This is a genomic window from Winogradskyella schleiferi (genome assembly GCF_013394655.1).
In the GTDB taxonomy this organism is placed as follows: Bacteria; Bacteroidota; Bacteroidia; order Flavobacteriales; family Flavobacteriaceae; genus Winogradskyella; species Winogradskyella schleiferi.
In genome coordinates this window covers 3,507,672-3,623,014 of record NZ_CP053351.1, presented here as the reverse complement: position 1 = coordinate 3,623,014, position 115,343 = coordinate 3,507,672, and the positions used below count along the sequence as shown (strand labels likewise).

General features: G+C 35.0%; 105 protein-coding genes (1 of these 105 only partly in view). 58 read left to right on the top strand and 47 right to left on the bottom strand.

Annotation, left to right across the window (positions count from 1 at the left end):
* Positions 1 to 5: 5 nt before the first annotated feature.
* The 3 genes from proB to HM990_RS15765 form a co-directional block, all read right to left on the bottom strand.
* Positions 6 to 785, bottom strand: a complete 780-nt coding sequence (gene proB, locus HM990_RS15775; protein ID WP_178990203.1) for a glutamate 5-kinase — start codon at positions 783 to 785, stop codon at positions 6 to 8.
* Between the two features lie 132 nt (positions 786 to 917).
* Positions 918 to 1,724 carry a pyrroline-5-carboxylate reductase gene (proC, locus tag HM990_RS15770; RefSeq protein ID WP_178990201.1) on the bottom strand — a complete coding sequence of 269 codons (807 nt, stop codon included), beginning with the start codon at positions 1,722 to 1,724 and terminating at the stop codon, positions 918 to 920.
* A gap of 281 nt (positions 1,725 to 2,005) precedes the next feature.
* Positions 2,006 to 3,433, bottom strand: a complete 1,428-nt coding sequence (locus HM990_RS15765; protein ID WP_178990199.1) for a glycosyltransferase — start codon at positions 3,431 to 3,433, stop codon at positions 2,006 to 2,008.
* Positions 3,434 to 3,660: 227 nt separating this feature from the next.
* On the opposite strand from HM990_RS15765, the gene HM990_RS15760 reads away from it, so the two are divergent.
* The 3 genes from HM990_RS15760 to HM990_RS15750 all read left to right on the top strand — a co-directional run bounded on the left by HM990_RS15760 (position 3,661) and on the right by HM990_RS15750 (position 6,229).
* The gene (locus tag HM990_RS15760; protein ID WP_178990197.1) at positions 3,661 to 4,779 is read left to right on the top strand and encodes a helix-turn-helix domain-containing protein; all 1,119 of its coding nucleotides are present in this window, start codon (positions 3,661 to 3,663) and stop codon (positions 4,777 to 4,779) included.
* A 250-nt stretch (positions 4,780 to 5,029) separates the two neighbouring features.
* Positions 5,030 to 5,569 (top strand): hypothetical protein, encoded by a 540-nt coding sequence (locus tag HM990_RS15755; protein ID WP_178990195.1) that lies wholly within the window; start codon positions 5,030 to 5,032, stop codon positions 5,567 to 5,569.
* A gap of 99 nt (positions 5,570 to 5,668) precedes the next feature.
* The gene (locus tag HM990_RS15750) at positions 5,669 to 6,229 is read left to right on the top strand and encodes a hypothetical protein (protein WP_178990193.1); all 561 of its coding nucleotides are present in this window, start codon (positions 5,669 to 5,671) and stop codon (positions 6,227 to 6,229) included.
* Positions 6,230 to 6,568: 339 nt separating this feature from the next.
* Here HM990_RS15750 and HM990_RS15745 read toward each other — a convergent pair whose 3' ends face one another.
* The 4 genes from HM990_RS15745 to rpsO all read right to left on the bottom strand — a co-directional run bounded on the left by HM990_RS15745 (position 6,569) and on the right by rpsO (position 10,295).
* Positions 6,569 to 6,829 (bottom strand): heavy-metal-associated domain-containing protein, encoded by a 261-nt coding sequence (locus HM990_RS15745; protein WP_178990191.1) that lies wholly within the window; start codon positions 6,827 to 6,829, stop codon positions 6,569 to 6,571.
* 18 nt (positions 6,830 to 6,847) lie between these two features.
* The gene (locus tag HM990_RS15740; protein WP_178990189.1) at positions 6,848 to 6,991 is read right to left on the bottom strand and encodes a hypothetical protein; all 144 of its coding nucleotides are present in this window, start codon (positions 6,989 to 6,991) and stop codon (positions 6,848 to 6,850) included.
* A gap of 489 nt (positions 6,992 to 7,480) precedes the next feature.
* Entirely contained in the window at positions 7,481 to 9,736 is a 2,256-nt protein-coding gene (locus HM990_RS15735; RefSeq protein WP_178990187.1) for a polyribonucleotide nucleotidyltransferase, read from the bottom strand.
* A 289-nt stretch (positions 9,737 to 10,025) separates the two neighbouring features.
* On the bottom strand, positions 10,026 to 10,295 hold the full coding sequence (gene rpsO, locus HM990_RS15730) for a 30S ribosomal protein S15 (RefSeq protein ID WP_178992039.1): 270 nt from the start codon (positions 10,293 to 10,295) through the stop codon (positions 10,026 to 10,028).
* A 192-nt stretch (positions 10,296 to 10,487) separates the two neighbouring features.
* On the opposite strand from rpsO, the gene HM990_RS15725 reads away from it, so the two are divergent.
* The 3 genes from HM990_RS15725 (at position 10,488) to HM990_RS15715 (ending at position 14,010) form a co-directional block, all read left to right on the top strand.
* A complete protein-coding gene (locus HM990_RS15725; protein ID WP_178990185.1) occupies positions 10,488 to 11,594 on the top strand; it encodes a sensor histidine kinase in 1,107 nt (368 codons plus the stop codon).
* Positions 11,595 to 11,677: 83 nt separating this feature from the next.
* Complete coding sequence (locus HM990_RS15720; RefSeq protein ID WP_178990183.1) at positions 11,678 to 12,805, top strand: sensor histidine kinase; 1,128 nt, start codon at positions 11,678 to 11,680, stop codon at positions 12,803 to 12,805.
* A 311-nt stretch (positions 12,806 to 13,116) separates the two neighbouring features.
* Complete coding sequence (locus tag HM990_RS15715; RefSeq protein ID WP_178990181.1) at positions 13,117 to 14,010, top strand: hypothetical protein; 894 nt, start codon at positions 13,117 to 13,119, stop codon at positions 14,008 to 14,010.
* Between the two features lie 72 nt (positions 14,011 to 14,082).
* Here HM990_RS15715 and accD read toward each other — a convergent pair whose 3' ends face one another.
* The 3 genes from accD to tamL all read right to left on the bottom strand — a co-directional run bounded on the left by accD (position 14,083) and on the right by tamL (position 19,550).
* Complete coding sequence (gene accD, locus HM990_RS15710; RefSeq protein WP_178990179.1) at positions 14,083 to 14,943, bottom strand: acetyl-CoA carboxylase, carboxyltransferase subunit beta; 861 nt, start codon at positions 14,941 to 14,943, stop codon at positions 14,083 to 14,085.
* 406 nt (positions 14,944 to 15,349) lie between these two features.
* Complete coding sequence (gene fbaA / locus HM990_RS15705; protein WP_178990177.1) at positions 15,350 to 16,417, bottom strand: class II fructose-bisphosphate aldolase; 1,068 nt, start codon at positions 16,415 to 16,417, stop codon at positions 15,350 to 15,352.
* 538 nt (positions 16,418 to 16,955) lie between these two features.
* Entirely contained in the window at positions 16,956 to 19,550 is a 2,595-nt protein-coding gene (gene tamL, locus HM990_RS15700; RefSeq protein WP_317166914.1) for a translocation and assembly module lipoprotein TamL, read from the bottom strand.
* A 162-nt stretch (positions 19,551 to 19,712) separates the two neighbouring features.
* Here tamL and HM990_RS15695 point away from each other — a divergent pair, with 162 nt between their 5' ends.
* Complete coding sequence (locus HM990_RS15695; protein WP_178992035.1) at positions 19,713 to 20,447, top strand: TrmH family RNA methyltransferase; 735 nt, start codon at positions 19,713 to 19,715, stop codon at positions 20,445 to 20,447.
* Here the strand turns inward: HM990_RS15695 and porT are convergent.
* Both porT and ubiE read right to left on the bottom strand, forming a co-directional pair.
* Positions 20,434 to 21,150, bottom strand: coding sequence for a type IX secretion/gliding motility protein PorT/SprT (gene porT, locus HM990_RS15690; protein WP_178990175.1), 717 nt, complete (start codon positions 21,148 to 21,150; stop codon positions 20,434 to 20,436). The two genes, HM990_RS15695 and porT, sit on opposite strands and share 14 nt — an antisense overlap.
* Position 21,151: 1 nt before the next feature.
* Positions 21,152 to 21,883, bottom strand: a complete 732-nt coding sequence (gene ubiE, locus HM990_RS15685) for a bifunctional demethylmenaquinone methyltransferase/2-methoxy-6-polyprenyl-1,4-benzoquinol methylase UbiE (protein ID WP_178990173.1) — start codon at positions 21,881 to 21,883, stop codon at positions 21,152 to 21,154.
* 202 nt (positions 21,884 to 22,085) lie between these two features.
* On the opposite strand from ubiE, the gene trkA reads away from it, so the two are divergent.
* The 5 genes from trkA to HM990_RS15660 all read left to right on the top strand — a co-directional run bounded on the left by trkA (position 22,086) and on the right by HM990_RS15660 (position 26,067).
* The gene (gene trkA / locus HM990_RS15680) at positions 22,086 to 23,435 is read left to right on the top strand and encodes a Trk system potassium transporter TrkA (protein WP_178990171.1); all 1,350 of its coding nucleotides are present in this window, start codon (positions 22,086 to 22,088) and stop codon (positions 23,433 to 23,435) included.
* 15 nt (positions 23,436 to 23,450) lie between these two features.
* Positions 23,451 to 24,953: a TrkH family potassium uptake protein gene (locus HM990_RS15675; protein ID WP_178990169.1), complete on the top strand. Its 1,503-nt coding sequence runs from the start codon at positions 23,451 to 23,453 to the stop codon at positions 24,951 to 24,953.
* 161 nt (positions 24,954 to 25,114) lie between these two features.
* Positions 25,115 to 25,363, top strand: a complete 249-nt coding sequence (locus HM990_RS15670) for a hypothetical protein (RefSeq protein ID WP_178990167.1) — start codon at positions 25,115 to 25,117, stop codon at positions 25,361 to 25,363.
* Between the two features lie 132 nt (positions 25,364 to 25,495).
* On the top strand, positions 25,496 to 25,780 hold the full coding sequence (locus HM990_RS15665) for a hypothetical protein (protein ID WP_229719285.1): 285 nt from the start codon (positions 25,496 to 25,498) through the stop codon (positions 25,778 to 25,780).
* A 26-nt stretch (positions 25,781 to 25,806) separates the two neighbouring features.
* Complete coding sequence (locus tag HM990_RS15660; protein ID WP_178990163.1) at positions 25,807 to 26,067, top strand: hypothetical protein; 261 nt, start codon at positions 25,807 to 25,809, stop codon at positions 26,065 to 26,067.
* Between the two features lie 95 nt (positions 26,068 to 26,162).
* Here HM990_RS15660 and HM990_RS15655 read toward each other — a convergent pair whose 3' ends face one another.
* Both HM990_RS15655 and HM990_RS15650 read right to left on the bottom strand, forming a co-directional pair.
* A complete protein-coding gene (locus HM990_RS15655) occupies positions 26,163 to 27,347 on the bottom strand; it encodes a pyridoxal phosphate-dependent aminotransferase (protein ID WP_178990161.1) in 1,185 nt (394 codons plus the stop codon).
* A 30-nt stretch (positions 27,348 to 27,377) separates the two neighbouring features.
* Complete coding sequence (locus tag HM990_RS15650) at positions 27,378 to 28,475, bottom strand: fatty acid desaturase family protein (RefSeq protein WP_178990159.1); 1,098 nt, start codon at positions 28,473 to 28,475, stop codon at positions 27,378 to 27,380.
* 324 nt (positions 28,476 to 28,799) lie between these two features.
* On the opposite strand from HM990_RS15650, the gene rsmG reads away from it, so the two are divergent.
* Positions 28,800 to 29,429 carry a 16S rRNA (guanine(527)-N(7))-methyltransferase RsmG gene (gene rsmG, locus HM990_RS15645; RefSeq protein WP_178990157.1) on the top strand — a complete coding sequence of 210 codons (630 nt, stop codon included), beginning with the start codon at positions 28,800 to 28,802 and terminating at the stop codon, positions 29,427 to 29,429.
* A gap of 175 nt (positions 29,430 to 29,604) precedes the next feature.
* Here rsmG and HM990_RS15640 read toward each other — a convergent pair whose 3' ends face one another.
* Together HM990_RS15640 and HM990_RS15635 are read right to left on the bottom strand one after the other, a co-directional pair.
* Positions 29,605 to 32,028: a sodium-translocating pyrophosphatase gene (locus tag HM990_RS15640; RefSeq protein ID WP_178990155.1), complete on the bottom strand. Its 2,424-nt coding sequence runs from the start codon at positions 32,026 to 32,028 to the stop codon at positions 29,605 to 29,607.
* Between the two features lie 132 nt (positions 32,029 to 32,160).
* Positions 32,161 to 32,688, bottom strand: coding sequence for an inorganic diphosphatase (locus tag HM990_RS15635; protein ID WP_178990153.1), 528 nt, complete (start codon positions 32,686 to 32,688; stop codon positions 32,161 to 32,163).
* 232 nt (positions 32,689 to 32,920) lie between these two features.
* On the opposite strand from HM990_RS15635, the gene HM990_RS15630 reads away from it, so the two are divergent.
* The 4 genes from HM990_RS15630 to HM990_RS15615 all read left to right on the top strand — a co-directional run bounded on the left by HM990_RS15630 (position 32,921) and on the right by HM990_RS15615 (position 35,357).
* Positions 32,921 to 33,502 carry an RDD family protein gene (locus HM990_RS15630; protein ID WP_178990151.1) on the top strand — a complete coding sequence of 194 codons (582 nt, stop codon included), beginning with the start codon at positions 32,921 to 32,923 and terminating at the stop codon, positions 33,500 to 33,502.
* A 99-nt stretch (positions 33,503 to 33,601) separates the two neighbouring features.
* Positions 33,602 to 34,171 carry a hypothetical protein gene (locus HM990_RS15625; RefSeq protein ID WP_178990149.1) on the top strand — a complete coding sequence of 190 codons (570 nt, stop codon included), beginning with the start codon at positions 33,602 to 33,604 and terminating at the stop codon, positions 34,169 to 34,171.
* Positions 34,168 to 34,815 (top strand): DUF1801 domain-containing protein, encoded by a 648-nt coding sequence (locus HM990_RS15620; protein WP_178990147.1) that lies wholly within the window; start codon positions 34,168 to 34,170, stop codon positions 34,813 to 34,815. The genes HM990_RS15625 and HM990_RS15620 overlap by 4 nt, the downstream gene beginning before the upstream one ends.
* 104 nt (positions 34,816 to 34,919) lie before the next feature.
* Positions 34,920 to 35,357 carry a DUF4174 domain-containing protein gene (locus HM990_RS15615; RefSeq protein ID WP_178990145.1) on the top strand — a complete coding sequence of 146 codons (438 nt, stop codon included), beginning with the start codon at positions 34,920 to 34,922 and terminating at the stop codon, positions 35,355 to 35,357.
* A gap of 38 nt (positions 35,358 to 35,395) precedes the next feature.
* On the opposite strand, the gene HM990_RS15610 is transcribed toward HM990_RS15615, so the two are convergent.
* Both HM990_RS15610 and HM990_RS15605 read right to left on the bottom strand, forming a co-directional pair.
* The gene (locus HM990_RS15610) at positions 35,396 to 37,906 is read right to left on the bottom strand and encodes a DUF5686 and carboxypeptidase-like regulatory domain-containing protein (RefSeq protein WP_178990143.1); all 2,511 of its coding nucleotides are present in this window, start codon (positions 37,904 to 37,906) and stop codon (positions 35,396 to 35,398) included.
* Between the two features lie 87 nt (positions 37,907 to 37,993).
* Entirely contained in the window at positions 37,994 to 38,971 is a 978-nt protein-coding gene (locus HM990_RS15605) for a pyruvate dehydrogenase complex E1 component subunit beta (protein WP_178990141.1), read from the bottom strand.
* 328 nt (positions 38,972 to 39,299) lie between these two features.
* Here HM990_RS15605 and HM990_RS15600 point away from each other — a divergent pair, with 328 nt between their 5' ends.
* The 6 genes from HM990_RS15600 to HM990_RS15575 all read left to right on the top strand — a co-directional run bounded on the left by HM990_RS15600 (position 39,300) and on the right by HM990_RS15575 (position 45,960).
* Positions 39,300 to 40,046 (top strand): electron transfer flavoprotein subunit beta/FixA family protein, encoded by a 747-nt coding sequence (locus tag HM990_RS15600; protein ID WP_178990139.1) that lies wholly within the window; start codon positions 39,300 to 39,302, stop codon positions 40,044 to 40,046.
* Positions 40,047 to 40,171: 125 nt separating this feature from the next.
* A complete protein-coding gene (locus HM990_RS15595; protein ID WP_178990137.1) occupies positions 40,172 to 41,134 on the top strand; it encodes an electron transfer flavoprotein subunit alpha/FixB family protein in 963 nt (320 codons plus the stop codon).
* Positions 41,135 to 41,461: 327 nt separating this feature from the next.
* A complete protein-coding gene (locus HM990_RS15590) occupies positions 41,462 to 42,079 on the top strand; it encodes a bifunctional nuclease family protein (RefSeq protein WP_178990135.1) in 618 nt (205 codons plus the stop codon).
* A gap of 15 nt (positions 42,080 to 42,094) precedes the next feature.
* Positions 42,095 to 43,810 (top strand): NupC/NupG family nucleoside CNT transporter, encoded by a 1,716-nt coding sequence (locus HM990_RS15585; protein WP_178990133.1) that lies wholly within the window; start codon positions 42,095 to 42,097, stop codon positions 43,808 to 43,810.
* A 41-nt stretch (positions 43,811 to 43,851) separates the two neighbouring features.
* Complete coding sequence (locus HM990_RS15580) at positions 43,852 to 44,979, top strand: phospholipase D-like domain-containing protein (protein ID WP_178990131.1); 1,128 nt, start codon at positions 43,852 to 43,854, stop codon at positions 44,977 to 44,979.
* Positions 44,980 to 45,135: 156 nt separating this feature from the next.
* Positions 45,136 to 45,960, top strand: coding sequence for a thymidylate synthase (locus HM990_RS15575; RefSeq protein ID WP_178990127.1), 825 nt, complete (start codon positions 45,136 to 45,138; stop codon positions 45,958 to 45,960).
* An 83-nt stretch (positions 45,961 to 46,043) separates the two neighbouring features.
* On the opposite strand, the gene HM990_RS15570 is transcribed toward HM990_RS15575, so the two are convergent.
* A complete protein-coding gene (locus tag HM990_RS15570) occupies positions 46,044 to 46,346 on the bottom strand; it encodes an isoamylase early set domain-containing protein (protein ID WP_178990126.1) in 303 nt (100 codons plus the stop codon).
* A gap of 286 nt (positions 46,347 to 46,632) precedes the next feature.
* Here HM990_RS15570 and HM990_RS15565 point away from each other — a divergent pair, with 286 nt between their 5' ends.
* Positions 46,633 to 47,565 carry a dihydrofolate reductase gene (locus HM990_RS15565; protein ID WP_178990123.1) on the top strand — a complete coding sequence of 311 codons (933 nt, stop codon included), beginning with the start codon at positions 46,633 to 46,635 and terminating at the stop codon, positions 47,563 to 47,565.
* 110 nt (positions 47,566 to 47,675) lie between these two features.
* Here HM990_RS15565 and metK read toward each other — a convergent pair whose 3' ends face one another.
* Positions 47,676 to 48,929: a methionine adenosyltransferase gene (gene metK, locus HM990_RS15560; protein ID WP_178990121.1), complete on the bottom strand. Its 1,254-nt coding sequence runs from the start codon at positions 48,927 to 48,929 to the stop codon at positions 47,676 to 47,678.
* Positions 48,930 to 49,347: 418 nt separating this feature from the next.
* On the opposite strand from metK, the gene HM990_RS15550 reads away from it, so the two are divergent.
* The 11 genes from HM990_RS15550 to HM990_RS15500 all read left to right on the top strand — a co-directional run bounded on the left by HM990_RS15550 (position 49,348) and on the right by HM990_RS15500 (position 60,030).
* Positions 49,348 to 50,553, top strand: coding sequence for a polysaccharide lyase family 7 protein (locus HM990_RS15550; RefSeq protein ID WP_229719284.1), 1,206 nt, complete (start codon positions 49,348 to 49,350; stop codon positions 50,551 to 50,553).
* A 32-nt stretch (positions 50,554 to 50,585) separates the two neighbouring features.
* Complete coding sequence (locus HM990_RS15545) at positions 50,586 to 51,002, top strand: RrF2 family transcriptional regulator (RefSeq protein ID WP_178990119.1); 417 nt, start codon at positions 50,586 to 50,588, stop codon at positions 51,000 to 51,002.
* 284 nt (positions 51,003 to 51,286) lie between these two features.
* Entirely contained in the window at positions 51,287 to 51,547 is a 261-nt protein-coding gene (locus HM990_RS15540; RefSeq protein WP_178990117.1) for a DUF2061 domain-containing protein, read from the top strand.
* On the top strand, positions 51,544 to 52,164 hold the full coding sequence (locus HM990_RS15535) for a phosphoadenosine phosphosulfate reductase domain-containing protein (RefSeq protein WP_178990115.1): 621 nt from the start codon (positions 51,544 to 51,546) through the stop codon (positions 52,162 to 52,164). Before HM990_RS15540 ends, HM990_RS15535 begins: the two co-directional genes overlap by 4 nt.
* Positions 52,165 to 52,212: 48 nt before the next feature.
* The gene (locus tag HM990_RS15530; RefSeq protein WP_178990113.1) at positions 52,213 to 54,300 is read left to right on the top strand and encodes a HEPN domain-containing protein; all 2,088 of its coding nucleotides are present in this window, start codon (positions 52,213 to 52,215) and stop codon (positions 54,298 to 54,300) included.
* A 10-nt stretch (positions 54,301 to 54,310) separates the two neighbouring features.
* On the top strand, positions 54,311 to 55,099 hold the full coding sequence (cobA, locus tag HM990_RS15525) for a uroporphyrinogen-III C-methyltransferase (RefSeq protein ID WP_178990111.1): 789 nt from the start codon (positions 54,311 to 54,313) through the stop codon (positions 55,097 to 55,099).
* A 3-nt stretch (positions 55,100 to 55,102) separates the two neighbouring features.
* On the top strand, positions 55,103 to 56,152 hold the full coding sequence (locus HM990_RS15520; protein ID WP_178990109.1) for an NAD(P)/FAD-dependent oxidoreductase: 1,050 nt from the start codon (positions 55,103 to 55,105) through the stop codon (positions 56,150 to 56,152).
* A gap of 359 nt (positions 56,153 to 56,511) precedes the next feature.
* Positions 56,512 to 57,249 (top strand): serine O-acetyltransferase EpsC, encoded by a 738-nt coding sequence (gene epsC / locus HM990_RS15515; protein ID WP_178990107.1) that lies wholly within the window; start codon positions 56,512 to 56,514, stop codon positions 57,247 to 57,249.
* A 4-nt stretch (positions 57,250 to 57,253) separates the two neighbouring features.
* A complete protein-coding gene (gene cysM, locus HM990_RS15510) occupies positions 57,254 to 58,138 on the top strand; it encodes a cysteine synthase CysM (RefSeq protein ID WP_178990105.1) in 885 nt (294 codons plus the stop codon).
* Positions 58,139 to 58,195: 57 nt separating this feature from the next.
* Positions 58,196 to 59,290 carry an acyloxyacyl hydrolase gene (locus HM990_RS15505; protein WP_178990103.1) on the top strand — a complete coding sequence of 365 codons (1,095 nt, stop codon included), beginning with the start codon at positions 58,196 to 58,198 and terminating at the stop codon, positions 59,288 to 59,290.
* Complete coding sequence (locus HM990_RS15500; protein WP_178990101.1) at positions 59,287 to 60,030, top strand: head GIN domain-containing protein; 744 nt, start codon at positions 59,287 to 59,289, stop codon at positions 60,028 to 60,030. The genes HM990_RS15505 and HM990_RS15500 overlap by 4 nt, the downstream gene beginning before the upstream one ends.
* On the opposite strand, the gene HM990_RS15495 is transcribed toward HM990_RS15500, so the two are convergent.
* The 3 genes from HM990_RS15495 to gldA all read right to left on the bottom strand — a co-directional run bounded on the left by HM990_RS15495 (position 60,016) and on the right by gldA (position 64,487).
* Positions 60,016 to 61,200 carry an acetate/propionate family kinase gene (locus tag HM990_RS15495; protein ID WP_178990099.1) on the bottom strand — a complete coding sequence of 395 codons (1,185 nt, stop codon included), beginning with the start codon at positions 61,198 to 61,200 and terminating at the stop codon, positions 60,016 to 60,018. The two genes, HM990_RS15500 and HM990_RS15495, sit on opposite strands and share 15 nt — an antisense overlap.
* Before the next feature lie 3 nt (positions 61,201 to 61,203).
* Positions 61,204 to 63,294, bottom strand: coding sequence for a phosphate acetyltransferase (gene pta / locus HM990_RS15490; protein ID WP_178990097.1), 2,091 nt, complete (start codon positions 63,292 to 63,294; stop codon positions 61,204 to 61,206).
* A 299-nt stretch (positions 63,295 to 63,593) separates the two neighbouring features.
* Positions 63,594 to 64,487 carry a gliding motility-associated ABC transporter ATP-binding subunit GldA gene (gene gldA / locus HM990_RS15485; protein WP_178990095.1) on the bottom strand — a complete coding sequence of 298 codons (894 nt, stop codon included), beginning with the start codon at positions 64,485 to 64,487 and terminating at the stop codon, positions 63,594 to 63,596.
* A 381-nt stretch (positions 64,488 to 64,868) separates the two neighbouring features.
* On the opposite strand from gldA, the gene HM990_RS15480 reads away from it, so the two are divergent.
* From HM990_RS15480 to HM990_RS15460, 5 genes are all read left to right on the top strand, one after another.
* Positions 64,869 to 65,696 (top strand): prephenate dehydratase, encoded by an 828-nt coding sequence (locus HM990_RS15480; protein ID WP_178990094.1) that lies wholly within the window; start codon positions 64,869 to 64,871, stop codon positions 65,694 to 65,696.
* Positions 65,693 to 66,835 carry a pyridoxal phosphate-dependent aminotransferase gene (locus HM990_RS15475; RefSeq protein ID WP_178990092.1) on the top strand — a complete coding sequence of 381 codons (1,143 nt, stop codon included), beginning with the start codon at positions 65,693 to 65,695 and terminating at the stop codon, positions 66,833 to 66,835. Before HM990_RS15480 ends, HM990_RS15475 begins: the two co-directional genes overlap by 4 nt.
* 213 nt (positions 66,836 to 67,048) lie before the next feature.
* Positions 67,049 to 67,900, top strand: a complete 852-nt coding sequence (locus tag HM990_RS15470; RefSeq protein ID WP_178990090.1) for a prephenate dehydrogenase — start codon at positions 67,049 to 67,051, stop codon at positions 67,898 to 67,900.
* An 89-nt stretch (positions 67,901 to 67,989) separates the two neighbouring features.
* Positions 67,990 to 69,072: a bifunctional 3-deoxy-7-phosphoheptulonate synthase/chorismate mutase type II gene (locus HM990_RS15465; protein ID WP_178990088.1), complete on the top strand. Its 1,083-nt coding sequence runs from the start codon at positions 67,990 to 67,992 to the stop codon at positions 69,070 to 69,072.
* Positions 69,073 to 69,309: 237 nt separating this feature from the next.
* Positions 69,310 to 70,635 (top strand): ATP-dependent 6-phosphofructokinase, encoded by a 1,326-nt coding sequence (locus tag HM990_RS15460; RefSeq protein ID WP_178990086.1) that lies wholly within the window; start codon positions 69,310 to 69,312, stop codon positions 70,633 to 70,635.
* A 192-nt stretch (positions 70,636 to 70,827) separates the two neighbouring features.
* On the opposite strand, the gene HM990_RS15455 is transcribed toward HM990_RS15460, so the two are convergent.
* A complete protein-coding gene (locus HM990_RS15455) occupies positions 70,828 to 71,301 on the bottom strand; it encodes a hypothetical protein (RefSeq protein WP_178990084.1) in 474 nt (157 codons plus the stop codon).
* Positions 71,302 to 71,385: 84 nt separating this feature from the next.
* Here HM990_RS15455 and rsgA point away from each other — a divergent pair, with 84 nt between their 5' ends.
* The 9 genes from rsgA (at position 71,386) to rlmN (ending at position 81,723) form a co-directional block, all read left to right on the top strand.
* Positions 71,386 to 72,336 carry a ribosome small subunit-dependent GTPase A gene (rsgA, locus tag HM990_RS15450; protein WP_178990082.1) on the top strand — a complete coding sequence of 317 codons (951 nt, stop codon included), beginning with the start codon at positions 71,386 to 71,388 and terminating at the stop codon, positions 72,334 to 72,336.
* A gap of 100 nt (positions 72,337 to 72,436) precedes the next feature.
* Entirely contained in the window at positions 72,437 to 72,889 is a 453-nt protein-coding gene (gene dtd / locus HM990_RS15445; RefSeq protein ID WP_178990072.1) for a D-aminoacyl-tRNA deacylase, read from the top strand.
* Entirely contained in the window at positions 72,889 to 73,416 is a 528-nt protein-coding gene (locus HM990_RS15440; RefSeq protein ID WP_178990070.1) for a metal-dependent hydrolase, read from the top strand. The genes dtd and HM990_RS15440 overlap by 1 nt, the downstream gene beginning before the upstream one ends.
* A gap of 121 nt (positions 73,417 to 73,537) precedes the next feature.
* Entirely contained in the window at positions 73,538 to 75,442 is a 1,905-nt protein-coding gene (locus tag HM990_RS15435; protein ID WP_178990068.1) for a DUF3857 domain-containing protein, read from the top strand.
* Between the two features lie 54 nt (positions 75,443 to 75,496).
* Complete coding sequence (locus HM990_RS15430; protein ID WP_178990066.1) at positions 75,497 to 77,449, top strand: transglutaminase domain-containing protein; 1,953 nt, start codon at positions 75,497 to 75,499, stop codon at positions 77,447 to 77,449.
* Between the two features lie 2 nt (positions 77,450 to 77,451).
* On the top strand, positions 77,452 to 77,778 hold the full coding sequence (locus tag HM990_RS15425; RefSeq protein ID WP_178990064.1) for a nucleotide pyrophosphohydrolase: 327 nt from the start codon (positions 77,452 to 77,454) through the stop codon (positions 77,776 to 77,778).
* Positions 77,779 to 77,810: 32 nt separating this feature from the next.
* Positions 77,811 to 79,037, top strand: coding sequence for a 3-phosphoshikimate 1-carboxyvinyltransferase (locus HM990_RS15420; protein WP_178990062.1), 1,227 nt, complete (start codon positions 77,811 to 77,813; stop codon positions 79,035 to 79,037).
* 229 nt (positions 79,038 to 79,266) lie between these two features.
* The gene (gene queA, locus HM990_RS15415) at positions 79,267 to 80,316 is read left to right on the top strand and encodes a tRNA preQ1(34) S-adenosylmethionine ribosyltransferase-isomerase QueA (RefSeq protein ID WP_178990060.1); all 1,050 of its coding nucleotides are present in this window, start codon (positions 79,267 to 79,269) and stop codon (positions 80,314 to 80,316) included.
* 366 nt (positions 80,317 to 80,682) lie between these two features.
* On the top strand, positions 80,683 to 81,723 hold the full coding sequence (rlmN, locus tag HM990_RS15410; RefSeq protein ID WP_178990058.1) for a 23S rRNA (adenine(2503)-C(2))-methyltransferase RlmN: 1,041 nt from the start codon (positions 80,683 to 80,685) through the stop codon (positions 81,721 to 81,723).
* 71 nt (positions 81,724 to 81,794) lie between these two features.
* On the opposite strand, the gene HM990_RS15405 is transcribed toward rlmN, so the two are convergent.
* Positions 81,795 to 83,474 carry a T9SS type A sorting domain-containing protein gene (locus tag HM990_RS15405; RefSeq protein WP_178990056.1) on the bottom strand — a complete coding sequence of 560 codons (1,680 nt, stop codon included), beginning with the start codon at positions 83,472 to 83,474 and terminating at the stop codon, positions 81,795 to 81,797.
* Positions 83,475 to 83,617: 143 nt separating this feature from the next.
* On the opposite strand from HM990_RS15405, the gene HM990_RS15400 reads away from it, so the two are divergent.
* The 4 genes from HM990_RS15400 (at position 83,618) to HM990_RS15385 (ending at position 87,241) form a co-directional block, all read left to right on the top strand.
* Positions 83,618 to 84,595 carry a polyprenyl synthetase family protein gene (locus tag HM990_RS15400; protein WP_178990054.1) on the top strand — a complete coding sequence of 326 codons (978 nt, stop codon included), beginning with the start codon at positions 83,618 to 83,620 and terminating at the stop codon, positions 84,593 to 84,595.
* 136 nt (positions 84,596 to 84,731) lie between these two features.
* The gene (locus HM990_RS15395) at positions 84,732 to 85,295 is read left to right on the top strand and encodes an RNA polymerase sigma factor (protein WP_178990052.1); all 564 of its coding nucleotides are present in this window, start codon (positions 84,732 to 84,734) and stop codon (positions 85,293 to 85,295) included.
* Positions 85,282 to 86,067: a hypothetical protein gene (locus HM990_RS15390; RefSeq protein WP_178990050.1), complete on the top strand. Its 786-nt coding sequence runs from the start codon at positions 85,282 to 85,284 to the stop codon at positions 86,065 to 86,067. Before HM990_RS15395 ends, HM990_RS15390 begins: the two co-directional genes overlap by 14 nt.
* 64 nt (positions 86,068 to 86,131) lie before the next feature.
* A complete protein-coding gene (locus HM990_RS15385; protein ID WP_178990048.1) occupies positions 86,132 to 87,241 on the top strand; it encodes a coiled-coil domain-containing protein in 1,110 nt (369 codons plus the stop codon).
* A gap of 113 nt (positions 87,242 to 87,354) precedes the next feature.
* Here HM990_RS15385 and HM990_RS15380 read toward each other — a convergent pair whose 3' ends face one another.
* The 3 genes from HM990_RS15380 to HM990_RS15370 all read right to left on the bottom strand — a co-directional run bounded on the left by HM990_RS15380 (position 87,355) and on the right by HM990_RS15370 (position 92,042).
* The gene (locus tag HM990_RS15380; RefSeq protein ID WP_178990046.1) at positions 87,355 to 89,442 is read right to left on the bottom strand and encodes an alpha-ketoacid dehydrogenase subunit alpha/beta; all 2,088 of its coding nucleotides are present in this window, start codon (positions 89,440 to 89,442) and stop codon (positions 87,355 to 87,357) included.
* 122 nt (positions 89,443 to 89,564) lie between these two features.
* A complete protein-coding gene (locus HM990_RS15375; RefSeq protein WP_178990044.1) occupies positions 89,565 to 90,632 on the bottom strand; it encodes a branched-chain amino acid aminotransferase in 1,068 nt (355 codons plus the stop codon).
* 120 nt (positions 90,633 to 90,752) lie between these two features.
* A complete protein-coding gene (locus tag HM990_RS15370; protein ID WP_229719283.1) occupies positions 90,753 to 92,042 on the bottom strand; it encodes a dihydrolipoamide acetyltransferase family protein in 1,290 nt (429 codons plus the stop codon).
* Positions 92,043 to 92,242: 200 nt separating this feature from the next.
* Between HM990_RS15370 and HM990_RS15365 the strand changes: the two genes are divergently transcribed.
* Entirely contained in the window at positions 92,243 to 92,719 is a 477-nt protein-coding gene (locus tag HM990_RS15365; protein WP_178990043.1) for an Lrp/AsnC family transcriptional regulator, read from the top strand.
* A gap of 105 nt (positions 92,720 to 92,824) precedes the next feature.
* Here the strand turns inward: HM990_RS15365 and HM990_RS15360 are convergent, their stop codons facing one another.
* The 18 genes from HM990_RS15360 to HM990_RS15275 form a co-directional block, all read right to left on the bottom strand.
* Positions 92,825 to 93,424 (bottom strand): acyltransferase, encoded by a 600-nt coding sequence (locus HM990_RS15360; RefSeq protein ID WP_178990041.1) that lies wholly within the window; start codon positions 93,422 to 93,424, stop codon positions 92,825 to 92,827.
* Positions 93,425 to 93,471: 47 nt separating this feature from the next.
* The gene (locus HM990_RS15355) at positions 93,472 to 96,435 is read right to left on the bottom strand and encodes a T9SS type A sorting domain-containing protein (RefSeq protein WP_178990039.1); all 2,964 of its coding nucleotides are present in this window, start codon (positions 96,433 to 96,435) and stop codon (positions 93,472 to 93,474) included.
* 143 nt (positions 96,436 to 96,578) lie between these two features.
* On the bottom strand, positions 96,579 to 97,331 hold the full coding sequence (locus HM990_RS15350) for an enoyl-CoA hydratase/isomerase family protein (protein WP_178990037.1): 753 nt from the start codon (positions 97,329 to 97,331) through the stop codon (positions 96,579 to 96,581).
* A 48-nt stretch (positions 97,332 to 97,379) separates the two neighbouring features.
* Positions 97,380 to 97,667 carry a GIY-YIG nuclease family protein gene (locus tag HM990_RS15345; RefSeq protein ID WP_178990035.1) on the bottom strand — a complete coding sequence of 96 codons (288 nt, stop codon included), beginning with the start codon at positions 97,665 to 97,667 and terminating at the stop codon, positions 97,380 to 97,382.
* Positions 97,668 to 97,759: 92 nt separating this feature from the next.
* Positions 97,760 to 100,261: a phenylacetic acid degradation bifunctional protein PaaZ gene (paaZ, locus tag HM990_RS15340; RefSeq protein WP_178990033.1), complete on the bottom strand. Its 2,502-nt coding sequence runs from the start codon at positions 100,259 to 100,261 to the stop codon at positions 97,760 to 97,762.
* 49 nt (positions 100,262 to 100,310) lie between these two features.
* Positions 100,311 to 101,522 (bottom strand): acetyl-CoA C-acyltransferase, encoded by a 1,212-nt coding sequence (locus HM990_RS15335; protein ID WP_178990031.1) that lies wholly within the window; start codon positions 101,520 to 101,522, stop codon positions 100,311 to 100,313.
* Between the two features lie 70 nt (positions 101,523 to 101,592).
* Positions 101,593 to 102,453 (bottom strand): KPN_02809 family neutral zinc metallopeptidase, encoded by an 861-nt coding sequence (gene ypfJ / locus HM990_RS15330; protein WP_178990029.1) that lies wholly within the window; start codon positions 102,451 to 102,453, stop codon positions 101,593 to 101,595.
* Between the two features lie 107 nt (positions 102,454 to 102,560).
* Positions 102,561 to 102,971 carry a hotdog fold thioesterase gene (locus HM990_RS15325; RefSeq protein ID WP_178990027.1) on the bottom strand — a complete coding sequence of 137 codons (411 nt, stop codon included), beginning with the start codon at positions 102,969 to 102,971 and terminating at the stop codon, positions 102,561 to 102,563.
* Positions 102,972 to 102,991: 20 nt separating this feature from the next.
* On the bottom strand, positions 102,992 to 103,372 hold the full coding sequence (locus HM990_RS15320; RefSeq protein ID WP_178990026.1) for a four helix bundle protein: 381 nt from the start codon (positions 103,370 to 103,372) through the stop codon (positions 102,992 to 102,994).
* A 37-nt stretch (positions 103,373 to 103,409) separates the two neighbouring features.
* Positions 103,410 to 104,585 (bottom strand): 3-hydroxyacyl-CoA dehydrogenase NAD-binding domain-containing protein, encoded by a 1,176-nt coding sequence (locus HM990_RS15315; RefSeq protein ID WP_178990024.1) that lies wholly within the window; start codon positions 104,583 to 104,585, stop codon positions 103,410 to 103,412.
* Positions 104,586 to 104,659: 74 nt separating this feature from the next.
* Positions 104,660 to 105,595 (bottom strand): pyridoxal-phosphate dependent enzyme, encoded by a 936-nt coding sequence (locus tag HM990_RS15310; protein ID WP_178990022.1) that lies wholly within the window; start codon positions 105,593 to 105,595, stop codon positions 104,660 to 104,662.
* Between the two features lie 41 nt (positions 105,596 to 105,636).
* Entirely contained in the window at positions 105,637 to 106,416 is a 780-nt protein-coding gene (locus HM990_RS15305) for an enoyl-CoA hydratase-related protein (protein WP_178990020.1), read from the bottom strand.
* A 77-nt stretch (positions 106,417 to 106,493) separates the two neighbouring features.
* Positions 106,494 to 107,030 (bottom strand): 1,2-phenylacetyl-CoA epoxidase subunit PaaD, encoded by a 537-nt coding sequence (gene paaD, locus HM990_RS15300; protein WP_178990018.1) that lies wholly within the window; start codon positions 107,028 to 107,030, stop codon positions 106,494 to 106,496.
* A 55-nt stretch (positions 107,031 to 107,085) separates the two neighbouring features.
* The gene (gene paaC, locus HM990_RS15295) at positions 107,086 to 107,841 is read right to left on the bottom strand and encodes a 1,2-phenylacetyl-CoA epoxidase subunit PaaC (protein WP_178990016.1); all 756 of its coding nucleotides are present in this window, start codon (positions 107,839 to 107,841) and stop codon (positions 107,086 to 107,088) included.
* A gap of 124 nt (positions 107,842 to 107,965) precedes the next feature.
* A complete protein-coding gene (gene paaB / locus HM990_RS15290; protein WP_178990014.1) occupies positions 107,966 to 108,256 on the bottom strand; it encodes a 1,2-phenylacetyl-CoA epoxidase subunit PaaB in 291 nt (96 codons plus the stop codon).
* Between the two features lie 76 nt (positions 108,257 to 108,332).
* The gene (gene paaA / locus HM990_RS15285) at positions 108,333 to 109,313 is read right to left on the bottom strand and encodes a 1,2-phenylacetyl-CoA epoxidase subunit PaaA (protein WP_178990012.1); all 981 of its coding nucleotides are present in this window, start codon (positions 109,311 to 109,313) and stop codon (positions 108,333 to 108,335) included.
* Positions 109,314 to 109,576: 263 nt separating this feature from the next.
* A complete protein-coding gene (locus HM990_RS15280; protein WP_178990010.1) occupies positions 109,577 to 110,650 on the bottom strand; it encodes an FAD-binding oxidoreductase in 1,074 nt (357 codons plus the stop codon).
* A 231-nt stretch (positions 110,651 to 110,881) separates the two neighbouring features.
* Positions 110,882 to 111,457, bottom strand: coding sequence for a TetR/AcrR family transcriptional regulator (locus HM990_RS15275; protein ID WP_178990008.1), 576 nt, complete (start codon positions 111,455 to 111,457; stop codon positions 110,882 to 110,884).
* A gap of 112 nt (positions 111,458 to 111,569) precedes the next feature.
* On the opposite strand from HM990_RS15275, the gene HM990_RS15270 reads away from it, so the two are divergent.
* Positions 111,570 to 111,881: a rhodanese-like domain-containing protein gene (locus tag HM990_RS15270; RefSeq protein WP_178990006.1), complete on the top strand. Its 312-nt coding sequence runs from the start codon at positions 111,570 to 111,572 to the stop codon at positions 111,879 to 111,881.
* A 136-nt stretch (positions 111,882 to 112,017) separates the two neighbouring features.
* On the opposite strand, the gene HM990_RS15265 is transcribed toward HM990_RS15270, so the two are convergent.
* The gene (locus HM990_RS15265; RefSeq protein ID WP_178990004.1) at positions 112,018 to 112,641 is read right to left on the bottom strand and encodes a DUF4230 domain-containing protein; all 624 of its coding nucleotides are present in this window, start codon (positions 112,639 to 112,641) and stop codon (positions 112,018 to 112,020) included.
* Between the two features lie 199 nt (positions 112,642 to 112,840).
* Here HM990_RS15265 and HM990_RS15260 point away from each other — a divergent pair, with 199 nt between their 5' ends.
* From HM990_RS15260 to HM990_RS15250, 3 genes are all read left to right on the top strand, one after another.
* Complete coding sequence (locus tag HM990_RS15260; protein ID WP_178990002.1) at positions 112,841 to 113,557, top strand: hypothetical protein; 717 nt, start codon at positions 112,841 to 112,843, stop codon at positions 113,555 to 113,557.
* Between the two features lie 474 nt (positions 113,558 to 114,031).
* Positions 114,032 to 114,766, top strand: a complete 735-nt coding sequence (locus HM990_RS15255; protein WP_178990000.1) for a hypothetical protein — start codon at positions 114,032 to 114,034, stop codon at positions 114,764 to 114,766.
* 366 nt (positions 114,767 to 115,132) lie between these two features.
* Positions 115,133 to 115,343, top strand: partial view of a hypothetical protein gene (locus HM990_RS15250; RefSeq protein WP_178989998.1) — the beginning only. 548 nt of this gene lie beyond the right edge of the window; the window shows 211 of its 759 coding nt (coding positions 1-211); the start codon lies at positions 115,133 to 115,135; the stop codon falls past the right edge of the window.

Below are 115,343 nucleotides of genomic sequence, written 5' to 3'. Positions count from 1 at the left end.
TTATTTTAGGCACTAATAAATTTGGTACCCACTTCTTTATTATTGATGATATCTATAATTACATTTTCACGTTTGCCGTTGGCAATGTAAGTTGGGATATCTTTATTGGCAGTTCCTTTCGCGATTTTTAATTTTGAAGCCATTCCGCCTCGACCTTCGCCTTCTTTTTTAATGGAAGCTTGAACGTATTTTTCAACATTGTGATGGGTCTTAACTTCATGAATCATTCTGGAGTTTATATCATCAGGATGTCCTGTAAATAGACCGTCTGTATCAGAAAGAATAATCAGTCGGTCTGCGTCCAACAGTTCAGCAACCAAACTCGCCAACTCATCGTTATCTGAAAACATGGACATTGACAATGAAACCGCGTCATCTTCGTTGGCAATAGGAATTACCCCTTCGGACAGTAAACCTTCATAACAATTAATCATATTTTGTCTGTGTTTTCCTGGATCAAAATCACGTTTCGTGGCTAAGATTTGGGCACATCGCATTCCATAATCGTGGAAAATACTATAATAGTGGCGCATCATCCTTGGTTGACCAACGGCCGAATAGACTTGTCTTCTCACAGATTTATCTTTAATATCCGTATCTCCCAACACTTCCATTCCTGCAATTGCAGAGCCAGATGATACTAATACTACCATAATGTCTTCTTCATATAATACGGCAATTTGTCTTACCAACTCTCTAAGCACTGGTCCTAATATTCTATTGTCTTTATTCGTTAGTACGTTGGTCCCTACTTTTACGACTACACGTTTTATTTCTCTATTCATAATTTTTAGTGTCAAGTTGCAGATTTTGAAAACTTAAAAGTTTGTTTCTACTACTTTGGTTATTGTCTATAATTTGAATTATTGAGTTACTGGGCTGTTTCAATATTTTGGCGAATCAACCACAACTTATTTTTAGTCTTCTTTTCCCAATTCCACAGCTCTGTCAAATGCTGCATAGGCCGCATCTTGGATAAGCTGTTTCACATTATTGTCTTCCATTGAGTCAATCGCAGCTTGGGTTGTACCACCTTTCGAGGCTACTTTCTTTATCCATGACTTTGGTGAAATATCATTTTGATTGAACAGTTCAATGGCACCTTCAAAGGTGCTGCTTACCAATATTTTTGAATCGTCTTCTGAAAAGCCCATTTTTTGAGCTGCTTCAAGCATAGATTGCATAAAATAAAAGACGTAAGCTGGACCACTTCCTGAAATTCCAGTTGAGGCATCGATAAAATTTTCAGAATTAACATGAATGGATGTTCCTGTGGTATCTAAAAGATTCCGTACCGTAATAAGCTCAACTTTAGAAACTTCTTTTGATTCTGTATAAGATGTGACACCTTTACCAACTTGTGCAGGTAAGTTAGGCATAGTCCGAATGACTTTTTTAGCACCCAACTTTTGCTGAATGGTGTCTATAGTCACGCCTGCCATGAGCGAAACAAAAATTTGATTATCATTGATCATCGGTTTCATGGCTTCGAACAGACTATCACTGTGGTAAGGTTTTACAGCTATATATACGATATCTGCCTTTGGCAAACAGTCATTTAAAGCATATAAAACTTTAAATCTAACATCTTTGCTAAGACTTTCAATTTTTATTGGGTCAGTATCAAAAATTCTAAGTTTATGCCTACTGAGTAATGACGATTCCGCCATACCTTCCGCGTAGGTTAAACCCATATTTCCTGCGCCAATTACTAATACTCTCATTTTTATATAATTTATTTCACCCTATTTACCGCAAGGACTGTACGGAAGTGCCCAAATAGAATATTGATTTTGAGAATTATGACATTGTGAAATATTTGAGCTTTTCATTGAGGAACTAGTGATTTCTTCAAGTTTTACCTAAGAAAATGGAAATTAGAAAATTTAACAATAGTTGTTATGCTGACAGGCTGTCGGTGACATAATGGAAGTTTCAATAAAAAAACCTATCAAATTTAATGTTGATAGGTTTTATGCAATGTTTTAAAATTAATTTTCTTGCTCTATGTCAACTCACGAGTCAACCAACCTCTTCTGCTGGCTGTTGCAATTGCATAAGGCGTAATCCAGAATAAGGCGAATGTATATAGAATACTATAAGAATAAGCCCAAATACCTTCTGTGGTTTTATATTGACTGGCAAAAAACAGTACTGAAAATGTTGATGCGATTAAAATACTGACCAATGTAGATCCTAAAAATAATAACGGATGTACCAGTACAAAGAATAACATAGAGATCAGTAAAGGATAGCTCATTAATATTTTTAAGAATTGGCTAATAAATAAGATTCGAGTTCCCGTTTTTCCTTTGGCTCTAAAATTAGTGAATACATATTTTCCCATTTCCAGATTCTCTCTTACGTTACTTCGTCCCCAACGAATAAACATTTTATAAAGACCCATATATTGATCTGGTACGTTGGTATATGCTACCGCATTCTTTTGAAATAAAACGTGCTTACCTTGTTTCAATATCATATTGGTCATAGCTCTATCTTCTCCAATATCCGATGCTTTTCCCATAAAGGTTTGGTTGATCCATTCTGGTAAACAGTTATGCACGGCGGTACTTCTGTAAGCTGCTAAAGCTCCAGGCGTACACATAACGGAATTCAAATAACTTTCCGCAGAACGCACAAACTCAAAACTCATTACAAAGCTCACATCCAGCATTTTAGGAAGCATTTCCTTTTTATTGTTTAAGACTCTGATGTTTCCTGCAACGGCTCCACATTGTTCATCTTTAATAAAAGGACTTACTAAATTTCTAAGGGTATCTTCAGTAACAATGGAATCACTATCTACAGTCACGTAAATATCTCCAGTGCCTAAATTAAATCCACGATAAAGCGCGTGACGTTTTCCTTGGTTCTTAGGCTGTTGATAGATGTCTAAACGATCGCCCAATTTATCCTTTGCATCCAGCATCCATGTCCAAGTATCGTCTTTACTGCCATCATCGATAGATATCACTTGAAGTTTATGTTCTGGGTAATTACTATCCGCTAAGCTCATTAATGTATCCCATACTTGCTTTCCTTCGTTATAAGCAGGTACGATTACAGTAACCGTTGGAAGCTCTTCGTCTGAAACGGAATCAATTGGTTTGTATTTAAAGTAATTGTAAGCTTTATAGAAAAAGAAAGAGGCCTTAAAAGCAAATAGGCCAGTTGCCACAACGATAAAAGTATAGCCTAGAGTTGTGCTCGCTTTCGCTGCACGGAATTGTTCAAAATCACTGTGAAAAACAGAGAGAAAATAAATGCCGATAACTAAAAGTAAAAACGAGCTGAATAATACAATTTTATTTTGAGAGCTTTCTGTTTTTGATTTACTGTTTAAAAATAAATTAAGGCCATTCGAGATTTTTTTGGTTCTGCTTTTTGAGGCCGATAAGAGTGAGTTTGAGGAATTTGGTTTTGATGCCATATATTTTATTTGTAAGAATTTTGTTAGACTCATTAATTAAAACAGATGTACGTTGACATTTTAAGTTTAGATTTTTTTTTGTTTTTATTTAACATTAGGAAGTTTAAGTGTTAAAAATCAATATGATTAAATATACAAGATTAGTATTTTATCTATTTAGCAATTTATAATTGCTTATCTTCAATATTTAAAACACTCATTTGTAAACTGTTAACGCAATTAAAATAATGAATTATGACAGTATAATACGATTAATCATACTGATAGGTATAGTTCAGGGTTTTGTGTTCAATGCTTTCGTCTTTCTTAATAGAAAGAAGATTAATATTTCCATAAAATACTTAAACATCGTAGTACTGTGCCTTTCGTTAAATAATTTAAGAGAGTTTGTATATGACGGAAATTACTTGTCTGGCGTAATTCTTTATATCTACTTGGCTGTTCCTTGGCATTTTTTAATAGTGCCTTTTTTTTATATCTTTTTGATCTATTATCTTAAAATTAAAGACGAATATCCAAACTATTTAAAATTCACATTGCTGATTTTTAGTGCTGAAATCCTTATTAGAACAGGCTTAATGCTGTTTAGTAAGGATTTTGAAGTGCGTTTTAGTGAATATATTATCGTTGAAGAAATTTGCAATGCTATTTACGCGGTCTTTATATTCTATCATATTATAAAGTTGGTGTTCTTTGATAAAAACGCGTCATCTAAAATTACACCATTTGATGATATTAAATGGATAAAAGCCATATTGAAGGCAGGCGCAGGCATTATGGTGTTATGGATAATTACGGTTATAATTTATTATTTTACTCGGGAAGCATGGCTCTATGATCCCTTAAAAATTATCTATTCTATATTAATTTATTGGTTAGGCTATCAAGGTTTGATTCATTCGAAAACAACAAATGAAAGAATAGACATTAGACAACAAATTGAAAACCGAGAACCCAATACCATTTTAGAAATTTCTAGTGAAAAACAAAATGCTAAACTCAAAGAAAAGCATAGAGCTGATTTTGAAACTATTAAAACTTATGTGATTGATAACAAACGGTTTTTAGATCCATTTTTTAGTATGGATCTACTTTCTGAAGAATTGAATATTAGCAATAGTCATCTATCCAAAGTAATCAACACTTATAGCACCTATAACTTTTCGGATTTTATTAATTCGCTTCGGGTTCAACAAGCCAAAAAACTATTGCTGAGTGATAGGTTTAAACAATATACCATTGTGGCTATTGGTTTAGAATGCGGGTTTAATTCTAAATCCACATTCTATTCTGCTTTTAAAAAGTTTACTTCAGAAACGCCAACGTCGTATCGTAGTAGATTATAGATGATTAATAAACGATGTTTTTATGTCCTATTTCTGGTTCTAAAGAGAATTTCGGATACCAATTCTAGTCAAAATACTAATTTAGACTCAAGCTATGTCTTGTATCAAATGTGTTATAAACGAGGATTTTATATGATTAAATAATGCGCTTTTTTTAAAACACATAACTTACAATTGCATCATATTTAATTAATCTTAATTCAGTTAGATATTTTACTGTATTGACCATGTTAGAAAACAACAAGTATTCATGAAAACTTTTGCATTGAAAATTATTGTAGCTTTATTTATTTCGGTAATATCTTATGGACAAGAGCGGAGTAAGTCTAATAACAAAGTGGCTTTATATAAAGTATGGGTTAACACAGATACTGAAAAAGTAAAAGGTTTTTTTTATGCGGTGGATGAGACAGGTATAACACTTAGCAAAACAAAAAAAATTGATTTGGAAACCCTTCTATTTGTTCCTGCAGAGAAAATTAATATCATAAAAATAAGAAAACGAGGATCAGTGGCTAAAGCTTCTTTAGTTGGCGGATTGGCTGGTGCTGCTTTGGGCTACGTGATAGGTTTATCTGGAGGAGATGATGATACAGGTTGGTTTAGTTTAACTAAGGAAGAGAAAGCTACTGCAGGCGGTATTGTGGCGTGTATTCCCAGTGGAATAATTGGCGCACTTATAGGATCCAGTAGAAAGAAAATAACTATAGATTATAAAATGGATAACTATAAGAAGCAATTAGGATTGATGGAAAAATATTCTATTGTTTACCAACTGGGTAAGGAATAGTCAATTAACTTAAAACTTAAAATGAAAAAATTACCAAAAATTTTGATGGTATTCTAAATTATAATTCTTAAGTTTTTAATCGCTGATTATTAAATAATTATGACAAAATTAGTTTTATTATTTACTGTTTTAACTATGGCTTGTTCATCCAATAAAAATGATGAATATCCAAGTCCAGATCAATACAACGGAGAAGATCTGTATTCTCAATCTTCAAATTCTGAAAGGTTATTAATTGGTAAGTGGTATTTTGGATATCGTTATGATACAATGCTTGATGCATCTGTTGAAATTAGTTACGACTCTGGAACGGGTTGGCCAACTGGAGATAGAACTGATACCATACAATTTTATTCAAATAAGTTAATTGGATATAGTTGGGACTGTCCCTATGAAAATCCGAACAAACCTTTGGTTAAACTCATGAAGTCAGAATCAGCTAATTACTTTCCATGGTGTTTTCCAAGTGGTGTTAATGGTTGGCTCATAGAAAACGATTTACTTACTTTTTATAGAGGATACGATACCAATGATTTTATCGTATACCCAATTAGTGAGATGAACAATGACTCCATCGTTTTTTTGTACAATGATTATCCTGAAGATAGTATTAATGGAATAGATAAGGCATATGCTGTTTTCTTTAAAAAGCAAGATTAAATTCCGTTTTTAAACATTCTTATTTTATGGTTGTATTCTTTTAATATTATGGTGTGGTTCAATGTCTGGTTTAACATCACAGGTCATGTTTTCAAAAAATATTTTAGAATCAATAGTTCCATGATCTATAAGTACTATTGAAATTTTAGTAATAAGTATCAGTTTGGTGTAAATCGTTATATCTTTAATTTTGCATTCCTTTTATACTCAAAACTTTAATAGCTCCGAAAAAAACGAAACTTTGGATAAGTTGATTTAAAAAAAGGAATACAAGGCACGTTCATCTTTAATAAACTCCCACCGCTAACCATAAATCTGTAGTGTCAAAAAGTGTTCTATTTAAAGTTCGAAAAGCCCTTTGGGTATGACATGAAAACCAGTCGGTAAAACTGCATCCTCAACATCCTTTATTTCAACTAGTGTACTGGTTTGAACCGTCAATTCCTTTGGGAATAAATCTGCATTAATAACAACTTCTTTTACACCTTTAATGGCTAAAATGTTCTTTTTAATACGTTCTAAATCTTTAGGTTCGGTGGCATCGGTGCCAAATACTTTTCCGTGATTTCCCGGAATTACATTTTCTGATAATAAACTCATAATTTTTAGTTTTTTGTGTTATATAATCAATCGAACACCACCCAATTCTTCAACTCTGTATGGGAAATGGTCTCCTGGAGATCCTATGAACATAAAATTCACTGGAATATCCCATTGTTTTGATAATTTGTGAATGAACTCCGGACCAAAATCATCTTCCAATTAAATGAATTCAATTTTTATTTTCGGATATTCTCCAAAACCCGCTTAAATAAGTTTCAACTTTTTTTTTTGCCGATTCACAACATTTCAAATGTTGTCTGAACAAAGTCAGAGATAGAAAAGTTAATAATAAAATCTTAATATCCTTCATATTTCAGAGTTTCTTCGTATTGTAAACATCGTTTAAAATAATAAGATTTATTACTCATATCCCGTAAATATATTAGGATATAGTGAGTGTTTTCTCTTTTTCCTATAAAGATAATTTTTTAATTGCATTATCCAAAGGGCTATTTATTTGCTCTAAATCTTTCGGTAATAAATATGTGTGGCGTAACTAATTGGTAATTCACTACGCTTTTACAATCATTATTAAAATACACCTATAGATTCATGTCTGTATTATCCACTTTATAGATTATAATAAAGAAAACAAAAAAGCCCAACATCACGGTTGGGCTTTTCAAATATATTAAGATTAGAATGAAATTAATCTTCCTTCTTATTCTCTCTAGGCTTACGATCATCACGTCTGTTGTCACGTCCACGATTATCTCTTCCTCTGTTGTTATCACGTCCACCACGACTATTATTGTCTCTTGGCGGTCTTTCCTTGAAACCTTCTGGTTTTGGTAAAATCGCTTTACGTGATACTTTTTCCTTACGTGTTCTAGAATCAATACCGAAATATTTTACATCAAACACATCGCCCATGTTTACCACATCAGATACATTTTCTGTACGCTCCCACGCTAATTCAGATACGTGCAATAACACTTCGTTTCCTGGTGCATCCATATACTCAACAACAGCACCAAAATCTAACATTTTGATCACTTTTACTTCGTAAATGCTGCCCACTTCAGGCTTAAATAAAATAGCATCGATTTTTGCCATTACAGCATTAATGCCTTTTTTACCAACACCTAAAATTTCAACAATACCTTCTTCAGTTACTGGATCTTCGTTAATTACGATAGTAGTCTCAGTTTCTTTTTGCATTTCCTGAATCACTTTTCCACCAGGTCCAATTAATGCTCCGATAAATTCATTTGGAATTCGTCTCGTTACCATTGTTGGTGCATGTTCTTTTACTTCAGCATTTGGCTTAGCAATAGTGTCCGTTATCTTCTCTAAGATATGTAAACGACCATCACGAGCTTGTTTTAAAGCATTGACAAGGATTTCATAAGTCAAGCCTTTTACTTTAATATCCATTTGGCAAGCGGTAATACCATCTGCAGTTCCAGTCACTTTAAAGTCCATATCTCCTAAGTGATCTTCATCACCTAAAATATCAGACAATACGGCATATTTTCCAGAATCTCCATCAGAAATTAATCCCATGGCAATACCTGAAACTGGTTTTGTCATTTGCACACCAGCATCCATCAATGCCATTGTTCCAGAACAAACTGTTGCCATTGAAGACGAACCGTTAGATTCCAATACTTCAGAAACTACACGTACTGTATAAGGACAATCCTCAGGAATCATGCCTTTTAAGGCGCGTTGTGCTAAGTTACCATGACCAACTTCTCTACGAGAGGTGCCACGGATTGGTCTTGCTTCACCTGTACAAAAAGGAGGGAAGTTGTAGTGCAAATAGAAACGCTCCTCACCTTCGTAAGATGGCATGTCTACCTGATTGGCATCTCTAGAAGTTCCTAAAGTTACTGTTGCTAAAGCTTGAGTTTCTCCACGAGTAAAGATTGAAGACCCATGTACAGACGGTAAATAATCTATCTCACACCATATCGGTCTGATCTCGTCTGTTTTTCTTCCGTCTAAACGTTGTCCTTCATTTAAGGTCAGGTCTCTAATAGCCGCTTTTTCGGCAGCTCGATAATATTTAGAAACCAATCCACCAAAGTCTTCTAATTCTTCTTCAGAAAACGTAGCTTTGATTTCTTCTTTAATTTCAGAAAATGCTGTACTTCTTTCGTGTTTCGACGATCCAGCTTTTGCAATGGCATATACTTTATCGTAAGCCATATCATGGATTTTCTTAGCCAAATCCTCGTCTGATCGTTCTTCAGGATATTCACGAGTTTCTTTCTTTCCGAAAGCTTCAGCCAATCTCAATTGAGCAGCACATTGTACTTTAATTGCTTCATGGGCAAACTTAATGGCTTCTGTCATTTCTTCTTCGGAAATCTCGTCCATTTCACCTTCAACCATCATTACGGAATCCGCAGAAGCTCCGATCATCATATCGATATCAGATTCTTCTAGTTGAGATCGTGTAGGGTTGATGATAAATTCGCCATTTACACGGCCTACTCTTGCTTCAGAAATCGCACATTCAAATGGAAAATCTGATAATTGGATAGCAGCAGAAGCAGCTAATCCTGCCATAGCATCTGGCATAACGTCATCGTCATGAGACATTAATTGAATCATCACTTGTGTTTCCGAGTGATAATCTTTTGGGAATAATGGACGTAAAACACGATCCACTAAACGCATCGTTAATACTTCGCCGTCACTTGGTCTTGCTTCTCTCTTGAAGAAACCACCAGGATAACGCCCAGCCGCAGCAAATTTTTCTCTGTAATCTACCGTTAACGGAAGAAAATCAAGGTCTTTTTGTTCGTAATTGGAAACTACTGTACATAATAACATGCATTTTCCAGACTGCACCACAACGCTACCATGCGCTTGTTTTGCTAATTTTCCGGTTTCGATAGAAATTTCTCTACCGTCTCCTAGGTCAATGACCTCTCTAAAAACTTTTGGAATCATAAATTTTTTAATTCTTGAATTTTACCGGGACCTCGACTACGCTCAGCCACCAGAATTCTGTTAAACAATGGTCTCCGCCTAACTAGACGGACAGGGTTGTGTTGTTGTGTGTAGTTGTTGTGTGACCTCTTAAGTCGTGACCAATGAAAAACCGCTAGTCCTGTCCCGATTACTATCAGGATGTTTCAGGTACTCATGCTTAATTTCAATTTTGGTTTTTATACTCGTCCAAAATCGAGTTGTTATATATCAAAAAACCACGCTGTTAGGCGTGGTCTATTTATTGAGATTATTTTCTTAATCCTAATTCTTTCACTATCGCACGATATCTTAAGATATCTTTCTTAGTTAAATAGTCTAGTAATGATCTACGTTTACCAACTAGTTTTACTAACGAACGCTCTGTATTATAATCTTTACGATTATTCTTTAAGTGCTCAGTTAAGTGATTGATTCTTGCTGTAAATAATGCAATCTGTCCTTCTGCAGATCCAGTGTCCTTTGCATCTTTACCGTGTTTTTTGAAAAGTTTTTCCTTTTCTTTTTGATCTAAATACATGCTAATATTATTGTAAATGATTTTTATGTACACGAAAGCCTTTCTTTCGAGCGGCAAATATAGTGTTTTTTTGTGATTTGGGTTTTTTTTCGTAACTTTTTGATGTTAAATACAATAGTAACCATAATTTAACGGAGTTTACCCTTACTAAATAATAGCTTTCAGTAGATTAATCCTTGTAATTCTAATTCAATGAAAGTGTCAAATCATCTGCGAAACTTCTCTAACGCTTACGACGTTTTAGAGCGCACATTTAATAATACTTACAATGGCATTGCTATTGTAAATTTAGATGGAAATTGGTTAAAAGTCAACGAGAGTGTTTGCGAAATTTTTGGATATACAAGATGGGAACTCTTTAATATGGACATTAATAATATTGTCTATGCCGAAGATCTTGGTGTTCACGAGGAAAAATTTGAAAAACTTATCAATGGAGCTATTGACAAATATCGTGTAAAACAGCGTTATTTTCATAAAGATGGTACCATAATTTGGATGTTGATTTCAGTGTCCTTAGTTTATTTCAAGGAAGGTAGGGCTCATATGATTTGGCAATTTAATGATGTGACCAATCGACAAAAAAGTCAGGATAAACTAAAACTGATGCTTAGTGTCGCCAAGGAACAAAATGAGCGGTTGACGTCTTTTGCCAATATTGTAACTCATAATTTAAGGTCGCATTCCGGTAATTTATCATCATTAACGGGTTTTTTAGAAGAGGATTACTCTAACTTAAACGAGAATGAGAATTTTCAATTATTGAAAACGGCTATTGAAAATTTACAAGAAACGGTATCTCATTTAACAGAAGTGGCAAGAATTAAGGAAATCGAAGATTCTAAAATGGATTCCCTTAATCTTTATGACTTTGCAGAAAAGGCGACCTATAATATCATTGCATTAGCGCAGAACGCAGAAGCCCTAATATATAATGAAATTGATGAAGATGTTTGTGTAAAAGGCATTCCAGCATATCTCGATAGTATCATTCTTAATTTTCTTACCAATGCCATAAAATATAAATCTGAAAAAAGAAAGCCCATTATTGAGTTGAGATCTATTATTCAGGATGATTTTGTGGTGCTCACTATTAAAGATAATGGACTTGGTATAGATTTGGATAAATTTGGAGATACACTTTTTCAAATGTATAAAACCTTCCATAATAACGACGATGCCATAGGGATAGGACTTTTTATAACAAAAAATCACATTGAATCGTTAGGCGGAAAAATAGAGGTAAAAAGTGAAGTTGATGTTGGAACTGAATTCTCTATCTGTTTTAAAAAAGCTTAAAAGTTGTACGATTATATTCATTTGAGTTAATAGTATTTATAGACCTTAATTATTTTTGAATGTTAATTACTTGATTACTTTCCATGCCAAAACATATAGAACGTTATAAAAATAAACTTTTTCAAAATATATTCAATTATGCCAATGGTGGTATAGCAATTGTCAGTCCTAAAGGCAAATGGATTAAGGCAAATCAAAGTGTCTTGGACTTGTTGGGTTATACAAAAGAGGAATTTTACCAAATGAGTTTTCAAGATATAACACATCGTGATGATTTGGAGTTGGATTTAAACTTTATGCAACAACTCATAGATGGGAAAATAAATAATTATCAAATTGAAAAACGTTATTTTCATAAAAAAGGCTATGTGGTTTGGGCCTTGCTATCGGTTTCTTTAGTGAGAGACGATAATGATAAACCTATCTATTTCATTTCTCAGATAACGGATATTTCTGCTCAGAAATCGGCGACATGGCACATGGAGTTTTTAATGAATGTTATTAAAGGCCAAAATGAAAAACTAAAGGATTTTGCACATATTGCCACCCACGATATCAGGACACATGTAGGAAATTTGAGTTCTATTACCGAATTTTTGGAAGAAGAATTAGAGGACGTCTTAATTAAGAATGACAATTACAAAATGTTAAAGGACTCTTTATCTAATCTCAATGAAACCATTAACCATCTTAATTTAATTAGGCTAGATAAACCAAAGAAATTTAATGCACTAAATCCGTTATCACTTTACCAATACGTCGAAAATTCTATATATAACGTCAGTGCCTTGGTAAAAAAAGAAAATGGTACAATCATCAATAACGTAGATAAAAAATTGAAAATTTTAGGTATTGAAGCATACTTGGATAGCATTATTCTAAATTTTCTAACCAATGCTATAAAATATAAGTCAGAAAAACGATTACCAGTGATTGAGCTTACGAGTACATTAAAAGATGAATATTTGGTTCTCAATATAAAAGACAATGGTTTGGGCATTGATTTAAACACTCATAGTGATCAATTGTTTACATTAAATGGTACGTTTCACAAGCATCATGATTCTAGGGGAGTAGGATTGTATATTACCAAAAACCATATTGAAAGTATTGGAGGTAAAGTAGAAGTGGAAAGTGAAGTGGGTAAAGGAACATGTTTTTCGATTTACTTTTTAAGTGCCAAAACTCATATTCATCCTGTTTTAAGCTAAAAAAATATACCAATTCTAGTTCGGAATTTTCAAAAGAGCTATAGACGATATAACAAATACTGGGTTTCATTTCATAAAAGTCACGTTAATTTAGAAATTGATGATGCTCAAACGCTAGGCCTCATTTTAGAGGCTTATGCTGAGGAAGCAACTATAATCTTTTCACCTTGTTACAGAATACAGACTTCATTAAAAAAACGAATTTTTTTTAAGTGATTAAACCTTTTGTTAAACTATTGGTCTTAACAATATATTAACAATGAACTCGTTAAATGTTAATAGCATAAGATAAGTTCAAAAAAAAAGTTATCATGAAAACATTACATCACGAAGTCAAAAGAATTATGAGTAACGATCTGGGAAAAAACTTTAATTTATTTAAAAGAGCAGTGTTAAGCCTAGCGGTTTTAGGTTTAATATGTACTTCTTGTAGCAATAACAATGACACCACAGAACCTGAAAGTCAGCTGGAAGCTACCTTAGAGTTGCAGCGGTCAGCAGAAATTGACCAAATAGATAGCGTCTTGGGCGATCTCGTTATTGAGGCTTATGAAGAACAAGAATCTGGTATTTCCGATCGAAATCCTCAAGATGGAACTATTCCCGCATGTGTCACTATCACGATTGTTGCTCAGCAAGGTTATCGTCAAGTCACTTTAGATTTTGGTACGGAAGGTTGCATGGTACGTGGGCATTTGATACGTGGACAAATTGTGTTTGACTATACAAGAAATCCAGAAGCACAACAAATTATGATTAACTATAATTTACTGGACTTTTACTTTGACGCCAAAAACGTCATTGCAAGTCGTTCTATTTTAAGAGAGCGATCCAACGACAATGGCAACCCTCAGTTTACACATAGCCTAGATATAACTGTAGTTTGGCCAAATGGAGCTGAAGCTTCAAGAGAAGGTGCAAAAATTAGAGAATGGGTTGAAGGTTTTGGTACTGGTGATTTTAGTGATAATATTTTTGAAATCACAGGAAATTGGACAGCAATTTTTATTAATGGTAATTCTCATACCTACACCGTGTTAACGCCTTTGAGTAGACCGGCTAATTGTGCGTATTTCGTGAGTGGGACTTTTGATGTACAGCGAACCAATTTTGGTGGCATATTGGATTATGGAGATGGAGCTTGTGATGACCAAGCCACATTTACTTTTAACAATGGGACAGAAATTCCTTTTACTTTAAATTAGAAGATTTTTTTTGGTTGATTAGAATAAAAAAGCGAGCCATCATTTACTGAGAAGTAGGCTCGCTTTATGTTTTTACGCAGTACGTATAGGCTTATTCTTTATCAAATCGAGATATAGATTCACTTTCATTTTTAAATCCCTTCGATGGGTTATAAAATCCAGGAACCCATGTTCCAATAAGAATTCGGAAGTCTGGAATCCTTCAGGTAATTCTTTTCCAGTTGTATCGCGTACAATTCTTGGACCAGCAAAACCGATTAATGCACCAGGTTCAGCAATATTGATATCACCTAACATTGCAAAAGAGGCGGTTGTGCCTCCAGTTGTAGGATCTGTACACAATGAAATATAAGGAATACCAGCATCTGCCAATTGTGCTAATTTTACAGAGGTTTTAGCTAATTGCATTAAAGATAATGCAGCTTCCATCATTCTAGCACCTCCAGATTTACTAATAATCATTAATGGTATTTTCTTTTTCAAGGAATAGTCTGCCGCTCTAGCGATTTTTTCGCCAACAACACTTCCCATGGAACCACCAATAAAACTAAAGTCCATGCAAGCAACCACTAAATCTTCTCCATTAGATTTACCAACAGCAGTACGCACGGCATCTTTAAGGTTGGTCTTTTCTTGTGCCGCCTTTAAGCGGTCCGGATATTTTTTAGTATCTTCAAATTTTAGTGGATCCTTTGAGGTTAAATTAGCATCCAGCTCTTTATATTTATTATCATCAAACAGAATTTGAAAATATTCATTACTGCCAATTCTCACGTGATAACCATCTTCAGGACTTACATAAAAATTCTGTTCAAGTTCTTTAGTATCTATTATTTTTCCTGTTGGAGATTTGTACCAAAGTCCTTTGGGAGTATCTTTCTTTTCTTCCGTAGACGTATGTATACCTTTTTCTTTTCTTTTAAACCAAGCCATATCGATTTAATGTTTAGGGTTTACGATTTTTAGATCTTAAAAAATCGTTGTCGTTAGTTTTAGTTAGTTGTAGTTTGCAAATGTATAAGGTACAAACTTACTGTTTTATTAAATATAACTCAAAAATTGAGAAAAGTATCTTAAAATTTGAATTTTGTAGACGAACAGATTTTGACTTTTTTGGGTTTAACCGATCCCGTATAACTATCGGGTGAGATGAAATATGTCCAGATTAGACACTTTTTGAAAGACATTGCATCGCTACGGATAAGAGAAGTAACGAAGTATGGGCGGATTTCTTCCATTTTTAGGAGATAGAAATAGTCAAGATGAGTTCATTAAATAAAAACCCATTAAAACACTGATATCAAGTTCTAATGGGTTTTTAAAAGTGATTTGTAAAATCTTATAACGTATCTACATTATTTAAATCTTGAAATGCTTTTTTAAGTCTATCTACAAAAGCATCTTCTCCTTTACGTAACCAAACACGTGGATCATAGTATTTTTTGTTAGGCACATCATTTCCGTCTGGATTGCCAATTTGAGTTTGTAAATAGTCTTTATTATCTTGAACATAATCTCTAACACCACTTAAAAAAGCCCATTGCATATCTGTATCAATGTTCATTTTAATAACGCCGTAACTAATACCTTCTCTTATTTCTTCAACGGTAGAACCAGATCCACCATGGAAAACGAAATCAATATGATTATGCTCAACACCATATTTTTTAGAGATATGGTCTTGAGAATTTTTTAAGATTTTCGGTGTTAATTTTACATTTCCAGGTTTGTAAACACCATGTACATTTCCAAAAGCAGCCGCAATTGTAAACTGATCACTTACTTTACTTAACTCTTCATAAGCATAAGCCACTTCTTCAGGTTGGGTGTATAGTTTAGAATCGTCAACATCTGTATTGTCCACACCATCTTCTTCGCCACCTGTAATACCTAATTCAATCTCTAAAGTCATACCCATTTTGCTCATACGCTCAAGATATTTTTTACAGATTTCAATGTTTTCCTCTATCGGTTCCTCCGATAAATCAATCATGTGGGAACTGTAAAGTGATTTTCCGGTTTCCTTATAGTGCTGTTCACTAGCATCTAAAAGACCATCAATCCATGGTAATAATTTCTTAGCGCAATGATCGGTATGTAAAATTACAGGTACACCATAAGCTTCAGCTAATTGATGCACATGTTTTGCGCCTGCGATAGCACCTTGTATAGCAGCTTTCTGACCCTCATTACTCAAGCCTTTACCTGCATTAAATTGTGCACCACCATTAGAAAATTGAATAATAACAGGAGCATTTAAATCTCTTGCAGTTTCTAAAACACCATTTATAGTGTTAGAACCAATAACGTTTACAGCTGGTAAGGCAAAGCCTTTTGCTTTAGCATAATTGAAGATATTCTGAACTTCTTTACCTGTAGCAACTCCAGGTTTAATATTGTGACTCATAATTTTTTGGTTTTTGGATTGAAAATTTTAGATATCAAAAATACGGATAATTTGAGTATTTATAACTTCTAAACTGTTATAAAATCCCGAAAACGTTATCGGTTTGGTGTGTTTATACACTTTTGAGTTCTAAAAATTAATTTGTCGCTATTCTGGAACAATGTTGTACGATATAAGTCAATTGACCGCTGCGCTGTTAGAATCAAGAACAAAGGCAAATTCTAAGTATCTGAGAAACAGAATTAAAATCATTTTACCATTTTTATAATTCATATATTTTAAAATCGTAAGGTTCACAAAGATTTACGCAAAGGGCGAATGCATTAAAACTTTAAAATTAATCACCTTGCAATCCTTACGATTTTTCCTTGGGTTCCTAGCGGTTAAATTTTTATTATGACAATCAGTAAGTTATCTCGAGAAGTACATATTGACTAGTTACACATTTCAATACATTATAAAAAATTTTATCAGCTCGTGATTTAGTCAAGTCTTGATTCTAATATCTATAAGCGCAGCGGTTTCAAGTCTTTCATATTTAAAAAGGATAGTTAATTCCAATATTATAAACCGCATTACTAAAATTATAGTCCCTAAACCAACGGTTGCTCTCAACCTGTGAAGGGTCATAAGTTTTGAACCCAACATCGAAACGTAGTACAAAAAAATCAAAGTCGTATCGCAAGCCAAAACCAGAGCCTAATGCAATATCTTTTAACGAGTCAAAACTGGTTAATGTTGCAGCATCCTCTTCAACATTGTCCAAAACATTCCATATATTTCCAGCATCTGCAAAAATAGCACCTTGAAATGCTCCAAATAAGCTGAAGCGTTGTTCTGCACTTAGATGCAGTTTAAAGTTTGCCTCATTAAATTCATTAGTAGTTTTAGAACTTCCTGGACCTAAATTATAAGCCGTCCAAGCTCTATTGTCATTGGGTCCACCAGCAAAGAAACTTTCAGCAAAAGGAATACTGTTGGAGTTTCCATACGGAATAGCAACACCAACATAACTGCGGAAAGCAAATACATTCTTTCTCCCCAAATCAACATACTTTACGTAATCTACTTCGGCTTTGACATATTGCGAAAACGCCACTCCGAAGACTTCGTAATTACCAGCATCATTTTTAGTTAATCCTACAATATTGGAAATGTTAGAAAGTAGATTACCAGCTAATTCTAATCGCCATTTAAAAACAGAGAAATCATTATCAAAAATATTGTTTCGCTTATCTATTTTATAATCGAAACTTGTAGAGAAAATAAGGTTGTTTTCAGTAAGTCGTTCTTTTCGCTCATCTATATTATTTACAGTTAAGTAATCGTCGTCATTAGACGATAAACTGGTATTTCCTACCAAAACATCATCAATAAAAATATCTGCAGGCTGATACCGATTTGACCCTAATTCGTCATCCTGTAAAATAGCATCGCTGGCTATGTAATTGATGTCTCGGGCAATTGAATTTAACCTATTAAAGGAGTTTTGATACACACCGAAGTAATTGCTGGTATTTAAGTTTTTAACAAAGTTGACATTAAACAGTTCTAGGGTGTTGGTCACGGTTTTTGAAGGAAACCAATTATAACTAAATATGCCTGAAAGTGATTGTTTATCTAGCCCAATATTTTGTTGGCTCGTAGCAGAAAGACTTATGGCTGTGCTTGGCGACATGTATTTAGGAATAATCTTATCGGTGTTAAATGGGCTGAATAACCTTGGAATGGTTAAACGAATATTGCCACCAAATTCATTAATATCGAAAAAAGCAGATTCAGGATCATTTCGGGTCTTTGAAGCGCCAATGGCTGCGATTCCAGATATTTCCAACGTTTCTGCGCCTCTGAAAATATTTCTTATCTTTAATCCTGCACTAAATGAAAACCCTATCGTTTGAATATTACTAGTGTTGATTTCTGGATCAAAACTTAAACCGTATTGCTTTTTGGGCTCTAAATATATATTTGCGGTAAGTGTAGTATCCTCCTCATTTTCAATAAAATCAACATTTGGATATCTAAACATCTGTAGATCGTTAAGATATCGGGAAGTCCTACTTTGAGCTAAAGCACTAAAAGTGTCGCCTTTATTTATAAAAACAGCATCTGTCAACGCTTTCGGCCTGAATCTTAATTTTTCCTTACTGTAAAGGTTAAAATCCTTATAGGTTGTGGTATCTGTTATTGGTTTGTTACGATTTTCATAATTGTCGTCTGTAAATATATTGACCTCCTTTATCTTATAAATCTTAAAAGGCCTGGTAGTTGTAGAATCATCGCCTCGTATCGTTCTATTGGCTATAATGATATCAGTGTGTACTTTATGATTGGTGTTGATAGTGTCCATTTCAAAACGGATGTAATCTTGCCCAAAATGATAAAAGCCAGCATTTCGTAAATAACTGTTGATGCGTTCGCGTTCCGTTTCGTAATTCTGTTCGTCGTACTGTTCTCCTTTTTTCAGTAAAGAGTTTTTACTGAATTTATCATAAAGTATATCAATCGCAGGACTACTGATATAAGGCGTAATGGAATCTAAAATGTAAGGTTTGCGTTTTTTGACTTTGTAAGTGACCTGAGCCAATTTATTACTGTCCTTGTCAACCTCGTAAGTAATTTCATTATTAAACCATCCCTTACTATAATAGTATTTTCTAAGATTACTAGCGGTTTTGATAGTTTTGTCCTCATTGTAAATTACGGGAGCTTCACCTGTACGCTTTAACCATGAATTAAAATTGCGTCGCGATTCCATCAATTTATCAAATTGCTTTTTGGAAAGTAGAGCCGTTCTTCGTTTTACTTTAGAAGAGTCACTCAATACATTGGCGTATAAAATGGAATCAATGTTGGGTCTGGCCAGGTTGTAAATATGAAGTTTTAATGGAAATCCTAAAAACCTGCGCATACCAGAGTTGGTGCGCTGCGCAATAATATTATTAATACGCTCATTGGTCACTTTATCTCCATCTTCGAGAATGGTGTTATTGGTAATAAGATGCTCATCGCTTTTTACACGTTTTACGACATTACAAGAACTTAGCATGAATACGCATACCAAAACCAGTGCATTCCGATACATCGATTTGTTGAAGGGATATACTATTGAAGTTAAGTGTTGTAGATTCAAAAAGAGGTGTCTTATTTAATTTATTACCTGAAACAAAAATAATACCATTTCTGCTACAGAAATAGAATAGTCAATTTAATTTTAAAACACTTTTAAACCAAAATAGGTTTACTTTGTATATTATACCAAATTAAAAAAGTTTAAACGAGTTCTATGAGTTCAATTTTATCAAAGAATCAAATCAAGTTAGTTAAAAGCTTAAGTCAAAAAAAAGGCAGACAACAAAATGCTTTGTTTATAGTTGAAGGCATCAAAGGAATTTCTGAGTTTTTGAAATCGGATTACAGGTTGAAAAATCTCTATACTACTGATTTGATTTTTGAGGCACCAACCCATTTAATTACTAAGATTTCAGAAACTGAATTAAAGAAAATATCAGCTCTTAAAAATCCGAATATAGGTTTAGCTATTTTTGAAATTCCAGAAGAAAAATCAGCCCAACAAAGCGGGTTAACCGTAGTTTTAGATAACGTAAGGGATCCTGGTAATTTAGGAACTATTATTAGACTTTGCGATTGGTTTGGTATTAAAAATTTGGTTTGTAGCCAAAATACGGTTGATTGCTACAATACAAAAGTAGTGCAAGCGACAATGGGTTCTTTAACACGAGTTAATGTTCAGTATTTGGATTTAATAGACTATTTAGAATCTAGTAAGACCGAAGTTTTTGGGACTTTCTTAACTGGCGAAAACATTTACACCACGAATTTACCACCCAATGGAATTATTGTTCTAGGAAATGAAGCTAATGGGATATCTGAAGCCGTTGAAGCTCACGTGACCAGAAAAGTTACCATTCCACAATTTGGGGAAATTAAAGACACCGAAAGTTTAAATGTTGCCAATGCAACGGCAATACTATTAAGTGAATTTCGAAGGCGTACTATTGAAATGTGAAATTGATAAAAACACCTCTGGTTTGCATTTTTGAGACATTTCCTGTCCAAGGACTATTTGGGTCGGCATCTCTAATAAGTTCATCATTCATAGCAAAAATACCGCGTATGGATGGCGTAAATTTGAAATAGAGTAAATACAAATCTATACCAAAACCTATTTCATAGAAGTACGTGTTTTTGGTCATTCTAAACTCACCAGAACTATTGTCATTTGGGTTATCTTGATTACTTGAAAGGTTTAGGGCAGCCGAAACGCCTCCTACAATAAATGGTTTAAAATTATTAATCCGTTTAGTGGATACTTTTAATAATAAAGGCACATGGACATAAGTGGATTTTACTTCTCTTAGCAAATCAGAATTATTAAATTCCATACCTTCAAAATAACTTTCGTCATAACGCAAATTTCTTGTGGTAAAGAAAACGCCTGGTTCAAGTCTTAAATTGAGATAATCATTGATTCGCATATCACCAATAAGCCCTAAATGGAATCCAAAGGATTTATCAACTAGAATATCTTTCAAGTCTTCGTTATAATCAAAATTAAAGTCATACTGGTTAAACCCAATAAAATAACCCCAAGTCAAAAACTTCTTGTCGATGTTGTCAATGGAATTAGTTACCTTTTCTTTGGTAAAAAGTTGAGCAGAAACGTTTTGGAACGTTAATAAAAATGCAATAACATAAATTGTTTTCCTCATACTACGATTTGGATGCTGAGTAAATAGTGGCCACTCCCATAGTTTGTGGCATGTCTTTCACATTAATAAACCCAATTTTTCTCAAAATATTGTTCAAAGCTTCACCATAAGGAAAAACTGAAGCAGATTCACTTAGATAATCATAGGCGACTTTATCCTTGGAAAATAGTTTTCCGATCACAGGCATCACTAATTTTGTATGTACATTATAACCCGCTTTGTATATCGGATTTGTAGGTACTGAAGTTTCCAAAATCACAAAAATACCATTCGGTTTTAGTACTCTTAATATTTCAGCTAGTCCTTTTTCTAAATGTTCAAAATTACGAACACCAAAAGCAACGGTTATAGCATCGAAAGTGTCATCTTCAAAAGGTAAATTTTCTGAATCTCCAATAACCATGGATATGACATTATCTAAGTTTTTGGATTTAATTTTTTTTCGTCCAACTTCCAACATGCCATCACTTATGTCTAAGCCAATAATTTCTTTTGCGGTCGTAGAAGTTAGGCTAATAGCTAAATCTCCCGTTCCAGTAGCGATATCCAAAATATTTTCAGGATTAGTTTGGGCCACTAATTTTACAACCTTGTTTCTCCATTTTACATCGATACCAAACGAAATAACACGGTTGAGACCATCATATTCTTTAGAAATGGTGTCGAACATTTTAGTGACTTGAACCTTTTTGGATTGGTCGCTGTCCTTATATGGATTTACTTTTTCAGCCATAAAATTTTTGTCAAATATACTAAGAAGTTATAAGTACTTAAAGTTACAAGTATTTAAAGTTTTGTTTGTTTAGAAGATTATTTAACGATTTTAAGTACTTTGGATTGTTGCCAACTCATAAGTTTTAAAACATTAAATACTTCCGGCCCTTATTAACTTCTAACTTATCCATATATTTGCATGTTCATTTGAAGAGAATACAATGAAAATAATTATCGCAGGTGCAGGTGAAGTAGGATTTCATTTGGCGAAACTCTTATCTTACGAGTCACAAGAAATCACATTAATAGATACTAAAAAAGATAGTTTAGCATATGCAGGAGAGCATCTGGATATCAGAACTATAAAAGGTGATGCAACGTCAATTGCTATTCTAAGAGATGCACGTATCGAAACTGCAGCGCTTTTTATTGCGGTAACGTCTTCGGAAACTACAAATATTACAGCTTGCGTATTAGCAAAGCAATTAGGTGCAAAACGAACCATTGCGCGTATTTCCAATACTGAATTTATTGAAAACAAAGAGACTGTTGGGTTTTCGAAATTTGGAATTGATGAATTGATTTCGCCAGAATCCTTAGCCGCTTCAGAAATAGAGCTATTACTGAATCAATATGGATTTAATGATACTTATGAGTTTGAAGATGGCGCTTTGACCATGTTGGGTTTACGTTTGTCACGCACGGCAACTTTTGTTGATAAAACAGTTAAACAAGCGGCCGAAATATATCCTGAATTGCACTTTATTCCAATCGCCATTCAGAGATTGGGTACGCAGTATACTATAATACCACGAGGAGATACGATTTTTAAAGAAGGTGATAAAGTCGTTTTTATGACTTCAAAAGGTGGCGATGATGAATTGTTTGAGTTATCTGGAAAAGTTAAAGTCCATATTAAGGATATCATGATTCTTGGTGGAAGTCAAATCGGTTTTAAAACGGCAAAAGACCTATGTACGAGTAAATTTAATGTTAAGTTGGTGGAAAGTAAGCGGAGTGTTGCAGAAGATTTAGCGGAAGATTTGCCAAATGCTTTAGTAATTTGTGGTGATGGTAGAAATGTTGAAATATTAGAAGAAGAAAACATTACGGACATGGATGCTTTTATTGCCGTGACTGGTAATTCTGAAACCAACATTATGTCTTGTCTGTTGGCAAAATCTAAGGGTGTAAAGAAAACAATTGCCTTAGTGGAGAATATGGATTATTATCAATTGTCACAATCCATAGGTATCGATACCTTAATCAATAAAAAATTATTGGCTGCCAATAATATCTTTAGATATATTAGAAAAGGCGAGGTCGTAGCAATGACCAAGTTAACCAATATGAACGCTGAACTTTTAGAGTTTGTGGTAAAACCTAATTCCAAAATCACCAATAAGAAGATTAAGGATTTAAAATTTCCACGTTCCGCTATTTTTGGAGGTATTATTAGAGATGGAGAAGGGTTGATTCCATTAGGTGACTTTAAAATTGATGCAGGTGATCGTGTGGTGGTTTGTTGTTTGCCACGTTCCATTTCTGAAGTTGAAGCATTTTTCTCTTAATTGTAAGTAGATCGTATGTCTCGTATAAAACTCAATTATAAAATTATCTTTCATTTTTTTGGACTGCTATTATTGTTTAATGGTGGCTTTATGCTTATTGCCACTTTAATCAGTCTTATTTATAAAGATGGTGTAACTATTGAGTTGTTTTTGGCGGGATTGGCGACACTTTTATTAGGTGCCATAGCAATGTACAGAACAAAAGACCATCGCAAAGAAATGAACAAACGCGAAGGTTATATTGTTGTTGCTTTCGGTTGGATAGTGATGTCGTTATCGGGCACTTTGCCTTATGTTGCTACAGAAGCCATTCCATCATTCACAGATGCTTTTTTTGAAACCATGTCAGGTTATACCACAACAGGCGCGAGTATCTTAAATGATATTGAAATCATCCCGGAAGGTGTATTATTTTGGAGAAGTACCACCCATTGGATTGGTGGTATGGGAATCATTGTACTGGCTATAGCCATTTTGCCATTATTGGGTGTTGGAGGCATGCAATTATTTGCGGCCGAAGCACCAGGACCTGGAGGCGATAAATTACATCCAAGAATCACAGATACAGCAAAACGTTTATGGTTAATTTATGTTGGTTATACAGTTGCTGAAACCATTTTGTTGCAAATTGCTGGTATGTCTTTTTTCGATGCGATTAACCATGCATTGAGTACCTTGTCCACTGGTGGTTTTTCAACAAAAAATGCGAGTGTCGCCTATTGGAACGATAATCCTGCGATACAGTATATTATCATATTTTTTATGTTTTTGGCTGGTACTAACTTTGTGTTGAGTTATTACCTTTTTAAAGGAAAGGTCGGCAAGGTTTTACAAGATGAAGAATTTAAGCTTTATTTTAAATTCATAGCTGTTTTTACAATAATTGCTGCAGTTTTAATCTATTTCAGGGCAGATTTATCCTTGTCGTCTATTGATCATCCTATGGTGTTAGGTCAAGGAGAAAGTGCTATAAGACATGGGCTTTTTCAGGTGTTAAGTGTGATTACAACAACAGGTTTTGTAACCGCTGATTATACCTTGTGGACACCATTTTTAACCGTTTTCTTTTTTGGATTGATGTTTTTAGGTGGTTCTGCAGGAAGTACATCTGGTGGTGTAAAAGTAATGCGACAATTAATTTTAATTAAAAATAGCTTTATAGAATTTAAACGTGCGTTGCATCCTAATGCGATTTTACCTGTTCGTTATAACGGAAAGTCGGTATCTAAGGATATTGTATTTAACGTATTAGGATTCTTCATCCTGTATATGTTATCTTTTATAATTGGTGCGTTGGTATTTTCTATGTTTCAGATGGATTTTACATCTGCAATCGGGCTTTCGGCCTCGAGTTTAGGAAACGTGGGACCTGCCTTGGGTGATTTCGGTCCTGTAAATAATTACGCAGCATTACCACCCTTGGGAAAATGGTGGGCTTCCTTTTTAATGCTTATTGGTCGATTGGAATTGTTTACAGTTCTGATATTATTGACGCCTTTCTTTTGGCGAAACCGATAAATTTTCAACTTTTTTTCAAGATTTTCAAATTATAGCTAGCCTATATTAATACTGATATTCTGAATATAAAACCCTTAAAGTTAACGCTATAGTTGCAACACGGCTTGTAACATTTTTAATTGTTGTGCGTCTTATTAGTATAACCAATTAAATTATCAATCATGGAATTAGTATTAAACACATCGTTAGAATCTTTACCAGAACCCATCGAGGTATCTCATTTTACAACAGACGGGTTATTGAATTCAAATTACAAATCTGTTGTAAGAAAAAATTTCAGCCAACCATCTTCAGCATCTGTATTTGGAATTAGACAACGACTTAAGGCGTCTCAATTAAATATGGTAAACCATACAGCTGTAATCTTGAAATTATCTGTATTCGCCATTGCTTTAATTGCTTTGTTCTAAAAACGAGTAGCATCATATTCTGAACGTTTAACTGACACATAAATTTGTGCCTTTTATAGCTACGGTAGTATTTTTTAAATATACGTACGCTATACGCATTACACCATTTCAACCTTTTAAAACTTAGAAACTATGTCTGCAGGAGCAATGATTACTAGCGTTAGAAATAATTTGAATTTGCTTTCTAAACGCGATAGAATGAAAAACAGATTAGGTGGTTTTAATTCTGATAAAAAAACAGAATATGATTTACCTAAAGCTACTACTAAACAACTCAAAGTCATTGCTAAACGGATAAAGGAAGAACGAAAGGTTCGACTATTAAAAGTTATAGGGTTGACTTTAATTCTATGTATTGGTCTTGTATATCTGTTTTTGTATTCGGCAGATGGAATTACCGAATTATTAACCTATTAATTTTTAGATAAAGAAAATTGTGAATTATGCCACTAGGAGAATCAATGATTTCTGTTGTAAATAGTAACAAGCGCATAATGCTTGATAAATCAAAAAGATTTAGAAAGTCACTAGGAGGTTATGGGAAAAGCAGAAAGCCTGAATACGATTTTCCTAAAGCTGCACCAGAGCAATTAATAGAAATTAGACGCAAATTGAAAAAAGAAAATCAAATGCATTGGGTAAAAGTCATCGGATTAACTGCTATCATAATTGCCGTCTTGGTTTGGATGCTATTTTACAAATAAAAAAGACCTGTCAGGTTTTGACTTCGACTGCGCACAGCCAACAAAACAAAACTAACAGGTCTTCAATAATTATTTACTTAACTGATTTAGTTAATTTAACTCAAAGCAGTTTTTATGCGTTTTATTGCTTCTTTTATATCATCTTGCGATGCTGCATATGAAATTCTTATACAATCAGGATTTCCAAAGGCTTCTCCGGTAACTGTAGCAACTAAAGCCTCTTCTAATAAGAATAAAGAAAAGTCTGATGCATTATTGATTGTTTTTCCTTTGATGGTTTTTCCAAAATATGCTGAGACATTTGGAAATACATAAAATGCACCTTCTGGCTCATTAGTTTTGAAACCGTCAATTTCGCCTAATAAATTAAGGATGAGCTTGCGTCGTTCCTTAAACTGATCTACCATATATTTTATACTGGAAGGATCTGCTTCTAAAGCGGTAATTACGGCACGTTGCGCAATACAATTTGCGCCACTTGTAATCTGTCCCTGCATTTTGTTACATGCCCTAGCGATCCAATCTGGTGCGCCTATGTAACCGATTCTCCAGCCTGTCATAGCAAACGCTTTAGACACGCCGTTTACGGTAATGGTTCTATCATACATATCTTCAAATTCAGCCATGCTAAAATGACCGCCTTTAAAATTGATATGCTCATAAATTTCATCTGAAACCACATAAATATTAGGATGCTTTTTTAAGACATCCGCTAAGGCTCTCAATTCTTCCTTGCTGTAAACAGAACCACTTGGGTTACAAGGCGAGCTGTACCAAATCATTTTGGTTTTAGGCGTAATGGCAGCTTCCAATTGCGCTGCTGTCATTTTAAAATCGGTATCGATTGAGGTTTGAACCTCCACAGGAACACCAGCGCTCAATTTTACAATGTCACTATAACTTACCCAATATGGACAAGGTAAAATAACTTCGTCTTCTGGGTTAAGCATCACAGCGGCAATATTTGCCAAAGATTGTTTTGCACCTGTTGAAACCACAATCTGTGGTAGTGTATAATTGAGGTGATTATCACGTTTGAATTTTGTAATAATCGCTTGTTTCAATTCCACATAACCATCAACAGGAGAATAACTATTGTAGTTTTGGTTAATGGCTTCGATAGCGGCATCTTTAATGAAGTCTGGTGTGTTAAAGTCGGGTTCGCCCAAACTTAATCCAATAATATCTTTGCCTTCTGCTCTTAATTCTCTGGCTTTTGCTGCCATGGCGAGCGTAGCTGATGTGGCTAGGTTATTAATTCTATCCGAAAGTTGATTCATGTGGTTGTGTTATTTTTTCTGGGAATAATATTAGGCCATACTTGGCTTCATACCTAATTGTTTTAATTGCTGATAGTGTTCTGCTATAGCTGTCCAAATAGAATTGTATTCATTGTAAGGTAAACTAAATTCATGAGCCGTTTCTCTCACTATTTTAGCAATGTGTTTATAATGCACATGGCTTATATTCGAAAATAAATGATGTTCAACTTGCCTGTTCAAACCACCAGTATAAAACTCTACTATCCAGCTTTTAGGTGAAAAATTAGACGTTGTAAATAGTTGGTGAATGGCCCAAGTGTTTTTCATGGTGCCATTTTCATCAGGTAATGGCATCGTTGTATTTGGCATTACATGCGCCAATTGAAAAATAACACTTAATATCATTCCAGCTGTATAATGCATAATTAGAAAGCCGATTAAAACTTGCCACCACGCGTAACCTAAAGCTAAAGGTAAAACCACCCAAATGGAATAATATAATATCTTACCTATAATTAACTTGGTCCATTGTGTAGCTGGATTCGGGAAATCGCCATAAGACAATTTTCTTTTAAGATATTGGTAAGTTTGCTTAAAATCTGTTGTTATTGCCCAATTAACGGTCAACAATCCATATAATAAAAAGGCATAATATCTTTGGTATTTATGAATTTTAAGCCATTTGGAATGCTTAGAGAACCGAATAATCCGTCCAGCATCGATATCTTCATCATGACCTTGAATATTGGTGTACGTATGGTGTAATACATTGTGCTGTACTTTCCAGTTGTAATCATTACCAGCTAAGATGTGAATGCTACTTCCCATGAGTTTATTGACCCATTTTTTGCTGGAAAACGAACCATGATTGGCGTCGTGCATCACATTCATTCCTACGCCTGCCATTCCGATACCAATAACAACCATTGATAGAATTTGTATCCAGCCAGGTAAATTATCAACCGTCAACAACAAAACTAGTGGGCCGAGTAATAAGGTAAACATTATTACAGCCTTAATGTAAAGCTTCCAGTTACCTGTTTTTTTAATATTGTTTTCTTTGAAATAATTATTTACGCGTTTGTTTAGGGTTCTAAAGAACTTTGCAGAATCTATTCTAGAGAACTTTACAGTTTGTTGTGCCATTAGTCTAAGGTATTTATTGCTATAACGTAAGGGGTTTTAATTCATTATAACAAAGCAAAGATAGTTAATAAATAAAAAGTAACCCTAATCCATTAACGTAAAATTATACAGAACTCATCTTGATTTTTTATGTTTATCCGATCCCGTATAGCTATCGGGAGAGAATAAATTAGTTCAGATGAAACTTTTTTTGAAAGACATAGCATTGCTAGGCATAAGAAATAGCTGAAATTTGGGCAAATTAAATCCGTTTTAAACTGAATAGAAAAAGTCAAGATGAATTCTCAAATTAAAAATTAACTATTTTTGTTGAAATTATTAAAAATGGAATTGATCCTAAAATACTTCCCGAATCTAACCGAAATCCAAATTCAACAATTTAAAGCTTTAGATGGTTTGTACAAAGATTGGAATAGCAAAATAAATGTGATCTCCCGTAAAGACATAGACGAACTCTACTTAAGGCATGTTTTACATTCATTGGGAATAGCGAAAGTAATTGATTTTAAAGCTAATTCTTCAATTTTAGATGTGGGCACAGGAGGTGGGTTTCCAGGTGTGCCTTTGGCTATTTTATTTCCAGAATGCCAATTTCATTTGGTAGATAGTATCAATAAAAAATTAAAGGTAATTAATGCTGTTAGTGAAGCTATTGGGCTTACCAATATAAAAACAACACACAGTAGAGTAGAGGCCATCGATGAAACCTTTGACTTTATTGTAAGTAGAGCGGTAACTACCATGCCAGAATTTACAAAATGGGTCAAGGGAAAAATCGCCAAAACCCAAAAAAACGATTTAAAAAATGGTGTCCTATATTTGAAAGGTGGGGATTTAACTGAAGAATTAAAACAGTATAAAACCGTCAAGGCCTTTTTGCTATCCGATTATTTTGAAGAGCCGTTTTTTGATACTAAAAAAGTGATTTATTTGCCTTTAAAATATAAAGTTTAAGCTATTCTAGACGCTTATTAGATTGACCAAAAAAACCCTGAAAACAGGGTTTTTTTGGTAATCTTATTTAAGACTTTTAAAATCTGAAAAAAAGCATTGTTATTAGCTTCATGAAAGTCGTAAGCCTTATCTCTATAGTCTATGGCCTACTACAAAACGTAAAAGTTATTAACGTTTACCCTTTAGTGATATCTATCTTTTCAATCACTTTTTCAACGTCACCTGCTTCGTTGGTCAATGAGGCTTCAAAAGTTTTTAATGAATTTTCTACTTGAGATTTAGTGCCTTCAAAAATAATAGTTTCCATTACTTTTTCGCCATTCGTCATTATAGAATAATCGACAGTAGCTTTGGCCATATCTTCGGAATCAACGGTCATTTCTATAGAAACTTCTTCCTCAATACTTGCTAAACCAGTTTCTTCGGTATGACCTCCTAAAATAGGTGCAATCACTAAACCGATTAAACAGGTCAGCTTAATTAAGATGTTCATTGAAGGACCAGAAGTATCCTTAAAAGGATCTCCAACCGTATCACCAGTGACCGCAGCTTTATGCGCTTCAGAACCTTTAAAGGTCATTTCACCATTAATCTCTACACCAGCTTCAAAAGATTTCTTGGCATTATCCCATGCACCTCCAGCATTGTTTTGGAAAATTGCCCAAAGTACACCAGAAACGGTAACTCCAGCCATATAGCCACCTAACATTTCAGCAATCGCTAAAGGATCCATTCCAAAAATCATAGGAATAAAGGCAATAGCCAATGGGAAACCAATGGTTAATAAACCTGGTAACATCATTTCCTTTAAAGAGGCTTCAGTCGAAATTGCCACACACTTATCGTATTCTGGTTGTCCTGTACCTTCCATAATACCTGGAATATCCCTAAACTGACGACGTACTTCCTGTACCATTTCCATGGCCGCTTTTCCAACAGCATTCATAGCTAAAGCAGAAAATACAACTGGTACCATTCCACCAACGAATAACATCGCTAAAACAGGTGCTTTAAAAATGTTAATACCATCGATACCTGTAAAAGTCACATAAGCCGCAAATAGCGCTAATGATGTTAATGCAGCAGAAGCAATAGCAAACCCTTTTCCTGTAGCTGCCGTTGTATTACCAACAGAATCCAAAATATCTGTACGTTCTCTTACGATCGGTTCTTGTTCACTCATTTCGGCAATTCCGCCAGCATTATCAGAGATTGGTCCGAAAGCATCAATCGCTAATTGCATTGCTGTAGTTGCCATCATTGCAGAAGCGGCTAAAGCCACACCATAGAATCCTGCAAAAGCATAAGATGCCCAAATCGCTCCAGCAAATAACAATACGGATGGGAATGTAGAAATCATTCCTGTTGCCAAACCTGCGATGATATTTGTTCCTGCTCCAGTAGAGGATTGTTGTACGATTTTTAAGATTGGTTTTTTACCTAAACCTGTATAATATTCAGTTACCGAAGAAATAACAGCACCTACAAATAGACCAACTAAAGTAGCATAGAATACGCGCATTCTTGAAATCTCCTGTAAACCTTCACCAAAGAATTCCATTTTCATGGTTTCTGGCAGCATGTAGACACATAAGCCAAAACAAGATGCCGCCACTAAAACTATTGAAGTCCAGTTACCAACATTTAAAGCACTCATAACTTGAGCTTCTTTTGCGTCATTATTCTTAATTTTCACCAACATCGTTCCGATGATTGAAATGATGATTCCTGCACCTGCAATGGCCATTGGTAATAAAATTGGGCCAATACCTCCGAATCCTAATTCAGAAATATTACCTCCCATATCTTTAATAACATAATTTCCTAAAACCATGGCAGCCAAAACGGTTGCTACATAAGACCCAAATAAATCGGCTCCCATACCAGCAACATCACCTACATTATCACCAACGTTATCTGCAATAGTTGCAGGATTTCGAGGATCATCTTCAGGGATTCCAGCTTCAACCTTACCGACTAAATCTGCACCAACATCGGCAGCCTTTGTGTAGATTCCGCCACCAACTCTTGCGAATAAGGCGATAGATTCTGCTCCAAGTGAAAATCCAGCTAAGGTTTCCAAAACAATGGTCATATCCATAGTGTTTGTCCATACACCACCCATAAACACATGGAAAAATATAATAAAGAATACAGTTAATCCAAGTACTGCTAAACCTGCAACACCAAGACCCATTACGGTTCCTCCACCAAAAGAGATTTTAAGAGCGTTTGGTAAGCTTGTACGTGCAGCCTGTGTTGTTCTGACGTTAGTTTTAGTTGCTATTTTCATTCCTATATTTCCAGCGAATGCAGAAAACACAGCGCCGAAGATAAAGGCGATTACGATTAGCCAATGGGTTGTTGGAACTATAAAAGAAACAACAGCTAAAAGTACACTGACTATGACTACAAAAACAGCCAATAATTTATATTCAGCATTCAAGAATGCGAGTGCGCCTTCGTAGATATGATCTGAAATTTCTTTCATTTTGCCATCTCCAGCATCTTGTTTCATAACCCATGATTTTTTTACCATCATGTAAATTAATCCTAAAGCAGCCAAAGCGATTGGCATGTAAATCATCATTGATTCCATATTATAATTTTTAATTTGATTGTTTTTTAGCTGGGCAAAAGTAGTAAAATGAATTATATTTTACGAAAAAAGCAATATCAATTGCTCAATATTGCTTTTTTAATATTTTAAAGTTTAAAAAATCGTCTAATCCTAAATTGTAAAGGTGCGTTTCTTTTTATGTTCACTTTCGTCATAGCGTTGCACACACTCGTGATAAATTTGAATAGCTTCCTCGGCATTTCCCCAACCACCGACATCAACTTTCTTCTTTTCTAAATCTTTATACACTTGGAAGAAATGCTCTATTTCTTTTAATCTATGCGGATTTAAATCGCTAATATCTTTATTGTTACTCCAGATAGGGTCTGATACTGGTACACAGATTATTTTTTCATCCGGTCCTTTTTCATCGGTCATGTGGAAAACACCGATTGGTCGTACTTCCATAACTACCATTGGGTAAGTTGGCTGATGTCCTAAGACCAATACATCCAAGGGGTCGCTATCTAAAGCCAAGGTTTCAGGAATAAAACCATAATCTCCAGGATACATCATAGATGAAAACAACATACGATCGAAACGAATTTTATGTAATGTAAAATCGTATTCATATTTATTACGGCTTCCTTTGGGTATCTCTATTAATACATCGAAAGTTAAATTTTCTTTTGTTGACATGGTAAATTTGTTTTATTATACTTCAATATCAGTTGAAATATTCAACGATTTAAGAAGCTGCAAATATAGTTTATTGTTTGATTTTGGCAATGATGTATGATGGATTTGTGGATATGGTGTTATTGTGAGAAATAGGAACAAAATTTCGCTTATCCCTAAATTGAAATGGGATATGGGTATATTTGTTAATCTTATAACTTGTTGGCATTAATATAAACCTACCATCATAATAATGGAAAATGAATTTGTGAAAGTGATGTCCGAAAGGACAGACAAAGAATTAATAAGGATTGTAACAGTCGAACGAGGAAATTATAATCCAACAGCAATTGAAGCAGCAGAAGCGGAAGTTGAAAGACGGAATATTGAAACGTCAGAATTTGAAAGAATAAAAGAAAAAGCAACCGTTGAGAAAGTGAAAAAACAAAAAGTTGACTCTAATGTAGTTGGTTCTGGCATTCGATTTTTAAACTTCATAATTGACTTTATTATTTGGCTAATTATTTCAGCAATTTTGACTTTTCCATTAAGTGCTAATGATGGAAATCAAATGTTACTTGGATATGTAATTATATTTGTAACATTCATTGGATATTATGCAATAATGGAAATTAAGTTTCAAAAAACTGTTGGAAAGTTTGTGACAAAAACGAGAGTAATAAAAATGAATGGTGAAAAACCTGAGAATGCAGATATTATTTCTCGTACTTTTTGCAGACTTATTCCATTTGACCGAATTTCGTTTTTATTCGTGAAAAACGGAATTCACGACTTTTTGTCTAAAACTAAAGTTGTAAAAGAAACAGAGGAATAAAATAGTTATGCTCAAATCTTTGGTCCCAAAAGCTTTAAGGATTTCATTAGATCCTCATAATACATAGCCATTTTAAAGACTCATTCCAACGAAGCAAAAATGAACAAAACATTAATCATTTTTCTTTTAGTCATAATAGCACTCATAAGCTGTGAAAATGCAGGCAAAGCTGTTACCAGACTAAACATCGCAAAACAATACTACAAAGCACTAGACCAGTCTGATGGTGCTGCTGTAAAAACTCTATTGATCGATAGCCTGCTGACTGAAATACCTGAATATAATTATGTACAGAGATATTCGCAGGAAAACTATATCGAGAACTGGTTGAAATGGGATTCGGCATTTGAGCCTACTTACGAAATTCTTCAAATGGAAGAGTACAACGATATGGTAAAAGCAAAGATTTCAAAGTTAGACAAAAGAATCACTTTGCTTCACGAAAAACCATTTATTACCTATGAAATTCTAAGATTTCAAAATGATAAAATTAGTTCTATAGAAACAGAATATGTGAGTTGGGATGAACAAACTTGGGAAAGAAACAGAACAAAACTCTTAAAATGGATTGATGAAAACCATCCTGAATTAAATGGATTCATATACGACCAAACGGAAGCAGGCGGAAAAAAATTCTTGCAAGCCATCGAATTATATAACAACCAATGAACAATAAAGTAGATAAATACCTAAGTCAACTTAACCATTGGCAAGACGAACTCACTAAACTTCGTGAAATAATCCTCGATTGTGGTTTGACTGAAGATTTTAAATGGATGCATCCTTGCTATACACTGAACGGTAAGAATATTGCCTTAATTCATGGGTTTAAAGATTATTGCGCCCTACTATTTAATAAAGGTGCATTGCTTAAGGATCTAGAAAAAATTCTCATTCAACAAACGGAGAATACCCAATACGGACGGCAAATTAGATTTACAAACACTAAAGAAATTGAAGTTCTCAAACCCATAATAAAAGCCTACATTTTTGAAGCAATTGAAGTTGAAAAATTGGGATTACAGGTTAAAAAAAAGAAAACGTCGGACTATGATGTTCCAGAAGAATTAAAACAAAAGTTTAAAGAAAATTCAGAGTTTGAAAAGGCATTTAAAGCCTTAACAGGAGGACGGCAAAGAGGATATCTTCTTCACTTCGCTAAAGCCAAACAAGCCAAAACACGACAGTCTAGAATTGAAAAACACATGGAAAGAATCTTTAACGGAAAAGGATTGCATGATTGTGTCTGTGGATTATCGAAACGAATGCCTAATTGTGATGGTTCGCATAAACAACTGGAATCTACAAATTAACTGGCTATAAAAACATCAAAGGAAAATGATTTAATGAGTTTTATATAAGTTGTATCTTTATCAATCTTTGAAAATTGACTATAGACAACATTCAAAACAATAAAATGAGAGCCTTTTTAATAGTAGCACTAATTCTAATGACCTCTAAATTAACTGGCCAAAATCTCGATTCGCATAAATGGGAAAATAGACTAATTCTCATTATCTCTAAAACCCAAGATTCCGAAGTTTACAACAACCAAATTGAAGAATTCGATACATCATATGAAGGTTTTGCGGACAGAAGATTAATCATATATCATATATTACCTGATCAATATAAATCGGTGGATTACCAAAACGGTAAGTCGGACAATAATTGGACGACTTCCTCTAAATTGTTTAAGAGGTATGCCAACAATCAATCGGATTTTAAAGTGATTTTAATTGGCTTGGATGGTTCTATAAAGCTTCAGCAAGATAATATACTTACCACTGATAAACTTTTTGCTACGATCGATGCTATGCCAATGCGGAGATCCGAAATAAAAAATAGAAAATAAATTACCATAATTGGCATAATACCTGATTTGATAGCACGCTAAAAATAAAAACCAAAACTTCCGGTAACACCAAACGGTCTCGCATTTGGTCGGTCTAAATAATTACCTCTGAAATTAAAATCTAAACGTAGCACTTTGAAGATATTCGCAATACCAAAACTATACTCGTAATAAATGCGAGAATCAGGAGCTACCAATGGGATTTGAACAGGACTGCCTGTGGTATTAAGCGCGATATTTTCATCCGAGAGTTCGCCCCAAACACCTCTTAAGCCCAAAATAGCTCTTAAATTATACTTTTTTAGGAATGGAATCCTGGAAAAAACCCGACCATTAAAATTATGCTCAATATGCATAGAGCTATAGGTATCAGTAACAAACTCGTAAAAGTCCAATTGAGGAAACGTATTGTAAATTGAAAAATAACTCTGATTACCAGGAACAATACTCAGTAAACCGAGAGGGACTGCTCCAAATGTCTTTCCTAATTCTACCGAAGTCGCCAATCTTCCGAAACCACCAATTTGCCATGGTTGTATGTACGAAAACTGTACTTTGGTATAGTCAAAATCACTGTTAAACCAATTGCGATCTCCTCGACTTATTTGAGCAAACAACGTTGCAAAATTGTCGTTCTTGATTCTGCGTTCCACGCCAAAACCTGTCATTTGGCGTTTAGGATAAAAGGCGAGGGATAACCTGGATTCAAATTGGTCGATCTCGGAAGAAATGCCTGTGGGAGAATTTGGGTCGTTATAATCTAAACTAAACGTTGGAGATGCAGAGCTCAGTGTTCTTAAACTACCGTCCACACGTATTTCGAAATTCCTGATGGGTTCAATAGAAAATCCAAGATTGGTCAAATTAATATTACTCAATTTATCGTTAGTGCTGGTGCCAATAACGGCAGACGATGCCAAACTACGGCCCAAAACATCGGAAGAACTGGTTAAACTCGCTCCAATCTGTTCCACATCGCGACGGTTACCACCAAAAATGGTTAATCGCGAACGCTTGTCCATAAGCCATTTGCCCGAAATACCATATTTGAATTTATCATCTCTAAATCCATAAGCTAAAAAGCCTTCCAGTCGCCAAAGATCATTTGGGCCAAAGTAGGTTCGTCCTCCTGTTCGTAACCTTATTCCTTCGACTTCGTTATACCCAAAAGTTGAAAATATAGGACCATAATCGAAATTAATACTCGGCACTTCAATATATCCCGAAGCGAGAATACTTCCTAGATTGTATAAGCGTTTAAATTTCTTAACCGTTTTAAGCGTGTCCAACATTTTGTAAACGCCTTTTTCATCTTTGTTTAAGGCTTCAAGTCTATTGGTTTCCCAAAAGTCGTCTTCTCGATTATAAACATCTGCATCATAGTTATAGACTTCCTTGTCGTAAAAATCTGGATCTTTGGGTTGATCAAATTTATAGTTGTCATAAATCGTAGTCCGTTTGCCGTAGACACCTCTAGACATTTCTTTTTTGTTAAGAGCAAAATCGGAAAGGAAATAATCACGTTCTATAAGAAAAACGGAGTCGTTTAGAACTTCAAACTCCTGTTCTATATAAATCTCCTTAACCCAATTGATATTGGCACTTTTTGAGGCCTGAAGATTAATTTCTTTTATGGCATAAGTAGAATCATTGACCCAAAAGTCGCCTTTAAAGGTCAATTCGTTTTTTCGCCTTGGGTAATATATAATATTGTAACACCATTTGTCACCAATAAAGGCACTATCGGACAACACGTAATTGTACGTTTGGATTCCTGTCCTACTCAAAGGACTAACAAAGCTTTTATCAAAAAACTTTAGGTAATTGTCGTAAACACTATATTCGGAATAGAGGTCATCAATAAAATCGATAATAACCTGGTTATTACTAAATCCGGAATTTTTATTGCCTATTAAATCTTCACGTTCTTTATTGATGATATTGTCACCAGATATTTTCTTTACAGACTCGTTTAAAAAAATAGGTAAATAGGTTTTTCCCGTAACATTAGACGTATCCACTTCTTCAAATACAAACTCCATACCTTTAAAAAGCTTACTTTTTATTAAGGCACTATCGATGGTGTTGAGGTCAAATTCTACTTTTTCGTATTGATCGTATTCGTATTGTTTAAATTGACTAAGTCCATTTTTACGTTTTCGTTCCCAGATTTTTTTAAGAATTCGTATCGCTGGATTTTCAGAGGCCTTCTTGGATTGTTTTCCTGTTACAATGAGTACTTCATCCAAAGAGGATGTTTCTTCTTTTAGTATATATCTTAAATCGTAATTGACACGTTTGGTCAGCGGAATTTCCAGCATTTCAAATCCAACAAATGAAATAATAAGAGTGTCCCAATTGTCGTCAGATTCCAAATAAAACTTGCCATCTTCATTGGTTATAGTGCCTAGGGTAGAGCCTTTGAACAATACGTTGGCAAAGGGAATAGGAACATTATTTTCATCATAGACATGACCGCTAACTTTGGTCTGAGCGATGGCAGATAAAAAACCTAGTGCTATAAAAAGTATTGATAATTTTAACTTCATAATAAAAAAACAAACTTCATCAACAACCATGCTAAACTATAGTTTAAGGGTTACTAATGAAGTTTACTAAACGCAGAAAACTGCTATTTATTTGTACATTACTTTTTTTACGGCCTTAACAACATCGTTGCTATTTGGCAACCATTCTTCTAATAAAACCGGAGAATAAGGTGCAGGAGTATCTGCAGTATTTATTTTTACAATTGGAGCATCCAAATAATCAAAGGCTTCCGACTGAACTAAATAGGTGATTTCTGTCGCGACATTTCCAAAAGGCCATGCTTCTTCCAAAACGACCAAACGATTTGTTTTCTTAACAGAAGTTAAGATTGCTTGCCTGTCCATAGGTCTTACCGTACGCAAATCTATGATTTCACAAGAAATGCCTTCTTTCTCCAATTCGTCTGCAGCTTTATAGGCTTCTTTTATAATTTTACCGAAAGATACGATAGTCACATCGGTGCCTTCGCGCTTAATCTCAGCAACGCCAATTGGCAATACATATTCTCCATCTGGCACCTCACCTTTATCACCATACATTTGCTCACTTTCCATAAAAATAACAGGATCGTCATCTCTAATGGCAGCTTTTAGCAAACCTTTGGCATCATAAGGGTTGGATGGTACTACTACTTTTAAACCAGGAGTGTTTGCAAACCAGTTTTCAAAAGCTTGCGAATGCGTTGCGCCTAACTGACCGGCAGAAGCTGTTGGGCCTCTAAATACGATAGGACAGTTGAACTGACCACCAGACATTTGTCTGATTTTTGCCGCATTATTTATTATTTGATCAATACCAACTAAAGAGAAGTTAAAGGTCATATATTCTACAATAGGTCTGTTACCTGTCATTGTAGACCCAATAGCGATACCAGCAAAACCGAGCTCTGCAATAGGTGTATCAATAACACGTTTGGCTCCAAATTCATCTAACATGCCTTTAGATGCTTTATAGGCACCGTTGTATTCTGCTACTTCTTCACCCATAAGGTACACACTTTCATCTCTGCGCATTTCTTCGCTCATGGCTTCGCAAATAGCTTCTCTAAATTGAATTGTCTTCATGTTCTTGTTTTTAATCGAAGAACAAAAATAATAATTCTATGCTATATAATGCCATTAATTTTAAACTGAAAAAAGAAAAAATTGAGAAGACTTATGAGAAGACTTATTTTTATTCTAATGTGTGTGTCATTTAACGAATACTTTTTAAATGGGAAATTGAAAAATGTAGCAGATTAAGCAAAAAATCTTCAAATTTTTGAAAAATTGACACTTTAACAACTGAAAATTAATTTTATGAAAATTTTACTATGCATGCATAGTAAAATTCAATTTATTATTTTTATCTTCGTGCTCAGTAAGAAAAACATTTAAAATAAATCATTTTTATATGAAAATATTAGTATGTATTAGTCATGTACCTGATACAACCTCAAAGATTAATTTTACAGATGGTGATACTAAATTTGACACTAATGGTGTACAATTTGTTATCAATCCTAATGACGAATTTGGTCTAACGCGTGCCATGTGGTTTAAAGAAAAACAAGGTGCAAGTGTGGATGTGGTCAATGTAGGAGGTGCGGAAACTGAGCCAACTTTAAGAAAAGCTTTAGCCATTGGTGCAGATTCGGCTATTAGAGTAAACACACCTGCAACGGATGGTTATGCCGTGGCCAAGCAATTGGCAAAAGTGGTTAACGATGGTGGATATGATTTGGTTATTGCTGGTAGAGAATCCATTGATTACAATGGTGCAATGGTTCCAGGGATGTTAGCAGGAATGATTGGTGCTAATTTTGTGGCCAATTGTATCAGTTTAGAAGTTGATGGCACTAATGCAAAGGCGGTAAGGGAAATTGATGGTGGTAAAGAAACGGTAAGTACTACGTTACCATTGGTTATTGGCGGACAAAAAGGTTTGGTTGAAGAAAGTGATCTACGTATTCCAAATATGAGAGGTATTATGATGGCACGTAAAAAACCTTTAACGGTTGTAGAGCCTACTGATGCAAATGCAGAAACCAAAGCGTTAAGTTTTGAAAAACCAGCACCAAAAGGTACAGTTAAATTGGTAGATGCCGATAATATAGATGAATTAGTGAATTTGCTTCATAATGAAGCTAAGGTGATTTAAATCCTACCCTAACCCTTCCTAAGGAAGGGGACAATTGCGGGTATTTATCAATGAAAAAAACTGAATAATTAATACGGTCTTAGCCCTTTCCTTTGGAAAGGGTTGGGATAGGAAAATAAAATTTTATGTCAATTCTAGTATATACAGAATCCGAAAACGGAAAATTAAAAAAAGCGGCTTTAGAAGTCGTGTCTTACGCCAAAGCTATTGCCGACCAAATGGGAACTTCAGTGACGGCAGTTGCTGTTAATGCGGATAATGCGGAAACGCTTGGAAATTACGGAGCCTCTAAAGTACTTTTAGTTAAAGACGATAGTTTAAAAGCGTTTAACGCCAAAAAATATGCAGCCATTATAGAAAATGCTGCAAAAAATGAAGGTGCAAAAGTAGTTGTGGTCAGTTCTAGTGCGAATAGTAAATACTTAGCGCCATTATTGGCTGTAGGTTTGGACGCAGGTTACGTAGCCAATGTGGTAGAAGCACCATCAAGTGTGTCACCATTTACAGTAAAACATTCAGCATTTACAAATAAAGCTTTTGCCAATACAGAAATAACAACTGATGTGAAAATTGTTGGTCTATCCAATAATTCATTCGGATTGGTAGATTCGGGAGGCAGTGCTTCTGTAGAAGGCTTTTCGCCATCAATTCCAGATTCTGGCGTCACTGTAGAGTCTGTTGATAAAGCAACTGATAAAGTAAGTATTGCCGATGCGGAAATTGTTGTCTCAGGAGGAAGAGGTCTTAAAGGCCCAGAAAATTGGGGAATGATTGAAGAACTTGCCGAAGTTTTAGGGGCAGCTACAGCTTGTTCGAAACCTGTATCGGATTTAGGATGGAGACCACATGGCGAACACGTTGGGCAAACAGGAAAACCTGTTGCGTCTAATTTATATATTGCCATTGGTATTTCTGGAGCGATTCAGCATTTGGCAGGTATCAATGCTTCAAAAGTCAAAGTGGTTATCAATACAGATCCTGAAGCGCCTTTCTTTAAGGCTGCAGACTACGGTGTTGTAGGTGATGCATTTGAAGTTGTTCCAAAACTCATTGAAAAATTAAAAGCTTTTAAAGCTGCAAACGCATAATACCGCTTTTATGGCAGTATCTCAGTTTAAAAACCTCTAGGCTTGCTTAGAGGTTTTTTTTTATTACCTTTAAAATCCAATTTTAATCTGGTGGATTAAGATTAATAAGGACTCTTTAAATTCAGATTTGACTTATTCGCTTACGTTTTATCGAAAGTATAGATGAAATTAACCAAATCTGTAAAATCAAGTTGGTAAAGTCCAAATTTAAACAGTTCTTTGTGTTTTGCCTTACCCATAATTCCAAAATTAGAATTATGACCTTTCCTAAGGAAAGGTGGAAAAGGTAACCTCAATCTAGAAGGTTGAGGATTTTAGTTTTAATATATGAGTTTAGTTCGTTTAAATATCAAAGGCATTTCTTACAGTCAAACCCAAAATGGTGCCTACGCTTTAATACTTAATGAAGTAGATGGTGACCGAAAATTGCCAATAGTTATTGGTGCTTTTGAAGCACAATCTATTGCTATCGCATTGGAGAAGGAAATTCGCCCTCCACGTCCTTTGACTCACGATTTATTTAAAAACTTCGCAGACCGTTTCGATGTTGTCGTTAAACAAGTGATTATTCATAAGTTGGTTGATGGTGTGTTTTATTCAAGTTTAATCTGTGAACGCGATAAAATTGAAGAAATTATCGATGCTAGAACTAGTGATGCTATTGCATTGGCCTTACGTTTTCAGGCACCAATTTTTACTTATAAAAATATTTTGGACAAAGCAGGGATTTACCTGAAAGTCAATCCTAAAAAAGAGGAAGATGAAGAACAGGATAGTATTCTTGTTGATGACCTCATAGTTGAAGAAATCGAAGCTGCATCAGCAGAACAAGAAGGTTATAAAAATAAATCTCTCGATGAGCTAAATTCGCTCTTAGACGAAGCCGTAACTAATGAAGACTACGAAAAGGCGGCTAAAATAAGGGATGAAATTTCTAAACGTTAATTAACTCCATATTTTATGAATCAGTTTTTCAAGGCCTTTCTTGCTATTTTTATTGGTCTTTCTTCAATTACAGCACAGGAACTTGAAAAAACTTGGGAGTCCACATCTCCGCAAAGTAATTATGATACCTTAGAGTTTAAAAAAGGAGAATTTAAATTTTCTTCTAATTCTAACAAGAATCTTGAAGGCGATTATATGTACCAAAATAATCTGTTGGTACTTTATCCGAACGATTCATTAAACTCAATTGATAAATATAAGATTACAGAATTAACTGATTCTACTTTGGTTTTTTCTGGAAAAGAAATCAGCTTTAATCTCAAAGCTCTAAAGAGTGATGCTGTTGTTGCTTCTACTGAAGTTAAAACGGATACTATTATACCAAATCAAGGATTCTCGATAACAAGTTTATGGCGAGGAATTTTAGGTATGGTAACCTTAATCTTTATCGCATTCTTATTTAGTAGTAACCGCAAAGCCATTAATTGGAAAACGGTTGGGTTGGGATTACTATTTCAACTTATAATAGCTATTGGAGTCTTAAAGGTAGATGTTGTGAAATCTGCTTTCGAGTTTATTGGTCAAGGTTTTATAGCCATACTTGGCTTTACACAAGCCGGTAGCGAATTCTTATTTGGCGGTATGTTGGATGTCACGTCATTCGGTTTCATATTTGCATTTCAGGTATTACCAACAATTATATTTTTCTCAGCTTTAACTTCCGTGTTATTTTACTTAGGGTTGATTCAAAAAGTCGTAAAAGGCATGGGTTGGTTGTTGACTAAAGTTTTAGGTATATCAGGTGCCGAAAGTTTAAGTGTTGCAGGTAATATTTTCTTAGGTCAGACCGAAGCACCTTTGTTGATTAAAGCATATTTGGAAAAAATGAATAAGTCTGAAATTCTCCTTGTTATGATTGGAGGCATGGCGACGGTTGCAGGAGCGGTTTTAGCGGCATACATTGGTTTCTTAGGAGGAGAGGACGAAGCTTTACAGTTATTTTATGCGAAACATTTATTAGCAGCTTCAGTGATGGCAGCACCAGGAGCTATTGTGATTTCAAAAATATTATTTCCACAAACAGAAAAAATAAATACAGACGTGGCTGTATCTCAAGAAAAAATAGGTTCAAACATTTTAGAGGCCATTGCTAATGGAACTACAGAAGGATTAAGGTTAGCTGTTAATGTCGGAGCGATGCTTTTGGTTTTCGTGGCTTTTATTGCTATGATAAATGGAATCTTAGGAGGTATTGCAGGTTTTGACGGTATTATTATTGAAAAATGGAATGTTAATTGGCATTTTACATCTTTGAACGAGGTTATCGCTGCAAATACACCATATGATAGTCTATCCTTGGAATTTCTTTTAGGTTACGTTTTTGCACCTTTAATGTGGTTAATTGGAGTCGCTTCAGAAGATATGGCGTTAATGGGGCAGCTGCTAGGAATTAAATTAGCCGCAAGTGAATTTATAGGCTACATTCAATTAGCGGATTTGAAAAACGTAGCAAACACAACGCATCTTACTTATGAAAAATCAATAATCATGGCAACATACATGCTATGTGGTTTTGCCAATTTCGCCTCAATTGGCATCCAAATAGGCGGTATTGGTTCATTGGCGCCAGGACAACGAACACAGTTATCTAAATTTGGAATGAAAGCTTTAATTGGTGGTACATTGGCTTCATTGGTTTCGGCAACTATTGCTGGGATGATAATTGGGTAACCCAATTTCTGCGAACGCAGGAATCTCATGAACTTTATTCTATGATTAAATTGTATTTTGATAATATTGAAAGTGAAATTATTAAGGCAATAATCGACGCTGAAAATTCAATAAAAATTGCAGTAGCTTGGTTTACTAATAAGCGTATTTATAATGCATTATTACTCAAATTGGATCAAAGTATTAGTATAGAAATAATTATCAGAGATGATTCTATTAATAATTCAACAAAATCTATTGGCTGGGATAGATTTATAGAAAATGGTGGGAAATTATATTTCTTTAATCCATCCGAAAATTTTCATCATAAATTTTTTATTGTCGATACAAATTTTGGTTCTACAGGTTCTTATAACTGGACAAATCATGCTGAATCGAAAAATGAAGAAAATGTTGTATTTGTTGATAATAAACAAATAATTCAAAAGTTTACAAATGAGTTTGATAGTTTAAAATTAAACTCTATAAAAGGAAACAATGATAACATAAACGTTAAATTAATTGAAAATGCAACGGAATTTGAAAGAGAATATATAGAGAAGGAAAACAATGATTTTATTAATGGGAAATTTGAATTTGCAGAGGCTCAATTAAAATACAATTTAAAAGAATATTCAGACAGCATAAATCTACTAAACAAAATTTTAGAAAGTGAACAAGAAAATATAGATGCTATAAGTTTGTTAGGATGGTGCTATCTCAGATTGGGAAAGAACACAAAAGCTTTAACTTATGCTTTTAATGCCTATAAAGTTGGTATGAAAACTCCTGAATGTTTGAATCTCATTGGTTGCTCATATAGCGCAATGGAGGATTACAAAAATGCGATAAAATATTTTGATTTTGCGATTGAGAAGGATCCTAATACTTCAGTATGGTATAAAAACAAGATGAATGCGTTAGATTGTCGTGGAAGTACAAATGCTGCAGATAAAGTAGAAATAGAATTAACAAAAACTTGTTCTCAAATTATTAGAAACAAGGAGGGAGTTGATAGTTACACATTAATGAAAACCTATATTGATTTTGCTGAGACCTTTATTAATAGAAATTACCCTACACAAAGAAAATATGCTAATTATGCTAAAGAAATCTTTGAAAATTTAGATGAAAACTTCAAAGATTTCCATGATTTGGATGATATCGAAATGCTATTGAATAATCCATAATTTTTTTCTGAGTTGATAACTTTTGATATTATTTTTGACTGATATTCAACTGATATACATGTTTTTTTTAATTTCGATTTTTCAAGAATAATTTCATGAAATTTTAAATATTTTCTAATTAATAATAAGATTCCTGCTTTCGCAGGAATAGGGCCTATGAAACAATACCACGACCTAGTAAAACACGTTTTAGCAGAAGGCAACGAAAAAGGAGATAGAACAGGTACAGGAACAAAAAGTGTTTTTGGTTACCAAATGCGTTTCGATTTGAGTGAAGGTTTTCCGATGGTAACCACCAAAAAATTACATCTGAAATCTATTATATATGAATTGCTTTGGTTTTTAAAGGGCGATACAAACACCAAATATCTAACCGAAAATGGCGTAAGAATCTGGAACGAATGGGCAGATGAAAATGGTGACCTCGGACCCGTTTATGGCCATCAATGGCGAAATTGGGCGAGTGAAGACATCGACCAGATAAAGGAGATCATTGCGACTTTAAAAAACAATCCTAATAGTCGTAGAATGTTGGTTTCTGCTTGGAACCCTTCGGTTTTACCAGATACATCTAAATCATTTTCTGAGAATGTAGCTAATGGAAAAGCAGCATTGCCACCATGCCATGCCTTTTTTCAGTTTTATGTCGCTAATGGAAAATTATCTTGCCAACTTTATCAACGTAGTGCAGATATCTTTTTAGGCGTGCCTTTCAATATAGCATCTTATGCTCTATTCACGATGATGATGGCTCAAGTTTGTGGTTTCGAAGCTGGCGATTTTATCCACACCTTTGGTGATGCTCACATTTATAATAATCATATGGAACAATTGGAATTACAACTCTCTAGAGAACCAAGACCATTGCCTAAAATGATTTTGAATCCTGAAATTAAAGATATTTTTGATTTTGAATTTGAAGACTTCACACTTGAGGATTACAATCCTCATCCTCATATTAGAGGGAAGGTGGCAGTTTAGTTATTCAAATCTTACAACAAAAAAAAGCGTTCCGAAAAGTCGAAACGCTATTTTTTTAATGTCGTAAGTTTTATAAGAAAATCTTATAAATTGATCACACTGTTTTCTGCTCCAGCGAACTCATTCCAAGCATAAGAATCTGCTTGTTCATCGTTGACGTAAGAAGTACCATCAACTAGGTATCTAAACTCATAAGAGTTGTCTTTTTCTAAATCTAACGTTCCTTTAAAAGTTCCGTTTTTTAATTTTTTCAATTTTGTAGCTTTTTTAGTATTCCACTCGTTAAAGCTTCCAACAACTGCTACACTTTTTGCCTCTTCTGCAGGTACAGAAAATGTTACCTTACAAACTGGCTTACTTTTTAAATACTGCTTTTTAATTGCCATAATAATTAATTTAATTACGGCGCAAAAATATAAAAGAAAAGCACATTCTTAATCGATTAAATGCCTAAAAATTAAAGAATTGTCATTTTCATAAAATAGCCAAGGCTTTTTATTGATGTATGCAAAATTAATCTTGTAATTTTAATAGATTAACAACATATGGTAATTGTGCTTACCCCTTGATTTTCAACTATATCGATTTCGGAATTATTAATTGTTAAAACTCCATGAAATACTACAATGATAAAGTTAAAAAAAAGTATCTTTATCCTATTAAATTACGATTATGTTCGGGAAGAAAAAACCAGTCTCAACTATAGATAAAGATCAATTAGAGCTCATAGAAAATGCTCAAAAACGTATTAGGCAAAAGAAGCGTTTGTACATACATTTTGTACTCTTTTTGATTGGTGCTGTCTTTTTAATTTTAGCAAATACGGTTTTAGGTATCGGTAAAGATTTTACAATTGCAGGCATAAATTGGTTTGTATATGCCATATTGGCTTGGCTGATTATCTTTATTTATCATTTTATTTCCGTGTTCATTACGCATCAATTTATGGGTAAAGAATGGGAAAAACAGCAACTGGACAAGCTCGTAAACCTGCAACAAGCACGTATAGAGAAATTAAAGCAAAATTTCCTAAAGGAAGAAACCAAAATAGCGCAAACGCAAGCTTATAATGAAGCGAAGGAAACTTCTAAAGTTTCTGAAAAAAAAAAGACCTCTGAATTAACTATTATTGTTGCTGCTGGAGAAGACAATGCTATCGGAAGAGATAATAGTCTGATATGGCATTTAAGTGATGATCTTAAACATTTTAAATCACTGACCAATGGTCACCATATTATTATGGGACGCAAAACTTTTGAAAGTTTCCCAAAGCCCTTACCGAATAGAACACATATTGTCATAACAAGGCAAAAGGATTACAAAGTTCCTCAAGGTGTTATTGTTGTAAACTCTTTAGAGGATGCGCTTGATGCAGCTAGATTTGATAAACAGCCGTTTGTAATTGGTGGTGGCGAAATATATAAACAAGCGATGCCTTTAGTGGATAAGCTAGAAATTACGCGAGTACATTCCACCTTCGAAAATGCAGACGCATTTTTCCCGGAAATTGATAAATCCAAATGGGAAGAAGTGAACAGAAAAACTCATAATGCCGATGATAATCATGCGTATGCGTTTTCATTTATTACGTATATCAGGAAATAGTGACAGGTTTTTTTGTCATAATTGAATTTTAAATGTTGGCTATTTAAACTAAAACACCCTAACTACAATAACAGTTAGGGTGTTTTTTATATCTGAATTTAATTATTTCACTAAATTTCAAAAGCCGCTTTCACTTTATCAACATAATCCAACTTTTCCCATGTAAACAACTCTACATCTAATGTAATAGATTCTCCATTGGGTTGCTGAAATGATTTGCTGACCACTTCATGTTGTCTTCCCATATGGCCATAGGCTGCTGTTTCGCTATACATTGGTTGTCTTAATTTTAAACGACTTTCTATAGCAGCAGGACGCATATCAAATAGTTTTTCTACAGTTTTTGCGATTTCGCCATCGGTTAAATTAAAATGGCAAGTACCGTAGGTATCAACAAATATGGCCATTGGTTTTACAACACCAATAGCGTAAGAGACCTGTACCAGAATTTCATCACATAATCCGGCAGCAACTAAATTTTTGGCGATATGCCGTGTAGCATAAGCAGCACTTCGATCTACTTTACTTGGATCTTTTCCTGAAAATGCGCCTCCACCATGTGCGCCTTTTCCACCATAAGTATCAACAATAATCTTACGACCGGTTAAACCTGTATCTCCATGTGGTCCGCCAATAACAAACTTTCCAGTTGGATTGATGTGATAGGTGATGTCATCATTAAATAAATTTTGAATATGTTCCGGCAACTTAGCAATGACTCTAGGAATTAATATCTCAATGATATCCTTTCTAATTTTCGCCAACATATCATCATCAGTATCAAACTCGTCATGCTGCGTAGAAACTACGATAGAATCGATGCGTTGTGGTACATTGTCATCACTATATTCAATAGTTACCTGACTTTTCGAATCAGGTCTCAAATAAGTAATGTCTTTATTTTCGCGACGTAATTCTGCCAACTCTTTTAAAATATTGTGCGACAAATCTAAAGCCAAAGGCATAAAATTGTCGGTTTCATTTGTGGCGTAACCAAACATCATACCTTGGTCACCAGCACCTTGTTCTTCTTTTGTGGCTCTATCCACACCACGATTAATCTCTTCCGATTGTTCGTGAATAGCTGAAAAAACACCACAAGAATTGCCATCAAACATATAAGCACTTTTAGTGTAGCCTATTTTGTTTATGGTATCTCTGGCAATTTTTTGTACATCTAAATAGGTGTTGGATTTTACCTCGCCAGCAAGAACGACTTGCCCTGTGGTGACTAACGTTTCGCAAGCTACTTTAGATTCAGGATCGAAAGCTAAAAAATTATCGATTAAAGCATCACTAATTTGATCTGCAACTTTGTCTGGATGGCCTTCAGAAACACTTTCCGAAGTAAATAAATATGGCATAATTCCTATTGTTTTTAGGTTATGGTTATTATAAAAAAAACTTGAGATTGCTGGGTCGCTAGAGAAGTCCTAAACTTACTGCTTTAGCATTTTTTATCCTGAATTTATTTCAGGATCTGTTCTTGAGAACAGGTGCTGAACAAGTCAGCACGAGAGGTTGCAATCAGACAAATTTTTCCTCTTAATTTTGATTGGACAAAAATATATAAATTAAATGGAATCTGAATTCATTTTGCGTTTTTTATGTTTTCTTTGGGTTTAAATGATTATACTTGATTTTTATTATTTTTACTATAAAAAATATACAACCTCAAAAAACGAAGTTTCGTATACTTAGTTAAGATCACTAACTTGCAAGCTACTTTTGCTCGGGCAGAAACGAACATACCACGAGGATAAAAACTAATATTATAGCTATATGAAATCATTAAGCATTGCTTTTACATTATTCACTTTTATAAATATTGTTAGTTGTAGTTCTAACGATACGGTTGATGAAGAACCAATAGAAAATTTAGAAATATCTTCAGTTTCAGAATTTTCTGCAAACGAAGGCTTGCAAACTGTTTTGGTGACTTCTAATTTAGATTGGACAGTAAGTGAAAATGTCAACTGGATTTCTACAACACCTTCAAGTGGAACTAATAGTGGTACTATAATTGTTTCTGTAGCGGCAAACCCAACTTTTAATAATCGTACAGGAATTGTAACGGTTTCGGGTGGCAGTGTTTCAAGAGACTTAACAATTACACAAATAGCAGCAGAAAATACCTCAGGAACATTAGATCCAAATAAAGCGCCTTCAGAAAATTTCAATTTATCGACTTGGAATCTCAGTATTCCGGTAAATCAAGGCAATGGTACAGCCACTACAATTTCGGTTAGTCAGATTAACAATGGCTATGAAAATAGTAGTTACTTTTATACGGCCGACGATGGTGGCATGGTTTTTAAATGTCCAGTAGAGGGCTTTACAACTTCTGTAAATACAAGTTACACGAGAGTAGAGTTACGGGAAATGCTCAGAGGCACCAATACCAGTATAAGTACCCAAGGAGTTAATGGAAACAATTGGGTTTTTGGTACAGCGCCTGCAGCCGATATAAGCGCTGCTGCTGGTTATGATGGCGAAATGAATGCTACACTTGCGGTAAATCATGTAACAACAACAGGTAGTAGTAGCCATATAGGACGTGTAATTATAGGGCAAATTCACGCGAATAACGATGAGCCCATTCGTATTTACTATAGAAAACTACCAAACAATGCATTGGGTTCTATTTATTTTGCCCACGAACCTACTGATGGAAATGGTGCTGAACAATGGTATGATATGATAGGTTCAAGGAGTAGTAGTGCATCGAATCCTGCTGATGGAATAGCACTCGATGAAAAATTTAGCTATACTATTAAAGTCGTTGGAGATGATTTAACGGTTACAATCATCAGAGAAGGTAAGGATGATGTTGTGAATACTGTCAATATGGCTAATAGTGGCTTTAATGTTGGTGGACAATACATGTATTTTAAAGCTGGCGTATATCATGTGAACAATTCTGGAGATGCTGATGACTATGCGCAGGCCACTTTTTATGCTTTAGAAAAAACGCACACTTCAAATTAGTACATCAGTTCAAACATAGCTATAATAGCATAATGCTTTCAAAGAAAACAAAATACGGAATAAAAGCCTTGGTGTACTTAGCACGACAGGAGGAACGCACTCCTGTCCAAATTTCTTCAATATCAAAATCTGAAAATATTTCTCAAAAATTTCTCGAAAGTATACTATTGACCTTAAGAAAAAATGGACTTTTAGGGTCTAAAAAGGGTAAAGGTGGTGGTTATTATTTATTGAAGGATCCAAAGGAAATTCCAATGACCACGGTTATGCGATTGTTGGAAGGTCCTATTGCCATGGTACCTTGTGTGAGCCTCAATTTTTATGAAAAGTGCGATGATTGTCCGGATGAGACTGCTTGTGCTGTACATAAATTAATGATTGAAGTTCGCGATAATACACTTCAAATTTTCCGAAATACAACTTTGGCTGATTTATCTATTTCAAAATAGATAGAATATACCTGATGGAAACGTGTTTTTTTCTTTTTTAATTTAAAATGAATTACAGACTTCATTGTAAACTACACTTGGGTTGCGGGTAAATTTCATGGGTTTATTTTCTTCAATTTTATGGGTATTTATTTTGAAGTTCGATTGGTGTAATTATCAGATTCTCAAATTTCCGCGCTTATTTTTTCGGAATTATTAGCTGCTTCATTTAAATAAAAGTCCTATGTTTGTATTATCCTATTAAATCGATAGGGTAAAAGGATTAAAAAAATTAATAGCATTATATGGATAGCGTATTACAAACAGATTTAAGTTTAGAAAACGAAAATCAAGAGTTGAATTCCACTCAAGAAAATATTAAGAGAAGCATTGTAAAAACTGTAAGTTGGAGGGTAGTCGGAACCTTGGCAACCGTAACGATTTCTTATCTCATAACTGGCACTTTAGCATTGGCATTTTCAATTGGTGGCATCGAATTGGTGTCTAAAATGGTGCTTTACTTTTTTCACGAACGTACTTGGAATTCTATAAAATGGGGAAAATGATAGACGTAGATATTGATTTTTGGAACAAAAAATTAAAGGATAAAACGCCTATTGAAATAGCAAAATGGGCTTTAAAATTATCTGACAATAAAATTGTAACCACAAGTTTTGGTATATACTCGTCGGTTTTGTTGAGTACAATGTCTAAACTGGATAACACCATAAAAGTGATTTGGTGCGATACGCTTTATAATCAACCCAGCACCTATGAACATGCTTCCAATTTGATTAAAAAGTATAACCTCAATATTTTTAAATATCAAAGTTTATACACTAAAGAAGAAATTGACGCCACAATCGGATTGCCAAGTTTAGAAGACGACAATCATGCAGTTTTTTCTGAAGCCGTAAAGCTTGAACCGTTTAGACGCGCTTTAAAAGAGCAAAATCCTGATATCTGGTTTACAAATATTAGGGTAAGGCAAACCGAATATAGAGACAAGAAAGATATTTTAAGTTATAGCAAAGATGGTATTCTTAAAGTGAGTCCATTTTATTATTGGAGCGATACCGATTTAGACCAATATATAGAGGATAATAAGTTGACGAAAAACCACTATTATTTCGACCCAATAAAAGCGCTGCTTAATAGAGAATGTGGTATACACTTTCAATAATTATTAATAACAAAAATTCCTTCCCTTAGGGAAGGTTAGGATAGGATTATGCAAAGTTTTAGAACAGAATTAGAAAATCCAGTAGTAGAAAAGGACATCCTTGATTTAGCCAATAAAATTGAGCTATTCAACAATGGACGCGTGGATGAAGAAAAATTTCGAAGTCTGCGTTTAGCAAGAGGTATTTATGGGCAGCGACAAGAAGGCGTGCAAATGATTAGAATCAAATTGCCTTATGGTAAAGTTCTGAGTCATCAATTACGACGTATTTCGGAAGTTTCAGACGAATACTCACGAGGTCGTTTGCATATTACCACGAGACAAGATATTCAGATTCATTATGTAGATTTAAACCGAACACCAGAACTTTGGGCAGAATTGGAACGCGATGAGGTTACCATTAGGGAAGCTTGTGGGAATACCGTAAGAAATGTCACTGCAAGTGAAACTGCAGGTATTGATGTTAACGAACCTTTCGATGTATCGCCTTATGCTGATGCCTTATTCAGGTTCTTTTTAAGAAATGCGATTTGCCAAGAAATGGGTAGAAAATTCAAAGTGTCTTTTTCTGCATCAGATGAAGATACAGGTTTGTCCTATATGCACGATTTGGGTTTTATTGCTAAAATTGAAAATGGCGTCAAAGGCTTCAAAGTCATGTTGGGTGGAGGTTTAGGTTCGCAACCAAGACATGCCGATTTGTTTTATGAATTTTTGCCAGCAGAAAAAATTATCCCTGTCATGGAAGGTGTTTTAAGGGTTTTTGATCGCTATGGCGAACGAAAAAGTAGAGCCAAAGCACGACTCAAATTCTTATTAAAAGATATTGGATTAGACGCATTTAAGGAATTAGTAGAAGAAGAGCAAAATGCGATAGCGTTAAAAACCGTCGCTATAGACGAATCTAACTATACGGCATCAAGACCAGTTTCCGTATCTGCACCAAAAGTAGATATCCAAGACACTGAGGCTTATAATTTATGGAAAGCAACCAATATAATTCCTCAAAAACAGAAGGGTTATGTTGCCATTGGTATCAAAGTTTTGTTGGGCGATTTTTACACAGACAAAGCTCGTTTATTAGCGGATTTAGTTGAGCAGTATGCAGCAGGTGAAATAAGATTGAGCTTAAGACAAAACATATTAATTCCTTTTGTAAAGGAAGATTTATTGCCTTTTTTCTACACCGAATTGGAAAAGTTAGGTTTTGTGGAGGCAGGTTATAACAAAGCTGTAGATATTACCGCATGTCCAGGAACTGATACGTGTAATTTAGGAATTTCAAGTAGTACAGGAATCGCTGAAGAGTTGGAACGTGTGATCAAAGCTGAATACCCACAATATTTAGAAAACAATGATTTAGTCATAAAAATTAGTGGTTGTATGAATGCTTGCGGACAGCACAATATGGCAAATATCGGTTTTCAAGGGATGTCTATTAGAACTAAAGATAAATTAGTTGCGCCTGCACTCCAAGTGCTTTTAGGTGGTGGAAATTTAGGAAACGGAAACGCCCATTTTGCGGATAAAGTAGTTAAAGTTCCAAGTAGAAGAGGACCAGAAGCATTACGTAGAATTTTAAATGATTTCGAAGCTAATGCCAACGGAAAACTTTTTGTCGATTATTATAAAGATAAGGGCGAAAAGTACTTTTATCAATTGCTAACCGATTTGTCAGATATTGAAAATTTGACCCAAGAAGATTTTATTGATTGGGGAACAGAAGAAAAGTACGTTAAAGCCATTGGAATTGGAGAATGTGCTGGTGTGGTCATCGATTTAATCGCAACGCTTTTCTTGGAAAGTGATGAAAAAATTGAAGAAGCAAAAGAAGCTTACCACAATAAAGTGTATTCGGGTGCTATTTACGAAGCTTATCGTTCTATGGTGAATTCGGCAAAAGCCATTTTACTTTCAGAAGACATTAAAACGAATACACAGGCTGGTATCATTAAACAGTTTGATGAACTTTTTGTGGAAACCAAAAGAATAGATTTAGGAACTTCATTTTCAGATCTAATTTATCAGATAAAGGTGTTTCCTCCAACAGAAGACTTTGCCAGCAATTATATAAATACTGCACAACAATTTTTAGAACAGGTAAGAACGTTCAGAGATGCACAAGTTGTAGCATAAAACTAAAATTATGACACCAAGATTAACCATAGTAGGCGCAGGTCCAGGAGATGTTGAATTAATTACGGTAAAGGCGATTAAAGCTATAAAATCAGCAAATGTCATTTTATATGACGCCCTTGTAAATATAGAATTGCTAGAATATGCATCGCCTAAAGCAGAATTGATTTTCGTCGGAAAACGAAAAGGATGTTATGCCTATCAGCAAAATCAAATCAATGAATTAATTGTACAACGAGCCTTAAGATATGGACATGTAGTTCGCTTAAAAGGTGGTGACCCATTTATTTTTGGTCGTGGTGCGGAAGAGTTAGAGTATGCAAAGGAATACGCCATTGAAGTAGGAGTTGTTCCCGGTATATCTTCATCAGCAGCTGTACCAGCTTATCAAGGAATCCCATTGACAAAACGCAATGCTTCAGAAAGTTTTTGGGTCATTACCGGAACCACAAAATCACATAAAATTTCTGGTGATATTGCATTGGCAGCAAAGTCAACGGCAACGGTTGTGATTTTAATGGGAATGAGTAAACTTTCAGAAATTGTACAAATATTTTCTAATGAAGGGAAATCGGAAACAGCTGTCGCTATCATCCAAAATGGAACACGACCAGATGAAAATGTTGGTATTGGCACAATTTCCACTATTGAATCTATTGTGGAAGAAAAACAACTTTCAAATCCAGCCATAATCATTATTGGAGAAGTTGTTAATCAACGTGTAGATTTCACAGATATTTATCAAAAAGCTGATTTGGCAAAGCATAATGCACAAAAACAAATAGTACAAAAATTATAGATCATGATTAAAACAGATATACTTATCATCGGAGCAGGACCAACAGGTCTATTTACTGTATTTGAAGCGGGCTTGCTAAAATTAAAGTGTCATTTAATTGATGCCTTACCTCAAGCAGGTGGACAATGTTCCGAATTGTATCCTAAAAAACCAATTTATGATATTCCTGGTTTTCCAGAAATATTGGCGGGCGATTTAACCTCCAATTTATTAGAACAAGGGAAACAATTTCAGCCTGGTTTTACGCTGGGCGAACGTGCAGAAACTATTGAAAAATTAGAGGATGGGAGTTTTATTGTTACCACAAATAAAGGTACACAACATCATGCTCCAATTATTGCTATAGCCGGAGGTTTGGGGAGCTTTGAGCCAAGAAAACCAAAGTTGGAAAACATCGAAAACTTTGAAGATAAAGGTGTGGCTTACTTTATTAAGGATCCAGAAGTGTATCGCAACAAAAAAGTGGTGATTGCTGGTGGAGGTGATTCCGCCTTAGATTGGAGTATATTCCTTGCTGATGTGGCTTCTGAAGTGACTTTGGTACACAGACGAAATGAATTTAGAGGCGCTTTGGATTCTGTAGAACGTGTGCAAGAGTTAAAGTTGCTAAACAAAATAAACATCATTACACCAGCGGAAATTACAGCTCTGCACGGCGAAAACAATATTAAAGGTGTTTCTGTGACCAAAGAAGGTCAAACAGAACTGATAGAAGCGGATGAGTTCATTCCACTTTTTGGTTTATCGCCAAAGTTGGGCCCAATTGGAAATTGGGGACTTGAGATTGAAAAAAATGCGATTAAAGTAGATACTTTAGATTACCAAACTAACATTCCTGGTATTTATGCTATTGGTGATGTGAATACATATGAAGGTAAACTGAAGTTGATTCTATGTGGTTTTCATGAAGCCACTTTAATGTGTCAATCGGCCTATAAAAGACTGAATCCAGGTAAGAAATTTGTTCTAAAATATACAACGGTTAGTGGCATCAATGGGTTTGATGGCACTCGAAAAGAATCACCAAAAGCAGTGGTTAAGGCTATTATGTAAAAAAAAGACATTTTTTCTAAAAACTTAGTATATTTTATACATAGCGGTAACCGTTTCTTAGGGTTTAATTAACAAAAGAGTATGCTTTTAGTTGGATATTTGCACTTGATTAACACCAACTTGAATGGGCAGTTCAATTTGGTAAAAGCCCCTCAGACATGAAATTAATTAAAAAGTACAAGTCCGATTTTAGATTTTTAGTGCAAATAATAGTATTAACGGTTGTTTCCTTAATTGTATCTCTTTTTTTATAACTAAGCAATTCTTATTTTTGGGTAATAATCATTATTTTGAAATAAGTTGCAATTTAATCTTATGCCTGAGTTTATTTCAAATCAATAATAGCCTAAAAGAGACTTATGGATATAGTATTACAAATTCCTCTAAGATTTAAAGAGCAAGTAGAAGATTTGGCGAGAGAATTGTTTTATTGTGTCTTAGAATCTCCAGAGCGCCAAGACGTATTATTGCAAAACATAAAACTGTCTTTTTTTAAAATTTCCGAAGCTTTAGAATGCGGACTTTGTGAGAGTAAATGGAACCAGTTTAAAATTCAACTCAAAACATTAAAACCTATACTTTATCTAGATGCTAAAGCCGCTTACGATAATGATCCAGCAGCTAAAAGCTTAAAAGAGGTGTATTTGGCATATCCAGGATTTTACGCTATAACCATGTATCGAATCAGTCATATTTTATGGCAATTGGATGTTCCTGTTTTACCAAGAATGATAAGTGAATATGCACATGGAATTACGGGAGCCGATATCCATCCAGGCGCAGACATAGGTAATTCATTTTTTATAGATCACGCCACAGGCGTTGTAATTGGTGAGACTTCAATTATTCACGACAATGTCATCCTGTATCAAGGGGTGACCTTAGGTGGTATAACTGTAGAAAAAGCACTGAAAGGCGTAAAGCGACATCCAACAATTCTAGACCATGTCACTATTTATGCCAACGCAACCATTCTTGGTGGTGATGTGATTATTGGAGAACATAGTACAATTGGTGCCAATGTTTGGATCACCAAGTCCATTCCTAAAAATTCTATAGTCACTTATAAGTCCGATATAAAAATCTCAAACAGATAAAAGAATGAGCATTTTAAACCAAATTGGTAATACACCTCTTGTTGAAAGTACAAATCTGGTAACTAAACCAAATGTGAAACTGTTTTTTAAGCTTGAAGGCAATAATCCAGGCGGAAGCGTTAAAGATAGACCTGCATATAATATGATTTCTGAAGCCGTAAAACGTGGTGACTTAAAGAAAGGCGACCGTTTAGTAGAAGCCACAAGCGGAAATACAGGCATTGCTTTGGCTTATGTCGCTCAATTATTTGGTTTAAAAATGTCTTTAGTGATGCCGGAAAATTCTACAGAAGAACGTGTAAAAACCATGCGTGCTTATGGTGCTGAAGTCATTTTAACTTCGGCAGATTCTGGAATTGAAGGTTCAAGGGATGTAGCCTTTAAGATGCGCGATGAAGACGGCTATACTCTATTAAACCAGTTTGAAAACGATGATAATTGGCGCGCTCATTATAAAACAACTGGTCCTGAAATTTGGAGAGATACTGATGGAAAAGTGACCCATTTTGTCTCCGCTATGGGAACTACAGGCACTATTATGGGAACGTCCACATTTCTAAAAGAAAAAAATAAAGAGATTCAAATTGTTGGAGCGCAACCCGAAGACGGGTCTAAAATTCCTGGGATTAGAAAATGGTCGCCCGAATATATACCAAGCATTTTCGATAGGTCCAAAGTGGATCAAATAATAGAAATTAACGAAACAGAAGCAAAACTGATGACACAGCGCTTAGCGAAAGATGAAGGTATATTTGCCGGGATGAGTAGTGGTGGTTCTGTTGCAACAGCATTAAAACTTATTAAAACTATAGATCATGGTGTGGTGGTTGCCATTATTTGCGATAGAGGTGATCGTTATTTGTCATCTAACTTATTTGATGCTTCTTAATGTTTAATCCATAAAAACTAAACTTATTATTCTATTTTTGCGGGCAACCATTTATAAATGAAGTACTGGCTTACGCGTTTAGTTATATTAATTGGATTGTTGTCTTTTGCACAAGAAGGAAAACCATCCCATACTTATTTTGACCTGAATTATTTCGGCGGCAATATTGCTCTTCACAACAATGATATTCTACATTTAATTACAGGTCATCCCGAAGGTTTTATTTTCAGTTGGAATAAGAAAACTTATGGAAATGACACTTGGCAACAACGCTATAATTATCCAGATTTTGGAGCATCGTTTTCATACCAAGATTTTAAAAGTGAAAAATTAGGCGTGAATTATGCACTTTATGCACACTATAATTTTTACTTTTTAAATCGTAATTTGATACTGCGAATTGCACAAGGCTTGGCATATACCACCAATCCTTATGATAAGATTAACAATCCGAAAAATATCGCATTCGGGTCAGATATTTTGAGTGCCACTTATGTAATGCTGAATTACAAGAAAGAAAGACTCTTTGGTCGTTTTGGTGTGCAAACAGGTTTGTCGTTTACCCATTATTCCAATGCCAATGTAAAAGCCCCAAACACAAGTATCAATACTTTGGCGTTAAATTTAGGTTTAACGTATAATCTTGATACTGAAGATTCAGAATTCATTAGCGATTTAGATGATGAAAAATTTACCGAAGCCGTAAAATACAATCTAGCATTTAGATCTGGGATAAACCAAAGCGATGTTATTGGAAGCAAACAATTTCCGTTTTATATTTTTTCGGCTTATGCGGATAAACGCTTAAGTCATGTAAGTGCGCTTCAGTTTGGCGCTGAAGTTTTTTTTTCTAAGTTTTTAAAAGAGCTTATTTACTATCAATCTGTTGCGTATCCTGAATTGGATGTCACTGGAGAGGAGGATTACAAACGTGTCGGTATATTTGTTGGCCATGAGTTGTTCATCAATAAAATGTCAGTGGTATCGCAATTGGGCTATTACGTTTATTATCCTTATGATTTTGAAGGACGAACCTATATAAGAGTGGGTTTAAAACGATATTTTGGAAAAAAGATGTTTGGAGCATTAACCTTAAAGTCACATGGCGCAAAAGCGGAAGCCGTTGAATTTGGAATCGGTGTTAGATTATGAAAAAAGTAGTGTACTTACTGAGTCTTTTAATTGTCTCTTGCAACAGCGAAGATGCCAACGATTGTTTTCAAACTTCTGGAAATATCATTCAACAGGAAATTCCAGTTTCAAGTTTTGAACGGATTTTAGTCAATAGGGATATTGAGTTAATAATCAAAGAAGCACCAAACTATAAAGTGACTGTTGAAACAGGTGAAAATTTGCTTAATGATGTTGAGGTTGAAGTTAGAGGAAATCAATTGGTGTTGACGGATAATAATTCCTGTAATTACGTAAGGGATTATGGGATCACAAAAATTTATATTGAAGCACCAAATATTATAGAAATAAGAACCTCTTCACAATATGATGTAACATCAGATGGTATTTTGAATTATGACACTTTAAACCTGTATTCTGAAGATTTTAATGCTGAAAATGAATTTACAGTTGGCGATTTTAGATTAACTATTAACTCCGATAACCTTAAAATTGTGTCTAACAATCTGTCATTCTTTTTTATTGATGGCGAAGTGGAGACCTTGTTTGTTGGGTTTTATGCTGGAGCAAGTCGCTTTGAAGGGGAAAACTTAATTGCTCAAAACGTTACTATTTTTCATCGTGGTGGTAACGATATGGTTGTCAATCCACGGCAATCCATATCTGGCGAACTCAGAGGAACAGGTGATTTAATTTCAGTCAATCAACCTTCAATAGTAGATGTAGAGCGTTTCTATACTGGTCAATTATTCTTTCAGTAAATTAAACGATTGTTTTGCGATTTCTAATTCTTCATTCGTTGGTATAACTAATATTTTTACTTTTGAATCTTCAGTATTTATTGGTCTAATGCTGCTAAGTCGCTCATTATTTTTTTCAACATCTAAGTTTATCCCTAAAAAGTCGAGATTTTCACAAATCGAGGCTCTTAATAAACTGGAGTTTTCACCAATTCCTGCGGTAAAAACAATAGCATCTAAACCATTAAGAATGGCAGCATAACTTCCGATATATTTTTTAATACGATAGGCATTCATTTTAAGAGCTAATTGGCAGGCCTCGTCTCCATTTTCGGCTTTTTCTTGAATATCCCTCAAATCACTAAGGCCAGTCAATCCTAACATACCGCTTTTCTTTTGGAGCAAGTTGTTGACCTCTTTAAAGTTCAAATCAAATTTTTCAGCTAAATAAAAAATGACACTCCAATCAATATCACCAGATCGTGTGCCCATTATTAAACCATTAGTTGGTGAAAATCCCATAGAATGATCAATACATTTACCATTTTTTATAGCAGACATACTGCAGCCGTTCCCTAAATGGATGGTAAGAATTTTCGTGTCTTTTTTACCCAAATGGTCAATAGCTTTTTCGCTCACATATTTATGGCTAGTACCATGAAATCCATAGACTCTTATCTCGTCTGAATACGCATTCGGTAAGGCGTATTTATAAGCATGTTCTGGTATAGTTTGATGAAAAGCGGTATCAAATACGGCTACTTGTTTGGCATTTTTGAAAATGGCTTCTGCCACTATAATGCCTTCTAAATTTGCAGGATTATGGAGTGGAGCTAGTGATTCCAAGGACGCAATTTTTTCTTTAACATCATTAGTTATCTCTGCGTAATTGTTAAAGTACTTTCCTCCATGCACAACGCGGTGGCCAACAATTTCAATATCGTCGGCAGATTTTATAATTCCTGTTTTTTCGTTCAATAATTGATTGGCCAATAATTGAAGGGCTTCTTTATGATTTGCAATTGGAGTAACCAATTCAATTATAGATTCCTCCGTTTTGCAGATAAATTTAGCATCATCTAACCCTATACGTTCAATAATACCAGAACACAAAACGGTTTCATCAGGCATTAAGAAGAGTTGAAATTTTAAAGAAGAACTACCAGAGTTTAATACTAATATTTGATGCATGGTTTAAAATTGTTGGGCTTGAATAGCCGTTATAATTACGGTACTGTAGATGTCGTCTGTGGTACAGCCTCTACTTAAATCGTTTACGGGTTTATTTAGGCCTTGTAACATTGGTCCAATGGCCAAGGCACCTGTTTCTCTTTGTACGGCTTTATAGGTGTTATTTCCTGTGTTTAAGTCTGGAAAGATCAAAACACTTGCCTGTCCTGCCACTTCAGAATCAGGTAATTTACTTTTTCCAATTCGCATATCTACTGCAGCATCGTATTGTATTGGCCCTTCAATTTTTAAATGTGGCGCTTGTGCTTTTGCAATTTCTGTAGCTTTTCTTACTTTATCTACTTCTTCGCCTTTTCCAGAAGCACCAGAAGAATAGCTTAACAACGCTACTTTTGGATTGATGCCAAAATCTTCAGCTGTTTTAGCAGATGATATGGCTATTTCCGCTAATTCTTCAGCATTTGGATTTGGGTTTATGGCGCAGTCTCCAAATATGGAAATACGATCTTCCAAACACATAAAGAATACGGAGGATACAATTTTTACGCCTGGTTTTGTTTTTATGAATTGCAACGCTGGACGCAACGTGTGGGCTGTGGTATGAGCGGCTCCCGAAACCATACCATCCGCATGACCTTTATAAATCATCATCGTTGCAAAGTATGAGACATCAGACATAGCATCTTTTGCCATATCTAAGTTGACATTTTTATGTTTTCTCAATTCATAAAAAGTATGCACGTAATCATCAAAATGTTCGGATTGTTGCGGCGAAACAATATTGATTTTTTTAGTGTCTAAAGGAATGTCTAACTTCTTTATACGTTCTAGAATTTTGTCTTTATCGCCAATTAAAGTCAAATCTACCACCTGAGCATCAATTAATCGTGCCGAAGCTCGTAAGACACGTTCGTCATAACCTTCAGGAAGCACAATATGTTTCTTGTCCTTTAAGGCCTGCTGTAATAAATTATATTGAAACATTCTTGGTGTAAAACCTTCAGATTCAAAGGTGATCAGATCATTAGAGAGTTTATCAGTATCCACATGCATTTCAAACGTAGCGATGGAGGTTTCTATTTTTTCAATGTTTTCAGCGTATATTTTAGATTTAATTTTACCAATGGAATTTGTAACGCTAAAAGTGCCGTCTTTTACACTGACAATGGGGGAAATGCTAGACAGGCCTTCAATGAGTTTTAGAATTGGTTTTTCAGGAATTAAGCCGCCAGTAAGCACAATTCCAGATATTTTTGGGTAATTTTTTGAAATATTGGCTTGTAACGCACCCAAGATAATATCGGCTCTATCACCAGGTGTAATGACCAAAGTATTATCCTTTAAATGGGTTAGATAATTTCGTAATTGCATAGCGCCAACACCAAAGTTTTCTGATTGATTATTGATCATTTCTTCACCAAAGAGAATAGTACCATTTAAAGCTTTAGCAATTTCCTTGATTGTTGGCGATGATAAACTCTTGATTGTTGGGATTACAGATATATTGGTATCTGCTTTTATGCGCTCTGATAAACGTGGTTTTAAAGTTTCAAGTTCATCAGGATTAACTTTATTGGTAATTATAGATAGGACTTCAACCTCTTCTTTAAATGAGTTGTACGCAAATTGGATATTCTCTACAATGGTATCCTGTGTCTTTTTATGGCCATTGGCGACTATGATTACAGGTAGACCAAGGTTTTTAGAGATTAAAATATTAATATCCAGTTCTAAATTGGTATTCTCATTGGAAAAATCGGTGCCTTCGACGAGAATGAAATCAAATCGTTCTTCAAGGTATTTGTATTTTTTTATAATTTCGTCAATGACCTTTCCCGCTTTGCCCTTATTGTATAAATCGAGTGTTTCAGTTCGGGTGAAAGCATATGTTTTTTTGTAGTTTATATCGAGTTCAAAATGCGATAAAACAGTATTTATATGGTTATCCAGTTCGCCTTTTTTGGTGTCTTCTATAATGGGTCTAAAATATCCCACTTTTGCGGTTTTTCCTAAAAGCATACGCATAAGTCCTAAAACCACAACGGATTTTCCGCTGTTTGGTTCTATTGTTGCTACATAAATTCCTTTGCTCATTGATTTTTGTGTTATATCGTCAAAATACGTTATTTCGTAGTATTAATAAAAGCGTTTTTACCCAATTGCATTCGGCAGAGTGGCGTGCAAATTTAATACGGATTTGATTTTTTAAAGATGATATTTGTCATGTATAAAAATAAGAATTAAAATTGGTTAACCAATTTTTTTAAGTTTTGTAGGGCTAAGTTAGTCATTCCATATAAAATATAGTTATGTGAGTAAGATTTCATTCTCGACCTTGTGCTGAGTGCAGTCGAAGTAGTAAGGCTATTCCCATAGTTATCAAAAGGGTTTTTCTAACTCGTTAATTCCCGAAACAAACTCTCTAAACTCGCATTTTTCTGATTCAGTTGAAGAATCTTTAACTCATTATCGTGTGCAAAATCAAACACATGGGAACGCATATCATCTTTAGTAGAAAACGTGATTTCATATATAAAACCGTGTGTGTTTTTTACGGAAGTGACCTTTGGTAGTTTCAAAAGAAATGCATCTTCAACCCTATAGTCAAATTCTACGATGACAATTTGTTGTTGACCCTCTCTTAAATCCGCTAAATATTTATCGGCAACAATTTTGCCTTTATTAATAATAATCACGCGGTCGCACATGGCTTCAACTTCTTGCATAATATGCGTAGATAGGAACACGGTTTTTTCTTTACCAATAGTCTTTATTAGATGTCTAATATCCACCAATTGATTGGGATCTAAACCCGTAGTAGGTTCATCTAGAATCAATACCTCAGGATTATGCAAAAGGGCGTTTGCCAAACCAACACGTTGTCGATAACCTTTAGATAGCTGACTGATTTTTTTATGCGCTTCTGGTGTTAACCCTGTCATTTGAATGACTTCTTCAATACGTGACTTTGGGGTGCCATAAACATTTGCATTGAAATTCAAATATTCCTTGACATATAAGTCGGTATAAAGCGGATTATGTTCCGGCAAATACCCAACACTGCTCTGGACGTTTTTTTTATCTGAAGTTACATCAAAACCATTCACATTGGCAGAGCCCTCAGAAGCTTCAATATAAGTCGTTAGAATTTTCATCATAGTTGATTTTCCGGCACCATTTGGGCCCAAGAAACCAACAATTTCAGCATCTTTTACCTTAAAAGAAACATCATTAAGTGCTTTTTGATCTTTATATAATTTGGTAATGTTCTGAACTTCGATGGACATATAAATAGAAATTTGTTCAAAAATAAGTAATTCCGAATATTGTATTGCAATTATTGATAAATCTTTAAAACTTTAGAATAATACCTAAAAAAACAATACAACAATTTTGATTTGTAAAAATAATAATTACATTAGCCACTTAATTACAGATATCCACCGATGTGGAAAAATATGAATATATCTAAAACATATTACAACTGGTTTTATTTCTTTTTTAGCTAAAGGAACGAGACTTAGTATGTTTTATTTAAAATATAAATTATAAAGTCTCGATTTGATCGGGACTTTTTTTATAGCAACGTTTTAAAAGCTGATATGATCCTGAATTTACTAGTGCTGAATTTGTTTCAGTATTTCAGGATCTAATAAAAAGAAAAAAAATTGAAAAAACCAATAGCCATACAAGGAATTAAAGGCTCATTTCATCATATAGTTGCCCAAAATTATTTCAATTCGGATGCTGAGGTTGTTGAGTTCATGTCTTTTGATGGTGTTATAAATTCGTTGTTGGAAATGCAGACCGATGAAGTTGTTATGGCATTGGAAAATTCCATTGCAGGTTCAATAATTCCTAATTATGCACTTATTGACAATCATCAGTTGAGTATCGTAGGTGAGTATTATTTAGGCATTGAGCATTGTTTAATGGCTTTGGCGAATCAGAATATTGAAGATATTAAAGAGGTTCATTCGCATCCCATGGCGTTGTTACAATGTAAAGTATTCTTTAAAAATTATCCACATATAAAACTGGTGGAAGCTAAGGACACGGCAGATGTCGCTAAACAAATTAAAGAGCAACAATTGAAAGGCATCGCAGCTATTGCCAGTAAAAATGCAGCTGAATTATATCATCTGAATGTTTTAGCAGAAAGTATTCAGACTATAAAACACAATGAAACACGTTTTGTAATTGTAAAACGAAATCATGAGGATAAGGATATAAATACAATTAATAAAGCGTCGTTGAAATTTGAATTGGATCACAAACGCGGAAGTTTAGCAGCGATTTTAAACGTGTTGAGTGACTGTAAACTTAATTTAACTAAAATACAATCCTTGCCAAAGATTGAAACACCATGGAAATATGCCTTTTTTGTGGATGTCACTTTTGAAGTTTATAAAGATTATGAAAAAGCAAATTCCATTATGAAATTGATGGCAGAAAATTTTAAGGTTTTAGGCGAATATAAAAATGGAAGACGATGATTGAAGTAGCCAAACGATTACAAAACGTAGAAGAATACTACTTTTCTAAAAAGTTGAGGGAAGTTGCACTTTTAAAAGCGCAAGGAAAACCAATCATAAATTTAGGAATTGGAAGTCCGGATTTTGAGCCACCTGTAAAAGCTTCAATGGCGCTTCAAGACTGTTTGGTGGATGAAAAAGCGCATCAATATCAAAGTTATCAAGGCTTGCCAGAATTGAGAGCAGAAATTTCAAATTTTTATAAAAGACATTATAGCGTAGATTTAAGTGCTCAAACGGAAGTGTTGCCTTTAATGGGAAGTAAGGAAGGAATAATGCACATTTCTATGGCGTTTTTGAACAAAGGTGATAAAGTATTGGTTCCAAATCCTGGTTATCCAACATATGCTGCTGTAACAAAATTGCTAGAAGCAAAACCTGTTTATTACAATTTAAAGGCCGATCAAAATTGGTTGCCAGATTTTGGGGAGTTAGAACGCATGAATCTAAAGCGTGTAAAAATTATGTGGATCAATTACCCACATATGCCAACAGGTAGTAATGCGGATAATTTGTTCTATGATAAAGTCATTGCATTCGGAAAACGACATGATATTTTAATCGTGAATGACAATCCATACAGTTTTGTGTTGAATGACAATCCCATCAGTATTTTAAGATATAAAAATGCTAAAAACGTTTGTTTAGAGTTGAATTCTTTAAGTAAGACCTTTAATATGGCTGGTTGGCGCGTAGGAATGTTAGTCGGGAATTACGAATTTGTAAATGCTGTTTTACGGGTGAAAAGCAATATGGATTCTGGAATGTTCTATGGCATTCAAAAAGGAGCTATCGAGGCTTTAAAATGTTCAGACATGTGGTTTCAAAGTTTGAATAGTGTTTACCAACAGCGCCGGGAATTAATCTGGAAATTGGCAGATAATCTTAAATGCACGTATGATAAAGACGCCACAGGATTGTTCGTTTGGGCCAAATTACCGCCACATTTAAAATCTGAAGAATTTACTGATTTGGTATTAAAAGAACATTCCATTTTTATAACACCAGGAACGGTGTTTGGGAGTAATGGCGAGGGTTATGTGCGTTTTTCATTGTGCGCCACAGAAGAAATTTTGAAACAGGCGATTGCGAGAGTGTGAAAAGTTTCACAGTCGCAACCTCAGTTGTCAATGCTGAATAAAAAAGTACAAAGTGAGAAGTACATAGTTTAGTAATTAGGTTTACAGTTGTAAATCTATTAAGAATTGAAAATTTAAAATTAGCAGTATGATAGTTGATTTTTGTTGTAAGGAAAAATATATAAGCAGAGATAATTCTTCCCTTTGGAAAGATGTCTCAGAGAGACAGATGGGATGAATAACATTTTTATAATAGGAGTAGGATTAATCGGTGGAAGTTTCGCTTTGGATATTAAGAAATTATATCCTGAAAGCAATATATATGGAATTGACAAAAGAGAAACCCATTTAGACGAAGCCATAAATCTTAAAATTATTGATCATAAATCTAAGTTTGAAGCTCTAGAAAGTGCCGATTTGATCATTTTGGCAATTCCAGTGGATGCAACACTAAGCGTTTTACCAAAAGTTTTGGATCATATTTCAGATGAGGCCTTGGTGTTTGATGCTGGCTCAACAAAAGAAGATATTTGTGCTGCAGTGAAAAACCATCCCAAACGCAGAAATTATTTGGCAGCGCATCCTATTGCAGGTACGGAACATTCTGGTCCAAGAGCAGCGCTTCATAATTTGTATAAAAGCAAAACCAACATTATCTGTGAGGTTGAAGAAACGGCTTTTAAGCTTCAAGAAAAAGCTTTGAAATTGTTTTCGGATTTAGGCATGCGAATTCGATATATGAATCCAAAAGCACACGATAAACATATTGCTTATGTGTCTCATTTATCACATATCAGTGCATTTATGTTAGGGAAAACGGTCATCGATAAAGAAAAAAATGAACGCGATATTTTTGATATGGCAGGTAGTGGATTTGAAAGTACAGTACGTTTGGCAAAAAGTTCACCAGCCATGTGGACACCCATTTTTCAACATAATAAGACCAATGTCATTGAAACATTAAATGAATATATTTCAAATTTACAACATTTTAAAAAGCTGATGGAAGATGAAGATTTTGATGCGGTTTTTAACGAAATGAAAGATACAAATCATATAAAAGATATTTTAAACGGAATACAATAATAAAAGGAAGTTCCTGTAAGGCTTAATGCTGAATTTAATTCAGTATCTCAAACCAGAACGGGTAAAAGAATAATTAGACTAATAGCAAGATGAAAAACACAAAAGAAATGAGAACATGGTTAGATGATATGAAACTAGATCATCCACTAGTAATAGCAGGACCATGTAGCGCAGAAACTGAAGAACAAGTATTAAAAATAGCACACGAGCTAAAAGATACCGATGTCAATTACTACAGAGCAGGTATTTGGAAACCTAGAACACGTCCAGGAAATTTTGAAGGTGTTGGCGCTTTAGGTTTAAAATGGTTGCAAAAGGTAAAAGAAGAAACAGGCATGAAAACTTGTACGGAAGTTGCCAATGCGGCTCATGTAAAATTAGCATTGGAATATGATGTGGATTTATTATGGGTTGGCGCACGTTCAACAGTGAGTCCATTTATAATGCAAGAATTAGCGGATGCCTTAGAAGGAACGGATAAAATAGTATTAGTGAAAAATCCGGTAAATCCAGATTTAGCATTGTGGTTAGGAGGCATAGAAAGATTACATTCGGCTGGTGTTAAAAATCTTGGTGCCATTCATAGAGGGTTTTCTACTTATGAAAAATCGAAATATAGAAACATTCCGGAATGGCAAATCGCTATTGAATTTCAGAATAAATTCCCTGACCTTCCATTGATCAATGACCCATCGCATATCACAGGTAATAGAGATATGATATTTGATGTATCCCAAACGGCTTTAGATCTTAATTTTGATGGTTTAATGATAGAAACACATTATGATCCTGAAAACGCTTGGAGTGATGCTGCACAGCAAGTAACACCAAAAAGTTTAGTTCAGATTATGAAAGACTTGAAGATTAGAAAAGAATCAGATCCAGAAGCAGAATACAACACAGAATTGAACAATTTAAGAGCTCAGATCGATGTGGTTGATAATCAAATTATTGAATTGTTGGGTAAACGTATGAAGGTTGCTGATGGTATAGGAACACTTAAAAAACAAAAGAACGTTGCTGTTTTACAGAGCAAACGATGGAACGAGATTTTAGGCAAAATGGTTTTAGAAGGTGAAGAAAAAGGACTTAGTGAAGAGTTTATCTTAAGGATGTTTAAAGCGATTCATCAAGAATCCATTAATCATCAAGAAAAGATTATTAATCATTAGAATAAAAAAATGTTATTAAAAAAAGGCTCGCTATTAGCGCGCCTTTTTTTATTATTTAGAATTTTTATTAGGTCTTTAAATCTATAACTATGTTATGATCCTATTTTTAAATTATAAAGAAACCTGTACAATTGTTCTTCTGTATGTAAATCTTTAACTTTACGATTATAGACACACTAAAAACAATTAATTAGTTAATTAGAAATCAGATTTCATAGACTATCAAATTAAAACGAAATGCAGCAAAACACCAACTTTAAAATCACCAATTTAGGGAAAGCAACTAAAACTTCCCCAATACATCTAAGTAAGACAAAAGGTGATAATATTTTTAATTTTATTGAAGATAGTGAGCGGATTTTAGCGGATGTTAAAATGAAAAACCTTGAGGCATCATTAGAAAGCGAAATACCACCTGATTCTTATGAGCGCTCAGGACCTCGTGAAAAAGTTTTTTTTGATGGCGCAAAGACTACGGCTGCTATTGTAACCTGTGGCGGACTTTGTCCTGGTATAAATAACGTTATTCGAAGTTTGGTAATGGCGTTACATTATTTTTATAAAGTAAAACGAGTTGTCGGAATTCCATATGGTTACGAAGGTTTAAATCCTGAAGTTGGTCATGAATTTATGGAACTTACTCCAGATAAGGTAAAAAATATCCATGAGTTTGGAGGCACTATTTTGGGGTCTTCAAGAGGTCAACAAGACGTTTCTATGATGGTAGACACTCTTTTGGAAAATAATATTGATATTTTATTTGCCATTGGCGGTGATGGCACGCTAAAAGGTGCAAACGCTATTGGTACTGAAATTATAAAGAGAGGCTTAAAAATCTCAGTAGCTGGGATTCCAAAAACTATAGATAATGATGTTGATTTGATTGATAAATCCTTTGGTTTCGAAACGTCATTCGACGTAGCTTGTCCAATAGTTAGAGATGCACATAACGAAGCAAACGGCGCATTCAACGGTATGGCAATAGTAAAATTAATGGGAAGAGATAGTGGTTTTATTGCGGCTTCAACAGCACTTTCTATGCCAGTCGTGAATTTTGTTTTAGTACCAGAAATGGATTTTCAATTAGAAGGTGAAAACGGATTTTTAGAAAATTTAAAAATTAGGCTACAACAGAAAAAGCATGCAGTTATTGTAGTTGCAGAAGGTGCAGGACAACATTTATTTCAAAATGAAACTGAAGAAGTAAAAGATGCTTCTGGAAATATTCAGCATAAAGATATTGGTTTATTTCTTCAGCAGCGTATTAAAGAATATTTTAATAAAATAGCCATGGAGACAACTATTAAGTACATAGATCCAAGCTATATAATTAGAAGTGCTCCAGCAAATGCTAACGATAGTTTGTATTGTAACCGTTTGGCTTATCATGCAGTTCATGGCGCAATGGCTGGAAAAACGAATTTTGTTGTAGGAAGCGTTAATAATAGATTTGTATATCTGCCAATTACAGATGTAACCAAAAAGCGAAAAAAGATAGATATGGAAGGTGAATTCTGGTTTGGAGTTTTACAGAGTACTGGTCAGCCTTTTTCGATGGAGTAGGTCTTGTAAATTGAACGGATAAATCAAAATTCAACATATCAAAAATTTGGAGAAAAAGTTAATATTGATTTATCTTCATTTTCTAAAGGAATTTATATCATAGCTATTTTCGCAGATGGAAAACAACTAGAGTCCATCAAAGCCATAAGGCGTTAAAAAAAAGGCTCACATTTTGCGAGGCTTTCTATCTAATTAGTTCACCCGTTTAAAGGTATAACGCGTTATGAAAATACCTTGACCATCGCCTTCGCCACTATCACTTTCTACGGCACTATTAATAAACATAAGTTCCCATCCTTCAGCGGCCATGGTTGTTAATTTGGAACTTACAAGTGCATCATTAGAAACAATATTTTGAAAACGAATACCACCAATATTATAGAAGTTTAATAATTTGGTTTCCTCAAAATCCTTTACGCGTATTTCACTCCTTTTCGATTTGTTTCTACTGTTGTCGTCTTCGGTTTGTGCTGATGTGTAGTCTTCATAATTTTTATCAGCATTAAAAGAAATCAAACGTGAACGCCCTAAACCACTGGAAACAATAGATTCAATACTTGTAATAACTTTGTATTCAACTTCCGTAACTGGTTTGTCTTCATTGATAAATGAAAATGAAATGAAGCCAGCAACAAGTAATACGATAAGTAATAAGTATTTTTTCATGGTAGTTGATTTTATTGATTAAGTCACTAATTTAAGGATTTTTTGGTTTAAAGTCGTTTCTTTGTTGTACGGTAAACATTTTTAATGACAGGAACAGTATATAAATCTACAGGCAGCTGGTACACAGTAAAAACCTTCAACGGGAAATTCTACGAGTGCAGAATCAAAGGGCGTTTTAGATTGGAAGGTATCAAAAGTACCAATCCAATTGCGGTTGGAGATATCGTAGAGTTCCAATTGGAAACGAAAAACAATACTGAGACTGGAGTTATCAATCGCATTGAAGAACGCAAAAATTATATTGTACGTAAATCGGTAAACCTTTCTAAGCAAACGCATATCATTGCTTCAAATATCGACTTGGTTTTCTTATTGATCACTATCGATAACCCACCAACATTTACTACGTTTATAGATCGGTTTTTAGTGACGGCAGAAGCCTATTCCATTAAAACCGTACTATTATTTAACAAAGTAGATACCTACGACGAAGAAACCATGTTGGAGGTTAAATATCTTGCTAGTATTTATCGTGCTATTGGTTATGAATGTATCGATATTTCTGCCACCACAGGGAAAAACATTGAGAAAGTAAAGACCTTGATGGTAGGCAAAGTAAGTATGTTTGCAGGTCATTCTGGTGTCGGTAAATCCACATTGGTTAATGCTATCGAACCCTCTCTTGATTTAAAAACAAAAGCTATTTCTACCCAACATAGTCAAGGGCAACATACCACGACATTTGCAGAGATGTTCGATTTAAGTTTCGATGCTAAAATTATAGATACACCAGGCATCAAAGGTTTTGGAGTTGTGGATATGGAACGTGAAGAGGTTGGCGATTATTTCCCTGAATTTTTTGCACTAAAACAAGATTGTAAGTTTAATAATTGTATTCACCTTAACGAACCAAAATGTGCTGTAAAGGATGCTTTGGAAGCAGATGAGGTGTCCTATTCAAGATATAAAAGTTATGTCCAGATTTTAGAAGGCGAAGATGAACATTATAGAACTGATCATTGGGATGAAAATTAGTCGCAGTTTTCAGTCTCAGTGCTCAGCTAAAAATTACAACCTACGAAGTTTAGCCAATCTTGTGGATTTTAAACATAATACTTACTGGTAAGTAAAAGGGATGAAAATAGTTATTCAAAGAGTTTCAGAAGCAAGTGTAACAATTGAAGGGCATAAAGTTGCCGAAATTGGTAACGGACTTTTGGTGTTACTCGGTATAGTAAATGAAGATTCTCAAGAAGATATCGATTGGCTCTGCAATAAAATAATCAACCTTCGTATTTTTTCAGATGAAGAAGGCGTAATGAACAAATCATTGAAAACTATTGGAGGCGATGTGATTTTGGTTAGTCAATTTACGCTTCATGCGAGTACTAAAAAAGGAAATCGACCAAGTTATATCAAAGCGGCAAAACCAGAGGTGGCTATTCCGTTGTACGAGAAATTTATAGAAATACTTCAGACTGTATTGGAAAAACCAATACAAACAGGAGAATTTGGAGCAGATATGAAAGTGAACTTGATAAATGATGGGCCAGTGACCATTATTATCGATTCTGAAAATAGAAACTAATGGCATCATTGTTCGGTCATGGATTAGTGGCCTATACCGTTTCCAAAGTTGTGGATTCAAAATCTAATAAACTACTTATATTTTTAGCCATTGGTTCTGCAATACTGCCAGATTTAGACGTTTTAGCTTTTAAATTCGGGATTCCTTATTCGCATCCTTTAGGACATAGAGGTTTTACACATTCTATTTTATTTGCTGTGTTGTGGAGTGTGTTATTGGCTTTTGTATTCGGAAAAAACAGAAAACTAATATTTACAATCGTCCTTTTTATAGCAACGCTATCACATGGACTTTTGGATGCTATGACCTCAGGAGGAAAAGGGGTTGGGTTTTTTATTCCTGTGGATAATTCAAGATTTTTCTTTCCTTTTAGACCCATAAAAGTATCTCCGATTGGTATAAAAGAATTCTTTTCAGAATGGGGAATTAATGTCATACTTAGTGAGCTTAAATATATTGGAATTCCTTGCTTAGTTGTTTTGACTATACTTGTTTTCAGTAAAAAAATAATGAAAACAAAAGAGTAGGTCACGTTTAATTGCGCAGCTTATCGAACTTATTAAGCACGTAGGAAATCGATGATAAAAATCATTTGCAGAACGTAATTAACTTTTTATATTGTAAGCCCTAACTCAATCATTCGCTTCTATGTTTCGTTTAAAATTTCCGCTTCTTACCTTTTTTGTTTTATTTACAACTTTTAGTTTTTCTCAAACCGAAAATGTCTATAATTCATTATTTGTTCCACAGGAATTAGTGGATAAGGCCAATGCCGTTGTTAGATTTGAAAAGAATCAAGTCGAAATTTTAGGTCTCGATAAGATTAAAATAACTACAAAACGAATAACCACAGTCTATAATAAAAGAGGGAATAAACATGTAAACGCGGTTTTGTTCTATGACAATAGTAGATCCATTAATAAAATGGAAGCACTTATTTACGATGCCTTCGGAGAAGAAATAAAAAAAGTAAGGAAAAAAGATTTTAAAGATGTCAGTGCGGTAAGTGATTTTTCTATTTATGAAGATGATCGGGTAAAATATCTAGATTATATTCCTTTAAAATATCCTTATACGGTAGAATTTAATGCTGAAACAGTCTATACATCTACAGCGTTTTTTCCTAATTGGTATCCTATTGACGATTATTATGTTAGTGTAGAACATTCGGATTATGAGATCATCAATACGGCAAATATTGACTTGAAGGCCAAAAAGGTAAATTTTGAAGGCTATAATATCAAAGAAATTTCTGAAAACCATTTTGTGGCAGAAAATATTCAAGGCATTAAATATGAAGCCTATACTCCAGAATTGAAAAACATAATCCCTCATTACAAAGTTGCCTTAAAAAAGTTTGAAATGGTAGGCGTTGAAGGAGAAAACAATACTTGGAACGATTTTGGAAAATGGATGTATGATAGATTATTAACTGGGACAGATGAGATTCCACAAGCCACAAAAGATCATGTAAAACAACTTACAGCAGGTGTTGATGACAAAATAGAACGTGCTAAAATAATCTACAAGTATATGCAAGATAAAACGCGTTATATCAGTATTCAGGTTGGTATTGGTGGTTGGAAACCCATGTTGGCCAATGATGTAGATAAGCTGGGTTATGCAGATTGCAAAGGTTTAACAAACTATACAAAGGCATTGTTGGAAGCTGTGGACGTGCCTTCGTATTATACCTTAGTTTATGGAGGTCGAGGGCTTAGGGATATAGATAGTGAGTTTTCTTCCACTCAAGGGAATCATGCGATTTTATGTGTTCCAAATGATGATGAAAATATATTCTTGGAATGTACAAGCCAAACAAACCCATTCGGGTTTACCGCAGGTTTTACAGACGACAGAAAAGTATTATTGGTAAAACCAGAAGGTGGGGAAATAGTACACACAAAGGTATATGAAGCCGATGATAGCGTTCAAAACACAACGGCAAGTATTATTATGGATACTTCAGGAAGTTTTACTGCAGACGTTGCTATTACGACTACGGGTTATCAATACAATATCCATGAAGGTATTGAAAAGAAAACCGAAAGAGACCAAAAACTACATTATAAGGAATATTGGGATAATATTAATAATTTAAGCATCGATAACATAAGCATTTCGAATGATAAGGATGCTATAATATATAATGAAAAGGTACAATTAACTTTTGCTAATTATGCTTCAAAAAGTGGTTTAAGACTTATTTTTCAACCTAATATGTTTAATAAAGTTACGCAGATTCCACCGAGATATACAGATCGAAAATTAGAGTTTAAAATTGATCGTGGCTTTAAGGATACGGATGAGTTTATTATTCAGATACCAGAAGGTCTAAAGGTGGAAGCTATGACAGAGTCTAAAGACATCAAAACCAAGTTTGGTAGTTATAACTTCAAAATAGAAACGTTAGCAAACAATAAATTAAAATATTCTAGAACCTATATTCTAAATAAAGGAAATTATGAAAAAGAAGATTATAAGGCCTTTAGAAACTTTAGTAAGCAAATTGTTAAATACGATAAAAGTAAGATTGTTTTAATACAATCCTAAGCTTACATTTCAAATAAAAAATCATATCATATCAACCTTAGTATTACTTAAAAAATGAAAAATCTACTAATTATTTTCACCCTAATCTTGAGTGCTAATTTCAGTAACGCTCAAAACTTTAAATTTGGAAAAATTTCGAAAGAAGAACTTCAAGAAAAATACCATTCAAAGGATTCTGCAACCTCTGCCGCTATATTATATCGCAATGAGGATATTAAATTCATATATGCTACAAATGAAGGTTTTATGCAAGAACGTGAAGTACATGAGCGTATAAAGATTTACAACAAGGACGGATTTGATTGGGCTACCAAAAAATTGTATCTGTACAGGGGAAATGGTCAGAAAGAAATACTTAGCGGCTTAAAGGGCTTTTCATACAACCTTGTTAACGGTAAAATTGAAAAAGATAAACTAAAAGGTGATGGTAAGTTTGAAGACGATCATAACGAATACACAAGGATAAGTTCTTTCACATTACCAAATGTAAAAGAAGGTACTGTCATCGAATATAAATACAAGATCGTTTCGCCTAGGTACAGTATTGATGATATTATCTTCCAATATAGCATTCCTGTAAATAAATTAGAGGTAAGAATAGCAACACCAGAATACTTAGTCTATAATAAACAGTATAACCTTAGGGCGAGTTATCTACCAAAAATAGTTGAATCTTCTGAAACAACAACCATTCCATTTGATTATCAAATCGATGTTTGTACTTTAAGTGAAGAAGATATTCCAGCTCTTAGAGAAGAAGCCTATGCTGGCAATATGAATAATTACAGAAGTAAAATGGCAATGGAACTTACAGCTTATTTAAATAATTTAAAGCTTGTGGAAAAATCATTTTCTTCAACCTGGGAAGAAGTTTCAAAGACAATTTACGATAATTCTGATTTTGGAGGACAGTTGAGTAAGTTCAATATCTATAAAGACGACCTGGAAGCAGCTTTAACTGGTGTGGAGGACGATTTTGAGAAAGCCTTTTTAGTTGAGGAGTTAGTGAAGTCTAAAGTAAAGTGGAATGGTAATTACGGTAAGTATGCACAAAACGGCGTACGTTCGGCCTACAAAGATGGCAAAGGTAATGTTGGAGATATTAATCTAATGGTTGTGTCGATGTTGCGTTCACATGGCGTCAATGCAAATCCAGTGGTATTAAGCACCAGAAACAATGGTTTTCCTCTTTTTCCAACACGAGAAGGATTTAATTATGTTATTTGCTGTGTTCAAAAAGATGATCAATATTTATTAATAGACGCTACTGAACAGTACAGCACTCATAATGTATTGCCTCTGCGCACCTTAAATTGGCAAGGTAGGTTAATACAAGATAATGATGTATCAAGGTGGGTTGATTTACAGCCTAAGTCACAGTCTGTTGAATCAACAATGCTCAATGTTAAAATTAATGAAGACTTTACGCTTACTGGCAAAGTCGCTAAACAGTTAACGGATTATATTGCTTATTTTTATAGAGATAAGTATGTAAATATGACCACTGAAGATCAAATTAAATCATTAGAAAAAGATAAAGGTGATTTAGAAATAGATGAACTAAATGTTGAAAACTTAAAGAATAGTACCGAACCAATTAAAGTGAGCTACGACTATGAATTTTCCGATGGAATCGATGAGGTTGGAGATAAGCTGTATTTTACGCCGCTTTTGTTTTTAAGAACTAAAGAAAACCCGTTTAAATTGGAAAACCGTCAGTATCCTATAGATTTTATAATACCTAATTCAGATAAGCAAAGGATAAATATTATGTTACCAGAAGGTTATGTCGTAGAGTCCTTGCCTAAGTCGGAAGTGTATGAATTTAATAATGCTAATGTAAAGTTTACTTATTATATAAAGCAAAATGGTAAGTTTTTGCAATTGGTTACACAAATGGATATTATTAATCCGATAATTTTATCCACGGATTATGAGGCTTTTAAATCATTCTACGGTAGAATTGTAGAAAAACAAGCCGAACAGATAGTATTAACAAAAGCTTAAACATGAACATTAAAAACGCACAAAAAGAAGTTGACGACTGGATTAATGAACACGGAGTTCGCTACTTCAATGAGCTTACCAATATGGCTCAATTAACTGAAGAGGTTGGAGAAGTGGCTCGTATTATTGCTAGACGTTACGGAGAGCAAAGCGAAAAGGAAAGCGACAAGGATAAAGATTTAGGCGAAGAACTGTCAGATGTGATGTTTGTTGTTTTGTGTTTAGCAAACCAAACAGGTATTGATTTGCAGGAAGCTTTCGATAAAAAAATGGATAAAAAAAGCAAACGAGACCACGATAGACACCATAATAACGAGAAATTAAAGTAGATTTGCTATTCATTTTATTTTAAATAGTCTTCATGCGTATCAGCATCCAAAAATCAAAGCTTCAAAACCATCAAAGTATTCAGATTACAGGATCAAAAAGTGAATCTAATCGTTTATTGTTGTTAAAGGCTTTGTATCCCCAAATTCAAATTGAGAATGTGTCTAACTCAGATGATTCTGTGTTGATGCAAAAAGCGTTGAATTCAACTGATGAACTCATAGATATTCATCATGCTGGTACAGCAATGCGATTTCTGACGGCTTATTTTTCTATTCAAAATAATAGGGAAGTGACCATAACAGGGTCTTCTCGTATGAAAGAGCGACCAATTAAAATTCTAGTCGATGCCTTAAAAACTTTAGGTACAGATATCAACTATTTGGAAAACGATGGTTTTCCACCTATAAAGATTAGAGGTAAGCAACTAGCAAAAAATAAAGTGTCTTTAGAAGCCAATGTGAGTAGCCAATACATTTCGGCATTATTACTCATTGCTTCAAAACTGGAAAACGGATTAGAACTTAATTTAGAAGGTCAAATAACTTCGGTTCCTTATATCAAAATGACCTTGAGTTTGTTGAATTCAATTGGAGTAGAAACTAGTTTCGTTGAAAATGTCATTACAGTGAAACCACAAACCGTTGAACCTAAGCCACAAATTTTAACCGTTGAGTCAGATTGGTCTTCAGCATCCTATTTTTATAGTCTCATTGCGTTAAGTGCTTTAGGTACTGAAATAACTATAGCATCCTACAAAGAAGAAAGTTTGCAAGGTGATTCTGTTTTAGCAAATATTTATAATGATTTTGGGGTTGAAACACGTTTTGAAAATAATAAAATGACGCTGAGAAAATCGTCAACCGTTAATCGTCAATCGTCAATACAATTAGATTTAAAGCATGCACCAGACATCGCACAAACTATTGCGGTAACTGCATTTGGCTTAGGTTTAGAATGCTATATGATAGGCTTACATACCCTAAAAATTAAGGAAACCGACCGTTTGGTAGCGCTTAAAACTGAATTGGAAAAATTAGGAGGCGAAGTTAGTATTACGGATGCAACTTTACATTTAAAATCCTCAACAGACATTAATAGCAACATCTCAATTGCCACATACAACGACCACAGAATGGCAATGGCATTTGCGCCTTTGGCATTAAAAACACCAATTATAATTGAAAACGCTGACGTTGTAAGCAAATCATATCCGCAATTTTGGGAAGACCTTAAAACAATAGGATTCAAAATAGACTAAAAACCAATTAGAGTTTAGATTTAGAGATTCTTGAAATTTGTTTCATTTGTTTTTGATTCACTTCAAGCCAATTATAATCTGTAAAAATCACTTTCTGCCAACTTGCAGGCATGAAATCCGTGTTACAAAGTTTTTAATAAAACGATCAAATAAAATTAAACCTTCATTTACTTGACAAGGCATATGTTGAGATTGTATATTTGCAACTTCTTAAAAACAACAAACATATATGAAATTATCACACTTTAGTTTTGACCTTCCAGACGAATTACTTGCCGAACATCCTGCAGAACACAGGGATGAATCGCGATTGATGGTGCTTAATAGGGAAAAACAAACTATTGAACACAAACAATTTAAAGATATTATCGATTATTTTGATGAAGGTGATGTGATGATCATGAATGACACTAAGGTGTTTCCTGCCCGTTTATATGGCAACAAAGAAAAAACAGGCGCACGTATCGAGGTGTTTTTATTGCGGGAATTAAATCAAGACCAACGTCTTTGGGATGTTTTGGTAGATCCAGCGCGTAAAATTAGAATAGGTAATAAACTCTATTTTGGAGAAGACGAAACTTTAGTTGCTGAAGTTATAGATAATACCACTTCTAGAGGAAGAACCTTACGTTTTCTTTACGATGGTTCTTATAACGATTTCAGGACTAAATTAACGCAACTTGGCGAAACACCATTGCCAAAATATATCAATAGAGATGTAGAGCCAGAAGATGAAGAGCGTTATCAAACCATCTATGCAAAGAACGAAGGCGCAGTAGCAGCACCAACAGCAGGTTTGCATTTCTCTAGGCATTTGTTAAAACGTTTGGAAATCAAAGGCGTAAAAACCGCAGAAGTAACTTTACACGTTGGTTTGGGTACATTTAATCCAGTTGAAGTAGAGGATTTGTCTAAGCACAAAATGGATAGTGAAGAAATTATAATCTCTCAAAGCGCTGCCGACATTGTAAATAAAGGAATAGAAAACAAAAAACGTGTATGTGCAGTTGGTACAACATCGATGCGAACTATAGAAAGTTCAGTGTCTTCCAACGGCAGATTAAATGAATTTGAAGGCTGGACCAATAAGTTCATCTTTCCACCTTATGAGTTCAGTATTGCGAATTGTATGATTACCAACTTCCACACGCCAAAATCAACCTTGTTGATGATGACGTCGGCTTTCGCAGGTCATGATTTTATGAAAAAAGCTTATGAGGAAGCCGTAAAGGAAAAATATAAATTCTATTCTTATGGTGATGCTATGCTCATTATCTAGTAAGAAGTAAGTCAAATAGTTAAGAGCCTCTTCATTGAGGCTTTTTTTTTATCATTTTTTGGGCGTTACCCTGACGAAAAAGTCAGGGTCAGGCTATCCGTTACAAGTCCTCATAATTCTGATAAAAAAATCAGAATTGCTGCGGGCTTTTCACTACTATCCTTAACGCAATTTCCAATGGTCAATTAATAGGAACTAGCCTTATTGAAGACCAAATTTTGATTAAAAAGCATGACATCAAAAAACAGATTTATAACCAATGTTCAAAAGACATATTGTTATTTTAAACTGTACTACAAAATATGAACGCGTTTTATATTTAACCACAAACCACAAACCACAAACATTTCACTACTTTTGCAAAAGATGGAAACCAAAAAGAAAGACATACGAGCACTTACAAAAGAACAACTCAGGGATTTCTTCGTAAGTCAAGGAGACAAAGCCTTTAGAGGTAATCAGGTTTACGAGTGGTTGTGGCAAAAGTCAGCTCATAGTTTTGAGGATATGACTAACCTATCGTTGGAAACTAGGCAAATGCTCGAAGATAACTTTGTCATTAACCATATCAAAGTAGATCAGATGCAACGTAGCGCTGATGGTACGATTAAAAATGCCGTAAGATTGCATGATGATTTAATTGTAGAATCTGTCCTCATTCCAACAGCAACGAGAACCACCGCCTGTGTGTCATCTCAAGTAGGCTGTAGTCTTGATTGTAGATTTTGTGCCACAGCAAGATTAAAACGCATGCGAAATCTTAATCCCGATGAAATTTACGATCAAGTGGTGGCCATAGATAATGAAAGTCGGTTATACCATAACAGACCCTTAAGCAACATTGTATTTATGGGAATGGGAGAACCATTGATGAACTACAATAACGTACTTAAAGCCATAGAAAAAATTACATCACCAGAAGGTTTGGGTATGTCGCCTAAGCGTATTGTGGTATCTACATCAGGAGTACCAAAAATGATTAAAAAAATGGCTGATGATAAGGTAAAGTTTAAGTTAGCAGTATCGTTACATTCGGCTATAGATGAGATTCGTACCTCCATAATGCCATTTAACGCAACATTTCCACTTCAAGATTTAAGAGAAGCACTCCAATATTGGTACGCAGTTACAAAAAATAGGATTACCTACGAATATGTGGTTTGGGATGGCATCAATGATAAGCGAAAGGATGTTGAAGCCTTAGTGGAGTTTTGCAAATTCGCACCAAGTAAAGTGAATCTTATAGAATACAACCCTATTGATGATGGCGAATTTCAACAAGCCAAATCAAAAGCCATTGATATGTATGTTGATATGCTTGAGGCTAATAACATCACGGTTACTGTTAGGAGAAGTAGAGGTAAAGATATTGATGCGGCTTGCGGACAGTTGGCAAATAAAAGTTAAACTATTAAAGTTTAAACATAAAAAAAAGCGGCAATTGCCGCTTTTTCTTTGAATATATATGAACTAAAAAATTACTCTTTTGTAACTCTTAAAGTTTGAGATTTGTCTCCAACAGAAATCTTAACTAAATAAAGTCCTTGAGATAAATCAGACATATCAATAGACGAATTAGTAATTTCATTCTTAGTGAAATTTGCTACGCTTTGACCTAATAAATTAAATATGGTAACATTATCAACATCTTGTGATGATTGAATGTTTAAAATACTAGACGTAGGGTTTGGATATACACTAAATGTTTCTAATGTATTATCGTCAATGCCTAATGTGGAATCAGTAGTAAAGCTCCAAACCGGTCCAGGAGTTACTCCAAAACAATTACCGACATCAATACTCCAAAAATAAGTGGTGTTTAATGCTAATGATAATTCTCCTCCATTTTCAAAATCACTCAAAGGTGTTGCTGGTGGATTTGCTGTTCCTATATTAAGAGTATAGCTGTCACCAGGTGCAGTAGCTGCCCAACTAAACGTTGCAGTAGCATCAGGTGCTTGTAAAGTTACATTAACTGCCGCGTCAGCAGGCACAGGAGCACTAGCCATAGCAGGTGCTGCTGTTTCTGTACATGCAGCTGTAGTAAAACTAAATACTGGACTTGTGGTAGTACCAGCGCAATTTACGGCATCAATTGACCAAAAATACGTTGTACTTGGTTGAAAATTAAATAGTACAGATCCACCGCTATCAAAGTCAGTTAATGTACCAATATCATCTCCAGTTAAAGTAATACCTAAATTTAGATTAAAACTTTCTACCTCACCTCCAGTAGCTGCAGGTGTCCATTCAAAAGGTCCAACAAGATTATTAGCGCTACCATAAGCAATTTCTACACCAGTTGCTCCATCGGCAGGAGAAGGCGTTGTAATGGCATCTGTAATAGGTTCAGAACAAGCTCCAGTGGTAAAACTCCATATCGGACTTGATGTAGTTCCAAAACAGTTCACAGATTCAACTTTCCAAAAATAAGTGGTATTGTATTGAGCGGTTAAAGTCACATCGCCACTAGCTACATCTTCTAATACGCCAATATCATCAGCAGTTAAAGTCGTACCAATGCTAAAGGTGTAACTTTCCACTAGTTCTCCAGTAGTAGGTTCAGCCCAAAAAAATTGAACGTCTGTTCCATCTACTAAAACAACATCTGTAGCACCATCTGCAGGTGTAGGAGTGGTTGCTGCATCTGGAGCAGCTGTTAATGTACATACAGGGCAAGTATCTCCATCTGTACAAGTAATAGCAGGAAAACCGTTGTTTGTAGTAGTATTTGTAGAGGTGTCACAAGGTATACCTGCTTCAGAAATACCAATGGTATATGTGCCATCTTCAGTAGCTGTCCAAGTTAAGGCACAAGTAGAGCCTGCGTCTAATCCAAAAGCATCAATAGCTCCAGAAGGAGCAATAATTGAAAAACTTGGTGTCCATGTACCTGCACCTGGACCATTACATAAACTAAATGTATAAGTGTGTCCGGTTACAACATTGTCCATAAGATAAGATTCGTCTGCCCATGCTTCAAAAGTGCTAATTTCGTTAAAAGGACAGCCAGTGCCGTCGTCACAAGGTGCTCCACCAAAGGCTGAATTGAAATTAGTGTAAGGTCCACCTCCTGAAAAGTCGGTGCACTGTGCATTTACTTGATTGCTGAATGAAAATGCAAACAAAGTAAAAATTAATAATGTAATTTTTTTCATGTGTTTTATAATTTTTAGATTAATTGCCTAAAGTTACAAATATTTCTGAGTAGAAAAAGTTAAAAATGTAATATTCCTTTTTTCTCAATAAACAACCATCATTATTTGTAGTTTTGCAAAATAAGTCATCATTTAGATTTTAAATGAAAATAACCGAGCAAATAAAACAACCCATAGCTTATGAAATGGAACTCTTCGAGCAAAAGTTTCAACTCTCTATGGCTAGTAAGGTCGCACTACTTAATCGGATTACGCATTATATTGTAAATCGTAAAGGGAAACAAATGCGACCAATGTTCGTTTTTCTAGTAGCTAAAATGATGAACAATGGTGAGGTAAGCGAGCGTACCTATCGAGGCGCTTCGGTTATAGAGTTAATTCACACTGCTACATTGGTTCATGATGATGTGGTGGATGACAGTAATCGCAGACGTGGTTTCTTCTCAATCAATGCGCTTTGGAAAAACAAAATCGCTGTGCTTATTGGAGATTTTCTGTTGTCAAAAGGACTCTTGCTTTCTATAGACAATAATGATTTCGATTTACTCAAGATTATCTCAGTTGCCGTGCGGGAAATGAGTGAAGGCGAGTTACTTCAAATTGAAAAAGCCAGACAATTAGATATTACGGAGGCTATTTATTACGAGATCATAAGGCAAAAAACAGCCACATTAATTGCTGCTTGTTGTAGTTTGGGCGCTGCTTCCGTCAAACCAAATTCTCCCGAAGTAGAGACTATGCGAAAATTTGGTGAATTAATTGGTATGGCCTTTCAGATTAAGGACGATTTGTTTGATTATGGACAAGAGGCCATTGGCAAACCAACTGGTATTGATATTAAGGAACAAAAGATGACCTTGCCTTTAATATATGTATTGAATAATTGTACCAAAAAAGAAAAGTCTTGGTTGATTAATTCGGTTAAAAATCATAATAAAGACAAAAATCGCGTCAAGGAGGTCATCACTTTTGTAAAAGCGAATGGAGGCTTGGACTATGCCGTTTCTAAAATGAAAGCATTTCAAGAAGAAGCCCTAACTATTTTGGCAAATTATCCAGAAACACCATATAAAGCATCACTTCAGCTTATGGTCGATTATGTGATTGATCGAAAAAAGTAATTTTTAAAACACTGTTATACAGTCTGTTAAATAATTTATTATTATTTTTTTTACTTCACCAGGCAACCTTTGGTTACAATATTGCGTCTTTATAAATAGAAAGCCTTTTGAGAACGTTCAGAATTTAAAACTTAGAATGAAAGTTATTCAACTTCATAACAATGAAACCAAACTCATACAGAGTGCTGCGAAACAAAATCGTGAAGCACAACATGTTTTGTATGAGTTGCATGCACCAAAAATGCTGAGCGTTTGCAGATATTATGTGAAAGATGTTCATCAGGCGGAAGAAGTGATGTTAAATGGCTTTTTCAAAGTATTTAAATATTTAAAATCGTATAAAAATGAAGGTAGTTTCGAAGGTTGGGTAAGACGAATAATGGTGCGTGAATCTATTTCCTATTTAAGACAACAAAAGAAAATTGAATTTGCGGTTGAAGACGATTATTTAGAACACGATTCGTCTAACAACATCAATACCAATATCGAAGTAGCAGAAATACAATTGCTCATCGATAGTTTACCAGAAGGATACCGAATGGTTTTTGTAATGTATGCGATAGAAGGTTACAAACATCAAGAAATTGCGGAATTATTAAAGATTTCTGAAGGCACCTCAAAATCGCAACTATTCAAAGCACGACAAATGCTTCAGAAAAAAATTAAAGAATTAAATAACAACAGTTATGGCTCCAATTAAATTTGAAGAAAATATAAAAGATAAGCTCGAAAAACGAACCTTGTCTCCAACATCGGAAAGTTGGTCTAAACTATCGGGTCGTTTAGATGATGATGAAAAGAAATCAAAAAAATCAATGTTTTGGTGGTTGAGTATAGCAGCTGGATTATTGATTATGATGGCGATATCAATTCAGTTTTTTAACACTAATGATGCTGAGGAATTAATGCCTAAAATAGTAGAAGAGGGTATAATAAAAGAACAAATAAATATAAAAACGGAGCAACCAGATCAAAAAGAATCTATTGAATTAGTAAACGAAGAAAATAGGGTAGAAGAGAAGGAAGAGATTGTGCCAATGCCAAAAGAATCAAAAACCTTTGTCCGTAAAAGCGAAAAAATTAAAAATACTGAGTCAAAAATTCAACTAGCTGAAATCAACGAAACAGATAAAAACGAAATTCCTATTATTAAGGACGAAACGGTTAATAATGAATTGCAATTAGAAATCGATGACCTTATCCTAAAAAACGCTGTTACGGCAGCTATGAAAACTCTAAAGTCAGAAAACAGTTCCGTTACAGACCGAGAAATAGATTCCTTATTAAAAATAGCAAGTAAAGAATTGTTTAAGGAAAATTTGAAAAAAGAAACAATTAAGTTAACGGATGCTGACGCATTGTTAATGAGCGTTGAAGACGAAATGGGACAATCCTTTAGAACTAAAGTTTTCGAAGCTTTAAAGGATAGTTACGAAACCGTAAAAACAGCCGTTGCAGATCGTAATAATTAAATAGACAATAAATTAAAATATTATCATCAAAATCAAATCATCATTAATCAAAAAACGAACAGTCATGAACACAATTACAAAACTATTAGCATGCTTAATAATAAGCCTAACATTTTCTAATCTTCAAGCGCAAACCAAACAATTAGATTCTATTCATAAAGAAAAAGTAAATTCTAAAATTAGTCTTTTGGAAAAAGATAGAGCTATAATTGAAGACAATGAAAAAACAATCTTAAAATTAAAAATTGAAAAAATCAATGAGCGTTTAGACGCTAAAGAAATTACAGCAGAGGAGGCTGAAAATTTAAAAAAGGAAGAAGCACAAACCGCAGTTCTTAATATTCAAAATCGAAAAGAAATCATAGATAAGCAAATAGCTTTGTTGCAACGGAATGGTTATGATGCTTATGAATACGGAACCGATGATTCAGAAGATGATCTTTTTATTTTCAGAATAGGAGGCGGTGACGAAGAGCAAAATGAGAGCCTCATCTATTTGGGTAAAAAATCTGAAGATAAACCTAGAAAATACGACCGACGTACCACTACTGATATTGTTTTTGCTTTCGGACTTAACAATACACTTATAGATGGACAAGATTTAGAGGATTCGCCATACAAATTGGGTGGCTCTGGATTTCTGGAACTTGGCTACGCTTGGAAAACAAGAATTTTTGAAAATACTAATTTTTGGAGATTAAAATACGGGTTCTCTTTTCAATGGAATAAATTAAAGATTAAGGATAACAACTATTTAGTCAATACAAATGGCGATATATCTTTACAGGAATACCCAATAGATGCCGATAAGGTAAAATTTAGAACGACAAACCTTGTCATCCCAATGCACTTAGAATTCGGGCCTTCCAAAAAAATCGAAAAAGAAGACTATTTTAGGTATTCAACGGTTAAGCAATTAAAAGTAGGTTTAGGCGGATATGCAGGATTGAATCTAGGGAATATGCAAAAAATAAAATACAAGGAAGATGGAGAGCGCGAAAAGGACAAACAACGCGATCAATTTGAAGTTAGTGAGTTTGTTTATGGACTAAGCGGTTATGTGGCTTTAGGAGATGTTGCCTTATATGTAAAATATGACCTTAATCCTTTGTTTAAAAATCAAGTTGTAGATCAAAATAATATATCTGTCGGATTGCGATTTGATATGGACTAAATCAATCAATTTTTGAGTGTTAAAAGCCTTAATCTGTTTATGGATTAAGGCTTTTTTGTGTTATGGGAATGTAAAAGATGCTAAAAATATCGAACCTTTTAGCATATCATAATCTAATAATTCAATAACGTTTCAATCTTAGCTTTTACTTTTTCTGTGGAAGGAATCATCGTTTCCTCTAAAGTAGAATTCAAAGGAATGGCTGGCATATTCTCACTTCCAATGGTCATTACTGGTGCATCTAAATATTTGAAGCATTCTTCCTGAATTTTTCCTGCCAAAGCCCTTGCAAAACTATTATTCGAAGGTTCTTCGGTAACCACTAAACATTTACCGGTTTTTTTAACTGATTTCATGATTGTGTCTTCATCTAATGGAAATAAGGTTCGCAAATCAATGATTTCAATTTGATCTCTCATGTTCAATTCGCCCGAAGCATTATATGCCCAATGAACTCCCATTCCGTAGGTGACAATGGTTAGGGTTTCTACATTATCTTGTTTCCAAATTTCTTGTAGTACCCAAGCCTTTCCAAAAGGTAAGATGTAATCTTCAGCGGGCTCAATAGAAGTTGCTCCTTTAGTACCTGGCACTTTAGACCAATACAACCCTTTGTGCTCTAAAATAACTACAGGGTTTGAATCATAATAAGCTGCTTTCATCAAGCCTTTTAAATCCGCTCCATTACTTGGGTAGGCAATCTTTATTCCTCTTATATTTGTGACTATACTTTCCACAGAAGAAGAATGGTACGGACCACCACTTCCATAAGCACCAATTGGAACTCTTAGAATCATACTCACTGGCCATTTTCCGTTACTCAAATAACAACTGCGACTCACTTCAGTGAACAGTTGATTGAGTCCAGGCCAAATATAATCGGCAAACTGAACTTCAACAATGGGCTTTAACCCAACGGCACTCATGCCAACCGTTGAACCAACAATAAAAGCTTCTTGAATTGGTGTATTAAAGACTCTATCATCTCCAAATTTTTGAGCTAAAGTTGCCGCTTCTCTAAAAACACCGCCTAATCGTCCGCCGACATCTTGTCCGTAGAGCAGACATTCTTTATGTTTTTTCATCAGTTCTTCGACTGCGAATAAAGCGCAATCTACCATCACCACTTTTTCTGCGCCTTCTGGTGCTCGTGTGCCTTTTTCTTCTGTAATCGGTGTTGGTGCGAAATCGTTAGTGAATAAATCTTCTGGTTTTGGGTCTTCTGCTTTTAATGCTTTTTCAAAATCGGATTGTACTTTTGATTTTGCGGAATCTTCTATGGACTCAACTTCCTTTTCTGAAAAACCAGCATCCAATAATTGTTGTTTTAAAACTGGATATGGATCGCGAGAACGTGCGTCGTCTAAATCATCGCGATACCACTCCATGCGTACTCCAGAAGTGTGATGATTTAGCAAAGGCACTTTAGCATGCACTAAAAACGGTCGTCGTTCCTCTCGTATTGTTTTTATGACTTTTTCCAAAGCTTCGTAACTCTCGGTAAAGTTGGCGCCATCAATAGAAATAGCTTCCAATCCATGAAAACCTTGCGCGTATTCAAACGCATTTTGAGCTCTCGTTTCTGCCTCGTTTGCCGAAATATCCCAACCGTTATCTTGCACTAAATACAAAATTGGCATTTGTTTTAAGGCTGCCATTTGGAAGGCTTCGGCTATTTCGCCTTCGGTTACTGAGGCGTCGCCTAGAGAACACACTACAAGCCCATCCTCAGTCCTTCCCGAAGGGAAGGAAGCCGATACGTGATTACTCGTAACTGAATTTTTTAAACCTTGTTTTTCTAAATATTGAAGTCCCATCGCAACACCAGTTGCAGGAATTGCTTGCATACCAGTCGCAGATGATTGATGTGGAATTTTTGGTTTATCATCGTCCTTTAAACTTGGATGCGAGTAATAGGTCCTTCCACCAGAAAACGGGTCATCCTTTTTGGCCAATAATTGTAACATTAAATCATAAGGTTCTAAACCGAAGGCTAATAACATGGCATCATCTCTGTAATACGGAAACGCATAATCTTGAGGTAATAATTGTAACCCTAATGCAATTTGAATCGCTTCATGTCCACGAGATGTGGCATGCACGTATTTTGAAACTTGTTTGAAATTTACTTCGTATAATTCTGCCATCGCTTTTGCTGTGCAGAGTTTTGAAAATCCTTTTTCTAAAATATTCTTTTTCATGTTTAATCTTTTCGTCAGTTCGAGTGAAATTGCTACTTTGCAATGTTGTATCGAGAACGTTTTAAGAGCTTCTCGATACAAAATAGGCGTGCCAAAAAAAACACTCGAAGTGAAGTTGTCTTTTAAACCAATTCATTTTCAATTTTAATCATCCAATTGAATTTATCTTCAATTTTCCCTGTTTTTATAGCATTAAGGGTTTTATTCACTTCTAGCCCAACAGGACTTTCGTCAGAAACATGAATGGTTTCGTCTTCAATACCAATCTCTTGTATATAGGCGATTCCGACAGCTGTTCCTGTTCCGAATGCTTCTTCTAAAATACCGTTTTTTGAAGACTCTATGATTTCATCAATCGTTATTGGACGTTCAATAACCTCATAACCTTTATCTTGTAAAATATCGATAACACTAAGTCGTGTGATGCCATCTAATATGGAACCATCGCGTTTTGGCGTGATAAATTTTCCATCGATTTTAAAGAAAATATTCATGGTGCCAACTTCTTGAATGTATTTATGCTCAACGGCATCTAACCATAAAACCTGATCGTAACCTTTTGCTTTCGCCAATTCCGTTGGTCGAATAGCTGCCGCATAATTTCCTGCAGCTTTAGCTTCGCCAGTACCACCATTGGCAGCTCTTATATATTGTTTTTCCGCCCAAAGTTTAATGCGCTTACTGAAAAACGGTCCAGCTGGTGAAGCCATAATGATAAACTTGAAATGTGTGGCTGCACGCATACCAATAAACGGTTCGTCTGCGTACATAAATGGTCGTAGATAGAGTGCGCTTCCATCTTTAGGCGGAATCCAATTGCGTTCTAAATCTACCAATTGTTTTAGGCCTTCCACAAATAAATCTTCTGGAAAATGAGGCATTCCCATTCGGTCTGCACTTTTATTTAAGCGTGCTGCGTTTTTATCTGCCCGAAATAACATAGGGTTGCCTTCTGCATCAACCGTGGCTTTCATGCCTTCAAAAATAGCTTGTCCATAATGCAAAGCCATGGCTGCTGGATGCGTTGGGATTAATCCCATTGGGACAATTCTCGGGTTAAGCCATTCGCCTTTATCGTAATCACATATAAACATGTGGTCTGTAAATGTGGTGCCTAATGGAATATTGTTGAAATCGATGTTTTCAACTTTCGAATGTTCTACTTTTTGAATTGAAATGTTAGGTTTCATAGTTTTATTATTTCCGTCAGTTCGAGTGAAATTGCTTTTTTGAAATTTTTATCAAGTACTTTTTTTAAGGCTTCTCTATACAATTCCGAAAATCGGAATTACTCGAAGTGACGTTACGATTTATATTTCTCTATTAACATCAAATTGTTCAAAATAATCAGCTACGCGTCTCACGAAGCTTCCGCCTAAAAAACCATCCACAACTCTGTGGTCAAAAGACAAGGATAAATACATCATGCTTCTAATAGCGATTTCGTCTCCTTTTTCGGTCGTAATAACTTCTGGTCTTTTTTTGATAATTCCTAAGGCTAAAATGGCAACTTCAGGCTGATTAATAATTGGTGTTCCCATAACGCTTCCAAAAGTTCCAACGTTAGAAATTGTGAAGGTGCTTCCTTTTATATCATCGCCAGCCAATATATTTTCTCGTGCTTTTGCAGACAATGCGTTTACGTTCGCTGCAATTTGTTTTAAATCTTTCGAATCTGCATTCTTTACAACAGGAACGATTAAGTTACCGCTTGGTAAGGCGGTGGCCATGCCAATATTGATATCTTCTTTTACGATGATGTTGTTGCCATCTACGGAAGCGTTGATATTTGGGAAATCCTTGATTGCTTTTGCAACGGCTTCTACGAATAAGGGGGTAAAAGTTAATCGTTCACCATACTTTTCCTGAAAGGCTTTTTTGTTGGCATTTCGCCAGTTGACTATGTTTGTTAAATCCGCTTCCACATAAGCTGTTACATGAGGAGAGGTATGTTTTGAATACACCATATGGTCTGCAATCATTTGGCGCATGCGGTCCATTTCGATGACTTTGCCCTTGCCTTTGTCGAATGATAATTGCGGAATTCTGAATGCCGTTGGGTCTTGAGTAACTGGTTGTGCAAATTTATAAGGCCGTCCTTCTTCTATATAGTGAAATAAGTCACTTTTGCGTAATCTGCCTTCGTGTCCTGTGGCTGGAATTCGCGCTAATTCCTCAAAACTGATGTGTTGTTCTTTAGCGATTGAAATGATTAATGGGGAAAAGAATGAAGCCCCATCTGATTTCCCCAAAGGGGAAGAAACACTCTTGACTTCACTAACTTTAGAAATGTCTGTCCTTGATTTCGGTTTTTGTATTTCTTTTTTTTGAATTGATTTTTCACTTTCGCTTTGAATAACATTTTCTTTTTTTGAAGATGTTGTTTCTTCTGAAATTTCAAGAATTGCCATAACCTCTCCAACAGGAACCACATCTTTTGCTTTAAATAGCGTTTTTACTAAAGTTCCTGATGCTGGTGCAGGTACTTCATTATCGACTTTATCAGTCGCTACTTCAAGTATGATGTCGCCTTCGTCGAATGCATCTCCTTCGTCAATTAACCAATTGATGATCGTTCCTTCGGTTATGCTTTCGCCCATTTTGGGCATTTTTAATTCGAAATTTTTCAATATGCAATAATTTTAATTTCAAGAATTAAAGATAATATAACTTGAATTTGAGGTTTGTTAAAATCTTTTAATTTAATCTTAAAAAGAATATTATTCTTAAATACTTATTTACATAAGTTTTATATGCTTTTATTGTTTAATTTTGAGTAGGTATAAAATAATTTTTTCTCATGGCTCATATTCTTGATAAAATTGACACTAAAATTCTCGAAATACTTCAAGAAAACAGTAATCGTACAACAAAAAGTATTGCTGCTGAACTTGGAATGACCACCTCTCCAATTTTTGAACGGATTAAAAAACTTGAAAAAGAAGGTTATATAGAAAAATATGTTGCTGTTTTGAACAATAAAAAGATAGGTCTAAAACTTACCGTTTTTATTGGGATTACCTTGCAAGGCCACACACGCAGTTATTTAGAAAAATTTGTCAAGGAAATAAACAATTTTCCCGAAGTTATAGAATGTCACAGAGTAAGTGGGAATTTTGATTATTTACTGAAGTTAGTGGTGGAAGATATTGAAGCTTACGAAACCTTTATCATTTCCAAATTAACGTTGCTTCCATACTTGGGAAATGTGCAGAGTTTGATTGCTTTATCCACAAGTAAAGAAACTAATGCGATTGATTTGAGTCGGGTTTTGTAATCCTGTAAGGTTTTTAAAACCTGACAGGTCTCTAACTTTCAGGCTCGAAAATATGACTTCTAGATAAATAACGATGAAATACAGAATCACTATTCATAAAGTTACTCACGTTTTAAAAGTGTCTCGAAGTGTTTGATAAGTAGCCTCTTGAACTTTCATGTGTTCTGGAACTTCTCGAAGTGGCTCAACTTCTTTTAAAGTTTCATGACAATCTCTTGGTAATTGTTGATATAGTTGTGTGCCTTTGGTTTTCCATGCAATCATTTCATCAGTAATTCCTCGTATCACTTTTGCAGGATTGCCAACGACTAAACTTCTATACGGAATTTTAGTTTCGGCTTTTACAAAAGACATGGCGCCTATAATGCATTCATCGCCTATTTCGGCATCATCCATGATTACGGTGTTCATTCCTATAAGACAATTTTTGCCCAAATTTGCGCCATGAATAATGGCTCCGTGACCAATATGAGCACTTTCTTTTAGTGTAATGGACTTTCCTGGAAACATGTGAATTGTACAATTTTCCTGCACATTCACGCCATCTTCCAAAATAATTTGTCCCCAATCACCACGAATGGCTGCGCCTGGTCCAATGTAACAATTTTTGCCGATGATGACGTTGCCGGTTACTGCAGCTAATGGATGTACGAAACTAGTTTTATGTATTACAGGAATGTAACCTTTGAATGAATAAATTGCCATTACACAAAAGTAATTTAATATAAGCCTAAATTATATATAATTTAAAGTTATTTAATAATTAACTTTCTCGTGTGATAGGTTCCATTAATCTTCATTTGTAAGATATAAGCACCAGACGACAATCCATCTGTAGAAACCAACCATTGATTATCTCTGTTTAATAACACATTGGATTTTGCATTAAGAATAACCCTTCCATTAACATTAATCAGGTTTACTTTTTCTAAGCGATAACCTTGAGAACTTAACTGGATAACAATTCTATTCCTATTCTTAGGTTGATAGACTGATAATACATCTTCAATGGCTTCGTTAATAGTTGCAGATAATGTTGAATTGTTAAACCTTAAAGAAAATCGTCCAATATATTGATTATTTGTTAAACTAATATTTGCGTCAGCTACTCTAAGGTCGTAATAGATAGCTGATGCACTATCATAAAGATAGATGTTTTGATCTTCATCCCAATTCTCCAATTCATCTAATCCTATATTATAAAGTCCTGTATCAGTAATGTCTATTACCAAGGGAATATCATCATTTAAATTTATAGATGGAATACCTTGAATACCATAATGTCCATTATTTAAGAAGAAGGCGAAATCATTAGGCAAAACTTCAAAAGATGGTCCATCATAATATTTATCAACACCATAAGAAGCAGCTGGATCTACAGTAAGTAATAATTGTCTATGACCGAAGTCAGGACTTGTCATACCAAGTCTAATTTTTGTTCTGTTATCTGGTTGAACATTCTCTGAACTAGTTGCATTCGCAGATCGAACAAATACACTTTGTGTTGGTAATTCTGAAACGTAAGCACGCTGATTATTACCAAAGGTAAAAGAACCCGTAGTGGTCGCCTCTACGAAAAAACCTTGTGCTACAGGAATGTACCTACCTGGAATCTTGACAGGAGTACCATCTCCCGAAACTTCTGGATCTGGTGAGGCAATTGAAGGAGCACCAACGCCTCCAGAAAAATTATAAGTGGCATAACCACCTTGATAACCAGAAAGTATGTGTGTATCTCCTCCGTAATGTTCCCAAAAGTAGAGTGTACCATCTAAATCTGGATTATCTAACAAAAATCGATGCGAATCAATGGCACTTGGATAAGGATTGGAAATTAGATAATTGTTATTTGCTGTTATACCCAAGGTAATATCACCATTGTTGGGTGTACCTACAAATATAAATGGTTGTGTACCTGTGGCTGTCTGCGTACCTTTCATAGTAAAGCCTTGTCCAGATGACAGAATGGTACCTGGTGTTATTTGTTCCCAGTTAGAATAATCATTAGTGAGATTTCTAAAGGCATAAAGCCATTTACTTGAAATAGTTGCTGGTGTAGAAATATCTCCTGGAATTCCATCATTTACATTAGATGCTGTAAAATTTAGTGGTCTTGGAATACCTGTTGTTCCATCATTCATTACGCTGCTGATATTATGCCCTGAATTTGCTGTTGCTCCAGGATTAGAGACAGGACTTCCCCAATAGGTATAACGATAGAGGTTAGGGTTTCCATTTCTTGTTTTTCTCAACGCTCCATTTGCACCTAAGATCAAAGCAGAGGAATTGGATTGTATGAGTTGGCCATTCTCACCTAGATCTAAAATTCCATTTAGTTCAACTTGGTAGAAAACACTAAGCCCTATATCTCCAGATACTGTAAGCGATGCGCCTGGATCAATAATTAGATTACCTGTTAAGAATGAATTAGTCTGAGTAGTATTTTCTCTTATAATTACGGAGTGTGTGGTATTGCTTGGAAACGACGTTGTGCCTGGATCGTAAGGATCCCAGTATCCAGAATCATAAACAAATTGCGGAAGTATCTCTACTTGTAAAATATTAGAGTAGTCTAAATTACCACACTGATCTTGAATTCTTCTTCTATAATATCTAGTTGTGGTAAGATCTGCTGGCGGATTGTAAGATGATCCTGTAGCACCACCAATATTGAACCAACTTGTAATACCATCATTACTATATTGCCATTGATAATTTAGACTAGCACTGTATGCTTGGCCATTTGCGACGTTTACTAAATTTCCAGGATTACCAATAATATTAAAGGTTTCTCCACCAGTCACTGATCCAGGATCGACAGAGGTAGCATTTGTAAAACTTATGTCATCTATAAAACCACGATCTAAACCCGAAGAGACACTTCCATCCTTCTCATAACGCCACTCTACGGTATTGTTACCGTAGTCTAAAGGTAGGGTTACTAATGTCCAACCAACTGTTCCACTTATTGACGTACGTTCAACACCATTCACATAAACTTTTAGAAAATCATAATTCGCCTCACTACTTACGCGCCATCTAAAACTTACTTGTGATTGACAACTTACGGTAGTTGTAAAAGAAGATGTTTGGTTATTACCTATAGTTCCTGATGCCGCACAGTCTGACCCTACAGCAGCCCAATTGCCCCTACAGCCCCAGAATGGTCTAGTTCCACCAGTAATTAAATTAGTAACATTGTATTCAGTAGCAGCTGGTAATGTTGTCATACTATAACGATATTGATAAAACACGCTCATGTTATAATCGCCAGTACCAACGGTTACAGTATTATTAATATACTGATATTCTAATGGATTAGTGAAATTGAAGTAAGAAATTTGAGATACACGGCAGTCGTCTCCACCAGTAAAAATATTTCCAGGATCATACATACATCTACTTCCAGTATCATCTTCCCAAGCATCTATTCTTGCGCGCAATTGGGTTGCGTTAGTATTATTTCTTGTTCTAAGAGCGTATGATCCCGATTGAATTACAGAACCATTATAATTTCTTTGGATACAACCAGAATAGGTCTCAGCAGTATTAACATTATCACTCAACCAGCCTTGCCAGGTATGTTCTTCAGTACCGAATTCAGTCGAACAGTTACCCGCATAAAACCTGACAATTCTAGTAGTGTAATCTATATTTTGGGCTAGACTTATAAAACAATTAATAAGAATGAAAATAATAACAAAAAAAGCTCTCATAACGTGGTGGTTAGTAATAGCTAATTTCGTAAGTAGTTATATTACAGCAAAATAGAATCGTTAGAAGGTGCGCTTTTTAGCTAAAGCACTTTTACTAAAAAAAACACACCGCTCACTAAAAAAATTTGCTAATCTGACTGTTTTTATTTAAACCCTTTTAATTTTTCTTTAGTAAAATCACTCAAAACCAATCTTCCGCTAGTTTCGGCGCGCTCTGCTAATAAGTCATCCCAATCATCTGTACCTTTCCAGAAGACTTTTTTCATTTCAAGCATAGCTTCTGTATTGTAAGTACATAAGTGTTCCGCTGTTGCCTTGACGGCGTCGTCTAAGGCTTCCGTTGTATCGAAAACATGCGTATATAAGCCTTTTTGTTTTGCGAATTCTGGTGGGTAAAATGTGTTGGCATCAATGGCGATTTGTGACATGGCACTTAATCCCATTTTACGTTCTATGGCTGGCCCAACAACAAAAGGCCCAATTCCAATATTTAATTCGCTTAGTTTGATGGATGCAAACTTAGTAGCCATACAATAATCGGTTGAAGCGGCCAATCCAACACCACCACCAACGGTTTTTCCTTGGATGCGACCAATGATGAATTTTGGACACTTTCGCATGGCGTTAATCACATTGGCGAAACCTGAAAAGAATACTTTCCCTGTAGCTGCATCGTTGATATTTATGAGTTCGTTAAAACTGGCGCCTGCGCAGAATGTTCTGTCCCCTCCACTTTTTAGTACGATGACTTTGATGTCGTCGTTTTTTCCTGCTTCGGTTATGGTTTTGGCTAGTTTGGCTAAAACATCACCTGGTAAGGAATTATGTGCAGGATGGAAGAATTCTATGTAGCCTATTTTGTTTTCAATATTTAATTTTACGTAAGGATTACTCATGTTTTTTAACGTTCCCACGAAAGTGGGAATCTTATTAATGGTTATACTTTATTTTAATTGATTATATAAATCCTTCCAATCAGGATTCATTTTTTCTATTAAATCTATTTTCCAACTTCTGTTCCATTTCTTCATCTGTATTTCACGTTTTTTAGCTTCGGATTCGGTCTTATGTTCTTCAAAATAAGCAAGTTTGTTTAAATTATATCTCGCTGAAAAAGAATTTGGATGCGCCTTTGTTTTATGTTGATATATTCTTTTCTTTAATCTAACAGTTTCTCCAGTGTACAAAACGCCATGCTTTTTGTTTGTAATAATATAGACGTAATGTTTCATAGTAACTCATAGAATTAATAATGATTTAACTAACGTATAGATTCATTAGACGAGACACCCGATTTCTCGGGTGCTTTGAACAGTTTGATTTGCTATAGCAAATCAAACTGTTCAAAATGATGATTCAGGTGCTTCCGCTCCAATAAATACGATTCATATCTGTTCAACTCACCAAATACCAAATTCTTCAATTTAGCATCTGGATATTCTTTAAAATACTCTAAATATTTTTCTCTTTGTGCTTTAAATTTTTCAATCGCTGTTTCTAAATCAGGATGTTTTAAATCATCTAATTTGTCTTTTTCCAATTGTGGAAACTGAGAGTTTTTTGGAAACTTATCATAGTTGTATAAACTCGCATGTACTTTTTCTAGAATTTTTTCTGGTGTAGCAATTTCAAAATCCTGAATGTCTCCAGAAGTAATTTTATAGGTGTATTCCAAATGTTCAATCATGTGTTGAGGTGTCATGATACCCCATTTTGGTTTGGTGTCTTCTTTAAGTTTTGAAAGTAATTCTTCTATTTTTTCTTCAGTCATTTCAGTAAAAACGTCTTGCTTTTTCTGAACCATTGTAAGTACCGTTGCAAAGGCTACTTTCTCATCATTGTTAGCATCAAAAATTTCGGCATACCATTTTACGATTCCACTTGGATGTTCTGCCGAAGCAACATCTCTATTCACTTTCTGTTTACACGTTAAACGTACGTAAATAGTATCATTGTGATACAAGGGACGCAGGAATCTACAATCTTCCAGTCCATAATTTGCAGAAACTGGTCCTTTATTTGGATAGACAAACAATCCGGCTGCAGCCGAAATTATGAAATAACCATGAGCCGTTCTTTTTTCGAAAATACTGCCGTCTAATGAGGTAATATCTGTGTGCGCATAAAAATGATCCCAAGTTAAATTGGAAAAATTGATAATGTCGGTATCGGTTAAAGTGCGCTTATGGGTTTTCATGGACATGCCTGGTTGAATGTCTTCCCAATGGTACTTAAATGGATGTTGTTCTGCTTCTTTGTATGTTGCGTTTTGTTGATAAATACCTGTAATTTCTGTTAGTGTTGTTGGCGAACCTTGAATGGCTGTACGTTGTAAATAATGTTTAATTCCACGCATGCCTCCCATTTCTTCTCCACCACCAGCACGACCTGGACCACCATGAACCAAATAGGGTAGAGGCGAACCATGACCTGTACTTTCTTTGGACATTTCGCGATTAATTACTAAGATGCGTCCGTGATGTGATGCGGCATTTATAACATAGTCTTTAGCAATTTTGTCATCGTAAGTTGCAATGGAAGATACCAAAGACCCTTTACCCATTTGTGCTAAAGTTATCGCTTCGTCTAAGTTTTTATAAGGCATAATGGTACTTACTGGACCAAATGCTTCACGTTCGTGGATGATTGTATTTTGAAATGGATGGTCTGACCTCAGTAAAATCGGGCTCATAAATGCACCTTTTGTAGCATCTGCACCAATGGTTTCAATTTTATCTAAATCGCCATACACAATTTGTGCTTCTTTAGCTAAATCATTTACCGAATCTCTAACCGCTTGCACTTGTTGCTGACTTACTAAAGAACCCATTCTGACTTCTTTCAATCTTGGGTCTCCAATAGTTACTTTATCCAATGCTTTTCCTAATTGAATTTGAACATCTTCAACCAAATTTTCAGGAACAATGATTCGTCTAATAGCCGTACATTTTTGACCGCATTTTACGGTCATTTCTTTTCTAACTTCTTTGATGAATAAATCAAATTCTGGTGTTCCAGGAACGGCATCTTCTCCTAAAATGGATGCATTAAGGGAATCAGCTTCCATCGTAAAAGGAACCGATTCTTGTATTAATCTTGGATGCGCTTTGAGCAAACGTCCTGTTTTTGCAGAACCTGTGAATGTGACGACATCTTGGGATTCTACGGTATCTAAAATGGTTTTAACCGTTCCGTTGATGATTTGTAGTGCGCCTTCGGGTAAAATTCCCGAAGCAATAATTTCCCGTGCTACGGCTTCCGCTAAATAGGACGATGAAGGTGCAGGCAACACCACAGCAGGAACACCTGCCATCCAATTAACCGCACATTTTTCTAACATGCCCCAAACCGGAAAATTAAAAGCATTGATATGAACAGCAACGCCTTTTTTTGGCACCATAATATGATGTGCCATAAAGCGTCCGCCACGAGACAAATCGATAGCCTCACCTTCGACGTGATAGGGTTGGTTAGGGAATAACTTCCTTAAAGATGCATTGGCAAATAAGTTTCCAAAACCACCTTCGATGTCTATCCAGCTATCCACTCGTGTGGCTCCAGTTCTGTAACTTAACTCATAAAAAGCTTCTTTTCTTTTGGTAAGGTAGAATGCCAATTTTTTTAGCATGCTTCCTCTTTCCTGAAAGGTCATTTTACGAAGTTTTTCGCCTCCTTTGGTTCTTCCGTAGTTTAGAATTTCGGGAATATCCAAGCCTTCAGTAGCAACGCTTGAAAATGCTTCGCCTGTTATGGCATCTAGGATTGGTGTGCCTTCTTCTTTTCCTGTGGTCCATTGTCCCTGAACGTAATGTTGAATCTTGTTCATATTTAGAAATATATAGTGGATTCCGCATCAAGTGCGGAATGACAAATCGTTATAAATTTACATTTTCTATTATCGCAGCATAACCTTGACCAACACCGATACACATAGTAACCAATGCATAGCGCTTGTTTTGTTCCTGTAACTCCAAAGCAGCAGAATAGGCAATTCTAGTTCCTGTAACACCAAGTGGATGACCTATGGCAATTGAGCCTCCATTTGGGTTAAGTCTTGGGTCGTCATCGGCAATTCCCCATGCTCGTGTACATGCTAAAGCTTGTGCGGCAAAGGCTTCGTTGAGTTCAATGATGTCCATGTCATCCATGTTTAATCCAGCTTTTTCTAAGGCTTTATTTGAAGCTTCAACAGGACCAATTCCCATTAGTCGTGGTTCTACACCAACTACAGCAGAACTTACAATTCTCGCCAAGGGGTTGAGATTGTATTTTTTTACGGCAGCCTCGGAAGCGATGATTGTAGCTGCTGCGCCATCGTTTAATCCTGATGAATTTCCAGCGGTGACGCTTCCACCTTCTTTTTTGAAAGCTGGACGTAATTTTCCTAAAACTTCTAATGAGGTGTTTGGTTTGACGAATTCGTCTTTTGAAAATAAGATAGGGTCTTTCTTGCGTTGTGGAATTTTTACGGTTACAATCTCTTTTGCTAATCGTCCATTTTCTTGCGCTTTGGTGGCTTTCATTTGACTCCAAAATGCAAATTTATCTTGATCCGTGCGTGAAATGGAATACTTTGAAACTAAGTTTTCAGCGGTATTTCCCATACCGTCTGTACCATACATCTCCTGCATTCTAGGATTGATGAAACGCCATCCGAATGTGGAGTCGTACATTTTTGAATCGCCTCCAAATCCTGTAGAAGGTTTTGCGATAACGTATGGGCCACGTGTCATGTTTTCTACGCCTCCAGAAATAAAAAGGTGACCATCTCTAGATTTTATTGCTCTGTTGGCGTGAATAATCGCTGATAAGCCAGAACTACATAAGCGGTTAACGGTTTCTCCTGGCACGGTAAAAGGCAATCCTGCCAAAAGAGAGGCCATTCTCGCTACATTACGATTGTCCTCTCCAGCTTGGTTGGCGCAACCCATAATGACATCATCATAAGCGTCTTTTGGGATGTTTGGATTTCTTTTTACGATTTCTTCTATTACTAATGCGCCCAAGTCGTCTGTTCTAACTGCAGATAATGTACCTTTGTAATTTCCTATTGGTGTTCTTATGCCGTCTATGATGTATGCTTCCATTAAAAAAATTTACGATTTTTGATTTACGATTAACGATTCCAAGCTCGACTATTATGGGGTTGTTATTTTATTAATTTAACAACGCCGAAAATGTATCGCCATTACTCATATTGCCTGTATTATAGCCTTTCATAAACCACTCCATACGTTGTTCTGATGTACCGTGGGTAAAACTATCGGAATTTACGCTGCCTCTGGTACGTCGTTGAATGGCATCATCTCCAACAGCGTTTGCGGCACTCATGGCTTCTTCGATATCTCCAGCTTGCAAATATTGTTTATTATGATGTGCCCATACACCTGCATAAAAATCCGCTTGTAACTCCTGTGCCACGGATAATTTATTGGCTTGGGTTTGGTTGCTTTGTGATTGTAACTGTCTTACTTTGCTCGATGTACCTAAAATAGTCTGGATATGATGTCCTACTTCGTGGGCTGTTACGTAGGCTATGGCGAAATCGCCACCTTTGGCTCCGAACCGTGATTTTAATTCGTCGAAAAACACAAGGTCCATATATACTTTTTGGTCACCAGGGCAATAAAAAGGACCTGAAGCAGAACTAGCGTTTCCACAAGCTGTACTGACGGCATCCGTAAATAAAACCATCTTGGGTTCCTTATAATCTCCGAGATTATTTTCCCTGAATAGGCGATTCCATATATCTTCGGTATCTGCTAAAACGGTTGCCATAAAATTACCCATCACAACTTCTTGTTCGGTTAGTTCTCGTTGTTGAACTTGTTGTGTGGTTTGGCTACCACCAACTTGCTCAATGATTGGTGCTAATTGCTGTCCGGTTTCTCCGCCAAACAATTGTAAAAGTATAACTACCACAGCGATGACGCCACCACCTGCTGCTAGTTTACCTTTGGTGCCCATGCCTCTTCGGTCTTCTAGGTTGCCGCTTTTTCTTCTACCTTGCCATTTCATAATTTGTTAGTGTTTAATTGTTAGTGTTTTTCAATTTAATACGTTTCTTTATTACTATGCATAATACTTAAGCCTTACTGAAACAATTTCAGTACAAGTTGCAGTAATTAAGTCCAGTCTTTTTGAGTGCGGTAAACCACACCTTTAAACAAAGCTACTAATTCTTCACCACGTTTGACTTCAATAATATTGAAACCTAGTTTGTTTTTCACGTTTTCAATAACCGATTCTGCTGTTAAATAATCGCCTTCTTCCAATGCTTCAATATGATTGATGCTTGTTTCAATTGAAACTGCGTATTTTCCATGGGTGTTTGCTGCAAATCCGAAGGCTGTATCTGCTAATGCGTAACTAATGCCTCCATGGGCTTTGTTCATGCTGTTGAGCATCTCTTCTCTTATGGTCATTGCTACTTTGCATCTGCCTATTTCACATTCTAGGATTTCTATTCCTAGCCACGTGCTGTAGGCGTCTTGGGATAGCATTTTATGTGGGATTTTTTCTCCTTTTAAAGGCATTAGGGATTTGGTATTAGGGATTAGTTACGCTTGTTTCTCTCTAAAATCTTTCTTCTCAGGGAAGACATCATTTTTGTTAACTCAGCTATTAGTTTTCTGATTTCTTCATCTTTTTCAAAGTTAATATAAAATCGACGTCTAGCTTTAGTACTGCAGCTCACACATTCATTTGCACTGTAAATTGAGTGATTGATATGTTTAACAAATTGGGCATCCGAACCTGGGTAAACTTCTGCAATATTTAGTGCGATTGAATCTGCGGCTCTTCTAAATTGAGATGAAAGTGCATATAATTCATGGTTTGGAAAATCTTTCACTAATAAATCAACTATTTCTCCAAAATCCATTGCTTTTTGATACACCAATAAATCTTCAAATTTAAAATGATAATTACTTTTCATACTAATTCCTTATACCAAATCCCTAACTCCCTTTTAACTAAAAAAATGTTATATCTTCTCTGTTCATTTTACGTAACAACGGACTACAACGGTATCTATCCTCATGATATTCGTCATATAATTCGTCTAATTTTTCGACACACCAATCGATGCCTTTTTCATCAGCCCAAGCCAATAATCCTTTGGGATAATTGACACCTTTAGTCATAGCGTTATCTATGTCTTCTGCTGATGCAATGTTTAAAAACAAAGCATCTGCAGCTTCATTAATTAGCATCACTAAAACACGATTGAAAATTTGTTGTCCAACCTTATTCTTTTGAGTTTCTGAAACTAGTTTAGGATGCTGAGGTATTATTTTTCCATTCTTGTCATAGGTAAAATAACCTTTTCCAGATTTTCTACCTAAATAGCCAGCTTCTGCAAAACGTTTTTGAGTGAATGCGGGTTTGTATCTCGAATCGAAATAAAATGCTGTGAAAACAGTTTCGGTTACGGTGTAATTGACATCGTTTCCTATAAAATCCATAAGTTCGAATGGTCCCATTCTGAAACCACCTATGTCTTTCATTGCTGAATCAATTGTTGCAAAGTCGGCCATGCCCTCTTCGTAAATTCTTAATGCTTCTCCGTAAAATGGTCTTGCCACCCTGTTGACAATAAATCCAGGTGTGTCTTTGGCGACTGCAACAGTTTTTTTCCAGTCTTTAATAATTTCAACGGATTTATCTAGTACTTCCTTTGAGGTTTGAATGGCTGGAATAACCTCAACCAATTTCATTAAAGGAGCTGGGTTGAAAAAATGAATTCCAATACAACGTTCTGGTTTTTGCAAAGACGCTGCAATTGATGCAATTGATAAACTTGAAGTGTTGGACGCGATGATACAATCCTCTGAAACCAAGCTTTCCAGTTCTGAAAAGACTTTTTTCTTGATGTCTAGATTTTCTATAATCGCTTCAATGGTTAAATTTGAATCTGATAAATCTATTAAGTTGTTGACATAAGAAATGTTGGATTGGATTCTGTTTTTTTCTTCAGAATCTATCCTTTCTTTTTCAATTAGACGCTTTAGAATTTTTTCAAGATTTGCTTTAGCTTTGTCCAAAGCAGTTTTATTAGTGTCGTATAGTTTTACTTTGCAACCTGAAGTGGCAGCAACTTGTGCTATGCCGCTTCCCATGGTTCCAGAGCCTATTATTCCTATGTTCATAATTTATTCTTCATTTTGAGAACACCCCTAATCCCGATAGCTATCGGGATTCAAGGGGACAATCCTTCAATTAATTAGAAGGTAAGGTTTGTTACCTCTACATTTCCGCCAGACAAAATAATGCCGACGGTTTTGTTTTTAAATTCTTCTTTAATCTTTAATACTGCGGCAAAAGGTACAGCCGATGAAGGTTCTACAATAATCTTCATACGTTCCCAAATTAATTGCATTGCCTTTATAATTTCATCTTCTTCTACACGAATTATCTTTTCGACATGTTTTTTGATAATTGGAAAGTTACGATTTCCTAAATTTGTTCGCAAGCCATCTGCAATGGTATCGGTAAATTCATTGGTTTCTATTTGACCAGAAATTAAAGAGCGATACGCATCATCTGCTTGCATGGGTTCAGCTCCAATGACTTTGCAGTTTTTTGAAAAATAACATGCAGCTAAGGCTGTTCCTGCTATTAATCCACCACCTCCAACAGGTGTTAAGATGATATCTAAATCTGGATAGTCTTCTAACAATTCAATAGTTGCTGTGCTGTTTCCATAAATCACTTCATCTTGATTGGAAGGATGTAAAAACGATGCGTCTTTTTCTGCTTTTATACGGTTTGCTGTGTCTTCTCTTGCTTTTAGGGTCGATTCGCATTCAATGATTTCGCCACCATAATTTTTGACTGCATTTTTTTTAACTTGAGGCGCGTTTTCAGGCATAACAATATAAGCCTTAATTCCAAGATTCTGAGCGGCAAGAGCAACGGCTTGGGCAAAATTTCCTGAGGAATGCGTAACGACGCCTTTTCGTTTTTCTTCTTCCGAAAGTGAAAGAATGGCGTTTATTGCGCCTCGCATTTTAAAGGCACCCATTTTTTGAAAGTTCTCACATTTGAAAAACAAATGACATCCTGCTTCTTTGTTTAATAATTGTGACGTTAATACAGGTGTTTTGTGAATAAAAGGTTTTATTCTGTTGTGTGTTTGTATGAGAATTTGTCTAATCATAAAAAGCCCCTTCTAGCTTCCCCAAAAGGGAAGAACTCTACTCAGTTTCCTTTAAAATTTGGTTTACGCTTTTCAATGAATGCAGCAACGCCTTCTTTATAGTCCTCGCTTTGAGCTGCTTCTATCTGTAACTTAGATTCTAAGGCTAGTTGGGATTCTAAATCATTGGTCATGGATTTGTTGAACAATTCCTTTATCATTCCTAATGCTTTGGTTGGCATGTTGGCTAATTTTACAGCTAGTTTGTTGACTTCTTCATCAAAATTTTCTAGTGGAATCATTTTATAGATCATGCCCATTTTTTCTGCCTCGCCTGCCGAAATTTTATCACCTAACATAGCTAAGGCTTGTGCTTTTTGAAAGCCTATTAATCGCGGAAGAAAATAGGTGCCTGCGCTATCGGGAATTAAGCCAATTAAACTAAAGGCCTGAATGAAACTCACTTTTTCATGAGCTACAACGACGTCACAAGCCAAAGCAATATTTGCACCAGCTCCTGCAGCAACACCATTAATGGCGCCAATAATTGGTTTTTTGATGTTTCGAATTCTTGTAATAATGGGGTTGTAGTGTTCTTCCAATATTTTTTTGAAACCTGGATTTGAATCTGGCGAAGTCACTTCTTTTAAATCTTGTCCTGCACAAAATGCTTTTCCGTTTCCAGTTAAAACAATCGCTCTTACATCAGCATTGTTTTCGCAATCATCTAAAATGCTTTGTAAGCGCAAGGCCATTTCACGATTGAAACTATTGAAGACTTCTGGTCGGTTTAGCGTTATGGTTGCTATTTGGTTTTCTATTTTTAGTAAGATTGAACTCATATTTATTTTTTTAACATCCCTAATCCCGATAGCTATAGGGACTCAAAGGGACAATCTTAAAATTTAACTTTTGTGTTTTACTTCAAACATTTAAAATAATCAAATGGCTCTTGACAGTCCTCACACTGAAATTGTGCTTTGCAAGCCGTGGAACCAAATTGACTTACTAATCGTGTGTTTTTTGAGCCACACTGAGGACATTTTACGATTTGCTTTCCATTCAATAATACAGCTTTATCTGCGTCTGCATCCAATGGTGCAGCAATGCCGTAATTTTCTAATGCTTGTCGCCCTCTTGGTGTAATCCAATCGGTTGTCCATGCTGGATGCAGAATTAAGTCTATTTCTGAATCATATCCTGCTTCTTTCAATGCTTTTTTAATATCATCACCAATGACATCCATTGCGGGACAGCCACTGTAGGTTGGTGTGATTTCTACTTTCACAATACCATCAACAATAATCGCGGAACGAACCACTCCCATATCCATTATGGATAGCACTGGGATTTCTGGATCTGAGACACTCGATAAAATCTCAATCAAGGCCCCATCCACCTTCTCTAAAGGGGAAGAACTCTCACTGGGACGCGGTATGTTTTTCGTTTTACTCATAATAGTTTCTTTCCTTTGGGAATCCCGATAGCTATCGAGAAAGATGGGCTTTTTATTACCATTCCATGTTAGGATACGTACGTTGCATATATTGCAATTCTGCCAATAAGTATCCTAAATGTTCAGTATGAATGCCTTTTTTTCCTCCTTTTTGGAAATATTGCGATTCTGGAATTTCCAAAGTTGCCTGTTCTAAGATTTCATTGACATTCTTGTAATAATTGTCTTTTAGTTTGGTTACATCAACGCCTATACCTTCAGAGACCATTGCTTTATCTGCTTCTGTTTGATGAAACAATTCATCTGTGTAAGTCCATAAGTCGTTTATAGCTTCTTGCATTTTAGCTTTACTTTTCGCTGTACCATCGCCTAAACGTTTGATCCAATCTGAAGAAAATCGTTCGTGATAACGGACTTCTTTTATACATTTTTTAGCTATGGCCGAAAGTGTTAAGTCTTTACTTTTCTCTAATTCTGAAAGAAATGCAAAATGGTAAACATCGAACAAGAATTGACGTGCCATGGTGTAGGCGAAATTGGTATTAGGTTGTTCTACTAATAAGACATTAACGTATTCACGCTCTTTACGAAGCATGGCAATATCGTCTTCCGTTCTTCCATCTCCAGCAATTTTTGCTGCATATTGAAAATAACTTCGAACTTGTCCGAACAAATCCAATGAAATATTTGTGCAGGCGATATCTGTTTCTAACGTTGGACCATGCCCGCATAGTTCTCCCATGCGTTGGCCTAGAATTAGGCTGTTGTCTGCGATTCCTAGAATGTAGTTGTATAGGGTTTTGTTTTTCATTTTCACTTCCCACGACAGTGGGAATCTTTTTAGTGTGACACCCCTAAAGTCCCCTCAACGGGACAATCCAGAGCATCATAGGTTTTCTTTTAATTTATGAGATTCCTGCGTTCGCATGAATTTGTCACATGTGCTTTACGTCGTCTGGTAAATCGTAAAAGGTTGGGTGACGGTAGACTTTATCTTGAGCTGGCTCAAACATTTCGCCATTGTGTTCCGGATTTGAAGCCGTTATGTTTTTGGATTCTACAACCCAAATGCTCACGCCTTCGTTTCGTCTAGTGTACACGTCTCTTGCATTTTCTAAAGCCATTTCAGCATCTGTCGCATGAAGGCTTCCACAATGTCTATGTTCTAATCCATTTTTACTTCTTACGAAGATTTCCCAAAGTGGCCAGTTTTTTTTGTCTGACATAATATATGTTTTGTTTCATCTTGTTCTCGATACAAAATTACAGAAAAAGCAATTTTACTCGAACTGACGATGAAAGTTAAATTGCTTGTTTCTCTTTTCTTTCTTGGTTCTTTTCAGCATATGCCATTGCGGCATCTCTAACCCATTCGCCTTCTTCCCATGCGCCTACTCTTGCTTTCATGCGTTCTTTGTTCATTGGACCATGACCTTTTACTACTTGCCAAAACTCATCCCAATCAATTTCCCCGAAATCGTAACTTCCTTTTTCTTCGTTCCATTTTAAATCTGGATCTGGAATTGTGAGTCCGATTAAATCGGCTTGTGGAACGGTTTGGTCTATAAATTGTTGACGTAAATCGTCATTAGACTTTCGCTTTAATTTCCATTTCATGGATTGTTCTGTGTGAATAGATTCGGCATCTGTTGGACCTAACATCATTAGGCTTGGCCACCACCAACGGTTTAAAGCGTCTTGAGCCATCTCCTTTTGTTCGGGTGTTCCGTTGGCCAATTTTATCATAATTTCATAGCCTTGACGTTGATGAAAACTTTCTTCCTTACATACACGAATCATAGCTCTAGCATATGGTCCATAAGACGTATTGCACAATGGTACTTGATTTATAATTGCTGCGCCATCTACTAACCAGCCAATAGCTCCCATATCTGCCCATGTAATGGTTGGGTAGTTGAAAATGGACGAATATTTTGCTTTTCCTGTATGCAGTTGCTCGTACATTTCATCGCGCGAAATACCTAAAGTTTCGGTTGCTGAATATAAATATAAACCGTGACCAGCTTCATCTTGCACTTTTGCCAATAACGCTACTTTTCGTCGTAATGAAGGTGCGCGCGTTATCCAATTGCCTTCGGGAAGCATACCTACAATTTCGGAATGTGCATGTTGCGACATTTGACGAATATGTGTCTTACGATATTTTTCTGGCATCCAATCTTTCGGTTCGATTTTTTCGTCTCTTGCGATACGTGCCTCGAATTGTTCTTCTAGACTTCGACTGTGCTCAGCCTCTAAATTTTTTATTTGTTCTTCACTCATTTTTTTTCTAAGCTTTTAGCTGTTGGCTTTTAGCCTTCAGCTTGTTGAACTTCTTTTTAAACCTTAGCAAATAATTAAAGGTTTCTGATATTGCCTATTGTTGGCAGACAAGTGCGTTAGGGATTGTAGCGGCTCCTTTTTTTATCAAAAAAGATATAGCGGAAAGCCCGACTCTACGAAGCTCTTTAGCGAAGTAGAGTAACGCCCAAATTATTATTAATTCTAAACCGGTCTGGTTTTGAAAACCTTACAGGATCGTTTAATTAAACGTCAAAATCGACCACGACTTTGTCTGATGTTGGTACAGATTGACAGCTTAACACTAAATTTTGCGACACTTCTTTTTCGTCTAATGCATAGTTGATTTTCATCTCTACAGCACCTTCTTTTACTTCGCATTTACAGGTGCTGCAAACGCCTCCTTTGCAGGCAAATGGCAAATCGGCTCCAGCGCCCAAGGCTGCATCTAGAATGTTGTCGTATTCTTTGGTCATAGTGAAGGAAAATTCTTTTCCGCCATCTACGATTGTTATTTTTGTGCCTTCTACATTTTGTTGTGCCAGTCGTTCTGCTCGCTTGATATCTTCATCTGAAAGGCCTTTTACGAACAGCTCAAAATGCACTAATTCTTTTGGTAAGCCTGCTTCTATTAAATAGGAGCTGACATAGTTGATCATTTTTTCTGGACCACAGAGAAATACTTCGCTGGTGTCTGGAATATCGATGAAGGTTTTTGTAAGAACTTTCATCTTGTCATCATCGAAACGTCCGTTAAACAATTCTATATCCCGTCGTTCCTTGGTTAGGAAATAATAGATTTCCAATCTTCCAAAATAGGTGTTCCGCAGTTGTTCCAATTCTTCTTTAAAGATAATGGATTTTGCGGTTTTATTGACGTAAAATAGTTTGCAAGTTGAATTTGGTTCACCTTGTAAATGTGCTTTTACCATGGATAGGACAGGTGTAATGCCACTTCCAGCCGCAAAAAATAAATAATTCTTGGCTTTTTCTGCGTTGACCTCAACACCGAAGGTTCCACTTGGCGACATCACTTCAATGTCGTCATTGGTTTTGAGCTCGTTGTTAACGTAGCTAGAAAATTTTCCGTCAGGAATTAATTTTACCGCGACCTTCCACTCATTTTCATTTGGGCTTGAACATAGTGAATATGAACGTCGCACATCTTCACCATTGATATCTGCTTTTAGTGTTAAATGTTGCCCTTGACGGAATTTGAATTCGTTCTGTAATTCTGAAGGTACATTGAAAGTGATCACCGAAGTGTCTTCGGTTTCCTTATATATGTCTGCAACTTTTAATTTGTGAAATTCTGCCATCTTGTGCCACACCTTGAGCGTGGTATCTTTTTAAATTGTACTCGGATGTCTTTTAAAACAAATTCGACTTTTAATTATACCTACAAGGTTTTGACTTCGACTAAGCTCAGTCACCAAAACGAAAGCTTGTAGGAACAGGTGACTAACACTTGTTAGTTTGCATGACAAAGTTATAAAATTAATTCTAAAGATTTTGTTAATATGTTAATTGGCTACAAATCGCGTGTAAAGTCATGATTTATTGGTAATACCATTGATAAGTATATTGCATAAGTTATCCGTTAATTCTTGAAGGTTTATAGCCTCCTTTTTTGGAATCCAGATGTAAAGTGAACGTAAGGTTGTTAAAATTGAAAACATCATAACATCTGGTTTTACATTTATGATTTCTCCAGATTTTATGCCTTTTTCGAGAATAATTTTAAAATCGTTTTCGTAATCACTTCTGAGTTTTTTGTAGTAGATTAATTGTTTTTCCAAATGCATCCAATCGTTATTTAAGGATGCCATTCCGTAACTGTTTTTACTTGAAATATGAACGTGTAATTCGATGATTTTTTTAAGCTTATCTATGCAGGATTTATTTGAAGTACTAATTTCTGTCATGCCAACTGTAAACTCTTCAGCCAATGAAATAATGATGGTATTTAAAATATCTTGTTTTGAATTGATGTGATTGTAGAGACTTGCTGCTTTGATTCCCATAGCTCTGGCTAAATCTCGCATGGTTACTGCGCTGTAGCCTTTTTCTTTAAACAGTTTGGCCGCGACTCTTATAATCTGTTGTTGACGTGTTTCTGGTTTCATAAATGTTGAAAAGCACTAAAATAGGAAGATTTCTAAGCACAATATAATTTAATGTAACTTTGGTTACGTTAGGTTCTGAAAGATTTTTTGAATTTTGACAAAAATAAATACTATGGGAATATTAAATGCTTTATTTGGAAAATCAACTGATAACGTTTCAGAATATATTGAAAAAGGGGCTGTTATTTTAGATGTTAGAACTAAAAGTGAATACCAAGGTGGACATATAAAAAACGCTAAACATATTCCTCTTCAAGAATTAGGGAATAGAATAAATGAAATTAAGAAACTCAATAAGCCTATTATTGCACATTGCGCAAGTGGAATGCGTTCTGCAAATGCCGCTAGCCTATTAAAAACTAATGGGATTGATGCCATCAATGGCGGAGGAATAGGTAGCTTGAAACGAAAAATCCTATCCTAAATCCTTTCCCAAGGAAAGGGCTTTTTGGTCTTTGTTTTGTCTATAGACATAGATTTAACGCCATTTTTTTCAATTAAATCTGCAGCTCCGTAAAATTGTAAACTTTGCAGAACTATTTTCTCAAACTTTATAAAGACTAATCCAAAATTATTTCTAAATCCTGCAGTTGATTTAAATCCTCGATAGAATTTTCATTATACTGCAACTTCCAACCTAACGAAGAGGTTAAGATAAAGAACTTGGATAACTCACTCATTAATCGGTTTTGTGCGTTGGATTTTAAATCGGAGGCTTCAATTTTTTTCATCAGCGATTTTTTTACGGTATCCTTAATATTATTATAATCTTTGGCGTCAAACTGATTTAGGAAATCGGCTTGTACGTCATAATATTCAAAATCCGGATTTATTTTTATTTCCTCTTTTGGAATACTATTAATTTGAAGTGTCTTTGTGGCTTCGTCAATATTGTATTCAATTTTACTTAAATCGTAGGTTACAGTAACATCTGCATTCACAACAACTAGAGCTTTTTTTTCGGCAGAAATTAGGTCTCCGAAAATGGCTTTAGAGTTCTTATAGCTAAATACTTCAGAAAAATGCCCTTCGGTAACGACTAATTTACCAACGTTTTTTATTTGTTCTTGGATTAAAGCACTGTGTGCTTCAATAATTATTTTATCTTCTTTTTTGTCTTCGCAGTATTTAAAAGTGAATAAAACTACTAAGGTAATTATAACACCAAACAATATTTTTCGCATAGGCTAATTTAATTATTTTAAGTTGAAATAAACTAGGATAAGCTGAAGACTTATTAATTTTTGGTCACTGTACTATTTATGAATATTAACGCCATCTAAGCACCTAAATGAATTAAGACTTGTGCTAATTGAGTTATGGTGTAGACATAATTCCGATTATCTTTGTAAGCATAATTATATCATATTCCCCGACAACATCATGATTAGAAATCTTTGCTTTTTTGTATTTACACTATTAGCTGTATATAGTTATGGACAAGACATAAGTTTTGAAAAAAATGACAATAGAGCAGCTCGAGTTCTAGACCATAGCCTAAATAAAAGTAGGGATAGTTTAATCTTTAAAAGTGAAAAAGTAATCAGCCAAGTCGATATTTTTAACAAGTACTATATGAGTAGCGTAGAAGTTAATGGCAATGAATCTAAGATTGAGGTTGCTAATTTACCTGCTGGTAGGTATGTTGTGCAAGCTAGGGTGGACCGAAAACGGATTGTTATGTATTTGGAAAAAAAGACATCTTTGGTCAAAAACCTCGAAACTGCAGATGTTAAAGTACGCAGTAATGAAAATCCTGATATTAATTTTGAGAACCAGAGTATAGAACCTAGAGAAAAATTAAAAGAACTAAGTATTAGCTATTGGGTTGTTTATGAGAAAAATATGGGATCGGGATCGTTTAAAACAATGAGTTTTAAAACCAAGCAGGAGGTAGCTAAAATGATTTCTAAGAACAAATTGGAATTGAGTACAGAGATTGCAAAGGACAATACATTGGTTGTTTACGAAGTTTATAATACTAAAAGGTTTATGCGTAAACAACTTAGAAAACCAACATACTTTAAATCATCTAAATCAAGATTTTTTAATGTTAATCCCTATTATAAATCAGAAAATTTAAATGTAGGAACCCATTAGGTCATACTTTTAAATTTTCTGATTTATAATAGGAATGGCTCTATTGAATCAAAGGTTTTATACTTAAATCTGCTCGGTCTACGCGCTCAAAATTGACTTAAATTGTTCAAAAAAATTTCAAATTTTCGCTTCAAAACGAAACGTTTAAACCACTTGATTTGTAAATTTATATAGTATCAGTAGAACATTATTACTGTTAATTTCGTCAAAATACGCAAATAAACTATGACATGCACAAATAAAGATATGCGATAACACTAATTCTTAATATCTTTGTATTCAGGTAGTTTAAGCGTTTTCTTATAGCTGAAAATTTTTATTGTTTCATTCTGGTTTTGGTTTATTTTCGTTCCATGGCTGAGTATATGGTTCTAAAAAAAAAATAGGCTATAACAGGGTGAAAAAATTGGATTTTCGCACAAAATCAAAACGTTTAAACTATTTTATATTATACTCAATGTTTTCTAAAGCACCATGATTAAAAATTTTTGCTTACTACTATTTATTCTATTTTCCAGCTTTAGTTTTGGACAGGTAGTAGTATTTCAAAAAAATGACAATAGTGACGCTCGTGAATTGGAGCATAGTCTCAATAAAAATGCAGATAGTTTAATTTTAAAGAGTGAAAAAATAATCCGACAAGTCGATATTTTTAACGAGCATTATATGCAAACCGTCATGGTCAATGGAACTGAATCTAAAATTGACGTTGGCAATTTACCAATAGGAGAATTTATTGTGCAAGCGAGACTGGGGAGAAAACGGATTATCATGTATCTCGTGAATAATGAACCTATAGAGCCAAAGGTTGAAGAACCTAAAATTGTCACTACAACGAGTAAAGTAGAACATTCAGATCATAGTTCAATATTAGGAACCAAAAAATTAACAAAAAAAAGAGACACGGTTCGGTCATTGTATTGGGTGGTATATGAAAAAAACACAACTTCTGGCACCTATAAATCTATGAGTATGGAAAATGAGGAAGAAGTCTCTCGAATGATTTCCTTGAATAAATTGGAACTAAGTACAGAAATTGCAAAGAATAATACATTGTTGGTTTATGAAGTCTATAATACCTCAAAGTTTATGCGCAAACAGCTTAGAAATGCGACCTATTTTAAATCTTCTGAATCAAATCTATTTAATGTAGTGCCATATTATGCATCTGATACATCCAAAAGCATCAATAAGCTCGTCAATAATTAAAATCTTAAGGTATTTAATTTTTGCTCACGAGTAAATTTGTACTTGTTGAGAATAAATACTTTTTTCCTTTATTACTTTCATAATTAATTCTTGCCCTTCTATATTGGTAGTTATAGAATAACGACCAACCTTTCGCAAACCGACTTCTATACATGGCAATATAACCTATTTATGAAGTTCAATTAAATCCTATTTTTTTGCTTTATATCGTACAAGAGCGTGAATTGTCTAAAAAAAACGCAACATGTCTTAAAAATAATCAGGTATAGATATATGGTCATAACTTGGTGTTAGAATAAGCAAATATGGATGTATTCTAACTTGACAATATTTGCAAACCGCCCTCAAATTTTAAAAGTAAATGTTATGATAAAGAACATCTGCACACTACTCGTCCTGCTTTCCATTGTAAATGCTTACGGTCAAAATTTTACATTGCTAAAGAACTTTAATCCGAAAGCGAAAGAATTAAAGCACAATTTAAATGCTTCTAATGATAGCTTAATTATAGGGAGTGAAACTAAAATCTTACAAGTTGACATTTTTAACGAAGATTTTGAAAAAACAATCCCAGTAG

Excerpts from the sequence above, each read along its gene's own strand:
- proB (WP_178990203.1), bottom strand. The coding sequence starts at position 785 with ATGAATAGAGAAATAAAACGTGTAGTCGTAAAAGTAGGGACCAACGTA.
- proC (WP_178990201.1), bottom strand. The coding sequence starts at position 1,724 with ATGAGAGTATTAGTAATTGGCGCAGGAAATATGGGTTTAACCTACGCG.
- HM990_RS15765 (WP_178990199.1), bottom strand. The coding sequence starts at position 3,433 with ATGGCATCAAAACCAAATTCCTCAAACTCACTCTTATCGGCCTCAAAA.
- HM990_RS15760 (WP_178990197.1), top strand. The coding sequence starts at position 3,661 with ATGAATTATGACAGTATAATACGATTAATCATACTGATAGGTATAGTT.
- HM990_RS15755 (WP_178990195.1), top strand. The coding sequence starts at position 5,030 with ATGAAAACTTTTGCATTGAAAATTATTGTAGCTTTATTTATTTCGGTA.
- HM990_RS15750 (WP_178990193.1), top strand. The coding sequence starts at position 5,669 with ATGACAAAATTAGTTTTATTATTTACTGTTTTAACTATGGCTTGTTCA.
- HM990_RS15745 (WP_178990191.1), bottom strand. The coding sequence starts at position 6,829 with ATGAGTTTATTATCAGAAAATGTAATTCCGGGAAATCACGGAAAAGTA.
- HM990_RS15735 (WP_178990187.1), bottom strand. The coding sequence starts at position 9,736 with ATGATTCCAAAAGTTTTTAGAGAGGTCATTGACCTAGGAGACGGTAGA.
- rpsO (WP_178992039.1), bottom strand. The coding sequence starts at position 10,295 with ATGTATTTAGATCAAAAAGAAAAGGAAAAACTTTTCAAAAAACACGGT.
- HM990_RS15725 (WP_178990185.1), top strand. The coding sequence starts at position 10,488 with ATGAAAGTGTCAAATCATCTGCGAAACTTCTCTAACGCTTACGACGTT.
- HM990_RS15720 (WP_178990183.1), top strand. The coding sequence starts at position 11,678 with ATGCCAAAACATATAGAACGTTATAAAAATAAACTTTTTCAAAATATA.
- HM990_RS15715 (WP_178990181.1), top strand. The coding sequence starts at position 13,117 with ATGAAAACATTACATCACGAAGTCAAAAGAATTATGAGTAACGATCTG.
- accD (WP_178990179.1), bottom strand. The coding sequence starts at position 14,943 with ATGGCTTGGTTTAAAAGAAAAGAAAAAGGTATACATACGTCTACGGAA.
- fbaA (WP_178990177.1), bottom strand. The coding sequence starts at position 16,417 with ATGAGTCACAATATTAAACCTGGAGTTGCTACAGGTAAAGAAGTTCAG.
- porT (WP_178990175.1), bottom strand. The coding sequence starts at position 21,150 with ATGAGGAAAACAATTTATGTTATTGCATTTTTATTAACGTTCCAAAAC.
- ubiE (WP_178990173.1), bottom strand. The coding sequence starts at position 21,883 with ATGGCTGAAAAAGTAAATCCATATAAGGACAGCGACCAATCCAAAAAG.
- trkA (WP_178990171.1), top strand. The coding sequence starts at position 22,086 with ATGAAAATAATTATCGCAGGTGCAGGTGAAGTAGGATTTCATTTGGCG.
- HM990_RS15675 (WP_178990169.1), top strand. The coding sequence starts at position 23,451 with ATGTCTCGTATAAAACTCAATTATAAAATTATCTTTCATTTTTTTGGA.
- HM990_RS15670 (WP_178990167.1), top strand. The coding sequence starts at position 25,115 with ATGGAATTAGTATTAAACACATCGTTAGAATCTTTACCAGAACCCATC.
- HM990_RS15665 (WP_229719285.1), top strand. The coding sequence starts at position 25,496 with ATGTCTGCAGGAGCAATGATTACTAGCGTTAGAAATAATTTGAATTTG.
- HM990_RS15660 (WP_178990163.1), top strand. The coding sequence starts at position 25,807 with ATGCCACTAGGAGAATCAATGATTTCTGTTGTAAATAGTAACAAGCGC.
- HM990_RS15655 (WP_178990161.1), bottom strand. The coding sequence starts at position 27,347 with ATGAATCAACTTTCGGATAGAATTAATAACCTAGCCACATCAGCTACG.
- HM990_RS15650 (WP_178990159.1), bottom strand. The coding sequence starts at position 28,475 with ATGGCACAACAAACTGTAAAGTTCTCTAGAATAGATTCTGCAAAGTTC.
- rsmG (WP_178990157.1), top strand. The coding sequence starts at position 28,800 with ATGGAATTGATCCTAAAATACTTCCCGAATCTAACCGAAATCCAAATT.
- HM990_RS15640 (WP_178990155.1), bottom strand. The coding sequence starts at position 32,028 with ATGGAATCAATGATGATTTACATGCCAATCGCTTTGGCTGCTTTAGGA.
- HM990_RS15635 (WP_178990153.1), bottom strand. The coding sequence starts at position 32,688 with ATGTCAACAAAAGAAAATTTAACTTTCGATGTATTAATAGAGATACCC.
- HM990_RS15630 (WP_178990151.1), top strand. The coding sequence starts at position 32,921 with ATGGAAAATGAATTTGTGAAAGTGATGTCCGAAAGGACAGACAAAGAA.
- HM990_RS15625 (WP_178990149.1), top strand. The coding sequence starts at position 33,602 with ATGAACAAAACATTAATCATTTTTCTTTTAGTCATAATAGCACTCATA.
- HM990_RS15620 (WP_178990147.1), top strand. The coding sequence starts at position 34,168 with ATGAACAATAAAGTAGATAAATACCTAAGTCAACTTAACCATTGGCAA.
- HM990_RS15615 (WP_178990145.1), top strand. The coding sequence starts at position 34,920 with ATGAGAGCCTTTTTAATAGTAGCACTAATTCTAATGACCTCTAAATTA.
- HM990_RS15610 (WP_178990143.1), bottom strand. The coding sequence starts at position 37,906 with ATGAAGTTAAAATTATCAATACTTTTTATAGCACTAGGTTTTTTATCT.
- HM990_RS15605 (WP_178990141.1), bottom strand. The coding sequence starts at position 38,971 with ATGAAGACAATTCAATTTAGAGAAGCTATTTGCGAAGCCATGAGCGAA.
- HM990_RS15600 (WP_178990139.1), top strand. The coding sequence starts at position 39,300 with ATGAAAATATTAGTATGTATTAGTCATGTACCTGATACAACCTCAAAG.
- HM990_RS15595 (WP_178990137.1), top strand. The coding sequence starts at position 40,172 with ATGTCAATTCTAGTATATACAGAATCCGAAAACGGAAAATTAAAAAAA.
- HM990_RS15590 (WP_178990135.1), top strand. The coding sequence starts at position 41,462 with ATGAGTTTAGTTCGTTTAAATATCAAAGGCATTTCTTACAGTCAAACC.
- HM990_RS15585 (WP_178990133.1), top strand. The coding sequence starts at position 42,095 with ATGAATCAGTTTTTCAAGGCCTTTCTTGCTATTTTTATTGGTCTTTCT.
- HM990_RS15580 (WP_178990131.1), top strand. The coding sequence starts at position 43,852 with ATGATTAAATTGTATTTTGATAATATTGAAAGTGAAATTATTAAGGCA.
- HM990_RS15575 (WP_178990127.1), top strand. The coding sequence starts at position 45,136 with ATGAAACAATACCACGACCTAGTAAAACACGTTTTAGCAGAAGGCAAC.
- HM990_RS15570 (WP_178990126.1), bottom strand. The coding sequence starts at position 46,346 with ATGGCAATTAAAAAGCAGTATTTAAAAAGTAAGCCAGTTTGTAAGGTA.
- HM990_RS15565 (WP_178990123.1), top strand. The coding sequence starts at position 46,633 with ATGTTCGGGAAGAAAAAACCAGTCTCAACTATAGATAAAGATCAATTA.
- metK (WP_178990121.1), bottom strand. The coding sequence starts at position 48,929 with ATGCCATATTTATTTACTTCGGAAAGTGTTTCTGAAGGCCATCCAGAC.
- HM990_RS15550 (WP_229719284.1), top strand. The coding sequence starts at position 49,348 with ATGAAATCATTAAGCATTGCTTTTACATTATTCACTTTTATAAATATT.
- HM990_RS15545 (WP_178990119.1), top strand. The coding sequence starts at position 50,586 with ATGCTTTCAAAGAAAACAAAATACGGAATAAAAGCCTTGGTGTACTTA.
- HM990_RS15540 (WP_178990117.1), top strand. The coding sequence starts at position 51,287 with ATGGATAGCGTATTACAAACAGATTTAAGTTTAGAAAACGAAAATCAA.
- HM990_RS15535 (WP_178990115.1), top strand. The coding sequence starts at position 51,544 with ATGATAGACGTAGATATTGATTTTTGGAACAAAAAATTAAAGGATAAA.
- HM990_RS15530 (WP_178990113.1), top strand. The coding sequence starts at position 52,213 with ATGCAAAGTTTTAGAACAGAATTAGAAAATCCAGTAGTAGAAAAGGAC.
- cobA (WP_178990111.1), top strand. The coding sequence starts at position 54,311 with ATGACACCAAGATTAACCATAGTAGGCGCAGGTCCAGGAGATGTTGAA.
- HM990_RS15520 (WP_178990109.1), top strand. The coding sequence starts at position 55,103 with ATGATTAAAACAGATATACTTATCATCGGAGCAGGACCAACAGGTCTA.
- epsC (WP_178990107.1), top strand. The coding sequence starts at position 56,512 with ATGGATATAGTATTACAAATTCCTCTAAGATTTAAAGAGCAAGTAGAA.
- cysM (WP_178990105.1), top strand. The coding sequence starts at position 57,254 with ATGAGCATTTTAAACCAAATTGGTAATACACCTCTTGTTGAAAGTACA.
- HM990_RS15505 (WP_178990103.1), top strand. The coding sequence starts at position 58,196 with ATGAAGTACTGGCTTACGCGTTTAGTTATATTAATTGGATTGTTGTCT.
- HM990_RS15500 (WP_178990101.1), top strand. The coding sequence starts at position 59,287 with ATGAAAAAAGTAGTGTACTTACTGAGTCTTTTAATTGTCTCTTGCAAC.
- HM990_RS15495 (WP_178990099.1), bottom strand. The coding sequence starts at position 61,200 with ATGCATCAAATATTAGTATTAAACTCTGGTAGTTCTTCTTTAAAATTT.
- pta (WP_178990097.1), bottom strand. The coding sequence starts at position 63,294 with ATGAGCAAAGGAATTTATGTAGCAACAATAGAACCAAACAGCGGAAAA.
- gldA (WP_178990095.1), bottom strand. The coding sequence starts at position 64,487 with ATGTCCATCGAAGTTCAGAACATTACCAAATTATATAAAGATCAAAAA.
- HM990_RS15475 (WP_178990092.1), top strand. The coding sequence starts at position 65,693 with ATGATTGAAGTAGCCAAACGATTACAAAACGTAGAAGAATACTACTTT.
- HM990_RS15470 (WP_178990090.1), top strand. The coding sequence starts at position 67,049 with ATGAATAACATTTTTATAATAGGAGTAGGATTAATCGGTGGAAGTTTC.
- HM990_RS15465 (WP_178990088.1), top strand. The coding sequence starts at position 67,990 with ATGAAAAACACAAAAGAAATGAGAACATGGTTAGATGATATGAAACTA.
- HM990_RS15460 (WP_178990086.1), top strand. The coding sequence starts at position 69,310 with ATGCAGCAAAACACCAACTTTAAAATCACCAATTTAGGGAAAGCAACT.
- HM990_RS15455 (WP_178990084.1), bottom strand. The coding sequence starts at position 71,301 with ATGAAAAAATACTTATTACTTATCGTATTACTTGTTGCTGGCTTCATT.
- rsgA (WP_178990082.1), top strand. The coding sequence starts at position 71,386 with ATGACAGGAACAGTATATAAATCTACAGGCAGCTGGTACACAGTAAAA.
- dtd (WP_178990072.1), top strand. The coding sequence starts at position 72,437 with ATGAAAATAGTTATTCAAAGAGTTTCAGAAGCAAGTGTAACAATTGAA.
- HM990_RS15440 (WP_178990070.1), top strand. The coding sequence starts at position 72,889 with ATGGCATCATTGTTCGGTCATGGATTAGTGGCCTATACCGTTTCCAAA.
- HM990_RS15435 (WP_178990068.1), top strand. The coding sequence starts at position 73,538 with ATGTTTCGTTTAAAATTTCCGCTTCTTACCTTTTTTGTTTTATTTACA.
- HM990_RS15430 (WP_178990066.1), top strand. The coding sequence starts at position 75,497 with ATGAAAAATCTACTAATTATTTTCACCCTAATCTTGAGTGCTAATTTC.
- HM990_RS15425 (WP_178990064.1), top strand. The coding sequence starts at position 77,452 with ATGAACATTAAAAACGCACAAAAAGAAGTTGACGACTGGATTAATGAA.
- HM990_RS15420 (WP_178990062.1), top strand. The coding sequence starts at position 77,811 with ATGCGTATCAGCATCCAAAAATCAAAGCTTCAAAACCATCAAAGTATT.
- queA (WP_178990060.1), top strand. The coding sequence starts at position 79,267 with ATGAAATTATCACACTTTAGTTTTGACCTTCCAGACGAATTACTTGCC.
- rlmN (WP_178990058.1), top strand. The coding sequence starts at position 80,683 with ATGGAAACCAAAAAGAAAGACATACGAGCACTTACAAAAGAACAACTC.
- HM990_RS15405 (WP_178990056.1), bottom strand. The coding sequence starts at position 83,474 with ATGAAAAAAATTACATTATTAATTTTTACTTTGTTTGCATTTTCATTC.
- HM990_RS15400 (WP_178990054.1), top strand. The coding sequence starts at position 83,618 with ATGAAAATAACCGAGCAAATAAAACAACCCATAGCTTATGAAATGGAA.
- HM990_RS15395 (WP_178990052.1), top strand. The coding sequence starts at position 84,732 with ATGAAAGTTATTCAACTTCATAACAATGAAACCAAACTCATACAGAGT.
- HM990_RS15390 (WP_178990050.1), top strand. The coding sequence starts at position 85,282 with ATGGCTCCAATTAAATTTGAAGAAAATATAAAAGATAAGCTCGAAAAA.
- HM990_RS15385 (WP_178990048.1), top strand. The coding sequence starts at position 86,132 with ATGAACACAATTACAAAACTATTAGCATGCTTAATAATAAGCCTAACA.
- HM990_RS15380 (WP_178990046.1), bottom strand. The coding sequence starts at position 89,442 with ATGAAAAAGAATATTTTAGAAAAAGGATTTTCAAAACTCTGCACAGCA.
- HM990_RS15375 (WP_178990044.1), bottom strand. The coding sequence starts at position 90,632 with ATGAAACCTAACATTTCAATTCAAAAAGTAGAACATTCGAAAGTTGAA.
- HM990_RS15370 (WP_229719283.1), bottom strand. The coding sequence starts at position 92,042 with ATGGGCGAAAGCATAACCGAAGGAACGATCATCAATTGGTTAATTGAC.
- HM990_RS15365 (WP_178990043.1), top strand. The coding sequence starts at position 92,243 with ATGGCTCATATTCTTGATAAAATTGACACTAAAATTCTCGAAATACTT.
- HM990_RS15360 (WP_178990041.1), bottom strand. The coding sequence starts at position 93,424 with ATGGCAATTTATTCATTCAAAGGTTACATTCCTGTAATACATAAAACT.
- HM990_RS15355 (WP_178990039.1), bottom strand. The coding sequence starts at position 96,435 with ATGAGAGCTTTTTTTGTTATTATTTTCATTCTTATTAATTGTTTTATA.
- HM990_RS15350 (WP_178990037.1), bottom strand. The coding sequence starts at position 97,331 with ATGAGTAATCCTTACGTAAAATTAAATATTGAAAACAAAATAGGCTAC.
- HM990_RS15345 (WP_178990035.1), bottom strand. The coding sequence starts at position 97,667 with ATGAAACATTACGTCTATATTATTACAAACAAAAAGCATGGCGTTTTG.
- paaZ (WP_178990033.1), bottom strand. The coding sequence starts at position 100,261 with ATGAACAAGATTCAACATTACGTTCAGGGACAATGGACCACAGGAAAA.
- HM990_RS15335 (WP_178990031.1), bottom strand. The coding sequence starts at position 101,522 with ATGGAAGCATACATCATAGACGGCATAAGAACACCAATAGGAAATTAC.
- ypfJ (WP_178990029.1), bottom strand. The coding sequence starts at position 102,453 with ATGAAATGGCAAGGTAGAAGAAAAAGCGGCAACCTAGAAGACCGAAGA.
- HM990_RS15325 (WP_178990027.1), bottom strand. The coding sequence starts at position 102,971 with ATGCCTTTAAAAGGAGAAAAAATCCCACATAAAATGCTATCCCAAGAC.
- HM990_RS15320 (WP_178990026.1), bottom strand. The coding sequence starts at position 103,372 with ATGAAAAGTAATTATCATTTTAAATTTGAAGATTTATTGGTGTATCAA.
- HM990_RS15315 (WP_178990024.1), bottom strand. The coding sequence starts at position 104,585 with ATGAACATAGGAATAATAGGCTCTGGAACCATGGGAAGCGGCATAGCA.
- HM990_RS15310 (WP_178990022.1), bottom strand. The coding sequence starts at position 105,595 with ATGATTAGACAAATTCTCATACAAACACACAACAGAATAAAACCTTTT.
- HM990_RS15305 (WP_178990020.1), bottom strand. The coding sequence starts at position 106,416 with ATGAGTTCAATCTTACTAAAAATAGAAAACCAAATAGCAACCATAACG.
- paaD (WP_178990018.1), bottom strand. The coding sequence starts at position 107,030 with ATGAGTAAAACGAAAAACATACCGCGTCCCAGTGAGAGTTCTTCCCCT.
- paaC (WP_178990016.1), bottom strand. The coding sequence starts at position 107,841 with ATGAAAAACAAAACCCTATACAACTACATTCTAGGAATCGCAGACAAC.
- paaB (WP_178990014.1), bottom strand. The coding sequence starts at position 108,256 with ATGTCAGACAAAAAAAACTGGCCACTTTGGGAAATCTTCGTAAGAAGT.
- paaA (WP_178990012.1), bottom strand. The coding sequence starts at position 109,313 with ATGAGTGAAGAACAAATAAAAAATTTAGAGGCTGAGCACAGTCGAAGT.
- HM990_RS15280 (WP_178990010.1), bottom strand. The coding sequence starts at position 110,650 with ATGGCAGAATTTCACAAATTAAAAGTTGCAGACATATATAAGGAAACC.
- HM990_RS15275 (WP_178990008.1), bottom strand. The coding sequence starts at position 111,457 with ATGAAACCAGAAACACGTCAACAACAGATTATAAGAGTCGCGGCCAAA.
- HM990_RS15270 (WP_178990006.1), top strand. The coding sequence starts at position 111,570 with ATGGGAATATTAAATGCTTTATTTGGAAAATCAACTGATAACGTTTCA.
- HM990_RS15265 (WP_178990004.1), bottom strand. The coding sequence starts at position 112,641 with ATGCGAAAAATATTGTTTGGTGTTATAATTACCTTAGTAGTTTTATTC.
- HM990_RS15260 (WP_178990002.1), top strand. The coding sequence starts at position 112,841 with ATGATTAGAAATCTTTGCTTTTTTGTATTTACACTATTAGCTGTATAT.
- HM990_RS15255 (WP_178990000.1), top strand. The coding sequence starts at position 114,032 with ATGATTAAAAATTTTTGCTTACTACTATTTATTCTATTTTCCAGCTTT.